The 115,343-nt window shown below is 62.5% G+C and carries 88 protein-coding genes and 4 pseudogenes (1 of these 92 running past the window's edge); 40 read left to right on the forward strand and 52 right to left on the reverse strand.

The features are described 5' to 3' along the window. The 5 genes and pseudogenes from AB3X86_RS23545 to AB3X86_RS23565 all read right to left on the reverse strand — a co-directional run. Positions 1-82, reverse strand: a pseudogene (locus AB3X86_RS23545) (IS5/IS1182 family transposase); the annotation flags it as partial. A gap of 144 nt (positions 83-226) precedes the next feature. Beyond that, a complete protein-coding gene (locus AB3X86_RS23550) occupies positions 227-1,657 on the reverse strand; it encodes a cytochrome-c peroxidase (RefSeq protein WP_368597880.1) in 1,431 nt (476 codons plus the stop codon). A gap of 106 nt (positions 1,658-1,763) precedes the next feature. Then, a complete protein-coding gene (locus AB3X86_RS23555) occupies positions 1,764-4,160 on the reverse strand; it encodes an alkaline phosphatase family protein (protein WP_368597881.1) in 2,397 nt (798 codons plus the stop codon). Positions 4,161-4,594: 434 nt separating this feature from the next. Next, a complete protein-coding gene (locus tag AB3X86_RS23560) occupies positions 4,595-5,269 on the reverse strand; it encodes a PQQ-binding-like beta-propeller repeat protein (protein WP_176121558.1) in 675 nt (224 codons plus the stop codon). A gap of 14 nt (positions 5,270-5,283) precedes the next feature. Further along, entirely contained in the window at positions 5,284-6,513 is a 1,230-nt protein-coding gene (locus AB3X86_RS23565; protein WP_368597882.1) for a helix-turn-helix domain-containing protein, read from the reverse strand. A 167-nt stretch (positions 6,514-6,680) separates the two neighbouring features. Between AB3X86_RS23565 and AB3X86_RS23570 the strand changes: the two genes are divergently transcribed. The 3 genes and pseudogenes from AB3X86_RS23570 to AB3X86_RS23580 all read left to right on the forward strand — a co-directional run bounded on the left by AB3X86_RS23570 (position 6,681) and on the right by AB3X86_RS23580 (position 8,740). Beyond that, positions 6,681-7,442, forward strand: coding sequence for a DUF899 domain-containing protein (locus tag AB3X86_RS23570; protein WP_176365360.1), 762 nt, complete (start codon positions 6,681-6,683; stop codon positions 7,440-7,442). Then, positions 7,442-8,275 (forward strand): DUF2182 domain-containing protein, encoded by an 834-nt coding sequence (locus AB3X86_RS23575; protein ID WP_368597883.1) that lies wholly within the window; start codon positions 7,442-7,444, stop codon positions 8,273-8,275. Before AB3X86_RS23570 ends, AB3X86_RS23575 begins: the two co-directional genes overlap by 1 nt. 198 nt (positions 8,276-8,473) lie before the next feature. Further along, a pseudogene (locus tag AB3X86_RS23580) lies at positions 8,474-8,740 on the forward strand (DUF4148 domain-containing protein). Positions 8,741-8,893: 153 nt separating this feature from the next. On the opposite strand, the gene AB3X86_RS23585 reads toward AB3X86_RS23580, so the two are convergent. The 12 genes from AB3X86_RS23585 to AB3X86_RS23640 all read right to left on the reverse strand — a co-directional run bounded on the left by AB3X86_RS23585 (position 8,894) and on the right by AB3X86_RS23640 (position 24,861). Further along, entirely contained in the window at positions 8,894-10,336 is a 1,443-nt protein-coding gene (locus tag AB3X86_RS23585; RefSeq protein WP_368597884.1) for an aldehyde dehydrogenase family protein, read from the reverse strand. A 39-nt stretch (positions 10,337-10,375) separates the two neighbouring features. Further along, entirely contained in the window at positions 10,376-11,563 is a 1,188-nt protein-coding gene (locus tag AB3X86_RS23590) for a fumarylacetoacetate hydrolase family protein (protein WP_368597885.1), read from the reverse strand. 84 nt (positions 11,564-11,647) lie between these two features. Then, on the reverse strand, positions 11,648-13,432 hold the full coding sequence (locus AB3X86_RS23595) for an IlvD/Edd family dehydratase (RefSeq protein WP_368597886.1): 1,785 nt from the start codon (positions 13,430-13,432) through the stop codon (positions 11,648-11,650). A gap of 42 nt (positions 13,433-13,474) precedes the next feature. Continuing rightward, positions 13,475-14,881, reverse strand: coding sequence for an MFS transporter (locus AB3X86_RS23600; RefSeq protein WP_368597887.1), 1,407 nt, complete (start codon positions 14,879-14,881; stop codon positions 13,475-13,477). 180 nt (positions 14,882-15,061) lie between these two features. After that, a complete protein-coding gene (locus AB3X86_RS23605; RefSeq protein ID WP_368592106.1) occupies positions 15,062-16,057 on the reverse strand; it encodes a LacI family DNA-binding transcriptional regulator in 996 nt (331 codons plus the stop codon). A 156-nt stretch (positions 16,058-16,213) separates the two neighbouring features. After that, complete coding sequence (locus AB3X86_RS23610; RefSeq protein WP_368597888.1) at positions 16,214-17,098, reverse strand: SMP-30/gluconolactonase/LRE family protein; 885 nt, start codon at positions 17,096-17,098, stop codon at positions 16,214-16,216. Further along, a complete protein-coding gene (locus AB3X86_RS23615) occupies positions 17,095-17,862 on the reverse strand; it encodes an SDR family NAD(P)-dependent oxidoreductase (RefSeq protein ID WP_184227002.1) in 768 nt (255 codons plus the stop codon). The genes AB3X86_RS23610 and AB3X86_RS23615 overlap by 4 nt, the downstream gene beginning before the upstream one ends. A 65-nt stretch (positions 17,863-17,927) precedes the next feature. After that, positions 17,928-20,333 carry a glycoside hydrolase family 3 N-terminal domain-containing protein gene (locus AB3X86_RS23620; protein WP_368597889.1) on the reverse strand — a complete coding sequence of 802 codons (2,406 nt, stop codon included), beginning with the start codon at positions 20,331-20,333 and terminating at the stop codon, positions 17,928-17,930. 280 nt (positions 20,334-20,613) lie between these two features. Further along, on the reverse strand, positions 20,614-21,744 hold the full coding sequence (locus AB3X86_RS23625; protein WP_368597890.1) for an ABC transporter ATP-binding protein: 1,131 nt from the start codon (positions 21,742-21,744) through the stop codon (positions 20,614-20,616). Between the two features lie 69 nt (positions 21,745-21,813). Next, the gene (locus AB3X86_RS23630; RefSeq protein WP_176111587.1) at positions 21,814-22,644 is read right to left on the reverse strand and encodes a carbohydrate ABC transporter permease; all 831 of its coding nucleotides are present in this window, start codon (positions 22,642-22,644) and stop codon (positions 21,814-21,816) included. A gap of 3 nt (positions 22,645-22,647) precedes the next feature. Further along, positions 22,648-23,565: a carbohydrate ABC transporter permease gene (locus AB3X86_RS23635; RefSeq protein WP_368367179.1), complete on the reverse strand. Its 918-nt coding sequence runs from the start codon at positions 23,563-23,565 to the stop codon at positions 22,648-22,650. Between the two features lie 63 nt (positions 23,566-23,628). Further along, positions 23,629-24,861 carry an extracellular solute-binding protein gene (locus tag AB3X86_RS23640; protein ID WP_368597891.1) on the reverse strand — a complete coding sequence of 411 codons (1,233 nt, stop codon included), beginning with the start codon at positions 24,859-24,861 and terminating at the stop codon, positions 23,629-23,631. Positions 24,862-25,196: 335 nt separating this feature from the next. On the opposite strand from AB3X86_RS23640, the gene AB3X86_RS23645 reads away from it, so the two are divergent. Continuing rightward, a complete protein-coding gene (locus AB3X86_RS23645; RefSeq protein ID WP_176111585.1) occupies positions 25,197-26,246 on the forward strand; it encodes a LacI family DNA-binding transcriptional regulator in 1,050 nt (349 codons plus the stop codon). Here the strand turns inward: AB3X86_RS23645 and AB3X86_RS23650 are convergent. The 9 genes from AB3X86_RS23650 to AB3X86_RS23690 all read right to left on the reverse strand — a co-directional run bounded on the left by AB3X86_RS23650 (position 26,225) and on the right by AB3X86_RS23690 (position 36,202). Further along, positions 26,225-26,614, reverse strand: coding sequence for a type II toxin-antitoxin system VapC family toxin (locus tag AB3X86_RS23650; protein ID WP_176121543.1), 390 nt, complete (start codon positions 26,612-26,614; stop codon positions 26,225-26,227). The two genes, AB3X86_RS23645 and AB3X86_RS23650, sit on opposite strands and share 22 nt — an antisense overlap. Further along, a complete protein-coding gene (locus AB3X86_RS23655) occupies positions 26,614-26,847 on the reverse strand; it encodes a type II toxin-antitoxin system Phd/YefM family antitoxin (protein ID WP_368597892.1) in 234 nt (77 codons plus the stop codon). The genes AB3X86_RS23650 and AB3X86_RS23655 overlap by 1 nt, the downstream gene beginning before the upstream one ends. 859 nt (positions 26,848-27,706) lie before the next feature. After that, positions 27,707-28,837 carry an ABC transporter ATP-binding protein gene (locus AB3X86_RS23660; RefSeq protein WP_368597893.1) on the reverse strand — a complete coding sequence of 377 codons (1,131 nt, stop codon included), beginning with the start codon at positions 28,835-28,837 and terminating at the stop codon, positions 27,707-27,709. A 115-nt stretch (positions 28,838-28,952) separates the two neighbouring features. Next, the gene (locus tag AB3X86_RS23665) at positions 28,953-30,290 is read right to left on the reverse strand and encodes a GH1 family beta-glucosidase (protein ID WP_368597894.1); all 1,338 of its coding nucleotides are present in this window, start codon (positions 30,288-30,290) and stop codon (positions 28,953-28,955) included. Positions 30,291-30,348: 58 nt separating this feature from the next. Then, a complete protein-coding gene (locus tag AB3X86_RS23670) occupies positions 30,349-31,179 on the reverse strand; it encodes a carbohydrate ABC transporter permease (RefSeq protein ID WP_018433683.1) in 831 nt (276 codons plus the stop codon). Further along, on the reverse strand, positions 31,176-32,210 hold the full coding sequence (locus AB3X86_RS23675) for a carbohydrate ABC transporter permease (RefSeq protein ID WP_368597895.1): 1,035 nt from the start codon (positions 32,208-32,210) through the stop codon (positions 31,176-31,178). The genes AB3X86_RS23670 and AB3X86_RS23675 overlap by 4 nt, the downstream gene beginning before the upstream one ends. A gap of 132 nt (positions 32,211-32,342) precedes the next feature. Further along, positions 32,343-33,590 carry an ABC transporter substrate-binding protein gene (locus AB3X86_RS23680; RefSeq protein WP_368597896.1) on the reverse strand — a complete coding sequence of 416 codons (1,248 nt, stop codon included), beginning with the start codon at positions 33,588-33,590 and terminating at the stop codon, positions 32,343-32,345. A 174-nt stretch (positions 33,591-33,764) separates the two neighbouring features. Continuing rightward, complete coding sequence (locus AB3X86_RS23685; RefSeq protein WP_368597897.1) at positions 33,765-34,856, reverse strand: LacI family DNA-binding transcriptional regulator; 1,092 nt, start codon at positions 34,854-34,856, stop codon at positions 33,765-33,767. Positions 34,857-35,047: 191 nt separating this feature from the next. Further along, on the reverse strand, positions 35,048-36,202 hold the full coding sequence (locus AB3X86_RS23690; RefSeq protein ID WP_176378544.1) for a porin: 1,155 nt from the start codon (positions 36,200-36,202) through the stop codon (positions 35,048-35,050). 848 nt (positions 36,203-37,050) lie between these two features. Here AB3X86_RS23690 and AB3X86_RS23695 point away from each other — a divergent pair. Both AB3X86_RS23695 and AB3X86_RS23700 read left to right on the forward strand, forming a co-directional pair. Then, positions 37,051-37,359: a BON domain-containing protein gene (locus AB3X86_RS23695; protein WP_368597898.1), complete on the forward strand. Its 309-nt coding sequence runs from the start codon at positions 37,051-37,053 to the stop codon at positions 37,357-37,359. Between the two features lie 373 nt (positions 37,360-37,732). Continuing rightward, complete coding sequence (locus tag AB3X86_RS23700) at positions 37,733-38,890, forward strand: endo-1,4-beta-xylanase (RefSeq protein WP_368597899.1); 1,158 nt, start codon at positions 37,733-37,735, stop codon at positions 38,888-38,890. A 40-nt stretch (positions 38,891-38,930) separates the two neighbouring features. Here AB3X86_RS23700 and AB3X86_RS23705 read toward each other — a convergent pair whose 3' ends face one another. The 3 genes from AB3X86_RS23705 to AB3X86_RS23715 form a co-directional block, all read right to left on the reverse strand. Continuing rightward, positions 38,931-40,496, reverse strand: coding sequence for an alpha/beta hydrolase (locus AB3X86_RS23705; protein ID WP_368597900.1), 1,566 nt, complete (start codon positions 40,494-40,496; stop codon positions 38,931-38,933). Positions 40,497-40,846: 350 nt separating this feature from the next. After that, positions 40,847-41,062, reverse strand: coding sequence for a hypothetical protein (locus AB3X86_RS23710; protein WP_368597901.1), 216 nt, complete (start codon positions 41,060-41,062; stop codon positions 40,847-40,849). Between the two features lie 11 nt (positions 41,063-41,073). Further along, positions 41,074-41,451, reverse strand: coding sequence for a hypothetical protein (locus AB3X86_RS23715; protein ID WP_368597902.1), 378 nt, complete (start codon positions 41,449-41,451; stop codon positions 41,074-41,076). A 921-nt stretch (positions 41,452-42,372) separates the two neighbouring features. On the opposite strand from AB3X86_RS23715, the gene AB3X86_RS23720 reads away from it, so the two are divergent. Continuing rightward, complete coding sequence (locus tag AB3X86_RS23720) at positions 42,373-42,858, forward strand: helix-turn-helix transcriptional regulator (protein WP_368597903.1); 486 nt, start codon at positions 42,373-42,375, stop codon at positions 42,856-42,858. 2 nt (positions 42,859-42,860) lie between these two features. Then, on the forward strand, positions 42,861-44,186 hold the full coding sequence (locus tag AB3X86_RS23725; protein WP_368597904.1) for a type II toxin-antitoxin system HipA family toxin: 1,326 nt from the start codon (positions 42,861-42,863) through the stop codon (positions 44,184-44,186). Positions 44,187-44,228: 42 nt separating this feature from the next. Here AB3X86_RS23725 and AB3X86_RS23730 read toward each other — a convergent pair whose 3' ends face one another. Beyond that, entirely contained in the window at positions 44,229-44,906 is a 678-nt protein-coding gene (locus AB3X86_RS23730; protein WP_368597905.1) for a FadR/GntR family transcriptional regulator, read from the reverse strand. 223 nt (positions 44,907-45,129) lie between these two features. Here AB3X86_RS23730 and AB3X86_RS23735 point away from each other — a divergent pair, with 223 nt between their 5' ends. The 4 genes from AB3X86_RS23735 to AB3X86_RS23750 all read left to right on the forward strand — a co-directional run bounded on the left by AB3X86_RS23735 (position 45,130) and on the right by AB3X86_RS23750 (position 50,266). Further along, the gene (locus AB3X86_RS23735) at positions 45,130-46,914 is read left to right on the forward strand and encodes a gamma-glutamyltransferase family protein (RefSeq protein ID WP_368597906.1); all 1,785 of its coding nucleotides are present in this window, start codon (positions 45,130-45,132) and stop codon (positions 46,912-46,914) included. A gap of 68 nt (positions 46,915-46,982) precedes the next feature. Continuing rightward, positions 46,983-48,410: an MFS transporter gene (locus AB3X86_RS23740; RefSeq protein WP_368597907.1), complete on the forward strand. Its 1,428-nt coding sequence runs from the start codon at positions 46,983-46,985 to the stop codon at positions 48,408-48,410. A 39-nt stretch (positions 48,411-48,449) separates the two neighbouring features. Beyond that, on the forward strand, positions 48,450-49,013 hold the full coding sequence (locus AB3X86_RS23745) for a GAF domain-containing protein (RefSeq protein WP_176121525.1): 564 nt from the start codon (positions 48,450-48,452) through the stop codon (positions 49,011-49,013). Beyond that, the gene (locus AB3X86_RS23750) at positions 49,010-50,266 is read left to right on the forward strand and encodes an MFS transporter (protein ID WP_368597908.1); all 1,257 of its coding nucleotides are present in this window, start codon (positions 49,010-49,012) and stop codon (positions 50,264-50,266) included. Before AB3X86_RS23745 ends, AB3X86_RS23750 begins: the two co-directional genes overlap by 4 nt. A gap of 100 nt (positions 50,267-50,366) precedes the next feature. On the opposite strand, the gene AB3X86_RS23755 is transcribed toward AB3X86_RS23750, so the two are convergent. The 7 genes from AB3X86_RS23755 to AB3X86_RS23785 all read right to left on the reverse strand — a co-directional run bounded on the left by AB3X86_RS23755 (position 50,367) and on the right by AB3X86_RS23785 (position 56,626). Beyond that, positions 50,367-50,702, reverse strand: a complete 336-nt coding sequence (locus tag AB3X86_RS23755) for an RcnB family protein (RefSeq protein WP_368592082.1) — start codon at positions 50,700-50,702, stop codon at positions 50,367-50,369. A gap of 236 nt (positions 50,703-50,938) precedes the next feature. Continuing rightward, complete coding sequence (arcA, locus tag AB3X86_RS23760) at positions 50,939-52,198, reverse strand: arginine deiminase (RefSeq protein ID WP_176111563.1); 1,260 nt, start codon at positions 52,196-52,198, stop codon at positions 50,939-50,941. Between the two features lie 50 nt (positions 52,199-52,248). Beyond that, positions 52,249-53,670 (reverse strand): basic amino acid/polyamine antiporter, encoded by a 1,422-nt coding sequence (locus AB3X86_RS23765; protein WP_368597909.1) that lies wholly within the window; start codon positions 53,668-53,670, stop codon positions 52,249-52,251. A 377-nt stretch (positions 53,671-54,047) separates the two neighbouring features. Beyond that, positions 54,048-55,391 carry an ATP-binding protein gene (locus tag AB3X86_RS23770; protein WP_368597910.1) on the reverse strand — a complete coding sequence of 448 codons (1,344 nt, stop codon included), beginning with the start codon at positions 55,389-55,391 and terminating at the stop codon, positions 54,048-54,050. Next, positions 55,388-56,128 (reverse strand): response regulator, encoded by a 741-nt coding sequence (locus tag AB3X86_RS23775; RefSeq protein ID WP_176111560.1) that lies wholly within the window; start codon positions 56,126-56,128, stop codon positions 55,388-55,390. Before AB3X86_RS23775 ends, AB3X86_RS23770 begins: the two co-directional genes overlap by 4 nt. A 7-nt stretch (positions 56,129-56,135) precedes the next feature. Continuing rightward, positions 56,136-56,258, reverse strand: coding sequence for a hypothetical protein (locus AB3X86_RS23780; protein WP_260332259.1), 123 nt, complete (start codon positions 56,256-56,258; stop codon positions 56,136-56,138). Next, positions 56,255-56,626, reverse strand: a complete 372-nt coding sequence (locus AB3X86_RS23785) for a GFA family protein (protein ID WP_368597911.1) — start codon at positions 56,624-56,626, stop codon at positions 56,255-56,257. The genes AB3X86_RS23780 and AB3X86_RS23785 overlap by 4 nt, the downstream gene beginning before the upstream one ends. Before the next feature lie 563 nt (positions 56,627-57,189). Here AB3X86_RS23785 and AB3X86_RS23790 point away from each other — a divergent pair. Further along, entirely contained in the window at positions 57,190-58,233 is a 1,044-nt protein-coding gene (locus AB3X86_RS23790) for a patatin-like phospholipase family protein (RefSeq protein ID WP_368597912.1), read from the forward strand. Positions 58,234-58,235: 2 nt separating this feature from the next. After that, positions 58,236-59,732, forward strand: a complete 1,497-nt coding sequence (locus AB3X86_RS23795) for a GntP family permease (protein ID WP_368597913.1) — start codon at positions 58,236-58,238, stop codon at positions 59,730-59,732. A gap of 128 nt (positions 59,733-59,860) precedes the next feature. Here the strand turns inward: AB3X86_RS23795 and AB3X86_RS23800 are convergent, their stop codons facing one another. Continuing rightward, positions 59,861-61,264: a replication initiation protein gene (locus AB3X86_RS23800; RefSeq protein WP_368598023.1), complete on the reverse strand. Its 1,404-nt coding sequence runs from the start codon at positions 61,262-61,264 to the stop codon at positions 59,861-59,863. Between the two features lie 738 nt (positions 61,265-62,002). Here AB3X86_RS23800 and AB3X86_RS23805 point away from each other — a divergent pair. From AB3X86_RS23805 to AB3X86_RS23815, 3 genes are all read left to right on the forward strand, one after another. Continuing rightward, complete coding sequence (locus AB3X86_RS23805; protein WP_368597914.1) at positions 62,003-62,242, forward strand: hypothetical protein; 240 nt, start codon at positions 62,003-62,005, stop codon at positions 62,240-62,242. Positions 62,243-62,310: 68 nt separating this feature from the next. Next, the gene (locus tag AB3X86_RS23810) at positions 62,311-63,522 is read left to right on the forward strand and encodes a ParA family protein (RefSeq protein WP_176378527.1); all 1,212 of its coding nucleotides are present in this window, start codon (positions 62,311-62,313) and stop codon (positions 63,520-63,522) included. Continuing rightward, on the forward strand, positions 63,519-64,493 hold the full coding sequence (locus AB3X86_RS23815) for a ParB/RepB/Spo0J family partition protein (RefSeq protein ID WP_368597915.1): 975 nt from the start codon (positions 63,519-63,521) through the stop codon (positions 64,491-64,493). The genes AB3X86_RS23810 and AB3X86_RS23815 overlap by 4 nt, the downstream gene beginning before the upstream one ends. 253 nt (positions 64,494-64,746) lie before the next feature. Here AB3X86_RS23815 and AB3X86_RS23820 read toward each other — a convergent pair whose 3' ends face one another. The 5 genes from AB3X86_RS23820 to AB3X86_RS23840 all read right to left on the reverse strand — a co-directional run bounded on the left by AB3X86_RS23820 (position 64,747) and on the right by AB3X86_RS23840 (position 67,656). Further along, positions 64,747-64,947, reverse strand: a complete 201-nt coding sequence (locus AB3X86_RS23820) for a hypothetical protein (RefSeq protein WP_368597916.1) — start codon at positions 64,945-64,947, stop codon at positions 64,747-64,749. A gap of 13 nt (positions 64,948-64,960) precedes the next feature. Then, complete coding sequence (locus AB3X86_RS23825; protein ID WP_368597917.1) at positions 64,961-65,185, reverse strand: hypothetical protein; 225 nt, start codon at positions 65,183-65,185, stop codon at positions 64,961-64,963. Between the two features lie 1,357 nt (positions 65,186-66,542). Continuing rightward, complete coding sequence (locus tag AB3X86_RS23830) at positions 66,543-67,046, reverse strand: hypothetical protein (RefSeq protein WP_368597918.1); 504 nt, start codon at positions 67,044-67,046, stop codon at positions 66,543-66,545. Between the two features lie 11 nt (positions 67,047-67,057). After that, positions 67,058-67,201: a hypothetical protein gene (locus tag AB3X86_RS23835; RefSeq protein ID WP_368597919.1), complete on the reverse strand. Its 144-nt coding sequence runs from the start codon at positions 67,199-67,201 to the stop codon at positions 67,058-67,060. Between the two features lie 146 nt (positions 67,202-67,347). Beyond that, entirely contained in the window at positions 67,348-67,656 is a 309-nt protein-coding gene (locus AB3X86_RS23840; protein ID WP_368597920.1) for a hypothetical protein, read from the reverse strand. A gap of 717 nt (positions 67,657-68,373) precedes the next feature. On the opposite strand from AB3X86_RS23840, the gene AB3X86_RS23845 reads away from it, so the two are divergent. The 5 genes and pseudogenes from AB3X86_RS23845 to AB3X86_RS23865 all read left to right on the forward strand — a co-directional run bounded on the left by AB3X86_RS23845 (position 68,374) and on the right by AB3X86_RS23865 (position 77,137). Then, positions 68,374-69,504 carry an efflux RND transporter periplasmic adaptor subunit gene (locus AB3X86_RS23845; protein ID WP_368597921.1) on the forward strand — a complete coding sequence of 377 codons (1,131 nt, stop codon included), beginning with the start codon at positions 68,374-68,376 and terminating at the stop codon, positions 69,502-69,504. Beyond that, the gene (locus tag AB3X86_RS23850) at positions 69,501-72,560 is read left to right on the forward strand and encodes an efflux RND transporter permease subunit (protein ID WP_368597922.1); all 3,060 of its coding nucleotides are present in this window, start codon (positions 69,501-69,503) and stop codon (positions 72,558-72,560) included. Before AB3X86_RS23845 ends, AB3X86_RS23850 begins: the two co-directional genes overlap by 4 nt. After that, entirely contained in the window at positions 72,557-74,059 is a 1,503-nt protein-coding gene (locus AB3X86_RS23855) for an efflux transporter outer membrane subunit (RefSeq protein ID WP_368597923.1), read from the forward strand. The genes AB3X86_RS23850 and AB3X86_RS23855 overlap by 4 nt, the downstream gene beginning before the upstream one ends. A gap of 146 nt (positions 74,060-74,205) precedes the next feature. Continuing rightward, positions 74,206-75,642, forward strand: coding sequence for a basic amino acid/polyamine antiporter (locus AB3X86_RS23860; protein ID WP_368597924.1), 1,437 nt, complete (start codon positions 74,206-74,208; stop codon positions 75,640-75,642). Positions 75,643-75,767: 125 nt separating this feature from the next. Further along, positions 75,768-77,137: pseudogene (locus AB3X86_RS23865) on the forward strand (basic amino acid/polyamine antiporter). A 65-nt stretch (positions 77,138-77,202) separates the two neighbouring features. On the opposite strand, the pseudogene AB3X86_RS23870 reads toward AB3X86_RS23865, so the two are convergent. Next, a pseudogene (locus AB3X86_RS23870) lies at positions 77,203-77,673 on the reverse strand (LysR substrate-binding domain-containing protein); the annotation flags it as partial. Positions 77,674-78,323: 650 nt separating this feature from the next. Between AB3X86_RS23870 and AB3X86_RS23875 the strand changes: the two are divergent. From AB3X86_RS23875 to AB3X86_RS23955, 17 genes are all read left to right on the forward strand, one after another. Then, positions 78,324-78,974, forward strand: coding sequence for a response regulator transcription factor (locus AB3X86_RS23875; RefSeq protein ID WP_176378518.1), 651 nt, complete (start codon positions 78,324-78,326; stop codon positions 78,972-78,974). A gap of 254 nt (positions 78,975-79,228) precedes the next feature. After that, a complete protein-coding gene (locus AB3X86_RS23880) occupies positions 79,229-79,765 on the forward strand; it encodes a fimbrial protein (protein WP_368597925.1) in 537 nt (178 codons plus the stop codon). Between the two features lie 99 nt (positions 79,766-79,864). Further along, positions 79,865-80,629: a fimbria/pilus periplasmic chaperone gene (locus AB3X86_RS23885; protein ID WP_368597926.1), complete on the forward strand. Its 765-nt coding sequence runs from the start codon at positions 79,865-79,867 to the stop codon at positions 80,627-80,629. A 285-nt stretch (positions 80,630-80,914) separates the two neighbouring features. Further along, positions 80,915-83,482, forward strand: coding sequence for a fimbria/pilus outer membrane usher protein (locus AB3X86_RS23890; protein WP_368597927.1), 2,568 nt, complete (start codon positions 80,915-80,917; stop codon positions 83,480-83,482). A 12-nt stretch (positions 83,483-83,494) separates the two neighbouring features. Next, positions 83,495-84,115: a fimbrial protein gene (locus AB3X86_RS23895; RefSeq protein ID WP_246392318.1), complete on the forward strand. Its 621-nt coding sequence runs from the start codon at positions 83,495-83,497 to the stop codon at positions 84,113-84,115. 24 nt (positions 84,116-84,139) lie between these two features. Further along, positions 84,140-84,829: a DotU family type IV/VI secretion system protein gene (locus AB3X86_RS23900; protein ID WP_368597928.1), complete on the forward strand. Its 690-nt coding sequence runs from the start codon at positions 84,140-84,142 to the stop codon at positions 84,827-84,829. Further along, entirely contained in the window at positions 84,826-86,505 is a 1,680-nt protein-coding gene (locus AB3X86_RS23905; RefSeq protein WP_368597929.1) for an OmpA family protein, read from the forward strand. Before AB3X86_RS23900 ends, AB3X86_RS23905 begins: the two co-directional genes overlap by 4 nt. A gap of 209 nt (positions 86,506-86,714) precedes the next feature. Continuing rightward, positions 86,715-87,248, forward strand: a complete 534-nt coding sequence (gene tssB, locus AB3X86_RS23910; RefSeq protein ID WP_368597930.1) for a type VI secretion system contractile sheath small subunit — start codon at positions 86,715-86,717, stop codon at positions 87,246-87,248. A gap of 46 nt (positions 87,249-87,294) precedes the next feature. Then, entirely contained in the window at positions 87,295-88,797 is a 1,503-nt protein-coding gene (tssC, locus tag AB3X86_RS23915; RefSeq protein WP_368598024.1) for a type VI secretion system contractile sheath large subunit, read from the forward strand. A gap of 108 nt (positions 88,798-88,905) precedes the next feature. Continuing rightward, on the forward strand, positions 88,906-89,388 hold the full coding sequence (locus AB3X86_RS23920) for a type VI secretion system tube protein Hcp (RefSeq protein ID WP_176111536.1): 483 nt from the start codon (positions 88,906-88,908) through the stop codon (positions 89,386-89,388). A gap of 128 nt (positions 89,389-89,516) precedes the next feature. Then, a complete protein-coding gene (gene tssJ / locus AB3X86_RS23925; RefSeq protein ID WP_368597931.1) occupies positions 89,517-90,074 on the forward strand; it encodes a type VI secretion system lipoprotein TssJ in 558 nt (185 codons plus the stop codon). Positions 90,075-90,079: 5 nt separating this feature from the next. Continuing rightward, on the forward strand, positions 90,080-91,429 hold the full coding sequence (tssK, locus tag AB3X86_RS23930; RefSeq protein WP_368597932.1) for a type VI secretion system baseplate subunit TssK: 1,350 nt from the start codon (positions 90,080-90,082) through the stop codon (positions 91,427-91,429). After that, entirely contained in the window at positions 91,426-92,760 is a 1,335-nt protein-coding gene (gene tssL / locus AB3X86_RS23935) for a type VI secretion system protein TssL, long form (RefSeq protein WP_368597933.1), read from the forward strand. Before tssK ends, tssL begins: the two co-directional genes overlap by 4 nt. A 13-nt stretch (positions 92,761-92,773) precedes the next feature. Then, positions 92,774-96,739, forward strand: a complete 3,966-nt coding sequence (tssM, locus tag AB3X86_RS23940; RefSeq protein WP_368597934.1) for a type VI secretion system membrane subunit TssM — start codon at positions 92,774-92,776, stop codon at positions 96,737-96,739. A 33-nt stretch (positions 96,740-96,772) separates the two neighbouring features. After that, positions 96,773-99,973 carry a type VI secretion system Vgr family protein gene (locus AB3X86_RS23945; RefSeq protein WP_368597935.1) on the forward strand — a complete coding sequence of 1,067 codons (3,201 nt, stop codon included), beginning with the start codon at positions 96,773-96,775 and terminating at the stop codon, positions 99,971-99,973. A gap of 89 nt (positions 99,974-100,062) precedes the next feature. Continuing rightward, the gene (locus AB3X86_RS23950) at positions 100,063-100,329 is read left to right on the forward strand and encodes a PAAR domain-containing protein (RefSeq protein ID WP_368597936.1); all 267 of its coding nucleotides are present in this window, start codon (positions 100,063-100,065) and stop codon (positions 100,327-100,329) included. 16 nt (positions 100,330-100,345) lie between these two features. Beyond that, positions 100,346-103,780, forward strand: coding sequence for an RHS repeat-associated core domain-containing protein (locus AB3X86_RS23955; protein ID WP_368597937.1), 3,435 nt, complete (start codon positions 100,346-100,348; stop codon positions 103,778-103,780). Here AB3X86_RS23955 and AB3X86_RS23960 read toward each other — a convergent pair. From AB3X86_RS23960 to AB3X86_RS23995, 8 genes are read right to left on the reverse strand one after another with little or no spacing between them, the layout of a single operon-like run. Beyond that, positions 103,685-105,088 (reverse strand): GlcNAc-transferase family protein, encoded by a 1,404-nt coding sequence (locus AB3X86_RS23960; protein ID WP_368597938.1) that lies wholly within the window; start codon positions 105,086-105,088, stop codon positions 103,685-103,687. The genes AB3X86_RS23955 and AB3X86_RS23960 overlap by 96 nt on opposite strands. A 40-nt stretch (positions 105,089-105,128) precedes the next feature. Further along, positions 105,129-106,208: a fimbrial protein gene (locus AB3X86_RS23965; protein WP_368597939.1), complete on the reverse strand. Its 1,080-nt coding sequence runs from the start codon at positions 106,206-106,208 to the stop codon at positions 105,129-105,131. Between the two features lie 4 nt (positions 106,209-106,212). Further along, on the reverse strand, positions 106,213-107,283 hold the full coding sequence (locus AB3X86_RS23970) for an ImpA family type VI secretion system protein (RefSeq protein ID WP_368597940.1): 1,071 nt from the start codon (positions 107,281-107,283) through the stop codon (positions 106,213-106,215). After that, positions 107,280-108,347 (reverse strand): type VI secretion system baseplate subunit TssG, encoded by a 1,068-nt coding sequence (tssG, locus tag AB3X86_RS23975; protein WP_368597941.1) that lies wholly within the window; start codon positions 108,345-108,347, stop codon positions 107,280-107,282. The genes AB3X86_RS23970 and tssG overlap by 4 nt, the downstream gene beginning before the upstream one ends. Before the next feature lie 2 nt (positions 108,348-108,349). After that, complete coding sequence (gene tssF, locus AB3X86_RS23980) at positions 108,350-110,230, reverse strand: type VI secretion system baseplate subunit TssF (protein WP_368597942.1); 1,881 nt, start codon at positions 110,228-110,230, stop codon at positions 108,350-108,352. 1 nt (position 110,231) lies between these two features. Further along, the gene (gene tssE / locus AB3X86_RS23985) at positions 110,232-110,750 is read right to left on the reverse strand and encodes a type VI secretion system baseplate subunit TssE (protein ID WP_184227032.1); all 519 of its coding nucleotides are present in this window, start codon (positions 110,748-110,750) and stop codon (positions 110,232-110,234) included. After that, on the reverse strand, positions 110,747-111,583 hold the full coding sequence (locus AB3X86_RS23990) for a type VI secretion system accessory protein TagJ (RefSeq protein ID WP_368597943.1): 837 nt from the start codon (positions 111,581-111,583) through the stop codon (positions 110,747-110,749). The genes tssE and AB3X86_RS23990 overlap by 4 nt, the downstream gene beginning before the upstream one ends. Next, positions 111,567-112,583, reverse strand: coding sequence for a TagK domain-containing protein (locus tag AB3X86_RS23995; protein WP_368597944.1), 1,017 nt, complete (start codon positions 112,581-112,583; stop codon positions 111,567-111,569). Before AB3X86_RS23995 ends, AB3X86_RS23990 begins: the two co-directional genes overlap by 17 nt. Positions 112,584-112,752: 169 nt before the next feature. Here AB3X86_RS23995 and tssH point away from each other — a divergent pair, with 169 nt between their 5' ends. Further along, positions 112,753-115,343, forward strand: partial view of a type VI secretion system ATPase TssH gene (gene tssH / locus AB3X86_RS24000; protein WP_368597945.1) — the 5' portion only. It continues 100 nt past the right edge of the window; 2,591 of the gene's 2,691 nt are visible here — the first part of the coding sequence; the start codon lies at positions 112,753-112,755; its stop codon lies beyond the right edge, outside the window.

Consider the following 115,343-nt stretch of genomic DNA (forward strand, 5'->3'; position numbering starts at 1 on the left):
TCAGCGTCAGATACGGCGCCGCGAAACTCCATTCCTCATCCGACACATCAGTCGGATACCCTTTGCGGTCTGTTCTTTTCATCCCGCCAGGATAACAGGTCTCAATCGAAGTTCCTAACACGCTCTAGCAGCATCAACGAGAACAGGGAAACCGCAATACCCGCGCTACGCGCTGTAGTTGAAATTCGCTTCATCGTCAAAAAACAATCGGTCCAAGGTTGAGGAATCAGTTTACGCACGTGCCGCTGGTGGGCTGCGTTGCGGGCGGTTTGTAGCCGTCGCTCAGGGTGTTCAGGAAGCAGATCAGGTCCTGCATATCGTGCTCGGTCATGATGGGCGTGCTGCCCTGGGTCCGCGGCTGGGTGCCACTGCCCAAGGTATTGCTGCCGCCGTCGCCGGTGCCCATCGGAAGTTCCTCGTCGACATTGCCCTGGAAGGCCGCCGGCAGGTCGTTGAACTTTTGCACCGTGGCACCCCACGCGTACTGCGGGAACAGCGCATAGCTAGGGTTTGTGATGAGCGTGCCGGTGCCCCCGGTGGCCGGGTACCAGTATTCCGGGTTGGTGTCTCGCGTGTTGTAGAAATGCACGACCTGGACCAGCGAATGCAGAACCCCGTTATGGAAGAACGCGCCGCGGGTCGCCACGTTGCGCAGTGTGGGTACCTTGAACATGCCGCAGTAGGGATCGGGCGTCGCAATACCTGCCGTGCCCGGCTGATGGTCGGTCCGTAGCGGCCCGCACAGGCCCATGTCGTAGTAGCTCGGATCCTGGTTTGCCGGGATCGGCGACGGATTGTTCGGGATCGAATTATCGTTGCGCGGCAGACCAATCGCCTGATAGGTAAAGTCCGTCATCAGGCCCTGGTTGCCGTCGAAGTTGGCTCCGGCATAGTGGCAGGCCGAGCAGTTGCCGATGGTGCCGCTGTTGAAGATCAACAGGCCGCGGGCTTCGGCCGCCGTCAGAGTTCCACCGATCTTGTTATGCACGTAGAGATCGTACTTGCTCGTGTACGGGTGGAAACTGGTGTCTTCATGTTCATAGGCCTCGATCGCTTTGCCGACATCGGCGAAGGCGGCGTCGGGGTTGCTGAACACATCCGCGCCGAAGGCCTGCTTGAACAGGTCCACGTAAGAGGCGTTCTGCACCGCCTGTACCACGGCCGTTTTCGAGGAGTTCATCTCGACCGGATTGAGGAGCGGCATTGCGACCTGGTCGGCCAGCGTTGCGGCGCGGCCATCCCACATGAAGCCGCCTCCGGGTGCGTTGGAGGTGACGTTATCCGGATTCGCCGCTACGTCGTTATAAGGCGGTGTCGCGTCCTTGTAGCGCAACGAGGGCACGGCGCGTGCGCCGGATTGCGTCGGATCGGAGCCCAGTTGCACGGACAGGCTGTTCGGCGGCCCATAGGCATAGGCAGGGTCATGGCAAGTCGCGCACGCCATGTTCTTGTTGCCGGACAGGTTCGAGTCGAAGAACAGTTTCTGACCGGCCTGAGCGGCAAGGCTCAATGTGCTCCCATCAGAAGTACTCGTGCTCCCCGTAGTCGCGCCTGACGCTGTGTTCGGTGCTGAAGCGTCGCCGCTGCCGTTTCCACAGCCGGCCACGCTCAGCATGATGGCCACGCACGCGACCGCGCGAAAAACTGTCTTACGCATCGTATTGTTCTCTTGATCTTCTAACGGACAGGGGAGCGGTCGATACCGCTCCCCTGTGCCGCGTTATTTACCGCCTGATGGGGTAGCTTTAAGCATCACCACGCGCTTACTTCAGCGACCAGATGTTTTTCTGCGTTGCGTCCGGTCCCGTCTGCGTCGTCAGCGCGGTCGTACTGATCAGGTTGCCGTTGTTGTCCTTGACGCCCGTGATGTCCGCCGGATTTAGCTTCTGCACGTGGCCAGCCGGGATCACATAGGCGTGGTTGATCGGACGAACGGAGTCGAAGTGCGTATCGGCGCTGCCGGTGAACTCGGGAAGGTTCGCGATGTTCTGCAGAATGAACGCTTCCGTGTACTTCGCGCGGTTCACGTACGACGCATCGACAGCCGGATCGGCGATCTGGAACATGTCCTGCAGCGTGCGCACCAGCGAGAAGTGGCTGTAGGCGTCGCTGTCGACGATGCCCTTGGCCGCCGTACCGACGTCTTGCTGGTTGGTGATAACGCCGAAGATCGAGTTGCCGTGGCCGATGTTGCCGCTTGCGTAGCCGCTCGGCGCCGTCGACTTGGTCACAGCGCCGTTGCTGATCACCAGCGGCGCTGCACCGGAGGTCTTGCCACCAGCATTCCAGCCACAGCAGGACGTGGACGAACCTTCACCTTCGTCGAACATCACGACGATCGCAACGCGCTTCTGCGGGTTCTTCCAGAGCGCCGAGTTCTGGATCGCGGTGACGACATTGTTCAGATAGATGTCGGCCCGCGTGATGCTGGCGTTCTGACCGTTGTTGCTGTTCGCGCCGCCGTTACAGGTCTCCGTGTCCGTACCGACACCGTGCATGTCATCGCACTGGTCGGGCACGATGAAGTTGATGTTGCCGACGTCACCCTTGGCCAGGTCGAGGCTGAACTGGTCGTAGATCCACTTCGACGTGTCGTAGGTGCCACCGTTGGCGATCGAGTACGGAGACGTGCTCTTCCAGTCGGCTTCGTTGTACTGCGTGCCGAAGATCGTGCGGTTGTCGGCGTAGAACTCCGGCAGGTTGCGTGCATCCTGGAAAGCGATCGACGGACCGTGCTTGACCTTGTAGAGACCGCCCGGCATCGGGTAGGCCTGGCTATCCTGGATGACCGTGCCGTCGATGGCGGTGCCGCTGTACGCCTTCGAGACGCTTTGCGCAACGCTGTCGGCGCGCGCGTCCTGACCAGGGTTCATCGATTCGCTGTAGGTACGCGCGGTCAAACCGGCCTTCGACAGCAACGTGAACAGGTTGTCGCCGGGCACGTTGTGAACCGTACCGGAGGTCGGGTTGACGCTGCAGGCAGCGCCGCTGGTCGTGCTGAAACCAGCGAGGTGGGCGCTGTCCTGCGGCGGGAGCACGCCGGTAACCGGAAGCAGCTGACCGTCGGAAGCAGTGCCGCCGTTAAAGGCAACGTCCTTGATCGCATAGGCGCCAGTGGCACCGCAGCCCCACCAGTTGTCGTCGGTAATGCCGTAGTCGTCGGCGCCGCCCATCGCCGTGTAGTTCGGCTCCGACGGGTTACCGGTCGAGTAGTAGGTCGTCAGCTGGTTGTACGTGCTGAGCAGCTTGTTGATCGCCGGAGCCCGCGAGTTGTTCAGAATCGCGCCCGTCGACTTGTTCTCTTCGACGATGATGAAGACATTGTCGTAGGCCGGGATGCCCTCGATGTTGAAAGCGGCCTGCTGTGCCTGCGCGAACGTGATCCGCTGTTGGCTCTCGAGCGGCTTGACGAGGTTCGCCGCGGTGGCGCTCGTCCCGACCAGACGGGGATCACCGCCCTTGACAGCGAGGTTGTCCGGGTACATATCGCCACGATCGAGCTTCGTGGTGGCGTACGTGTAGCGGTTGGTCAGTGCGTTGTCTTCGAACAGCACGGCGTACTGCTCGGCGCCGGACAGCGTGTTGACGTCGGCGAGGGCGTCGGCGCCGGAAACCGTCACCGACGCGTTGTTGAACGACGGGCCCGACAGGCGGGTCGACAGATTAGCCTTCTCGGTCGCGTACTTGGTGCCGTTGGCTTCGACGAGGCGCTGCACTTCGCTCGACATCGGGCTGATCACGACTTTGCCTGCGCCCTGGTCGGCGATCTGGTCGACCGAAGCGCGCAAGATCAGGTGGCTCGCCACCTTTGCGCCCGATGCCGTGTTGGTCGCCGAGGTCGTGATGTCAGCGACGAGCGGACCCGAGGCGGTCGTGGTCAACGAGAAATGGCCGTTCGCGTCGGTTTTCGCCGAGACTTCGCCGTTGTCGAGCACACCGTTGCCATTGGCATCGACGAACACGGTGGCACCGGCGTAGTAGCCGGCCTTCAGGTTCGGGTTACCGGTCGCGCTGCCCGGTACGAAAGCAGCTGCCGCGACCACGCCCGAGTAGGTCGTGCTGGCGTTGTTGTTGCTGGAGGCGAGGCTGTCCGAATTTCCGCCGCAAGCTGCGAGCACGCAGGCAGCGGCAACGGACGTTAGACAAAGCGCTGGACGCATTTTGTGATGCGATGACATTTGGAGGACCCTGTGTGAGTTGTTTCGGCAACCGCTTCTTTTATCGGGGGGCAAGACTTAGTAAAACGAGCGAATAATATGAAGGGTTTGTGTAAAAAGTATGTCTGCCCACGATAAGGATTAGCGTGACAACCTGACTTGGTTCAGTTCACATCTTTTTGAAAAGACGCAATGCACGGGGAAGCAGCAAAAATACTCCCGATTCGCCTCGCGTGAGGCGAACCAATGCATAAAGGTTTGAAAAAAACGATGCCTTTTTAGGCAAAGACGGCCTCGCAGGAAGAGGGACGAGAGGCGCGATAAGAGTAACGAAAAGAAATATTTCGCTTTTTTACTATCGATAAACTAAGTTATCGAGGAGTACAAATGAACCAAATACCAGGACCAATAACGGCGCTGGCTATTTAAGTGATGGCTCACTCGCTCGTCGAATCGACTGTCATTTGCGAACCGCTATCTCGCGCGGGACGCTGCACGACACGAACGAGCCCGCTGCCGCCGCCGCCGCAGAAGAACAGATCCGCGCCGTTCGATTCGAGTCCGGAGATACCCGCGCCGGCAGGCATCTCGACACTCTCGAGCACCTCGCCCGTGCGCGGATCGATATGCCGCAGATCGCTCTCGTCTCCTTCCCACGTGCCATGCCATAGCTCGCCGTCGACCCACGTAATGCCGGTCACGAAGCGATTCGATTCGATCGTGCGCAACACCGCGCCAGTGTCCGGATCGACCTGATAGATTTTCCGTTCGGGATACTGACCGACCCACAGCGAACCCTCGGCCCAGGTGAGCCCGGAGTGGCCGCCGTCGCCGGGCGCCGCGATCGTCGACAGCACACGGCCGCTCTGCGGATCGATCTTCTGGATGCGGCCATTCGCGATCTGGAACAGGTGCTCGCCGTCGAAGGCCGTGCCCGCGTCGGCGGGAACCGCGATCGAGCGCAGCGTCTCGCCGCTCGCCGGATCGAACGCGTCGAGTCGTTCGCCGGTCGCGATCCACACCTGCCGGCCGTCGTAAGTGACTCCGTGCACTTTATCGACGCCCGTAAAGGGCCCATATTCGCGGACGATTCTGGCGGCAGAGTGGTTCATGATGACCATCCTAATCACGAAGGGAACGGGGAAGGGAGTAACAAAGCCGTCGCGAATCCGGCGAGCGGCGGCGTCATCCAGCGGCGCGCGCGCCCGTCGCCCACCGGCTGCACCTTGCCGGCCGCGGCGAGCGTGTCGAGTGAGCGCTGCACGGTGCGCTGACTCGCGCCGAGCACGAGGGCAAGCGCGGAACTCGACCACGATTCGCCATCCGCTAGAAACGCGAGCAGCGCCGCATGCTCGCCTTCGACTGGCGGCGCCAGCACGACGACCTCGCGCGCTTGCCGCGGGGCGAGCGCGAAGCCGCGCGTCGTCGCGCTGACGCTCGCGAGCGTGCCGAGCGCCGCGCGCAGCCGGCCGATCTCGACGCGCAGCCGCGCGCGATGCGATTCGTCGGCGCGTTTGGCGCGGAACGCGCGTGCGACGAGCGCGTCGCGCGGCACGTCGTCGGGCCATGCCTCGCCGAGCATGCGAGCAAGCGCGAACAACACCGGTCGGCTCGCCAGCGCAATCGCCGCGTTGGCGTCGCGGATCGCGTAGCGGCAAGCATCGACGATGAGCGGACCGCCCGCCTGGTTCGAGGTCAGCAGCTTCTCGATTTCGTCGAGCAGGATCGGTTCTTCTTCGCCACGCGCGATCATGCGCGCCACCGGCTCGCTCAGTGCGGCCGACGCGCTTTCGACTTCCGCGATCAACGCCGGAATGCCGGCCTCGCGTGCCGCGCGTGCGGCCCGCGCCAGCGCGGCACGGGCGGCGCCGCTGCGCAAACGCCGCAGCGCGACCCCCGCGACCACCAGCTCATGCGCGGCACGCAACGCGGTCGGAAACGGCCGCGGATCGAGCGCGGCAAGCTTGCGCTCCGCTTCGTCGAGACGGCCGATCAGCAGCAGACGCCGCGCCGCCAGATACCGCGCATGCGCGGCATTGACGCGATCGCCGTGCGCGTCGAGCGTGGCGGTCGCGGCATCGAGTGTTCTGGCGGGCCATGCGAGATCGCGCGACGCGAACGCGATCTCCGCTTCGGCGACCACGCAGCGCGCACGCGCGACCGCATGCTGCGCGCCGAACGCGCGCGCGGCGCCGCGCACCAGCGCCCTTGCGCGCACGAAATCGCCGAGCTGTGCCATCGCGATGCCGCGCAGCGCGAGCGCCGGCGCGTCGTCGCGCAACGCGACGCGGTCGAGCGCGCCGAGCGGATCGCCGGCCGCGAGCGCGCGCGCCGCCGCCGCAATCAGCGCGTCCACGGCGTGCGAGTCCGCGCGTAGCACGTCAATGCATCAAGCGAATCCCGCCACACTTGTCACTCCCATCCGAGCGATGCCCGGTTCTAATCTAGCACGACCATCAACCGTCACCGACGCCTTCGGGCAAGAGCTCGCGCGGCGCGGCACGACCCACGGAGGAACCCACGATGACCACGCATCCGGTCGGAACACGCGAACAGTGGCTCGACGCGCGACGCGCGCTGCTCGACGCGGAAAAAGCCCACACGCGACACAGCGACGAGCTCGCGCGGCAACGCCAGGCGCTGCCGTGGGTGAAGGTCGATAAGGCCTACCGCTTCGATACCGACGAAGGCAGCGCGTCGCTCGCCGAGCTGTTCAGCGGACGTTCGCAGCTGCTCGTCTACCACTTCATGTTCGGGCCCGACTATAAGGCGGGCTGCCCGTCGTGCTCGTCGATCGCGGACGGCTTCGGCGGCTTCGCCGTGCATCTCGCGCATCACGACGTGATGCTGATGGCGGTGTCGCGCGCGCCGCTCGAGAAGTTGCAGGCGTATAAGCGGCGCATGGGCTGGACGTTTCCATGGGCGTCGTCGGCAAGCGGCGATTTCAATTTCGACTTCAATGTCTCGTTCACCGAAGCACAGCAGCGCGCCGGCGATATCGAATACAACTACGCACGCAACAGTCACGCGATGGACGTGAGTCCCGCGCCGGAACCCGTCGCGCAATTCGCGGCGACCTGCGGCACCGACGCGGCCACCTATTCGCGCGACCGGCCCGGCATGAGCGCGTTCGTGCTCGAAGACGGCGTCGTCTATCACACGTATTCGACCTACGCGCGCGGCGTCGATGCGCTGTGGGGCATGTACCAGTGGCTCGATCGCGCGCCGAAGGGACGCAACGAGACAGGCATCTGGTGGCGCCGTCACGACGAGTACGAGCGGTGATGGGCCCGCTCGTGCGCGCTGCCTGCATGAGCGGGCAGCACTTCTCCACGTGGCGCGCGATGCGCTTATCGCAGCGCGTGTTCGTCGGCGTCTGCGCGTTGGTGTTCATCGCGAGCGTCGCGGCGACACTGGCGCACAACGCGTCGATGTCGGCGATGGGCGCGCTGCCGATGCCAGGCGGCTGGTCGATGTCGACGCTGTGGATGCCGACTTGCGGGCGCACGTGGGCCCGCACCGCGGCATCGTTCATCGGCATGTGGATCGTGATGATGGCGGCGATGATGCTGCCGTCGTTGATGCCGACGCTGCTGCGCTATCGCGGCGCGGTCGGCGCGCGGGCGAGCGCGGGGCGACTGGCGCTGCTGACCGTGCTGGTGAGCGGCGCGTATGCCGTCGTATGGACTGCGCTCGGCGCGGCCGTGTTTGCGCTCGGTGCGTCGCTCGCGACGCTCGAGTTGCGGTGGCTAGCGCTCGCTCGTTCGGTGCCGTTAGCGGCCGGCGTGGTCGTCCTGCTCGCCGGCGTATTGCAGTTCAGCACGTGGAAAACGCGCCGCCTCGCCTGCTGTCGCGCGACACCGAGCCTCGCCGCCGACGCGGCAAGCGCTTGGCGCTACGGGCTGCGCATCGGGGTGGATTGTGCCGGTTGCTGTGCGGGGTTGACGGCGATTCTGCTGGTCGCCGGCATGATGGATTTGCGCTTGATGGCTGCCGTGACGGTCGCCATCACCGCCGAGCGAGTGGCGCCGGACGGCGCGCGGGTCGCACGGGCGATCGGCGCCATAGCCATCGGCGTCGCTGGCTGGCTGCTTGTCCAAGCCGTGTCAGCCGGCTGATACACGCGCCCGATCCACCGTCGATCGCTTCGCAAATCGATGCTCGACAGCCTTGCCGCCCCAATATTGTTTTAGTTATGGAAACAGTGAGTTCAGGAATTAGGTATTTACCCTAGTTCCGACTCCCCCTAGACTGTCATCACTGCTGCAAACAAACGGTTTCGCAGCCTAACAAGACAAAACCTGGAGGTAGTAAAAATGAAATCGCTCGTTCAAGCTGTCGTTATCGCCGCTACCCTCGCTGCTCCGGTTGCTGTTTTCGCTTAATCGAACCAGCCGCTGACCCGCGCGCAAGTTCGTGAAGAGCTGGTTCAGATCGAAAAGGCCGGGTACAACCCTGCGCGTTCGAACCCGAACGAATATCCGTCGAACATTCAGGCTGCCGAAGCCCGCGTCGCGGCGCAAAACAGCGCGGTCGGCGGCGTGACCAGCGGTTCGTCGCAACAGGGCCGCGCAGCGCAGTAAGCCGCGTTCCCGGTTGGAAAGTTGCCGTCGATTTAGCTGTACCTGCCGGGGCGCTTCGCCATAGCGCTCTTGCAGCTTCCCCTGCTGGCCCGCCATCGCGATTGAATGCAATGGCGGGCCAGTTCCGTTTTGGGAAGCCCTGCTAGTGTCGCGTCAGACCGCGCCCGGGTTGATATACGCGGTCTTCACCGACGTATAGAACTCGCGGGCGTAGGCGCCCTGCTCGCGCGGACCATAGCTCGATCCCTTCCTGCCGCCGAACGGCACGTGATAATCGACCCCCGCCGTCGCGGTGTTGACCATCACCATGCCCGCCTGCACATGGCGGCGGAAATGACTCGCGTACTTCAGCGACGTCGTGCAGATGCCGGCCGACAGACCGAACTCGGTGTCGTTAGCAACCGCGAGCGCTTCCTGGTAGTCCTTGACCTTGATCACCGACGCGACCGGCCCGAACACCTCTTCGCGGTTGATGCGCATTGCCGAGGTCGTCTCCGTGACCAGCGCCGGCGCGAGGAAGTTGCCCGGCGTCACGCCTTGGACGCGCTCGCCGCCGAACACCGTGCCACCCTCTTCGCGCGCGATCGCCAGATAGCGCTCGTCCTGCTCCAGTTGCTTGTCGTCGACGACAGGGCCGATCTGCGTGCCGTCCGCGAGCGCATCGCCAACCTTCAGTGCGCGCATGCGCGCCTTCATGCCGTCGATGAAGCGGTCGTAGATCCCCGCGGTGACGATCAGCCGGCTCGATGCCGTGCAACGCTGGCCCGTCGAGTAGAACGCGCCGTTGATGCAGGCTTCGACCGCGACGTCGAGATCGGCGTCGTCGAGCACGACCATCGGATTCTTGCCGCCCATTTCGAGCTGGAATTTCTTGCCCGACTCGAAGCACTTCGCGCCGATCGCGCGGCCCGTGGAGACGGAACCGGTAAAGCTGATCGCATCCACGTGCGGCGACGACACCAGCGCCTCGCCGACCACCGAGCCGCGGCCCATCACGAGGTTGATCACGCCCGCCGGCGCGCCAGCCTCGGCGATGATCTTGACCAGCTCCCACGTGCTGCCCGGCACCAGATCAGCCGGCTTGATGACGACCGTATTGCCGTACGCGAGCGCGGGCGCGATCTTCCACGCCGGAATCGCGATCGGAAAGTTCCATGGCGTAATCAGGCCGACCACGCCAACCGGTTCGCGCGTCATTTCGACCGTCATGCCCGGTCGCACCGACGGCACGATTTCGCCGCCGACGCGCAGCGCTTCGCCCGCGAAAAACTTGAAGATCTGGCCGGCTCGGCCCACTTCTCCGATCGCCTCGGGCAGCGTCTTGCCCTCTTCACGCGCGAGCAGCTTGCCGAGCTCTGCCTTGCGCGCGAGGATCGCGCTGCCCGCCTGGTCGAGCACGTCGAAGCGCTGCTGCGGCGTGGACAGCGACCACGTCGCGAAAGCCTTGCGCGCGGCGCTGATCGCGCGGTGCGTCTGCGCGGCGTCGGCTTGCGCGAATTCGCCGATCACGTCGTCGAGATTCGACGGATTGACGTTCCGCGATACGCTCGCGCCGTCGACCCACTGTCCGTCGATGTAGTTTGCAAATTGACTCATGTCCTGATTCTCCTTTCGAAAATTGCAGCGACGATCCAGTTATTCAGCAACCAGCAGGCCACGAGCCGCGAGGTTGCGATAAAGCGCACGCACGCCGAACGTCCACGGTTCGATTTCGGTGGACAGGCGCACCGTGTTGGTCAGCGCGCCGAGCTGCGGCGTCGAAATCGTCACGCGGTCGCCGAGGTGATGCGTGAAACCGGCGCCGGCCGCGTCGCGGTCCTTGATCGGCGAGAACATCGTGCCGAGGAACAGCATAAAGCCGTCCGGGTACTGATGGTGACGGCCGCAGGTCTGCGCGACGAGGTCGGCCGGGTCGCGGCTGATCTCGCTCATATGGCTCACGCCGTCGAGCACGAACTCGTCGTCGGTGCCTTCGACGCGCAGCGACACGCTCGCGCTGCGCACCGAGTCGAGCGAGAAGGTGTCGTCGAACAGCCGCACGAACGGGCCGATCGCGCACGAGCCGTTGTTGTCCTTGCACTTGCCGAGCAACAGCGCCGAGCGCCCTTCGATGTCGCGCAGGTTCACGTCGTTGCCCAGCGTCGCACCGACGATGTTGCCGCGGCTATTCACCGCGAGCACGATCTCCGGCTCCGGGTTGTTCCACACCGACGCGGCGAGCAGACCGACGTCCGCGCCGAAGCCGACCGCCGACATCGGCTGCGATTTCGAAAATACTTCGGCGTCCGGACCGATGCCGACTTCCATGTATTGCGACCACGCATCGCGACGCTCGAGCTCGGCCTTCAGCTTCATCGCGGCCTCCGAGCCCGGCTTGATCTTCGACAGATCGGTGCCGATCGTCGATGCGATCGTCTCGCGCACTTCCTTCGCCTTCGCCGGATCGCCGCCGGCCTGCTCCTCGATCACGCGCTCGATCAGGCTCACCGCGAACGTGACGCCGCAGGCCTTGATCGCCTGCACGTCGCACGGCGCGAGCAGGCGCACGGCGGGGGTGCTCGCGCCCGGCAGGTTTGCGTCGATCAGTTGCGCGACCGGCCCGAGCGGCGCGCCCGGCGCGCTGCGCGCAAATTGCGCGGCATCGTCGCGTTCGAATAGATCGGCGGTGGTCGGCACGCTCGCGGTGATGTCGAACACCTCGCCGCCGCGCACGACGACCACGCACGGTCCTTCATGCTGCTCGGTCTTGCGCCACACGCGGCCGATCAGCAGCGCGTCGTTCAGATCGCCGGGAAGAAAGCTGGAGGAGGAAGTTGCGGACATGGGATGGGCTCTTTCGAATAAGTGGGGAAACGGGCAAGGCCGGGCGTCGCGTTGCGTGCGAAGCCCGGCCTTGTCACCTGCAGGTTAATGCGAATGCCGTGGATTGCCGCGCTCGGCAATCACCTTCAGATAAAGCGTCGCCGGTTCCAGACAGCCGCCGGTCGAAAGCTGGCCGACCGTCTTGCGGTACAGCTCCTGCCACGGCGTTTGGGCGGCCGGAATCTCGAACTTCACGGTTTCGCGGCGTCGCGCGAGTTCGGCTTCGTCGACCAGCACGTTGACGCTGCGCGAATTCAGATCGACGCGGATGCGGTCATTCGTGCGCAACAGCGCGAGGCCGCCGCCCACCGCCGCTTCCGGCGACATGTTCAGAATCGACGGGCTCGCGGACGTGCCGCTCTGCCGGCCGTCGCCCAGTGTGGGCAGCGACGTGATGCCCTGGCGCACGAGCGCCGCCGGCGGCGCCATGTTGACGACCTCGGCGCTGCCCGGATAGCCGACCGTGCCGGTGCCGCGAATCACGAGAATGCAATGCTCGTCGATTTCGAGGGCCGGGTCGTTGATGCGCGCGTGATAGTCCTCGGGGCCGTCGAACACGATCGCGCGTGCTTCGAAGGTGTTCTCCGCACCCGGCTCGCTCAGATAGGTCTTGCGGAACGCATCGCCGACCACCGACATCTTCATGATCGCGCTGTCGAAGAAGTTGCCCGACAGCACCATGAAGCCCGCGCCGTGCTTCAGCGGATCGTCGGTCGTCTTGATCACCTCGCGATCCGGCGTCGGCGCGGCGGCCGCGATTTCGCCCATCGTGCGGCCCGACACCGTCAGACATTCCTCGTGCACGAGGCCGGCTTTGGCGAGCTCGTGCATCACGGCCGGCACGCCGCCCGCGCGATGGAAGCTCTCGCCGAGATACTCGCCCGCGGGCATGCAGTTGACGATCAGCGGCACCTGCTCGCCGACGCGCTGCCAGTCGTCGAGACTCAGCTCGACGCCCATGTGCCGCGCGATCGCGATCAGATGCGGCGGGCAGTTGGTCGACGCGCCGAGCGCCGATGCGACCACGATCGCGTTTTCGAACGCTTCTTTCGTCATGATCTTCGACGGCCGCACGTCCTCGCGCACCAGATCGACGATGCGCTTGCCGGTCGCGTAGGCCATCTGGCCGCGCTCGCGATATGCGGCCGGAATGCTCGCGCAGCCGGGCAGCGACATGCCGAGCGCTTCGGCGAGGCTATTCATCGACAGCGCGGTGCCCATCGTGTTGCAGTGACCGATCGACGGCGACGATGCGGTGGTCAGATCCATGAAGCCTTCGTAGTCGATCTCGCCGGCCGCGAGTAGATTGCGCGCATGCCAGATCACCGTGCCCGAGCCGACGCGCTTGCCGTCGTGCCAGCCGTCGAGCATCGGACCGCCGGACAGCACGATCGCCGGCATGTCGACGGTGGCCGCCGCCATCAGGCACGCGGGCGTGGTCTTGTCGCAGCCGGTGGTCAGCACCACGCCGTCGAGCGGGAAGCCGTGCAGGATTTCGACGAGACCCAGATACGCAAGATTGCGGTCCAGCGCGGCGGTCGGTCGGCGGCTCTGCTCGGCGAGCGGATGCACCGGAAACTCCATCGGAATGCCACCCGCGTCGCGAATGCCGGCTTTCGTGCGCGCCGCCAGTTCGATGTGATGCCGGTTGCAGGGCGCGAGGTCGCTGCCCGTCTGTGCGATGCCGATGATCGGCCGGCCCGACTGCAGCTCTTCGCGCGTCAGACCGTAGTTCATGAATCGCTCGACGTACAGTGCCGTCATATCCGCATGCGAGGGATCGTCGAACCATTCCTGGCTGCGCAGCCGGCGCGGGGTGGATGCTGACATGATGCGTGTCTCTCTATCTGGGTGAGGGTTGCTGATATGCGCTTATGCGTGCTCTGCGTGTTTCCGTGCCTGCGCCGTCTCACGGCCAGGCGCGCTGTCTTCATTCGACGTGGCCCGCGTCAGCATCGTGCGCGGCACGAGCAGGATCAGCACGCAGCTGACCAGCAGACACGCACCGAGTGCGTAGGTGCCGTTGTTGATGTCGCCGGTCAGGTTTTTTGCCACGGCGGTGATCATCGAACCGGTAAATCCGGACAGATTGCCGATCGCGTTGATCATCGCGATGCCGGCCGCCGCCGCGGCGCCCGACAGCAACTGCCCCGGGAACGTCCAGTAAATCGGCATCAACGCGAGGATGCCAGCGGTGGCGATCGTCAGAAACGTGATCGCCCACACCACATGATGCGCCAAAGCCGCGCTCATGATCAGACCGACTCCGCCGATCAGCGCCGGAATCGCCGCATGCAGGCGCCGCTCGCCGGTCTTCTTCGAATGCGCGGCGTTCGCGAGCGTCGCGACGATCGCCACGCCGTACGGGATCGCGGTCAACAGGCCGATATGCAGCGGGTCCTGCACGCCGGTCGCCTTGATGATCGACGGCAGCCAGAACGCGAGGCCGTAGAAGCCGGTATTGAAGGTGAGCAAGATCGCGACCAGCAGCCAGACGCGCGGATCGCGCACCGCCGAGCCGAAGCGCGCGGTCTTGTGCGCGCTTTCGCGCTGCAGATTCGCCGCGAGCAGGCTCTTTTCCTGGGGCGTGAGCCAGCGGGCACGGTCGATGCCGTCGTCGAGCGAAAAGTACACGACGAACGCGGTCAGCAGCGACGGCACGCCCTCGATCAGCAGCATCCATTGCCAGCCCTGATAGCCGAGCAGGCCCGCCGTATGTTCCATCAGCCAGCCCGACACGACGCCGCCGAGCATCAGACTGACCGGCATCGCGATCAGAAAGCCGGACATCACGCGGCTTTGGCGCTGCGCGGGAAACCAGAAGTTCAGATACAGAATCACGCCGGGGAAGAAGCCGGCCTCGCAGAGCCCGAGCAGGAAGCGCAGGATGTAGAACATCGTCGCGGTTTCGACGTGCGCGATCTGCGCGAGCGGCGCGACGAACGCGAGCGCCATCGACACGAGCCCCCACGTGAACATGATGCGCGCGATCCAGAAACGCGCGCCATAGCGATGCAGAAACACGTTGCTGGGCACTTCGAAGATGAAATAGCCCCAGAAAAACACGCTCGCGCCGATCGCGTACATGGTGTCGGACAAGCCGAGATCGTCGAGCATCTGCAGCTTCGCGAAGCCGACGTTCACGCGATCCAGATACGCAACCACATAGCACAGCAACAGTATCGGCAGCAGCCGGCGTACGACCTTGCGATAGGTCCTTTCCTCGAACTCGTCGACGCGCGCGCTGGGCGCGGCGATGGCGGACGGTACAGCGGTCATTCGTTTCTCCATCAGCGTGTTTTGTTGGCAAATGCCGTTGCCGGCAGAGTTACCGGTAACATTTCTGGCTGTGGATGTTACGCCGGGCTTACCGTCCGGACAACCAAGGGATATCCCTGATCTGTCTGATTAAGGGTAGTTCGACGCGTTCCGCGGCTTGCGAATTCAGCGACGCGCCCATTACGCGCTATCGCGCGCAATCACCGTGAAATCGATCTTCACCGCTTTCCTGCGATGCACGCCGCCGGCTTCGCGGTCAGCGAGCGCCGCGAGCAACGTCTCGCCGGCGCGCAGGCCGATGCCGTAAGCATCGACCGATACCGTCGTGATGCTCGGCTGACAGCACCACGACACCTCGAAGTTGCCGAAACCGGCAACCGCGATGTCGCCCGGCACCGACAGCCCGCGCCGATGGCACTCCATGATCGCGCCGAACGCCGACATGTCGCTCACGCACATCACGGCCTCGGTATCGGGCCACGTGTCCAGCAACGCGCTGATCGCCGGCGCGCCGTGGCTCATCGTGATCGGCGAATCGCCAAGCCGGATCACGCGCGGCTCGCCGAGGCCCAGCGCCTTGACTTCGGCGACGTAGCCGCGCATCCGGTCGTGCCCGCGCCGGTCGCGCTCGCTGGCGCCCGCGATAAAGCCGATCCGCCGATAACCGCGCTCGTGCAGATGGCGGACCATCGCGCGCGCCGCCGCCGAGTTCGAAAAACCGACGACCGTATCGATCGGATCGCTGGGCAAATCCCACATTTCGACGACCGGGATACCGGCGCGCTGCAACAGCATGCGCGTCGCGTCGGTGTGCCGGCCGCCCGTCAAAGCGACGCAGCGCGGCTGGTGGCGCAGCATCGAGCGCACCAGCAGTTCTTCCTGTTCCAGCAGGTAGTCCGTGTCGCCGAGCAACAGTTGCAGACCGTGCGGATTCAGTGCGGCATTCAGGCCGCGCACGGTGTCGGAGAAGTTCGAGCTGGACAGCGACGGCACCAGCACCGCGACGAACTCCGAGCGTCCCGACGACAGCGCGCCCGCCGCCGCATCGGCGACGTAACCGAGTTCGTCGATGACCTTTTGCACGCGTTCGCGGGTCGCTTGCGACACGTTGCGGCCCGCGAGCACGCGCGACACGGTCATCTTCGAGACGCCCGCACGTTCGGCAACATCGGACATGCGGGGCGGGACTGGCGGCCTGGACGTCATGATAGGAATCGGGGCGAATGCGCGAAAGTCATGGAACGCACATGATAGCGGGCCGCTCCTTGCGGAGCGACCAGGCAACGTCAGGGTTGCGTTTTGCGGCTTGTCCTGTCGCTGTGTTATGTCGTTTTAACGCTCGAAGCCCACCGTGCAGCGAGCATGAACCTGTCCCGCCACTGGTGCTCGGAACGAGAACAGCCCGCCCGCCTGCGGCTGATGCTGGCGCTCGACGGCAGTCAGCCCCTTCCATGCGGTCGTCACATAGACGGTTTGCAGATCGTCGCCGCCGAACGCGAGCTTCGTCACGTTCGCGCACGGCAACGGCACCTGATCGACCAGTTCGCCCGCCGGTGAATAACGCTCGATCCGCCAGCCGCCGAACAGCGCGATCCACACGAAGCCGTCGGCATCGACGGCCATGCCGTCGGGATGGCCGTCGCCCGAGATCGCGGCGAAGATGCGCTTGCCCGACAGCGTGCCGTCCGCGGCGACGTCGAACGCATAGACCACGCGCCGCATCGTGTCGTTGTGATACAGCGTGCGGCCGTCCGGGCTCATCGCCGGGCCGTTCGTGATCACGTAGTCATCGTCCTGCGCGATCGCCGCGCCTTGCTCGTTCAAGCGATACAGCGTGCCGCTCGGCGCCTCTTCGGCATCGTCCATCGAGCCGAACCACAAGCGCCCTTGGGCATCGACGAAACCGTCGTTCAGGCGGTTGCCCGGCAGATGGGGTTCGACGTCGGCGAGCTTGCTGAACTCCCCGCTCGCCGGATCGAAGCGATGCAGGCCGCCTGGCAGCCCGCACACGAACGTGCCGTTAGCGAGCGGCGCCAGAAAACCGGGCTGGTCGGGCGCCTGCCAGGTCCGTTGCTCCCCGCTCGCGACGGACAGCCGATGAATCCGGCGCCCCTTGATATCGACGAAATACACGGCGTTCTCGGCGGCCTGCCACAGCGGCCCTTCAGCCAGTTCGGCGCCGACCGCCCATACGCACACAGGTACCTGCATGCTCATTCTCCGTACCACCCTGCGTCGACGAAGTAATCACGGCCGGAGCAGCGCGACGCGTCGTCGGACGCGAGGAACAACGCCATGCGCGCGACGTGCTCGGGCTCGATGCGCAGTTGCAGACACTGACTCGCGACGACCTTCGCTTCGCTCTCCGCCGATTGCCACAGCTGCATTTGCCGCGGCGTCTTCACCGCACCCGGAATGATGCAGTTCACGCGGATGCCCGCGCCGCCCAGATCGCGCGCGAGACCCCGCGTGAGCCCTTCGATGCCCGCCTTGGCCGTCATATAGATCGCGAGGTTCGGCAGCGCGACATGCCAGGACACCGAGCCCAGATTCAGGATCACGCCGCGCCCCGCGCGACGCATGCCGTTCGCGGCGGCTTGTGCGCAGAAGAACTGGTGGCGCAGATTCACCGCGATACGGTCGTCCCAGTAGCTCGCGGTGAGCTCGCCGATTTCGTGCCGATCGTCGTTGCCGGCGTTGTTGACGAGCACGTCGATCGGACCTGCCGCTTCGACGATGGCCGCAAACGTGCTTTCGATTGCATCGACATTTTTCAGGTCGCAGCGGCGGAACAGCGGTTGATGCTTCGCGTGGCGAAGCGTTTCCTGCAGCGCGAGCGAATCGTGCTCGGCGACGTCGAGGAAGAACACGCGCGCGCCTTGCTGCGCGAAGGCCTCGACGATCGCGGCGCCGATCCCGCTGCCGCCGCCGGTTACGACGATGGTTTTGTCCGCCAGGCTTGGATAGGTTGCGTACGACATCAGATTTTCCACTTGAAACGAGTAGGACCACACACAGGGCGGCACTCGCCGCCCCGACCCGCCGCTTAGGCCACGATCTCGACTTCGCTCAGCATGCGCCAGTTGCGTTCGAGCGTTCTGGTCGCGGAGCCCGCGACCGCGACCGTGGCGCTCAGATGAATGTCGCGGCTCGAACTGCCGACGAGCAGATCGAAATCACCGGGCTCGACGATACGCTCGCCGCGCGCGTCGGTGAAGTTAAGCATATCGACCGGCAGCTTCACGCACACACGCGCCGAGGCACCGGCCGCGAGCGGCACGCGCGCAAACGCTTTCAGCTCGCGCACCGGCCGCGCGACCGACGCGTGACGGTCACGCACGTAGATCTGCACGATCTCGGTGCCGTCGCGCGCACCGATGTTGTCGAGCGTGAAGCTCAGCTCGATCGTCCCGTCTTCGATCGGCACTTCGCTGTGCGCGAGCGCGAGATCGCCGTAACGGAACTGCGTATAGCCGAGACCGAAGCCGAACGGATAGCGGCAGCCGAAATGGTACGCAATCGGCGTTCCAGCGCTTTTCAGCCGATGGTTATACACGTACGGCACGGCGCCCGCGCTCTTCGGCACCGACAGCGGCAGACGGCCGCTGAAGTTGGCGCGGCCCACCAGCAGATCGGCCAGCGCTTCGGCGCCGCGCTCGCCCGGCGCGAACGCCATGATCTGCGCGGCGATGCGATCTTCGAGGCCGCCGAGATTGTACGGGCGACCGCCAGTCATCACGACGACCGTCGGCGTGCCGCTGTCGACCACCGCCTGCAGCAACGCCTGCTGCACGCCCGGCAGGTCGAGGCTGTCGGTATCGGACCCTTCGCCGACCGTGCCGGACTGGAACAGGCCCGCCAGATCGCCGACGAACACCAGCGCGACGCCCGCTTGCCGGGCGGCCTCGACCGCCGCCGCGATGCCGTCGGTGTCCTTGCTGATCAGTTCGTCGCAATGCGCGTCGCCGGTCAGATCGAGCGACACGTCGCCCGGGAACACCGGCGCGCCCGCGCGGCGTTCCTTGATGATGTCGCAACCCTGCGCGTGAATCACGCGCTCGTTGCCGAGCAACGCGCGCAGCGAACGCAGCGGCGTCGAAATCGAAGCAGTGGACTGCTCGCCGCTGTTGATCAGATGCACCGGGAAGCTATAGCCGGCGAGGAGCGCGAGCGGATCGTCGGCGGTCGGACCGATCACCGCGATTTTGTCGGCGCCGTTCGCGTCGAGCGGCAGCACGTCGCCCTGATTGCGCAGCAGCACCGCCGATTCGAGCGCGACCTGATACGCGGTATCGCCCGCGGCCGCGCTCTTCACGTCGACGCGTTCGGGATCGACATATGGATTCTCGAACAGGCCGAGCTGGAATTTCACGCGCAGCACGCGCGTGACGGCGGTGTCGATCGTCGCTTCGGTGATCTCGTTGCGCTCGAGCGCCTCCTTCAGATGCACCGCGCACTCGTGGCCCGGCAGCTCGACGTCGAGCCCGGAGTTGAACGCGAGGGCCGCGGCCGACGCGCTGTCGCGCGCCACCGCATGATGGCTGTAAAGCAGGTCCACGCCCGCGTAATCCGCGACGACGAGACCGTCGAAGCCCCACTTCTCACGCAGCGTGTCGTGCAGCAGCGCACGATCGCCATGACACGGCACGCCATCGACGTCGTGATACGCGGGCATCACCGAGCCCGCGTTCGCGAGCTTCACGGCCATTTCGAACGGCAGCATGAACACGTCGTTGAGCTCGCGCGGACCGACATGCACCGGCGCATGATTGCGGCCGCCTTCGCTCGCCGAATGACCGACGAAATGCTTGAGCGTCGCGAGCAAATCGCGCTGTTCGCCTTGCAGGCCTTTCACGTAATGGCACGCGAGCACGCCGACCAGATACGGGTCTTCGCCGAGCGTCTCCTCAGTGCGGCCCCAGCGCGGATCGCGCGACACGTCGAGCACCGGCGCGAGCCCCTGGTGACAGCCGATCGAACGCGCCTGCTCGCCGATGATCGTGCCGACTTCGCCGACCAGTCGCGGATTCCACGTCGCTGCATAGTTCAACGGCGACGGGAACAGCGTCGCGTCCTTGATCATGAGGCCGACGAGGCACTCCTCGTGCGCCATCACCGGAATGCCGAGGCGCGTGTCTTCGACCATCTTGCGCTGCAGTTCGTTGAGCGCGCGCACGCCTTCCTTCGGTTCGACCGTATGCGTGCCGAGCGGACGCGTGATCTGGCCGAGGCCATATTGCAAGATTTCGTCGACCGTGATCTGGTTGGCACTCTGCGCGAAATCGATGCTACGCGCCTTGTGATTGCCATCGGCCGACAGCACCAGCCACGCGGCATGGAGCTGCGCAATCTTTTCGTCGAGTGTCATGCGCGCGAGCAGATCGCCCACGCGCTCTTCCACGGCTGCGGCGGGATTGCGGTAGAGCGGCATCTCACTTTGGCGAAGCAACATCGAAAACTCCTTTTATTTATCCTGGTGTACGAAGCGCATGAAGCGCCGACAAATCCGTTGTTCCTGACAAGCGTGCGGCAGGGCGTTGCTTCGGCCGGAGCCATCCCGTTCCATTTCAGATAACTTTCCGTACTTCGCAGTCCTGCTAATCGACCGAACGCGGCCGCGACTCTAGATTCGCGGTGTTTGATCGGCTGCGGGTCGTTCGGTGCGACTAGCGACGCGGTTCAGTAGGACCGCGCTTGCCTGCTTCGCGCAGCAAAGCGCGGTCACAAGCGGATCAGTGCAGACGCGGCAGCGCGAAATCCTTGTCGTCGAATACGTGGCACGCGTGCGGTGCGAACGCCAACTCGACGCGTTCGTCGTGGTTCACGCCACCGTCGCCGGGCAGTTTGGCGATCATCGTGTTGCCGTCTCGCACGCCACCGTCCACGTGCACGTAGCTGTGCTCGCCCATCCGCTCGACCAGACGCACGGCGCAGCGAATCGACTGCACGCCGGGCTGCGCCGACGGCAGGGCGAGATGCTCCGGCCGGATGCCGAGCGTGACCTGCGAGCCGACGCGCTGCCTGCTGCCGTCGACCTCGGCGCGCACGCGCTCGCCCGTGGTCAGTTCGACCTGAATGCCCTTTTCGTCGACCGCGCGGACCGTGGCCGGCATGAAGTTCATCTTCGGCGAACCGATGAAGCCCGCGACGAAGCGGCTCTTCGGCCGGTGATACAGATCGAGCGGCGCGCCGATCTGCGCGATGCTGCCGTGTTTTTCCATGTCCGCGCCGGCGTGCAGCAGCACGATCTTGTCGGCGAGCGCCATTGCTTCGATCTGGTCGTGCGTGACGTACACCGCGCTCGCACGGTTGAACTCACGATGCAAACGGGCGATTTCAGTACGCGTTTGCACGCGCAGCGCGGCGTCGAGATTCGACAGTGGCTCGTCGAACAGGAACACGCCCGGCTCGCGCACGATCGCGCGGCCGATCGCCACGCGCTGGCGCTGGCCGCCGGACAGCGCAGCGGGGCGGCGCTCGAGATAGCTATCGAGTTGCAGTGCGGCAGCGGCGCTGCGCACTTTCTTGTCGATGATGGCCTTGTCGACTTTCGCCTGACGCAGACCGAACGCCATGTTCTCGTACACGCTCATATGCGGATACAGCGCGTAGTTCTGGAACACCATCGCTACCTGGCGCTTCGCGGGTTCGACGTTGTTCATCAGTTCACCGTCGATGCGCAGTTCGCCGTCGGTGATCGATTCGAGGCCGGCAATCATGCGCAGCAGCGTGGACTTGCCGCAGCCGGACGGCCCGAGGAACACGCAGAATTCATCCTTGCCGACTTCGAGGTTGGCGTCGCGGATCACCGAGTTACCGCTCGTATAGGACTTCTGTACGTTAGTGAGAGAGATGCTTGCCATGTCGTTTTTGCGAAGTTCGGTGTGCGGGCCACTGCGGCCCACACGATTCGAGGTGGTGTGCGATGCGGATCAGCCCTTGAGCGAGCCAGCCATCATCCCCTTGATCACGCGCTCCTGACCGAACGCGTAGGCAACGATCAGCGGCAACGAGGTCAGCACGAGGACGGACAGCATCGAAGGAATGTTCGACGCGTATTGCCCCATGAAGTCCCAGATCGCGAGCGGCAGCGTACGGTGCTCGGCCGTCGACGTGAGCATGTACGCGAAGATGAACTCGTTCCACAGGCCAATGCCGTTGAAGATCGTCACAGTGGCGAGCCCCGGTGCCGAAAGCGGGAAGAAAATCCGCCAGAAGATGCGGAACGGACTGCAGCCGTCGAGCTGCGCCGCTTCTTCGAGCTCGCGCGGAATCTGGCGCATGAATTCGGTCAGGATGAAGATCGACACCGGCAGACTGAGCGCCACATACGGGCCGAGCAGCGCGAACGCGGTGTCGTAGAGGCCGAGGTTGCGCGTGAGCAGATAGATCGGCACGAGCGTCGCGTGCAGCGGCACGATCATGCCGGCGACCACCAGTCCGAACAGCGTCTTGTTCAGCGAGAAGCGCAAGCGCGCAAACACGTAGGCCGCCATCGCACTGATGATGACGATCAGCAGCACCGACACGCCCACCGTGAACACGCTGTTACGGAAATAAGTGAAGAACGGCCCCTGCAGCACAGCCGCGTAATTGCCCCAGTACAGGTGGCTCGGGGGCGCCCACACGGACGTCGCGAAAGTCTCCTCCTGGCTCTTCAGGCTCGACGCGACCATGAAGAGAAACGGAATCGTCGTGACGGCCAGCCAGATCAGTGCCAGCAGAGGAATCCCCACACGGGGGAAGCGTAGTTTCTTGTTCATGGTTCAGACCTCGGTTGCATAACGGCGGGTGAAGTACATCGACACCGCCGCCACCGTGATGACGATAAGGAACATCGCCGAGCCGATGGTGCTGCCGTAGCCGAGTTGGAACGAACTAAACACCGTGCGATACATGTAGGTGGCCATCACCTCGGACGAGCCTTCGGGGCCGCCACCGGTCATGACGAAGACGAGATCGAAGTAACGCAGCGAGCCGAGCACGGACAGCAGCACTGCCGTGCGCACCGTGCCCTGCAGATGCGGCAGCTTGATGCGCCAGAAAATGGTCCACTCGGATGCGCCGTCGAGCAGCGCGGCCTCGTTGACCTCGGCCGGCATCGACGAGAGGCCGGCGAGGAACAGAATCATGTAGAAAGGCGCGTTCTGCCAGATGATCACGGCAATCGTCGCGCCCAGCGAAAAATGCGGGTCGCCCAGCCAGTCCTTCGCGAGGCCATCGAGCCCGAATGCCTGCAGCGCGACGTTGACCGGACCGAAATTCGGATCGTAGATTTGCTTGAACAGCACGCCGATCGCCACGCTCGACATCAGCAGCGGCAGGAAATAGAGAACCTTCAGCAAGCGCGAGCCACGGCCGGCCTTTTCCAGCAGCACGGCGAGCGCGAGCGCGATCGGAAGCTGGATGACGATCGACGAGACAGCAAGAATCACGTTGTTCTTCAGCGATTGCCAGAACACCGTGTCGTGCGCGAGCCGCTCCCAGTTCGCGAGCCCGATATAACGGGCAGTGTTGCCGAGGCCGTTCCAGTCGAGCAGCGACAGCCGCAGGCTGGAGACGAGCGGATAAAGCAGGAACACGGCCAGCAGCAGCAGCGACGGCGCAAGAAACACGACCGTGACTAACGTTTGCGACGAGAATCTCAGCCGGCGTTCGGGAGTAGCGGTAATTGCAATATTCACGGGCTTGTATGCCGACCGGCACCTCGCGGTGCCGGTCGGACTTTTCTTTGAGACTGGAGAAGATCAACCGCCCTTCTTCGAAGCGGCTTCCATTTGCTGCGCAGCAGCTTCAGGCGTCACCGACAGGCCGAACAGCGCCTGCGTCGTGTCCTTGTGCATTTCACCGAGAGCCGGCGGGAGTGCCTGGTCGTACCAGAGCTGCACGCTCGGCGCCGCCGCAAGCAGCTTCTGCAGACGCTGCGTGAACGGATCGTCAATCTTGACGTTATTGACCGGCGGGAGCTTATGGTCATCCGACGCGCGAGCCTGCATCGCCTGTTCGTCGGTCAGTGCCTGGATCAGCTTGAACGCTGCGTCCGGCGTCTTGCACTCGGCCGAGATGCTGAGGAAGCCATCGCCCACCGTGCCGATCAGATCGCGCGGATCACCCTTGCCACCCGACACGCTCGGGAACGGGAAGAAGTCGAGATCCTTCGAGAACGTCGGATTTTCGTTGGCGATCGTCGAAGCTTCCCAGGCGCCCATCAGCTCCATGGCAGCCTTGCCCGTGTACAGCAGACGGCGCGAAGCGCCCGAGTCGTAGTCAAGACCGTTGATGCCCGGTGCGAATGCGCCAGCCTTCACCAGTTCCTGAATGCGCTTGCCGGCTTCGACGAAGGCCGGATCTTCGAAGCCCTTGCCCTTGCCTTCGATCGCGTCCTTCACGACTTGCGGACCACCGATACGGTCGACGAGGTACATGTAGTACATCGATCCAGTCCACTTGTTCTTGTTCGCGAGCGAGAACGCCGCAACGTTGTGCTGCTTCAGCACGTCGACGACGTGCATCAGTTCATCCCACGTCTTCGGCGGCGTGATGCCGTACTTCTTGAAAACTTCCTTGTTGTAGAAGATCACCGCGGCCGCTGCGTTTTCGGCAGCAACACCGTAGGTCTTGCCGTCGAATGTAGTGACATCCCACGACGATTGCATGAAGCGGTTGCGATACGCCGGGTCCTTGGTCAGGTACGGCGTCAGGTCGGCGATCTGGCCGGACTTCACGTACTCGTGCAGGCCGCCGCCGCCCCAGTTCTCGAACACGCACGGCGGCTGGTTCGCGCCGAAAGCGACCTTCAGCTTCGTCTTGTACGCTTCGTTCAGCACGTGCGAATTCTCGACCTTGTAGCCCGGAACCGCCTTTTCGAATCGATCCGACGCGTCGCGAATGATCTTGCTCGACGACGCATTGGTCTGCTGGTCCCATACCGTGATCGTCTTGGAGTCCGCCGCTAGGGCGTTCGAAACAACTGCAGACAACGAAAACAGCAGCGCCGTCGCGCCGACAATGGACCGCGCCTTAAACAACGCCGGGTACGCCATGTGTGTGTCCCCTCTTCTGGATTTTTAAGAAACCGCCGAAACGTTAACGTTAGCCTTAACGTTAGTGAATGTTAGGCCGATGCTGGAAGTAACGCTATGCGGGATTTTACCTGGTCTCGACGGGCTGCGACGCAACACTTGTATAAGATTGACTGATTGTGGGAAAGCGGAAATTTATAGGGTTCTGCTAGAATAGCGACTACATAAACGGTATCGCTAACGCGATTAGCGAGTCGACCCATCCAATGACCTCTCGCACAGCTCCGACCCGCATGGCAAGACAAACCCCCACACTTGAGCACGTCGCCAAGCTTGCCGGGGTGTCCCAGATGACCGCATCGCGCGCTCTGAACGGCCGTCCTGGCGTGTCGCGCGAAACCCGTGACGAAGTACTGAGAATCGCGTCGGACATCGGTTACGTCGTCAACCGCACCGCGCAGAAACTGTCGGGTGGCCGCAATGGCATCATCGGCATCATCACGCCGACGCTCGACACGCAATTCTCCAGCGAACTGATTCTCGGCGCGGGCCGCGCGGCGCGTGGCGCGGGCTGCGAGATGCTGGTCTACACGGTGTTCGACGAAGATCGTCATACGCATCACGACCTGCTCGGACTGATCCAGCAATTCTCCGACGGCATCCTCGCGATTCTTCCGCGCGAGTCGCTGTGCCTCGAGGCGCTCGCCACAGCGAAGGTGCCGGTCGTCGTCGTCGATCAGCGCGGCACGCTGACGGGCTTCCCGTCGGTGTCGGTCGACAACTACGGCGGCGCCTGTCTCGCGGTCGAACACCTGGCGGAACTCGGTCACAAGCGCATCGCGTTTCTGGCGGGCGACGAAACGATCGAAGGTGTGCGCGACCGGCAACGCGGCTATCACGACACGCTGGCTCGTCTCGGCCTGCCGCGTGAAGACTCGCTGGTCGCCGCGGGCGACCTGTCGCAAATGATGGCGTTCGACGTCACGTTCGATCTGCTGAACCTCGCCGAGCCCCCAACCGCGATCTTCACGGCCAACGACCAGAGCGCGTTCGGCGTAATCGCCGCAATTCGCGAAGCCGGCCTGCGCGTGCCGGACGACATCTCGGTGATCGGCTTCGACGACATCCCGATGTCCGAGCAGTTTCACCCGGCGCTCACCACGATCCGTCAACCGTTCCAGCAAATGGCGCGCTCGGCGGTCAACACGCTGCTCGCGCAAATCGCCGGGATCGACGCCGCTTCGCAGCGCATCACGCTGCCGGCGGAACTGGTGGTGCGCGATTCCACCGGCCCTGTCCGCACCAAGCAGCGCCGCGGCCGTCACCAGATCGTTTCGACGTAAGTCGCCGCGCGCACCTTCGCATCCGAAGTCACCAGCGCGCCGCCATGCGTGCGTGCGGTCGCGACGATCAGGCGTTGATGCAAGCTGAGCGAAGGCGGCAGCGTGGCCGCGCGAAACGCGATCTCGGTGTCGACCGGAATCATCCGCACGCCGTCTAGCGACAGAAACGTCGACATCCAGCTGCGCGCGTCCATCGACAGCCCGAGACTGCCGACCTTCACGAACTCCGCGATTTCGAACGCGCTGATCGCCGAGATCAGGATCTCGCCGCCGGCGAGCTCCCGATCGATCGCATCGTGCGCGGCCTGGCTCAGCGCCTTCTGCCTGCCGAGCCAGCACACGAGCGCAAGCGTGTCGAGCGTAATCATTACTCTTCCTGGTCTGCCGTGACCGGATGCTGCAACGCGTGCTTAAGATTGAAATGCGTAATCGACGCGCGCAGCAGCTCGAGCGGGTTTTCCTGTTTGCTGCGATACGGCCGAATTTCGATGGTGGGTTGCCCGCGGTCGGTGACGACCACGGTTTCGCCCAACGCCTCGACCTGACGGAACAGCTCGCAGGCCCGGGACTTGAAGATGGCTTTAGATACTCGCTTTTCCATGACGCTCTCCACCCAGCAATATTCCAACGGTTATTTTTTGTGTCGGGCCGACGCGCCCGCATGCGAACGCCCGCGATGCGCGGCCCGACATTCTTTATCAACCTTGCTCTCAGGCACTTCTTCCCAACCTACTGCCAGGAGCTCCCTCGAACTCCCGTCCGACTCGCGGCGACGATTGCCGTAACCGCGACACAGCCCGCACCGGTAGCGCCAATCCCTGCGCGCAACCGCTGCGCTTCCATCTAATCGATACGTTTTACGCAGAACGCTCCGGCCATACAGGGTCGTGCCGGATAGGAGCGCGACGCGTCTCGGGTTTCAATGTCTGCTCCGTGCTTAGCTCTTTGAATAGATGTAAACAGCCGGAACGTTACCCTTAACGTTAGCGGATGTTAATGGCCCCTACTCGCCGCCGCCATGCGGAGTTAACCTAAGTTCGGACCCACTATCCGGAACCACCCGACCCGGCCCTCAAAGCCAGGCCCAGCAAGGATGAAGCTCCGTGCAAGGCATAGACAGCAAAGCGTAATATTCGATGCAAACCAACTAACGACATCCCTGCTTTTGCCTCACTCTTCGTCGTCCGATGCCGGTGGCCTCGATGAAGCCTCCGCATCGAAATGTACGATCCACGCATGCAGCGATTCGCGTGGCTTCTTCAACCTTCCTCGCTGCTGCGGCGCTCGTTCGATAGCCGATTGCCCGCGGTCCGCGGCAGCCGCCGTTTCACCAGGCGTCTGCGCATACCGCTGCCCGGACGGGCCGCTAGCCGCGGCCTCGCCATCGTCCTTCGCTACATTTTTCTCCATCGCGCTATCCGCCATCGGTGTGCTGGTGCTCGCTCGTCGGCATCGGCCTGTCAAACGACCGCGCCTACGTCCTCGCCGACTTTGGGTCGCGAGAGACTCACCGCGGCGCCGTTCGCATCGAACAGCCTGACCGACGACGACGCCACCTTGATCCCGACGCGGGCGCCGACCGCATGCTGCGCGTCCTTCTTGTCGAGCTTCAGCGTGATCGCGTGCGCCACGCCATCGAGTCGCGCATGCAGCAGCGACACGTCGCCGAGATGCTCGACCAGTTCGACACGCGCGGCGAGACCGTCGTCGAGCGAGCCGATGTCCAGATGCTCGGCGCGCACCCCCAGCGTCAGCTCGCCGCTCAGCGACTGCGCCGACCGGCCGGGCAGCACGATGCGCTGGCTCGCGCCGGCGAGCGCCACGACGGTTTGCGTATCGCTTTGCGACACCAGCGTCGCGGCCAGCATGTTCATCTGCGGCGAACCGATGAAGCCGCCGACGAAGCGGTTCGCCGGTCGCTCATACAGTTCGAGCGGCGCGCCGGTCTGCTCGATGTGGCCTTTGTTGAACACGACGATCTGCTGGCCGAGCGTCATCGCCTCGACCTGATCGTGCGTGACGTAGATCATCGTCGTGCCGAGTTCGCGATGCAGCTTCGCGAGTTCGATACGCATCTGCACGCGCAGCGCCGCATCGAGATTCGACAGCGGTTCGTCGAACAGGAACACGCGCGGCTTGCGCACGATCGCCCGTCCGATCGCGACGCGCTGGCGCTGGCCGCCCGACAGCGCCTTCGGTTTGCGCTCGAGCAGATGCGTGATCTGCAGGATCTCGGCGGCACGGCCCACCGCCTCGCGTACTTCGTTTTTCGACTTGCCCGACAGCTTCAGCGAAAAGCCCATGTTTTCCGCGACCGTCATGTGCGGGTAGAGCGCGTAGCTCTGGAACACCATCGAGATACCGCGGTCCGTAGGCTGCAGATCGTTGACGCGTACGCCGTCGATCAGAATGTCGCCGCCCGTTATCGACTCGAGCCCCGCGATCATGCGCAGCATCGTCGACTTGCCGCAGCCCGACGGTCCCACGAAGACCGTGAACTGGCCGTCCGGGATATGCAGATCGATGCCCTGAATCACCTGCGGTCCTTCGCCATACGTCTTCGAGACGTTGCGCAATACGAGTTCGCCCATTTGATGCCTCCTCCTCCTCAGTCCTTGTACTTGCAGACCCCGCGTGACGCTATCCCACTGCCCCACTACTGTCGCGCCACGCGAGGTTCGGTGCGCCCGCCGCCGGGCGTGCGCGTCAGCGCACGGCCGCGACGCCGGCGTGTTGCGCGATCACGTCGCGATACCACAACGCGCTGTCCTTCAGCGTGCGCTCCTGGCTCGCATAGTCGACGTAGACCATGCCGAAGCGCTTGTCGTAGCCCGACGCCCATTCGAAGTTGTCCATCAGGCTCCACGCGAAATAGCCGGCCACGTCGACGCCCTGTTTCACCGCGTCCGACAACGCGGCCAGATGCAGGTCGTAGAAGCGCACGCGCTCGGCGTCATGCACGCGGCCGTTAGCCAGCACGTCCTTCGCCGCGCAGCCGTTCTCGGTGATGTAGATCGGCGGCAGCTTGTAGTCGGCGTTGATGCGCGTCAGCAACTCGGTGAGGCCTTGCGGATAGACTTCCCAATCCATGTCCGTGAAGCCGAGCACGCCCGGCGGACGCTTCTCGCCCGATGCGCTCGCGAAGATGCGCGTGTAGTAGTTGATGCCGAGGAAGTCCATCGGCGTGCCGATCACATCGAAATCGCCGCTCTGGATCGCCTCTTGCGGACCGTTCGCGCCGTACCATTCCAGCGCCTCGGCCGGATACTCGCCCTTGAACAGCGGGTCCATGTACCAGCGCACGAACTTCGCGTATTCGAGCGACGCGGCGGCCTGGTCTTCAGGCGAATCCGTCGCGCCGTGCGCCGGCGACTGGTTCAGGACGATGCCGAGCGGCGCCTTCACGCCATCGGCGCGCAACGCCTGCAACGCGAGACCGTGCGACAGCAGCAGATGGTGCGCGACGTGCGCGGCTTTCTTCAGATCGGCGTTGCCCGGCGCGAAATAGCCGGTCGCGTTGCCGAGCCATGCGGTGCACCACGGCTCGTTGTGCGTCGCGATCGATGCAACGCGGTCGCCGAGCACGCTGCCGATCTTGCGCGCATAGTCCGCGAAGCGATAGGCGGTGTCGCGGCTTTCCCAGCCGTTTTGCGTATGCTGCAGCGACAACGGCAGGTCCCAGTGATAAAGCGTCGCGAACGGCTGGATGTCGCGCTCGAGCAAACCGTCGACGAGGCGCTCGTAGAACGCGAGACCCTTTTCGTTGAATGCGCCGCGGCCGGTCGGCTGCACGCGCGGCCACGCGATCGAAAAGCGATAAGCATTGACGCCGAGTTCAGCCAGCAGATCGAGGTCTTCCTCGAGGAGGTGATAGTGATCGCATGCGACATCGCCGTTCTCGCCGTTCACGACCTTGCCCGGCACTTGGCAGAACGCGTCCCAGATCGACGGGCCACGGCCGTCCTCATGCGCTGCGCCTTCGATCTGATAGGAACTGGTGGCCACGCCCCAGACGAAGTCTTCGTTGAATCGATACGTCGACATAAATGTTGTTGTCCCGAATGGTCATGCCCGCCAGGGCGTGAAGATGAAAGGAAAAATCTCAGGCCTTGACCGCGCCGGTCGTCAGACCGTCGATCAAACGCCGCGAGGTGAACGCAAACAGCACGAGCAACGGCAGCACCGCGACCGCGGAACCCGCCATCACCGCGCCCCAATCCGAATTGGTCGGGCTTTGCAGAATGCGCAGCGCGAGCGGCAGCGTGTACATCGACGGCGAACGCAGCACGACAAGCGCCGACAGAAAGTTGTTCCATGCCTGAATGAAGCTGATCAGGCCGAGCGTGCCCAGCGCCGGTCCCAGCAGCGGCATCACGATGCTCCAGTAGATGCGGAATTCACCACAGCCGTCGATGCGCGCCGCCTCGATCAGCTCGGACGGGATCGCCGATGCGACGTACTGGCGCATCAGGAACACGCCGAGCGCGGCGGCCGCGCCTGGCACATACAGCGCGCGCGGCTGATCGATCCAGCCGAGCAGGTTCATCGTCATGAAGGTCGGAATCATGCTGAGGAACGGTGGCACCAGCATCGCGGTCAGCGCGATCGCGAACAGCGTCTTCTTGAAGCGGAACTCGTACATCGCGAACGCGTAGCCGGCCATCGACGTGACCAGCAGCGTCAGCACGGTTTGCATCGCGGCCGTATAGAAGCTCCAGCCGAGATTGCGCCAGAACGGAATGTGCCGCATCAGCGAGGCCATGTTGTCGAGAAACGCGCTGCCGAACCACAGCGGGGGCGGCATCGAGAAAATCTCGGAGCTGGTGTGCGTCGCGAACACGAACATGAAGTAGAACGGCGAGAACATCAGCAGCCCGCCGGCCACCACGATCGCATAGCCGATATAGCGGCCCTTGTTGTTCGACGATTTCATCGCTGTGTCTCCTCGTTCATGCCGCTGCGGTGAAAGATCCGCGTGTTCAACCACATCAACGCACCGATCGAGATGAACAGCAGCCATGCGATCGAACTCGCGGTGCCGAAATCACCGTCGTGGAATGCGGTGCGATACATATAGACGGCCGTCGTCAGGCCGGACTGGCTGGTACCCATGCCTTCGTTCGGCAGCAAGATGAACGGCTCTTCGAACAGTTGCAGCCCGCCGATGATCGACAGCGTGACCGCGAAGAAAATCATCGGCTTGATCAGCGGAATCGTGATGCGGGTGAACTGTTGCCAGCCGTTCGCGCCGTCGATGCGTGCGGCCTCGTACAGGTCTTTCGGAATGGTTTGCAGCGCCGACAGATACAGCACCGTGTTCCAGCCGACATAGCGCCAGAAGATCACCACCGACACCGCCGGCTTGACGTTCTTCGGGTTATATAGCCACTCGATCGGATGCGCGGGTACGATCCAGTTCAGGCCGGGCAGCTTGCCGAGCTCGGCGATCGCGAGATTGATCATGCCGAAGTCGGTCGAATACAGCGACGAGAAGATCAGTGCGATCGCAACGCTCGACGTGATGAACGGCAGGAAGTACAGGCCGACCATCAGGTTGCGCCAGCGGCGAAACGCGGTTTGCAGAAAGAACGCCAGCGGCAGCGCCACCAGATGCTGCGGCACGCCGGACATGATTGCCATCGACGCGGTGTTGTACAGCGACTTCCAGTACCACGGGTCGGTCAGCGTGAACGTGAAGTTCGACAGACCCACCCACTTCATGCTCGCGAGCCCTGCCGTCGCGTCCCAGCTCTGGAACGACAGGTACAGCGAAAACAGCAGCGGGAACGCCATGAACAGCGCGAACAGCAGGAAAAACGGGCCGAGAAACAGGTAGGGTGCGACCTTCACCGGATCGAGCCGCGAAGTTTTGCGCGGCGCGGCGAGCGGCGTGGGCGAGCTCAGCACATCGCTCACGCGTGCATCGCGGGCGACCTCTTCGGTCGTGGGCAGCGGAGTGTTCATCAATAGTTCCGTCCAGTCGGGCGTGGGGTGGGTCTTCGATGACCGGCCACGCTGTTTGCAGCAGACTTGCAGCGCACTGCGAGACACTTCGGCCGCGGCACGCAGCGTGCCGCGACCTTGCATCAATACCGCTTAACGGCGGACCCGATGGGCGATCTGGTCCTGCGCTTCCTGCAGCGCGGTATGCACGTCTGCGCCATCGTCGACGACCTTGTCGAGCGCCGAGTGCACCGCTTCCTCGGCGACCTGGTCGAACTTGCTGCGCTGGATCGCCGGGATGTGCGATGCGGCATCACGCCAGATCAGACGCGCCTTCTCGTCGCCGAGGAACGCGACCGGCTCGGCGAAGAACGAATCGGTCTGCGCGGAGAGCAGCGACGGGAATGCGTCGATCGAACGGAACGAGGCAAGCTGCGTTTCCTTGCGGGTCGTCAGGAACTTGATGAATTCCCACGACATCGGCTTTTGCGTCGCTTTCACCGGAATCGACCAGAACGTGCCGCCGAACGATGCGTACGCGTTATTCGGCAGATTGGCCGCGCGCCACAGGCCCTTCGTGTCCGGTGCGATCCACGACGACAGGTGGCCGCCGAGCCATGCGCCCATCATTTGCGTCGAGACGGTGCCGCGCTTGAAGCTCTCGGCCCATTCGTTCGACCACGGCGTGATCTTCGCGTCGAGACCGAGCTCGCGCGCTTTCTTCGCGAGTTCGAACGCCTTCACGAAACGGGGTGACGTGACGATAGGATTGCCGGCCTTGTCGAAGTACACGCCGTCGCCTTCCTTCAGGTCGGCGCGAATGTAGATGTCCTCGATATCACGCGACGATGCCATCAGATACGCACCCGTCGCCTTCTTGATCTTCACGCCAGCTGCCAGATACGAGTCCCAGGACTTCGTCAGATCGGCTTCGGTCACGCCCGCCTTGTCGAGAATGTCCTTGCGATAGAACAGCGTGCCCGGACCGATATCGGCCGGCATGCCGACGATCGCGCCGTCCTGCGTGGTCGCCTGCGCGAACGTGTAGTTGATGAACTGGCTCTTGTACTGGCCCGCGCTATACGGCGCCTTCGACAGATCTTCGAGACCGCCGCCCGCCGCAAAGCGGCCGATGAAGCCGACCTCGACCGCCATCACGTCGGGCAGATTCGAGCTCGTCGCGAGAGCGGTGGTCATCGCGTTGTGGTGATCGGCGATCTGCAGCGACGACACCTTGACGTCGACGTCCGGATGCAGCTTCTTCCACTCCGGCAGCGCGTCCTTGATTTCCTGATCCAGCTTCGGAAAGACCGCGACGTTCAACGTGGTGTTGGCGTGCGCGCCGACTGCGGCCAGACTGAGCAGAACGGCGGCGGCAGAGCCTGAAAAGCGGAATTTCATTACTCGTCTCCTAAAAAACCTGTTTGAACTGCATTTGATGAATACCCGGTTGCTGCGACCTACTTCCCCTGTTGTCTTCGTTGCTGCTTTGCTTGGTGCCGAATGTGCTGCTGAATCTCTGCTTGACTGCCGATACCTGAAAGCGCTTTCACGCCGAGGCGAAAAGAAAAGCCGCTACCCATGCGTATCCCCCCGCTCTACCGGCGGGGTGATTCGCCGCGTGGTTTCACGCGTCACGAGCGTGAGCGGGATCGGGCTGAGTGCGATCGACTGCTTGCGGATCATCTGCACGATGCCCTGCGCGGCGAGTCGGCCGATTTCATAAGTCGGCTGGCGAACCGTCGTCAAAGGCGGCGTCATGTACGACGAAATCGGCAGGTCGTCGAAGCCGACCAGCGACACGTCGTCCGGCACCCGCACGCCGCGGCGGAACATCGCGAGGCGCGCGCCGTACGCGGTCTGATCGTTTGCGCAGAACACCGCGCTGAACGATGGATGGCGCGCCATTAGGCGCTCCATTGCGGCGACGCCACCCGTTTCGAGGTAATCGCCCTGCTCGACGAGGTCGGCATCGAAGCCGATGCCCGCTTCCTCGAGCGCAGTCCGGTAGCCGACGAGGCGCTCGATCGCATCCTCGTGACTGGCCGGACCGGCGATGAACGCGATCTCGCGATGGCCTTGCTCGATCAGATGATGGGTCGCGTCGCGCGCGCCCTGCATGTTGTCGATCGGCAGGCCCGCGAGCGTTGCGCTGTTGTGCACCGAGCGGCCCAATACGAGCATCGGGGCGTGCCGCGAGTAGTCGGTCAACGTCGACTCGTCGAGTTGCGCGTGCAGCAGGATGATCCCGTCGACGCGCCGCGCGATGAACTGCTCGAGGCGCGCCTTTTCGTCGGCGATGTTCCAGCGGCTGCTCACGAAGATCGGCGTAAAGCCTGGCTCCGAAAGCGACTCTTCGATACCGCGCAGCCACTCGGCGTAAAACGGGCTCGATACGGCCTGTGTCAACACGCCGATCGTTTCGGTCCGGCCGCTCGCGAGACTGCGCGCGAGCACGTTCGGCCGATAGTTGAAACGCGCGATCGCTTCCTCCACCGCCTGCTGCTTGGCGGGAAGCACGCGCGCAGAACCGTTCAGGATCCGCGATACGGTGCTCGGAGAAACGCCGGCCGCGCGCGCGATGGCCTCGAGCGTCACGTTGGGCGCAACGGGTACGTTGGGTACCTTGGGCGCGCCGGGGTTGTCGTTTGAGCCGTCGTCGGTCATGAGTTCTGCCTGAATCCCGTGATGAAAGCGCTTTCAGATATGAAGAAACGCGGTCCGTCCGATAATGAAATCGAAAAAGCAGCCGATGCGACGAGGGTGGAGGAGGCGTCGCACCGGCCTCTCTATGAAAGAGAAAGAAACAGTCCTTGAAACAAAGAGATCACTACGATTGCTGATCAGGCAACCTCAACTCAGAACGAATGCATGATCCCGGCGAAGACACCAGTCTGGCTTTGACCATAGTTCGGGTTGCTGTTCGACGACGTGCCCGTCACCGGATTGAAGTTGTTGTTGCCGTACGGCCCGTTGCCGAGGTTCAGGTTCGACGTCGAGCTGTTGTGCACATAGCCCGCTTCCGTGTACAGGAACGTGCGCTTCGACAGCGCGTACGTGCCGGCGAGCGTGAACAGCGTCGCGTTGCCGTTGCCGTTGTTCGCGTTCGCGTGGTAGACCGCGGCCGTCAACAGCGTGGGTGCCGTGACCTGCCATGCGGCGCCGAACCATTCGTGGTTCACGCTGGTCGGCGCGCTCACGCCGAGCGGCTGCGACGCATTGGTCACGCCCATGCTCGCGTTGGTTGCGTCAGGCGCGCTCAGGTGCTGGTAGCCAGCGTACAGCTTGACCGGGCCGAGCACGTACGTACCGCCCGCGAGAACGTAGCGCGAAGCGGAGTACACGTTATTGAACGTGCCGTTGGCGCCGCGCACTTCGTCGTAGATCACCCGGAAGTCGCCCGAGCCCCACGTGTAGATACCCTCAACCGCATTCGTACGACCCTGGCCGGTCGGCACGCCCGCCGCGTTGACCGGCGCCGAGTTCCAGCTCGTGTTGTTGGTCAGCGAATACTGGCCCTTCAGCACGAGGCCGCCGAACAGCACCGGCGAGTTGTACTCCGCGCCGTTGCTGGTGCTCGTCCAGTTACGGCCGCGCACCAGGGTCGAGATCGCGTAGCGCTGCATCACCTGCGGGTCGGTGCCCCAGCTGTCCTGCGCCAGTTCGCCGGCGCCGAGGTTACCGATCTTGAACAGACCCCAGCTGTCGTTCGTAAAGCCCACCGTTGCGTGGCGGCCAAACAGATTGCCCGCCGATGCACCAGTCATCGTATTGAGCTGACCCTCCAACTGGAAGATCGTCTTCGTGCCGCCGCCGATATCTTCGGAACCGATGAGGCCAAACCACGAGCAACCCCAATCGCCGCTTTGGGCTGACCACTGATGGCCGCCTGGAAGGCCGGTTTCAAACTGGATGCCGTTGTCGATACGGCCGTACAGGGTGACGCTGCTCTGCGCATGAGCCACCGTCGTCGCGGCTGCCATCACAGCCACAGCAATAAGCTTCTTCTTCATTTAGATATCCTATATATATTTTGGCGTCTCCAAGCCGCACAGGACGCACGCGTTCTCACACGTTTCCCCTCTTGCCGAAATGTTCGCTTCGTACTCGCATCACATTTCGAGGCGATTATAGGGATGACCTTGCGCCGCGCATCGAACTAACGGCTCAGGGAAAACGCTGTTATCGATAACAGTTGCGCGCCGCCCGATCCCGCAGTAGCACCCTGCTTTGTGACCATTACGTGATGGTCACAAGCGTCGGAACTCCGTTTGAATTCACGAACCGAGACGATGCGCAAACCCGGTCTCGCGCGTCGCTCAGCGCTCGCTTAACAAGGGAAGCGCACTCAAATGCAAGAAAAATCTCGCGCTTGTTGTTGCGAAGATGCAACGACCCAGCTCGCGTGCATTGACGGTTTGCGCTTGACGAACCGGCGTCGGAGCAGTCAGCAGCGGCGGACATTAGCGACTATCATCAATGCATACGATGCCGGGCAACGAGCCGGGCTCAGCCGCATAGCAGGCTGAGTGCGGGATTGTCAGCGCATCCGTCTGGCTCTCGCGCTCCGTCACGAACGCTCCAACCAGTTCCCATCCCTCGGCTCTCGCTGTTCCCCGCCACGCCGCGCCTGCGGCGTCCCGCTCGAACACGCTGCCCTTGCGAACTTTTCTGCGGGCGACGGCTTGACCGCCCAACGCCCCCAACTGGCCAAACCTCGACGCGCAATCGCGATAACCGCGATGCAAGCAGTGAAAGAGGGGTTTCGTCCAATGCACTTCCGAGGCCTCGCATTGAGTCGGACCGGAAGATTTGCCGGCGGATTTTGCCGGCACACCTTGTGTGCTAATAAGGAGGTATCGTGAAAACAACCCTTGTTTCTACGCTCGCGTTGCTGATTTCAGGCGCAATCGCGCCGGTTGCCTATGCCCAGGATTCGCAAACCACCGACCAACAACTCGCTCATAGCGTGCGGGTTGCGGAGGCGCACAGCGGCGTCGGGATGTCACATGTGTTTGTCTTTGCCCACTCCGGGCAAATCATGCTGCTCGGATTTGTGCCCGAGCGGGAGCATGTCGCGCGTGCCGAACGGGCTGCGATGTCGGTGCCCGGTGTCACCTCGGTGGACAACCGGCTCACGCCCGACGGTGGCTCGTTGAACGGGCATTGAGATCGAACTGAATCGCGGCGCGCGGACGACGATTGAAGCAGACCCCGCGCGTTGAAGGGATTCGGTTTTCCTGTTCCGCCAGCCAGTTGGATTGGATGACTGGCGCCCTGTTTCGCACGGTCAGCCGCGCGGCCGGTTTGTGCACCCCTACCTGAAAGCGCTTTCATCCCGCGCCGGGTCAAACCGGTCGACTCGACGCTTATCCACCATTCGTCATCCCGTTGATCTGTCGGGTAAATCCCTCATAGCGGGGACGCGGCACGCTGCTTAACATTCGCTGTTAGCGATAACGTTACAAGTAGTTAGAAAAGCAGCCGAACCGGCATTTCCTCACAGGAGACCAGGAGTGCGTCCTCTAAGGACCTCGATGCGCATGCTCTGCGCAGCCGCCACCATTTGTACGCTCACATGGACCGCAAGCTGCGCGCTCGACCAGGCGGCCGTCGCTCATGACGGCCCGCCGCTCGCCGCGGCGCCCGCCGAAACGCTGCCGCCTCTGCACAGTGTGATGGCCGCGCACTTCAAGGTCGGCGCGGCGATCGAACCTGATTCGATCGACAGCCCCGCCGACGCGACGCTGATCGCCGCTCAGTTCTCGAGCCTGACCGCCGAGAACAAGATGAAGCCGGGCACGGTCGGCGTCGCGGAAGGCAAGTACGACTTCGAGCCGGCCGACAGGATCGTCGCGTTCGCTCGGGCGCACGGCATTGCAGTGCGCGGCCATACGCTCGTGTGGCACTTCAAGGCCGGCGGCTGGACCGAGGCGCCGGACTGGTTCTTCGCCGGCGATCCGAAAGATCCGCACTATCGCGACATCGTCGCGAAGCGGCTCGATCGATATATAACCGACGTCGTCACACACTTCCGAGGCAAGGTTTATGCGTGGGACGTGGTCAACGAAGTGATCAGTGATGATCCGCATCAGGTCTATCGCGAAGACAGTCCGTGGTATCGCGCTCTCGGCAAGGACTACATCGCGATCGCGTTCCGCGCGGCGCGCGCGGCGGACCCGGACGTGAAGCTCTATATCAACGAGTACAACACCGACGATCCGCTCAAGCGCGCAAAGCTGGTCGACGTGATTCGCGACTTGCGAGCGCAGGGGGTGCCGATCGACGGTGTCGGGCATCAGATGCACATCAGCGTGAACTGGCCGCCACTGCCGAACATCAAGCAGGCATTCGACGACGTCGCCGCGCTAGGCCTCGAAAACCAGGTAACCGAGCTCGACGTGAGCCTCTATGCCGATCCGGGAGAATGCTGGAGCAATCCGCATGCATGTCTGCCAGACCTCGGCCATCCGGTTCCGAACGACATCATGCGTGCGCAGGCCGAGCGTTATCGCGCGGTGTTCGCCCTATTCGAGCAGGAGCCAAGCATCAAGGCGGTGACGTTCTGGGGCTACTCGGACAAGCACACGTGGCTGACGTCGGCGCCGGTGCCGCGCAACAACCTGCCGTTGCCGTTCGATGCGAACCTGAAGCCGAAAGCGGCGCTATGGACGATCGTCGATTCGTCGTATCAGCCGTAACGTCGCTCCTCGCGCGGAAAAGCGGATGGCGATCCACACCTCAAGGCTCGTCCGAGCCGGCCTCCTCGAGCGCGTTCAGGTCTGCCGCGAATTCGTCGGGTGGACCGGCTGCCGTTTCGTGCGTGCGCGGCGGTGACTTGACCACCGGCGGCGGCATTTTGCCGATGCCTTCGTCGATCCGCTGCAGCAGATACGGGAAGAACGGATTCGACGCGATGCGGAACATCGAATCGAGCGTCAGAATCAGCGTGCCGCGTTCGCCGCGCGGCGCGAGCGTGCCGAGGTTCTCGTTGAAGTTCTCCGAATCGTCCGGCGCGATGCCGTACAGTGCGTCGGTGATCGGGAAAGGAATCGCCACGTGCGACAACGAGAAAATATCCTGTGGATAATCGATGTCCAGCGGCTTCTCGCGTTTTTGCACTTCTCCCGCATAAACGCTGCGCTCGACGGTATGCGCCGAATCCGGCGACACGTTGGCGATCACCGTCGTGCGATAGTTCTGCGGACCGATGCGCAGCAGTCGCGATAGCGCCGTGTACGACGCGTTGCGTAGGAAGGTCCTGAAACGCACGCTGCGGTTCACGTCGAACAGCACGACTTCGCTGCCGTTCTCAGGCAGCTTGTCGTAGAGCAACGACATCACCGCCGGCGTGCTGACCGTGAAATCCGTCACCGACTGGAACGTCAGAATAGGCGGCAACGAATCGAGCCGGTTCTCGCGCTCGAGGCGCGCAATCTGTTCCTGAATCACGCTCGTGAGGAGATAGGACTGCCGCGCGCCATTTACAGGAAACGAGTTGTACTTGAACGGGTTGAACTCCGGCACGATGCCGAGCCACGCGGCGCGCGCGAAGGCCGGCAGCACCGCGGGCAATCCGGCGAGACCGGCAAAGCGCGCGTAGCGCGTAACGCCGATCATCGGCGAGATCAGCACGACGCGCGTCGGACGCGCGAGCGCGGGATTCTCGATCGCGTCGAGCGCATATTGCAGCGCGAGCGCGCCGCCGTTCGAAAACCCGACCAGCTCGATCGGCTTGTCCGGCCCCACGCGACGTCGCGCTTCGCGTACCGCGAGCCGCGTGGCCGCGGTCCAGTCCTTCCAGTGCACGTCGGTGAGCCCCGCCGGCACCGTGCCATGTCCCGGCAAGCGGATGCCGATCGCGACGAAACCGCGATCGCGATATCGACGCGCGATATGCCGCATGCTGTACGGCGCATCCGTCATGCCGTGCAGCAGCACGACCGCACCGACGGGTGGGCCCGACGGTTCGAGAATGTACGAGCGATTCCAGTTTTCGGCGAAATTCCACGGAAAGATCGGCGAGCCCTCGTAATAACGGTTCGCCGCAATGCGCTCGGACGGCCGGATCTTATCGACGACATTGACGCGCACGTCTTCGAAAATCCGGTTTTCCGCCTTGATGTACGCGTTCCAGTCGGCGGTGTCCATTTCTTCGACGGTCATTTCGCGCGGCACATAGGTGTGCCATACCGACAGCTCTGGCCCGCGCTGCGAATACCACGCACGTAGTCCCAATGCGAGCACCGCCAGCAGCACCAGAACCCATGCACTTATCTTTATTACCTTCAGCGACGTGCGCAGCATTCGTGTTCTCTTGATGAGGTGAAGGTTGCACCGCGCGCAGGCTGCTCTCTGCGTGGTGTGAGCATGCCGTCATCGCGACGGCTTCAGGTGTGGATATCCTAAGGGCTTTTAATCAGCGGTTCAAACGTTGTCGTCCGAGCGCGGCGCGGCATCGACGAAGACTGTGTATGACCGGATGATTGGCACGGCATGCTGGAGAGGCAAGATATGCCAGCGACGCTTCCGAGCTCGCTTCGCCCGACGCCTATGTGCTGCCCATCAAGGCCACATCATCGGGCCGTGCGCGTCAATAACGAAAAGCCGGGACGCAATCCGTGTCGCGCCCCGGCTCGCCTGCTCGCTGGCAATGACTAACGGCCGCGGATATTGCCGGCCACGCCGCCCGCCGCGCCGCCGATGATCGCGCCGGTCCACGCGTCGCCGCCAGAGATCGCCGCGATGCCCGCACCGGCGCCCGCGCCGAGTGCCGCGCCGCCTATCGTTCCCTGCGTCCGCGGGCTCATGTCCGTGCAACCGATCATCGCAGCCAGCGCGCCAATACTGAAGATCCACCCAAGTCGTCTCATGATCGTTCTCCTTATTGATTTTTTTTCAGGCCGGGCACGACCATCTGGAACCAGAGGGTCTCGATCACCGGGTGCTGGATCATCGTGGGATTGGCCGCGTAGTAGCTGTCGAGGCCTTGACGCACGCTGTCGAGTGTCTGGCCTTGCATTCCCTTGCCGAAGCGCTGCGCGATGTCATTGCTGTTCGCCGTGTTGCCGGCATAGGCGCGCTCGATGTCGATCACATTCGAGATACCGACCAGATACGCTTTCTTCTGCTCGTCGGTCGACTGCATCCATTGCTGGCCCGTGACGATTGGAATGTTTTCCGCACGCGCGACGTTGCCCATCATGGCCAGCGACAGAAAAGTCGCGGATAACAGCGTTCGCCATTGTGGTTTGCTTATCATCACATACTCCAGGGAAGTTATGTTCTCCAGCGGCCGGCCGGCGACCGCATCCGGCGGTGTCGATCGCGTTATTTGGAAGAGTGGTCCGTGGGTCTCGTCGATTCTCCTTTCAAGTTCATCGGTCGGCGTAGTTCGCCGGTTCAGGTTCTATTAGCGTTGAGTCGTATCAGCGAATAGACACCTTGATGGCAGAAAATCTCGTGACGGATTGGAGTGATTTGCACACATGCTATGTGCGCGCAACAATTGGAATCGCGTTGGCATCGCCGCGTAACACACGCTATAGAGTCTACAGCCTTTTCTGCAATTTCCAAGCTCATTTCCGCTCGATGCACGCCGCGTGAAATTTGTGTCAATTTCATTCGACGAGCGAAACGAGTGCGATGCAATGCGCGTCAACATTCAGCGGTTTTCCTGCGCTCGATTGGGCGCTGGCGATATTGCTAGCGATTTTTATCGATGGCTATTCAGTGTTCTATCCACGCAATCCGAGCACGGTTTCTTCTTCCTTTCGTGAATGTTCGTCTTCCTGATTGGATCGCATTAATTGAAAACGATGTGAATCTGTCGATTTACGTTCGAGACGCTTGTTCTGGCATTGCATGCGATTTTCTATTGATGCGTTTGTCCATCGTCTTCATCGGTGACCAGCGGATCTCAGGCCGTCGTCCGCCGGCTAACGGGGCTCCGGTCGAGCACACCTTGCCTGCGGCGGTTGGCTGCGCAGCAGCGAAGGGGTGGCGGTGCGCGGTTGACCGTTAGTTGCGTGATGGCTAGCGTGAAGGGGACAGCGTTTCAAATGAATCCGCGCTCACCATTAACAGTCTTTAGCTTGTATTTACGAAATACAGGGTATAGACTGTATCCGCAATTTACAGGTTTTGACCTGTTACGCCGCCGCAGCCGAACCGGAGATCCACCGTGGACTACGCGATCAAGACACTGAGCCAGCTCAGACCTATCCTGCAGGGCTTCAGGAAGGCCGCCGGGCTCACTCAAACCGCGATGGCCGCCCATCTCGGCGTCACCCAACAGACCTACGCGCAACTCGAAGCGAATCCCTCGGCCGTCAGCGTCGAACGGCTCTTCAGGGTGTTACGGGTCTTGCAGGTCGATCTGAAGCTCACGCCGAGCGGATCGACGCAAAGCGTGGCCGTGGAAGACGCGCCGCCGGCCGCAGCAAAAGGCAACGCCACACGCGCCACACGCGCCACGCGCGCGCAAGCTGCGGCGCAGCGCGCGGCGACGACATCGCCCGGCGAGGCCAGCGACCGCGCCGCAGCCCAGGCATCGGGCACCAACGCCAAAGCGGCCAAATCCGCCAGCACCGCCCAAAAGCCCAAAGCGGTCAAGCCCGCCAAGGCAACCAAAGCGGCCAGCACGAGCAAGAAACGGGAGGACTGGTAAGCATGGCGCGCAGCACACCGAACCGTCTGAACCTATGGATGAACGGCCTGCGGGTCGGCGCCTGGGAAACGGCACGCAGCGCCGAACGTCTGACCTATGCCGACGAATGGATTGACGATCCGCAAGGACGCCCGCTATCGCTGTCGCTGCCGTTCACACCAGGCAATCAACCGTATCGCGGCCAGATCGTCGCCGACTATTTCGACAATCTGCTGCCCGACAGTGAACCGATCCGGCGCCGTATCGCCGCGCGCTACCGGACCGGCAGCACCGCGCCGTTTGCGTTGCTCACCACGCTCGGACGCGACTGCGTCGGCGCTCTGCAACTGCTGCCGCCGGACGAAGAGCCGAGCGACCTGACGAGCATCCACGGCCGCGAACTCAGCGACAGCGACATCGCGGCGCTGCTGCGCGGCACGACGACGGCGGCGCCGCTCGGGCAGCACGATCCGCTCGAAGACCTGCGTCTGTCGATCGCCGGTGCGCAGGAAAAAACCGCGCTGCTCCGTCATCACAACCGCTGGCTGCTGCCCGAAGGCAGCACGCCGACCACGCACATCTTCAAGCTGCCGCTCGGGCTCGTCGGCAACATGCGCGCCGATATGCGCACGTCGGTGGAAAACGAATGGCTGTGCTCGCGGATCGTCGCGGCTTACGGCCTCCCGGTCGCGCGCTGCGAAATTGCGCGATTCGACGAACAGAAGGTATTGATCGTCGAGCGCTTCGATCGCCGTTTGTCGAGCGACGCCACGTGGATCGTGCGTTTGCCGCAAGAGGACATGTGCCAGGCCACTGGTACGTCGGCGCTGCACAAGTACGAGTCCGACGGCGGACCGGGCATCGAGGCGATCATGGAGATACTCGCGGGCTCCGCCCGCGCGACGACGGACCGCCGCAACTTCTTCGCGACGCAGTTGGTTTTCTGGCTGCTTGCCGCGACCGATGGCCACGCGAAGAACTTCAGCATCGCGCATCTGCCCGGCAATCGCTACGAAGCCACGCCGCTCTACGACGTGCTGTCCGCGCATCCGATCATCGGCAGCGGTGCGGGACGTCTCGCGGCGCAAAAAGTGAAACTGGCGATGGCGGTTCGCGGCAAGAACGTCCACTACCTGCTCAATCAGATCCAGCGCCGGCATTGGGTCGCAGAAGGACAGCGCGTGGGCTTTTCCGCCACCGATGTCGATGCGCTGATCGATCAGTTGAGCGCGCAAACGGAGACGGTGATCGATACCGTCTCGTCGCGACTGCCCCCCGATTTTCCGCTGGACGTGGCCGATGCGGTCTTCGACGGCATGCGCCGGCTGAACCGGAAGCTTGCGCAGTAAAGCTCCGCCATCGCCTGAGCAGCGCGCGGCACCACGGCAACCTCACGCACGCCGCGCCGCCGCTGCATCGGTCTTCGCCGACGCACGCCACTGCACGCTCAGCAGGTGCTCGCGCATGCATTGCGCGGCCGCGTCCGCATCGCGCGCTTTCAGCGCATTGACGATCGCCTGATGCTGTTGCGCGAAAAACTGCCGCGTCTCCTGCGCGGACGTTTTCTCGCGAACCTCCGGCTTCACCCGCATGCCGTTGATCACCTCCATCAAAGCGATCAACGCGGGATTACGCGTCGCATGTCCGATCAGCAAGTGAAAACGATGATCCCATTGCTGCCACTCTTCGTCGTTTTTCGCGGCGGCATTTTTGCGTGCGCATTTCTCCAGTTCCTGCAGATCGTCCCCACTCGCTTTCGTAGCGGCCAGCGCGGCCAGCGCCGGCTCGAACAACAGCCGCATTTCCGCGATATCCGCGGGACTTGTACCGGCGCGCAGGCCGCGCAGCGTCGGCGCAAACTTCAGCGGCCGCGCGCCCAGATAGGTGCCGCGGCCGACGCCGCGCCAAACGCGCCCCGACGCCTCGAGTGAAGCGAGCGCCGCGCGCAACTCGCGGCGGCTCACGTCCAGTTCTTCGGCGAGCTTTCGTTCGGGCGGCAGCGCGTCACCGTCCTTCAACCGATGGTCGGCGATGTAGTCGAGCAGCACACCCAGTACCGGTTTTTCCATGTCATTCCGTGAACCAATCTGTGTTGGTCTCAACGATACCAGAATCGCAGCGACTTGACACGGCAGCACCCGGTGATTTTTGATTTCGCTATACTGGTTCGCAATTTACGGGTTAACACCGGGTGCAACCCAGCTTCGTTAGACTTACGCTTTCATTTTCTACAGTCGAACCATTAAACATTGGTTCGAATCGTTCGGAGCCGTCGTCGCCAAGGAGTCGCGCATGTCGTTTACAACCCGTCCAGAACTGATCGGCACCTTCGGCATGGTGGCCTCGACGCACTGGCTCGCGAGCGCATCGGCGATGGCGGTCCTCGAAAAAGGCGGCAATGCGTTCGACGCCGCCGCTGCCGCCGGCTTCGTCCTGCAGATCGTCGAGCCGCATCTGAACGGTCCGGGTGGCGAACTGCCGGTGGTGTTCTACAGTGCGCGCGAAGAACGCGTGCGCGTGCTGTGCGGACAGGGCGTGACGCCCGCGCGCATGACGATCGAGCGGATGCGCAAGATGGGGCTCGACGTGGTGCCGGGCACGGGCCTGCTGCCCGCGGTCGTGCCGGGCGCGTTCGGCGCGTGGATGGCGCTGCTGCGCGACTATGGCCAGTTGCCGCTCGAAGACGTGCTGAGCTATGCGATCGGCTACGCGGAAAGCGGCTATCCCGTGCTGCCGCGCATGGCATCGTCGATTCTCGCGATTCAGGAGTTCTTTCGCACCGAATGGACGACCTCCGCCGAGCAATGGCTGCGCAACGGCGAGGCGCCGATGCCGAACCAGTTGTTCGCGAATCCCGCGATCGCCGAAACCTACAAGCGCATCCTGCGCGAGGCGAACGCACGCAGCGATCGCGCCGAGCAGTGCGAACGCGCGCGCGATGCCTTCTATCGCGGCTTCGTCGCCGACGCGATCGACCAGTACTTCCGTTCGACCGCCGTACTCGACACCTCGGGCCTGCGCAACAGCGGCCTGCTCGATGCGGGCGACCTCGCGCGCTGGGAGCCGACCTACGAAGACCCGGTGTCGTACGACTACGCGGGCATGCGCGTGCACAAAACCGGCCCGTGGGGCCAGGGCCCGATGTTCGTGCAGCAGCTCGCGCTGCTGAAGGGCTTCGATCTCAGCGCGATGGACCCCCTCGGACCCGATTTCGTGCACACGGTGATCGAGTGCTCGAAGCTCGCATTCGCCGATCGCGAAGTGTTCTACGGCGACCCGGCGTTTTCCCATGTGCCGATGGACGTGCTGCTCAGCGACGCATACAACGGCGAGCGGCGTCGCCTCATCGATCCGCGCCGCGCGTCGTTCGAATTCCGGCCCGGGCTGCTCGGCGACAGCGAGCAACGCGCCGCGCGCATCGTCGCGAACGCGGGGCGCGAGCAGGCCGGCGGCTTCGGTCAGGGTGAGCCGACCTTCGCTCCACTGCCCGAATTGCGCGGCGACACCGTGCATCTCGACGTGGTCGACCGCTGGGGCAACATGGTGTCGGCTACGCCGTCGGGCGGCTGGCTGCAGGCATCGCCGGCGGTGCCGGGTCTCGGCTTCAACGTGACTACTCGCGCGCAGATGTTCTGGATGGAAGAAGGCCTGCCTTCATCACTCGGCCCGGGCCGCCGCCCGCGCACCACGCTGTCGCCGACCCTCGTCACGCGCGACGGCAAGCCGTACGCAGCCTTCGGCACGCCGGGTGGCGACCAGCAGGATCAGTGGTCGCTGCAACTGTTCCTCAAGCACGTACATGGCGGCATGAACTTCCAGGCCGCCGCCGATGCGCCGTCGTTCCAGACCGCGCACTTCCCCGGCTCGTTCTATCCGCGCGTGATGCAGCTTGGCAAGATGTCCGCCGAGTCGCGCTTTCCGGACAGCACGCTCGCCGAACTGCGCGCGCGCGGCCACGATCTCACCGTCGCGGAGCCGTGGGCGCTCGGCCGGGTCTGCGCGGTCGCGATCCGCAACGGTTTGATGCGAGGCGCGGCCACGCCGCGTCAGATGCAGGCTTACGCGATCGGTCGATAAGCGGCCCGAAGCAGCCATCAGCACAGAACGCGCGACCTCGTCGCGCGATTTCCTCAGGAGAAGTTGCCGTGTCCGCCGTCGCTGCCCGTCTTGAAAGACTTCCCCTATCGAGCTTTCACCGCAGACTGCTGCTGATCGGCGGGCTCGGGTACATGTTCGACGGACTCGATTCGTCGTCGCTCGCGTTCCTGCTGCCGGTCGTCAGCAAGCTGTGGCAATTGACGAGCGCGCAGACCGGGCTGGTCGCAAGCAGCACCTATATCGGCTATTTTTTCGGCGCATTCCTGTCTGGTGTGCTCGCCGACGTGATCGGCCGCCGCCGCATCATGATGAGCGCGCTCGCCATCTATTGCGTCGCGTCGCTCGCGAGCGCAACCGCGCAAGACTGGCACACGTTCTTCGCATTGCGCGTCGTCGCGGGTTTCGGTTCGGGCGCGGAGACCGTCGTGATCGCGCCGTTTCTCGCCGAGTTCGTGCCGCGCCGCTATCGCGGCATTTTCTGCGGCGCGCTGGTCGGCTTCATGTCGTTCGGCTATCTGACCTCGTCGATTCTCGGCTTCGCGGTGGTGCGCAACTTCGCCGACGGCTGGCGCTATCTGGCGGTGATCACGTCGCTGCCCGTCGTGATGCTGCTGTGGTGGCGCCGCACGCTGCCCGAATCGCCGCGCTGGCTCGAAAGCCAAGGCCGCGCGGCCGAGGCGAACGGCATCGTCGGCCGCATCGAGGCGGCGTTCGTCGAGCGCGGCATTGCGCTTGCTCCCGTGAGCGTGGCCAACGCGCTTCACGCGGTGCCCACGCCGGCCTCGACGCCGAAGCGCGGCAACGCGTGGCGCAACGTGCTCGCGCTGTGGTCGCCGCGACTCGCGCGCACGACCACGGTCAGTTGGCTGATGTGGTTCTCGGTTGCGTTCGCGTACTACTCGTTCTTCTCGTGGATCCCGAGCCTGCTGGTCAAGGAAGGACTGACGATGACGAAGAGCTTCGGCTATTCGATCGCGATCTATGGCGCGCAGATTCCCGGCTACTTCTCGGCCGCGTGGCTCAACGAGAAAATCGGGCGCAAGGCGGTGGTCGCTTCCTACATGCTGCTCGGCGGGCTCGCTGCGATCACGCTAGCGTTTTCTCACACCGGCATACAGATCATGACCGCGGGCATCGCGCTGTCGTTCTTCATGAACGGCGCATTCGCCGGCGTCTACGCTTATACGCCGGAAGTGTTTCCGACCGCGGTGCGCACCACGGGCACGGGTTCGTCGTCATCGTTCGGCCGCATCGGCTCGGTCAGCGCGCCGATTCTCGTCGGGCTCGTCTATCCGCTGTTCGGCTTTCTCGGTGTGTTCGCGATGACCACGACGGTGCTGGTGATCGGCGCATGCGTGGTGTTCTTCCTCGGCATCGAAACGCGCAACCGCTCGCTCGAAGATATCGAAGCGAGCGAACTCGAACCGGCTCACGACGCGCGAGGCCAGTTGAACTCCACCCGCATGCACAGCTGAATCGCACTGCGACTCTTCACATTTCCCAATCCAAACGCGATGCAAACGATGCAAGGCAACCTGACCGAATCCGCACCGCACGATACGCAGATGCTGGATATCGCGGACCTCGAACGCCTCGCGCTGGCGATGCGCGTGAAAGGCCAACCACTTGAGCTGTTCCGCGCGGTTCACGCGGTGGCGGCAAAGGCGATAGGCCTGAGCCTGATTACGATCATGTCCTACGATGCGCAGCGACACGAGGTCGAACGGGTCTACACGAACATGCCGGACGTCTATCCACTGGGCGGCCGCAAAAGGAAGCAAGGCACCGCGTGGGCGCGGCAGATACTCCAGGAGCTGAAGCCGTTTCGCGCCGCCACGTCGAAAGGCATTCGCGAGGCCTTCGACGATCATGCAGTGATGATAGGTATGGGTCTCGGCTCGATCCTGAACATCCCGATCGCCTATGACGGCGTGTGCATCGGTACGATGAACCTGACGCACGAGGAAGGCTGGTACACCAGCCGCCATGAAAGCATGGGCCTGCTGATCGGCGCCTTCCTTGCCCCCGCTCTCATCAAACAGAGTACGCAATCCCCCGCTTGCGTCGCGCGTTCATGAAAACACCATCCGATCTGCAACACTATCAAGCCGTGCCCCATCCGGTCGTCTCGCAAGGCCGCTGGGTGCTGGTCTTCTTGCTCGGCTACCTCGCGCTGATCGCCGATGGCGCCGACGTGATGATGTACGGCCTCACCCTGTCGCGTATCAAGGACGACTTCGGGCTGACCAACGTCGAAGCGGGCGCGCTCGGTAGTCTGACCTTGCTCGGCATGGCGATCGGCGGTATCGCCGGCGGTTGGGCGAGCGATCGTCTGGGCCGCGTGCGCGTCGTCGCGTGGGCGCTCGCGCTGTTCTCACTCGGCGCGGGGATGCTCGGGTTCACGCACAGCTTCATCGAATTCGCGGCGGTGCGCTTCATCAGTTCGCTCGGCATTGGCTGCATGGTGCTGGTCACCACGCTGGTGGCCGAATACGTGCCGACCGAGCGGCGCTCGCTGGTGCTCGGCATGCTGCAAACCGGCATTTCGGCCGGCTATATCGTCGTGATCGCGCTCAGCAGCTGGATCCTGCCGCAGTATGGCTGGCGCACGCTGTACTACGTGTCGGCCGTGCCGGTGCTGCTCGCGTTCGCGATCAAGTTCGCGGTTCCCGAACCGGCCGCATGGCTCGCGAGCCGGGCCGCCGACCGCGCGAACAAGACGCGACTCGTCGACAATCGCTACGCGCAGATTTTCCGCGACCGCCAGGCACGCACGATGTTCATCCTGTGGACCTTCGCGTCGATCTTCGTGCTGTCCGGCTTTTACGGTCTGAACAACTGGCTGCCGACGTATCTCGAGAAAGAACTGCACATCAAGTTCAGTTCGCTGACCGGCTATATGATCGGCACGTACGTGGTCGCCTTCATCGGTAAGATCTTCGCGGGCTGGCTCGGTGATCGCTGGAGCCGGCGCGGCGTGTACGTGCTCGGCTGCATCGGTGCGGCGCTGTTTCTGCCCGTGATCATTTTCTGGCACACGCGCGACAACATTTCTACGCTGATGCTTTTCTTCGGCTTTCTGTACGGCGTGCCGCTCGGCACGATCGGCACGTTCATGTCCGAGAGTTTCGCGACGTCGGTGCGGGGCACCGCGGTGGGCGGCTCGTATAACCTCGGGCGCTTCTGTTCGGGGGCGGCGCCGATCGTCATTGGTTTTATCGCGACGCAGTTCTCGATCGGACTCGGCTTTCTCGTGGTCGGCGCGGTGTTCTTTTTGAGCGGCGTGACTGCATTGTTCGTTCCTGACCGGCTATACGATACGCAACAATGAATCAATAGCGTCCATGACGAGATGATGTCGTGTCAAAGAAATGCCCAGGACCCGGCGCTAAATCCTGGTCGCCGGCTTACCTGGGCACCAGGATGAAGCATTACTCGTTTCCGGCGACGATGTTGGAGATGGTCCAGTTGTTCGTCGTTACGAGCACATAATCGCCATTGACGCCTAGCCATTTATGCCCGCGCGGCGGCGCATTGAGGCCGTGTCCGCGCCAGTCGTCCATCATGAAATTGTAATGACGGTATTCGGCCGGCACACGTTGGCCTTTATGCCAGTCACGATGCGGAATCGACGGCATCACCTGCTGACGGCCAGTACCGGCCATCTGGCCGCCCTCGTCCTGCGGCTGCGGTCCAGCCGCAATCGCGAACGCCGACACCCCGGCAAACGACAAGGCGACGAGTTGCGCAACAAAGCGATTATTCATGTTCGAACCTCCGTGCGGTGGAAGAAACCTCCGGGCATTCACGTGATTGACGTGAAAAGTAATCGTCCAGCTACTCGCAGATTCATTAACTCGAACTTCATTGCAGCGAACGCTGGTCTATCGAACGTAATCCTTGCAAATCGCGAGATGCCAAATTCGATATTTCAGGCCTGCCTCTAAGTCGTTAAAAAGTATAGTAAAAGGAAGTTCGACTTCAAGCCGGACCACCTGGCTGATCAATAGTCGACCGCATCGCGAATGATCGGGCAGGTCATGCAGTGACCGCCGCCACGTCCACGGCCCAGCTCCGCACCGACGATGGTAATCACCTCGATGCCCTGCTTGCGCAAAAGCGTGTTCGTGTACGTGTTGCGGTCGTATGCATAGACGACGCCCGGCGCCGCGCACACGAGGTTCGCACCGCTATCCCACTGCGTGCGCTCGCGCTGATAGTCGCTGCCGCCCGCCTCGACTACGCGCAGATGCTTGAGCCCGAGCGCCTCGGCGACGACATCGGTGAACGGCTTGTTTTCGGCGTGCAATTCGACGCCACTCGGATGACTGCTCGGCCGATACGAATAGGTGCGCGTCTTCGCCATGAAGTCCGGGGCCACCAGCACGCAATCGCGATCGGCGAACGTGAACACGGTATCGAGGTGCATCGCCGCGCGAATCTTCGGCATCGCCGCGACGATCACGCGCTCGGCCGCGCCCTTCTTGAACAGCGTTGCCGCCAGTTGACTGATGGCCTGACGCGAAGTGCGCTCGCTCATGCCGATCAGCACGACGCCCTTGCCGATCGGCATCACGTCGCCGCCTTCCAGCGTGGCGAGACCGTGATCCTGGGTCGGATCGCCCCACCACACGTTGACCTTGCCCGCGAAGTCGGGGTGGAACTTGTAGATCGCCGTGGTCAGGATCGTCTCTTCGTGACGGGCCGGCCAGTACAGCGCATTCAGCGTGACGCCGCCGTAGATCCAGCAGGTCGTGTCGCGCGTGTACAGCGTGTTCGGCAACGGCGGCAGCAGATATTCGGTACCGCCCGCCGCTTCCTTCGCAACTTCCAGCGCCTTGCCGCCGTGCGCTTCCGGGAAGTCGTGCGTGGATAGCCCGCCAATCAGCGTTTCGGCCAGCTTGCGATTGTCGAGCCCTTCCAGATAGCTCCTCAATTCATCGATAAAGCCGAGGCCGACCTGGTTCGGCACCACCTGGTTGTCCAGAATCCATTTCTTGCCTTCGTGCACCGCGACCGTTTCGGAGAGCAGATTGTGCATCTCCACCACTTCGACGCCACGGTCGCGCATCTTCGTGACGAAGTCGAAGTGGTCGCGCTTCGCGTTCTCGACCCACAGTACGTCGTCGAACAGCAGTTCATCGCAATTGCTCGGGGTAAGACGCTGATGCGCGAGCCCCGGTGCGCAGACCATCACTTTGCGCAGCTGCCCGACTTCCGAGTAGACGCCCAATTCACCCGCTTTCGCGTCCGTGTTCGCCATGATGACCTCCTGAATATCAGTGGTGACCCACTCTGTTGAATCTGATGTCGTTAGATTGTGATCCTTCCGGTTACGAGGGCGTAGATGCCGATGATCGCGCCAATGACGATGACGGTAAAGATGAACCAATCGGAAATGATGAAAACGTTCTTGCTCTGCTCTCGTCGCGCCCAAAAATAAAGAGCTGTGCCGGGCGCGTACAGCACCGCGGCAAGCAGAATGAATTTCAGGCCGCCCGCGAAGATCATGAATGCGGTATAGATCACGGCGATCGCGGCCATGATCAGGTCGCGCCGGCGCTCGTCGGCGCGAAGGTCGTAACCGTCGCCGCGATTCGCGTTCATGCATCCGAACACCGCGACGAGCAGGTACGGAATCAACGACATCGCGCTCGTCAGATTCAACATCAGCGCGAATGCGTCGCGCGAGAAGTACGTGCTGATGACGAGCAACTGCACCACGATGTTGGTCAGCCACAATGCATTAGCCGGCGTCTTGTTGATGTTTTCCTTGCCGAAGATCGCAGGCATGTCTTCGGTCCTCGCCGCCGAGAACAACACTTCGGCGCAGATCAACGACCAGGCCAGATAAGCGCCGAGCACCGAAATCAGCAGACCTACGCTGACGAAAACGGCGCCCCAGTGACCGACCACCGCTTCGAGCACCGCAGACATCGACGGCTGCCGCATCGCCGCAATGTCCACGCGCTCGAGCACCGCATAAGGCAGCATCGTCACGAGCACCATCAGCGAGGTGACGACGACGAAGCCGAATATCGTCGATTGCCCGACGTCGGAGCGCTTCTTTGCATAACGGGAATAAACGCTCGCCCCTTCGATGCCGATAAACACGAACACGGTGACCAGCATCGTGGCCCGCACCTGCTCGAAGATATTGCCTTCGAGACCGCCGCCGTAGAGGTTGGCCTGGAACAGGTCCATCCGAAAGCCGAACAACAGGATCAGAATGAACACCAGAATCGGAATGATCTTGGCGACCGTAACAATACTGTTGATGAAGGCCGCCTGCTGCACGCCTTTCAGGATCATGTAATGAAATAGCCAGATGCCGATCGAAGCAACGACGATCGCGACGACCGTATTACCGTCGCCGAACACCGGAAAAAATGCGCCGAGTGTCGACTTGATCAGCACCCAGTAAGAAACATTGCCGATACAACTGCTGATCCAGTAGCCAAATGCGGAAAGAAAGCCCGGATAGTCGCCAAAGCCCGCTCTCGCATACGCAAACACGCCGGCGTCCAGTTCTGGCTTTCTTTCCGCCAGCGTCTGAAACACGCGCGCCAGCATATACATGCCCGTGCCCGCAATCAGCCATGCGATCAAGGCGCCCAGCGGACCCGTGGCGTCGGCGAAGGTACGCGGTAGGGAAAATATCCCGGCTCCGACCATGCCGCCCACGACCATCCCGGTGAGTTGCATTTTTGAAAGCTTTTGTGGAGTGGACGCCATTCGGATTCCTTTTTAGTGACCCAACACGGATCTGTAATCAGATTCGAACGAAACGTGTCTCTCGGCCAATCTTGCTGTCGATCAGCCGCGTTACTCTGCAACCACCACACGAAAAGAATGGTCTGTCCGTTGACGTTTGTCAATTTATCGCCGCGTGCATCGATAAGTCGCATTCAATATCGATGATTTAACAATGATGCGACGTGTCGCATCACCAACGCGGTTTTCTCGAATGATGGGGAATCGCTGAAGCGAGCTGAAAATGTGGTCGCTCAGAACTACTGATAAGCAGCTGAGCGACAGCTCGGAATGACGCGCGAACGTCATCAATGGTCCAAACCCGATGACGCTTTCGCAGTGGCGGGGATTGGGTCCAACTATGACTCGCGCAACTTCCTCAACGTCAGCCGCGCTTCGAGGCCGCCGCCAACGCGGTTGTGCAGCGTGAGCGTCGCGTCCATCGCGAGCGCGAGTTGCCGCGCGATTGCGAGCCCCAGCCCTGTGCCGCCCGTTTGACGATTGCGCGAATCTTCGAGTCGCACGAACGGCTCGAACACCGTCTCCAGCGACTCGGCCGGAATGCCGGGACCGCGATCGAGCACCGACACGGTCGCCTCGCCATCGTGCAACGCGCCGATCTCGATCTGTGCGGCGCCGGCGTACCTCAGCGCGTTATCGACCAGATTGCCGACGATGCGCTTCAACGCCTGTGGACGCAACCTCAGCGACTGGCCGAACTGGCCCTGCAGCGACACTTGCTGACCGGCGTCCACGTAATCGCAGACGAGGCTATCGAACAGTGCATCGGGATCGATGCGGCGTGGCACTTCGGCCGTGCCGTGCATCGTGCGCGCATAGGTGACCCCTTCCTTGACCAGCGCCTCCATTTCCTGCAGGTCCTGGCGCAGCTTCGCGGCTTCGCTGTCGTCGTCCATCGTGTCGACGCGCAGACGCATGCGCGTGATCGGTGTCTGCAGATCGTGCGAAATCGCCGCGAGAATCTGCATGCGCTCGGTCATGTACGTGGCGATCCGATCCTGCATCGCGTTGAACGCGCGCGCGGCGCGCGCCACTTCGGACGGGCCGGCTTCGGGCAGACGGTCGGCCTTCAGGTCGGGGCCGAGCGTGTCGGCCGCGACAGCGAGCTGATTGAGCGGGCGCGTCGCGAGCCGCACCGCCAGCCAGCAGCAGGCGGCGAGCACGAGCAGCTGCAGCGTCAGCACGAGCGGCAGCCAGCGCGACAACGGTGCGCCGGGCATCGGCCGCAGGTCGATGGTGAGCGGCGTGCCGTCGCTCAGTTTCAGGTGCACCTGCAGACGCTCGCGATCGCCTGGTACCGCGTTGACGGTCAACGGATAGCGCGTGCCGATGCCGTCGCCGATCGATTGCGCGACGCGCGCCGACAGGCTTGCGTCGACCGGTGCGCCGGGCACGCCCGGTCCGAGCACGAACTCGTAGCTGCGCCGCGCAAGGCGAGGCAGCCATTGGGCGCGTTCGTCGGGCGGCAGATGGTCGAGCAGCGCGACCGAGCTCGCCACCTCACGCTCGATGTAGCCCATCATGATGCCGGTCATCGTCTGGTCGCGCTCGGTCATCGTGAGCCAGAACGACAGCGCCTGCGCGAGCGCGAGCCCGACGAACAGAATCACCGCGAGCCGCGCGAACAGCGTGCGCGGCCAATGCGGCCAGCGCAGCAACGACGGCGACGCAGAAACGTTCATTGCGGATCTCCGATCGCGGTGACCGCTGCCGAAAACACATAGCCCTCGCTGCGCAGCGTCTTGATGTAGCGCGGCTCGCGCGCGCCGTCGCGCAGGCGCTGACGCAGGCGGCTCACCATCAGATCGATCGAGCGGTCGAACGGATCGGCCTGGCGTCCCTGGGTCAGGTTCAGCAGCTGGTCGCGCGTGAGCACGCGCTGCGGGTGATCGAGAAACACGCGCAATAGACGGTACTCCGCGCCGCTCAACGCCACTTCGGTGCCGTCCGCGTCGAGCAGATGGCGCGCGGTCGTGTCGAGCCGCCAGTCGCCGAAGCACAGCATCGGCGCCGACTCCGTCACTTCCATGCCGGGCGGCAGCATGCGCGCGCGGCGCAGCACCGAGCGGATTCGCGCGAGCAGCTCGCGTGCGGCGAACGGTTTGGTCAGGTAGTCGTCGGCGCCCATTTCGAGCCCGACGATCCGGTCCGCTTCCTCGCTGCGCGCCGTCAGCATCAGAATCGGCACCGCGCGGAACTTGCCCGCGCGCAGCTCGCGGCACAGCACGAGGCCGTCTTCGCCGGGCAGCATCAGGTCGAGCACGATCAGGTCGGGCGCGCCGTTCTCGAGCGCGGCGCGCATCTGGCGGCCATTGGCCGCGAGCGTGACGCGCACGCCGTTTTTCTCGAGGTATCCCGCGAGCAGTTCGCGGATACCGCGATCGTCGTCGACGATCAGTACGTGGTCGGAGGTTTCCATCGAACGATTATCCGCCGCGGCGTTTGAGTTGCACGCCGCTCGATTGGATCAGTGAACACTGCAACGGATGCGCGAGTTCCGCCGCGAAGCCGCCCACGACGAACACGGCGATGGCAAACAGGCGTTTCATGCGTCCTCCAGCACGGAAAGACTCGCGCCGTCGGCCACGCTGGCTTCGAGCGCATAAGGATCGACCCCGTCGAGGCAGCCGATATTGACGCGCCATTGCAGCGGATCCCTGCGCGTCTGATGAAAAGGATAGATGCCGCAATGCTTGCAGAAGTAGTGTTTCGCGACCTTCGTGTTGAACTGGTACAGCGTCAGCGAATCCTCGCCGCTCAGAATCTTCAGTTGACTCGCGCGAAAGAGCGGCGTCATCAGCGCGCCCTTGCGGCGGCACAGGCTGCAGTTGCAGCGGCCGGCGGGAACGATTTCGGTGCGAACTTGGAACTTGACGGCCCCGCAGTGACAGGACCCTTGCAGCAACCCGGCGCTCATGATGATCTCCGTGATTTGACGATGCCTGCTTTTATAGCCTGGTTCATCAGTCGAATTATGTCGTAATGTATCCGGCCGCCGAGACGATACATTACATTGCAATAAGCCGTGGCAATTAGCGCAAGGCGAAACAGCGAAGTTTAAGCGCGCGCGAATTAGCATTTGAGCGGCACGCGCAAAACGGATAATGCGGGTTGATTCATTGCCGCCGCATTGTCGCGCTCCCCCTGCAAAGATACTCCGCTTATCCATGATTATGTGAGCGCCTCGGTGGGGCGCGCCAGCCGGCCTCCTTACACACTGTTGTTGACCTCGGCGTGACCAACCGGCTTTCTCTGTCCCGCTTGACTGGCCGGCATTGCCAGGCACAGTCGCGCGGCGCCTCGAATACGCTTGACATTTAATCACTAGCCACTTCCAATACCAATGGTGCAGTGCGATGCCTCACCTCTGAAACACGCCTCACGTCATTCGGTAATTCAAAGCATTGGCCAGCGGTTCATTCGTCCGCCGCGCATGCGGCGTCAGCTCGAAATGGAGCACTCCTCATCACGGGAGTCGTCTTGGCTGCAAGAAAAAACCAACCGTCTCGCCGCGAACCCGCCCTTATCGATCTCGCATTGCAGGGTGGCGGTTCGCACGGTGCTTTTACATGGGGCGTCCTCGACCGTTTGCTCGAAGAGTCGTGGCTGCAGATCGAAGGGATATCGGGTACGTCGGCTGGCGCGATGAACGCCGCGGTGCTGGTAAGCGGCTACCAGGTGAGCGGCGCGGCCGGCGCGCGCGCCGCGCTCGAAGCGTTCTGGCGGCGAGTATTCGAAGCGTCAATGTACAGCCCGTTTCGCCGCAGCCCGTTCGACGTATTGATGGGTCGCTGGACGCTCGACTACTCGCCGTTCTTCATCGCGATGGACCTCGCGGCGCGGCTGTTTTCTCCGTACGACCTGAACCCGCGCGGCGTCCATCCGCTGGCGAAGATTCTGCAGGACTCGATCGATTTCGGGCATCTGCGCGACGCGCCGATCAAGCTGTTCATCACAGCGACGCGCGTGCGCACGGGCCAGGCGCGTGTGTTTCGCAATGGCGACCTGACGCCCGACGTGCTGCTCGCCTCCGGCTGCCTGCCCACGCTGTTCCAGGCCGTGCAGATAGACGGTGAATACTACTGGGACGGCGGCTACGCCGGGAATCCGACCATCACGCCGCTGGTACGCGAATGCACGTCGAGCGATACGCTGCTGATTCAGGTCAATCCCGTCGTGCGGGATGAAACACCACGCACGGCGCGCGACATCATCAGCCGCCTGAACGAAGTCGCCTTCAACGCGCCACTGCTGAAAGAGCTGCGCATGATCGCGCTGCTGCGGCGCGCCGCGGACGCCGGCAGCGACGAAGGCCGCCATTGGGCGGCGATGCGGATCCATCGGATCTCGAGCGAGGTGATGACCGAACTCGGCTACTCGTCGAAACTGAACGCCGAGTGGAGCTTTCTGACGATGCTGCGCGACGAAGGCCGACGCGCCGCGGACGCGTTCCTCATCGAGCACGCCGATTCGATCGGCGTGCGCTCCTCGCTGGATCTCGACGCGTTGCTCGACGGAGTCTGACCATGGAAGTCATCACCGTGTCCCCGCTCGCGATCGGTCTCGGACTCTTTGGCATGCTCGCGAGTCTCGCGCTGCTGATCGCCTTCGCATACCGCGGATGGACCGTGCTGCTGCTCGCGCCGTTCGCCGCGATGCTGGCCGCCGCGATTTCTGGCGAACCGATTCTCGCGCACTGGACCCAGACCTTCATGCTCAGCGCCGCGCGCTTTCTCGCGCAGTTCTTTCCGTTGTTCCTGCTCGGCGCGCTGTTCGGCAAGCTGATGGAAGACAGCGGCTCCGTGAAGGCGATCGCCAGTTACATGACCGATAAGCTTGGCGCGCATCGGGCGATTCTCGCCGTCGTGATCGGTGGCGCGCTCGTCACCTATGGCGGTGTCAGCCTCTTCGTCGCGTTCTTCGTGCTCGCGCCGATGGCCACCGCCCTATTCCAGGCCGCCGATATCCCGCGCCGTCTGATGCCGGCCGCGATCGCGCTCGGCACGCAGACGTTCACGATGTCCGCGCTGCCGGGCACACCGGCGATCCAGAACGCGATCCCGATGCCGTTCTTTGGTACGACGCCGTTTGCGGCGCCCGGCCTCGGCGTCGTCGCGAGTATCGTGATGGTGGCGTTCGGGCTGTGGTGGTTGTCCTTGCAGCAATCGCGCGCGAAGGCGGCCAACGAAGGATTCGACGGACTCAACGCGGCGGTGAAATCCGCCGGGGCGCCGGCCAGCGACAATCTCGTGCGCGAACGCGCGAGCGTCTCGCAGAGTTTCGACCCAGAGGAAGCGAAACGCGGGCACGTCAGCGAGGATCTGCCGTCGTTCGGCGTCGCGCTCGCGCCGCTCGTGCTCGTCGTGCTGACGAACTTCGTGATGAACGTGATCGTGCTGCCGCGCATCGACGCGGACTATCTGGCCGAAGTCCGTTGGGGTGAGACGTCGCTTTCGGCAGTCGCCGGAGTGTGGGGCGTGTGCGTGGCGCTCGTCGTCGCGATCGTGCTGCTCGTGCTGCTCAATCGGCGCCGCCTGCCGGCGCTGCGCGAGACGATCGACGCGGGCGCGAATGCATCGGTGCTGCCTGTGCTCAACGTCGGCAGTCTGGTCGGCTATGGCGCGGTGATTGCCGCGTTGCCCGCGTTCGCGCTCGTGCGCGAATGGGTGCTCAGCGTCGGCGGTGGTCCGCTCGTATCGCTCGCTGTCGCCACGAACCTGCTCGCGGGATTGACTGGTTCGGCTTCAGGCGGTCTCACGATCGCGCTCGACGCGCTCGGCGGCACCTATCTTCAACTGGCCGCGCAACACGGCATCGACCCCGCGCTGCTGCATCGGGTCGCCGTGATGTCCTCCGGGACACTCGACAGCCTGCCGCACAATGGCGCGGTCGTGACGCTGCTTGCGGTATGCGGCTCGAACCATCGTGAGAGCTATCGCGACATCGTGATGGTCGCGATTCTCGGCGCGTTGCTCGCGCTGGTTGTGGTGATCGTGTTGGGCTCGCTGGTTGGCACGTTCTGAGGGCTTTGTGCTTTCTAAAGTATCGAGGGGTCTTGCGCTGACGTTGTTGTTGTTCGTCAGTGCAAGGCCCCTTTCCTGTTGCTGCTCGGCCGAGTCTGGATTGCTTGCCTGCTGACTAGCCGCTCACTTCACGCTGCCGCGCGCGCCGCATTCATCCGGCCGAACACGAACTGCCCCAGATACCAGACCAGCTCCGTATTCGCGAGGATCGCATCTTCGGTGACCGTCGACGGTTCGAGCTTCATCCGACGCAGCATCAGCTTGCCTTCGCGCGATGTCGTCCACGCATGCATCAGTTCCTTGCGCGTCTTCGCATCGGCGGCGTTGAAATGATCGCGGCCCTTGCGCGAATCCTCGTTCATGCGCGCACGCACTTCTTCTTCACGCGTCGCGATGCTGTTCGCCAGGGTTTTTCTCGTTTCGGTCTTGGCTGCCTGTTCCTGCGCCTCGTCCGCGAGCAGTTTGGCTTGCACGTCGACCATCGTGCGCTCGGCGTCGGAGATCTTCCAGTTGTCGCGTAGCGCGCGCATCAAATAGCCCGCGGGACTCTTCTTGACCTGGCCGCGCTTGATTCGGAAACGCGTGTATTCGACGGCCTGCTGAATGCGTTCGTCGGTCCACAGTTCGCGGTTCTCCGAAATCTCGCTGAACTGCTTGGTCGACAGCCCGAACTCGTCGGTGAGAATCTTGTACAGATGGCTCGCGTCGGCGAGGCTCGCGAGTACCGCGTCGGCTGTGTCCTTACGCTTGAGCAGGAAGCGGATGCGGTCGATTTTCTTCGACGTGGTGGATTCAGTCCGCGTCTCGTAGGACATCTCGACGTCCGACACTTCGTTGATCTCGCGCACCGCCGGTTCGAGCCAATCGCGCTTGAAGTATTTGAAGATGGCGGCGTTCGCGCCCATTTTGCCGGGCCAGTTGCGCATTTCCTCGAGCTGGATCCAGTCGGTGCGTCCTGCGGGAACGTTGGGCAAAACCTTGTCGTAGATCGCGCGCGCGAGACTGCGCGTGAACGCGGTGGAAATGCGCAAGCTCAGCCAGTGAGATTTCTGCGGATCGCGGATATGCGGCACGAGCCGTGGATGGACGTCGAAACGCATACGCCCGCGATGAAAGCCGACCATACCGATCAGTTGGACCTGCACCCACAGGTCGTCTTCACTGGGATCGCGGTCCGCGGGCGTATTCGTCACGCGAACTTTCGCGTTCTGAGCTTCGTCGGCGATCGTCCGCAAATGCTTCAGGTTGCGGCTATCGTAGCGCATCAGCCACTTGAAGTAGTTGAGTTCGACGTCGTACTGATCGCGCTGCTCGGGCTCCTGCGCGACGATGAAGTACGCGGCATCGAGAAAACGCCGCGCCGGCAGTCCCATGTTGACGATCTCGGTGAAGAAATCGTTGCGCTGATAACCGATCTCGCGATTGGCCTCGTTGATGCGCAATCCCTGATCGAACATGTCTTCGAACAGCGCGAGCGCCATCTGGCGTGACGTCGCTCTCGACTTGCCCTCTTCCGGATTGTCCGCGGCCATGTTCTTCATCCACTTTTTAGCTCCCGGGACTGTAAGCATGCGGTGGTGAGCTGTCAACACACAGAACCTCACCATCACAACGACGGCGGCGGTGGCCACTTTTTCGCCATTCCGCGATTTGGCACACAGAACCTCACCATCTACACAAGGAACCTCACCTTGCTAGAGGGACTTCCGCGCGGCGAAGCCTTATGGGACGGCCCATCCGACCTTCATTTCCTGCAGATGCACAACCCACCTCACCTTCGGAATTCGACGCACAGTCAAACACATGGAACCGCACCTTGCTGGGGAATTGGTCTCACCTTGCTGCACAGCCAACCGCACCTTTCAGCACAGCGAACCTCACCTTCGACACAACACACCTCACCTTTTCGGACCTAAGCCGTTGAATGAATTGAAGATCGTTTTGGTATGTAGGTTTGTGGGTTTGTTCTCGGTTTAAAAAAACCTACCAACTGGGAGCACGCAGCAAATTGACGTGAAGATTGCGCAATGCAGCATGGTGAGGTCGATTGTGCGATGCCTGGGAGCTTATGGACGGGGGCGTAAACAAGGTGAGGTTGGTTGTGCTTTTACGGTGAACTGCAAGGATTGGTGACGTCTTGGGCTCGGGCTGGCCGCCTGTGGCCGGCGGAAATCAGCGGTGCTAGGTGAGGTTGATTGTGCTTTTGCGCTGCAAGCGGATGGAGCGCTGGCCGGAAGGTGGCTACAAAACTGATAATGGTGAGGTCCGTTGTGCTGCAATTCGCCGGATTGGGCTTCGCGGAAATGAGAAAGTGCACAAATGACCTCACCCAGTGCTTAAGTTTTGAGCAGATTCGCCGAGTCGGCTGGGCCTATTACAGGGAAGGTGAGGTCATTTGTGCCCTCGAGCACGCGGTGTTTCTGGGCCTGTTTCGTTTCGACGACAGTTCCGCCACCGAAAACGCTGCGAAAACATGGAAATTTTCAGAAAATCTACATTTAAAACAGTAATTTAAAAAGCTATTTTCAAGTATTTCCTGTATTCTGAGGTTTCTGGAATTTTATGGATAAACCTCAGAATGGTCAGAACGAGCCAACTTCCTGCCGTAGACCGAACCGTTCACTTTGAGCAGATCAGTGAGTTCGCAGAAAAAGTCACCATTTTCACTAATGAGCTGCGTGACACGATTCTGGCTCCACGTCCTCGAAAAACGGCTCCCGTCTTCAAGACAGGCGAGATTGCCGAGATGTGCAACATCTCGCACTCGCAGGTTCAGTATCTCGCAACAAAAGGCGACGGAGAACTGCCTTCGGGCACGGCGGCCGGCACCGGCCGCACCCGGACCTTCACGCTGGAAGAAGCGCGGATCTGGGTACAAAAGATTTCCGACATCTACCAGACTCCGCTGGTCACTCGTCTGAAGGAACCAGACGGGAAGATCATCATCACCGCGCAGCTCAAAGGCGGTTCCGCCAAGACGACTACGACGATGTGCCTTGCCCAAGGGCTGTCGCTACGGGGGCGGAAAGTGTTGGTGGTCGATCTCGATCCGCAGGCGTCGCTCTCGGAACTGTGCGGACTGTACGCGGAAAAAGACGTGTCGCCTGAAGATACGGTATTGCCGTATGTCTACGACCAGGACATCGAGGGCGGCCTCGAGGGGCGGATTCAGTCGACGTACTGGGATGGCATCGACGTGATTCCCGCGCATACGGAACTGATCGGAGCAGAGTTCCATCTGCCGGCGATGCAAAAGATTCGGCCAGGTTTTCGTTTCTGGACCGTGCTGCGCCAAGGGCTCGAGCCGCTGCGCAAGAAGTACGACTACATTCTGATGGATACGTCGCCGTCGCTGTCGTACCTCAATCTGAACGCGCTGATGGCCGCGGATGCCATGGTGATGCCGATGGTGCCGGAAAACCTGGACTTCATCAGCTCGCTGTCGTTCTGGCGACTCTTCTCAGACGTGTCCAAAAGCTTCATCAAATTCGAGAAGGAAAAGAAATACGACTTTGTATCGCTGGTGTTATCGCGGGTCGATTATGGGCGGAACTCGTCGGCGCCGATCGTACGTGCGTGGGCGCAAAGCGCGTACGAAAACTGGTTGCATTCGATCGAGGTACCGGCGAGCTCGGTGATGAGCACCGGGGCGTTGGCGTTCTCGACCGTCTTCGACATTAGCAGCAATCACAGCGCGGCCAAGTCGCTGCAACGCGTGCGGCAGCCTCTCGTCGACTACTGTCGCTGGATCGACGAGATCTATTCGGAAAAATGGAGGAACGCGCAATGAGCAATATGCGAGAACAGTTGCTGGCCAAGACGTCCGGCATTCGCAAAACTTCGTCGATCAACGAGGACGAGGTGAAGCGCAGCAACCGCACGCAAACGGCGCCCGGCCTTGCCGGCGCGCTGGCCGTTGCGCAGCTTCGCGTGCAGGAATTGGAATCGACCGGCGTCGCATCGCAACTGCCGGTTGCGGGGATCTTGCCGAACCCGTGGCAGCCGCGCCGCGTGTTCAACGAAGCAAAGTTGGCCGAGCTTGCGGAGTCGATCCGGGAAGTTGGGCTGATGCAGCCGATCGTGGTCCGTCGTGTCGCCGACGACTATCAGATCGTCGCTGGTGAACGGCGTTGGCGTGCGCACAAGATGCTGGGGCAGGACACCATCAAGGCAGTCGTCGCGGATTGCTCCGACTCGGATATGGCCGTGCTGGCGATGGTCGAAAACATCAGCCGCGACGACCTTACTGACTATGAAATCGGCGTTGCGATCCGTCGATCGGAAGCGGAGTTTCCGAATCGCAAGCGACTGGCGGAAGCGATGGGCTTGTCTCGGGCGGGTCTGTACCAGTTCTTATCGTTCGATAATCTGCCGGACTTCATCAAGAAAGATCTCGATATTCAACCGCGACTCTTGGGCGGGACTGCTGCGCAAGCAATCGGGGCGGCCATCAAAAAGCACGGCGAGGATGGGGTTAGAGCGGCTCGTGAAATTTGGCCGCTGTTGGTGAGAGGCGAAATGGATCAAGGCAAGGCCGCGGCGGCAATCACTGCCTTGGCGACCCGGCAGACGACGTCGGCTGGTACCAGCGGACGCAGCATCGAGAAGTTTTTCGCGGGGCGAGAGCACGCTGGAAGCATCACGAAGGATGTCAGCAATTTCACGATCAAGATCAAGACCGGGGTGATCACCGAGGCGCAAGAAGTTCAGATACGACAGTTGATCGGACAGATGTTTCAGTCGCAGCCGAAAACGAGTTGATTTGATGTCTGATTCGTAGTGTAGAAAGGCCCGCCAAGTGCGGGCTTTTTTTCGGCCAGCCAAAATGGTCCGCTGACACGCATCAGCGTCCACCCGAGTGTCTAGACTCTAGACATTCATGCCGGCGCAAACCGACGTCGATATCAGAGCGCCGCCCCCGTGCGGACGGACATTCATTGCGCCTTCGGCGGTTCACGGGGAGACTCGCGTAGTAGTGCCTTCGCGGGGCAATCTTGCAAGAGCTGGTTGCTGGTCAGCTGCTGAACATGAGCGAGCCCGCCATTGACCCGGAATTTTTGAGGCAATCGGTGAGCTGGCTTCCACCGATTCGCTGATGGGTCATATTGTCGGAGGCACAGCCAAAATCGTTCGATGGCCACATGACGGCTGGAATGGTGGGCCAGCTATCTCTCCTTTGAAAGAGAATGTCTTCCGTCAAACCATCCACGGTCATTCTCAACCTCCCGCTACGATCCGGCCATTTGTCCGCGCCTCCGCTTGGTCATCGACGGCTCGCTCTCGCTAATGAGAAAAATCGCTGCCCTTGAGATCGACTCGCCGCTCGCCAACCGGACGCCGGCAAACAGGTGAAATATCGCGGGATACGCCGACAATGCTTTTCCATAAAGCGTCGAGTTCACGATGGCGCTCCTGGCCACAGCGCATTGGTGAATGTCGTCGACGCGTTTCACGGCCACTCCGATGTTCGAAAGCACCTATGGCCACGGACACGCGGCGCTCACACCAACGCTTATCGACCATACAGTCGGCGGCATTTCTGCCGGCAAATCCGTCCCATACGATTCGCGATGGAATCCGGATGCACTGACGCGCAAAGAAAGGCCGTGCATTTGGCTTGCCCTCAGCGGGCAGACGGCATACGTCAAGGTGCGGCGGGAGCCAGCCCCGCTATTACTCAAAAACCGCGCTAGGCGATGTCCGCATTTCGTAGCGCGATCCCTCTAGACTTAAGCAGATCAAACCAACCGTCAGCGGTGTTCGCATCGGATTCGAGCGGCGCAAGCTTGCCCTGGAATCATGTCCCATTGCAGATCCTGCCAGTCGCCCGACGGCCAGAAGTCAATCGCCAACACCTCCCAACCGCTACGCATTTGACGGTTCGTGCGTCAAGCCAAACTCTGCCCGTTGTTAGTGACAAGACACGTTCGGATAAATAATCGCGGTCGACAAGTCTGCGGATCGACTCGCGCCCTCCCGGGATGCCCGGCTCGTCGTTTTCGAAGGCATGCATCGCGACCGCGCCGATCATCGTTTGGCTCAGCACTTGAGCAATGAGCTAATAGACTGCAACGGATGGTTTCCGTCTGGTCTCGTATGTCGGGGGCTACTCGGTGAGCCGCCGCCAGACCACGCGGTCAGCGGGAAATCAAAATCGCAGCGCTCGGCTTATCGGCAATAAACCCGATGGACGATGGTTGGCGGGATGGGCGGGGGCAATCGCGAAAGTCTTCGTGGACGGAAAGAGTCGTCGGCCGGCTCTCCCTGTGACATTGATTGGCGAGACGGTTGCGCGTCACATGATCCCCAACGCGAGCCACTATTTATCGCCGAGCGCGTCAACAACTCAAGCTTCAACGCATACCACAGTCGTCCATGAACGATCTAATAACATACGGTACCAGAGCACGCGGGCAACTTCTACGAACTTAATATCGAAAAAGGACCGAGTATTAGCCAATCCGAGCGCGAACCGCCCATTCCGCAGCCGATCTCGCCAACGGGGGTCTCGTGAAACATTGGGAAACGTCTTTCATATATCATAACTCATTGTTTTAAAAGGTCTTTTTCTGCTAATCGAAGCATTGTTTCACGTCGATCAATCAAATTGGTGCACGATACCCCGTCACTTCCATCCATCGCGGACCAGACGCAGGAATGCACCCACGCGACCCAACGATCCGTAACATCCAATACGTAATTTGTAGCGAATTAATTGGAGGGCTTGCGCTGACCATTCGAACGTTTCGCTGACTTGATCGATCTCGCCAAGCCCACGCCGTCGCGAAAAAACACCCGGCTGCTCCGCCGTCACTTCGCCGACCCCACCTCCTCGCAAACCCGCCCACGCTGATCGATCTGCTCGATATCCTCACGCAAGATCCGCCGGATCTCGAGGATCGGCCGCGGCGTCTGCTGCACGCTGTGCCCGGCAATGATTGCCTTCTCCGATAGCGCGCCCGCGAGATGCGCGCTGCGATAAGGAACGACGCCATCGTTGGAATCTTCGAGCGGCCCGCTTTCGCGGCACCACGCGATGATCGAACGGAAGCAAACGTGAAGGCCGATCGGCAACTTCGAGATCGCGCGGATCAACGGATCGATTTCGCCCGACTGTTCGATGCTGTTCGGCGCGTGGAAGGTCTGTGCCTGCGCTTCGATGTTCGTCGCCGTCCCCATCACTTCCTTGAACTCGTTTAGCAGGGCAAGCGGCAGACGTACGAGGTTGGCCGTCCAGCGCGACAGCCGGTTGCTCGCGAACGGTGTGCCTTGGTGGGATGCCGCGATAAATATGGCGCGCTCGACGTGCGGCATCGGTGCGAAGTTCAGTAGCCGATCGAGCCGCGCATCCTCACGACCTCTTCGAGCGTGCCCTGGCTGGACCAGATCAACGTGGTGACGTTCGGCGACGGCATCTCGCCGAAATAGCGCGACGCCGGCTTCGGCCGTCCCGCGGTCGGTGACGACACACCGCTATCGGCTTCGGCATTGCCATCTCCTTCGCCATCGGCATCGCCACCCGCGTCGGCGTCCCGGCGAACGACAGCCGCGACGCCGGGATAACTTCGCGCGGTTCGCGCACGCCTTCGGGGCGACGGGTCCGGTCCGGCTGAGGTCAAGATGAACGGACCAGCCTGCGATGTATTGCGTGCTCGGCACGTCCTTGCCAGCATCGGTCGCGAGCGCGCCGCGCAGAAACAGCGCGCGCAAGCTCTTGCACCGCGTAGTTGTAATGGTCACGGACCTGGGTCTGACGATCTTCGAATGCACGGTCGCCAGCAGAGCGTTCACCCAGCAATAGAAACGCATACGCGAATCGCGCGGCCCTGAGCCAAAGATCGAATCGCGCGTCGCTCCATTCGCAGGCGTTGGCCGGTGTGTTCGTGATGGCCATCTGCAACGACAGTTCGGCGAGGCTCGACAAACGCCAGTCGGTATTGATTCCGCCGACGGTCGAGACGGTATTGATGCAATCCAGCGGCTCGCGTTGGCAGGTGTTTCCATCAGACGGCCGGTCGACAGAATATCGCCGCGGCGCATCGCGATGAAGGATCCGGTGGACTCTACGCCCGGCAAATCGCTGGTGCGACCCATGCCGTTCGCCATAATGCGTATTGGCTCCAATGAGAAAGAATCCCGATTTAACTAATCACGGCTGCTCCTTCGGCGAACAAAGTCCTTGAGACCTCTAGCGTTCTTTCCGAGCGCACCATGGAATAAATTTATATGCCCGACGTAAGTCGCGAATCGATTGACGGCTAGCGCATGGATCGGCCATGATGCCCGTGACGAACTGCGAAAGGGCACAATGACGCACGCGTGACACGGGCAGCCCATCAGTGAACTGCGCGAAGTCATGAACGCCCTGTTGATCGTGCTGGAATCGCCGTCCATTCCGTACAGGGCGGACTAGTGAATTTCCACAGTGTTTCTTCGGCGTGGCGAAGCAGCTTGGCAGTTACACAGGATGCCTGATCAACGGAGCCTGAATGACGACGCATAACGTTGCCGGTCCGACAGAAGGAATGCGGACCACTATGAATCCCCGAGCAACCTGTAGAGCCTCGTAATCGCCGGCCCGCGAGCTACGTTGCCGCCGGGTGTGCGACATGGGTTGCACCAGCAGTCAGCCGAGGACGTCATGACCGCAAACCGTTCCGAAGCACCGCAGCCAGGCCGATCAGCCAGCGTCGCATTGACCGGCGTATTGTCGTGCGCGTTGGCCTGTGCGCTCGTCGGTTCGCTGTCGGGCTGCCAACGGCAGACCGAAACACAGAACGGCGAAACGAGGCCAGCCGTGCAGCTCACCAGGGTCGAACCGGCCGACGCCTCCGCCATTCGCATATTTACCGGGCGAGTCGAGCAGACCAGCATCTCGCCGCTCGCCTTCGAAGTATCGGGCCGCGTCGTGCAGATCGCGGTGCTCGAAGGCGCATCCGTGAAACGCGGGCAGGTGATCGCGCGTATCGATGAAGAACCCTACAAGCTGCAACTGCAACGTGCGAACGCGCAGTATCAGCAACTGAGCGACAACCTGAAGCGTCAGGCGGTGCTGCGCAAGGACGGGATTCTGTCACAGGCTGCTTATGAGCAGCTGTCGGCTGCCACGGACGCCGCACGCGCAGCACGCGACATGGCGAGCCGCGACTTGCGCAATAGCCGGCTCGTCGCGCCATTCGACGGCCGGATCGCTCGCCGCAACATCGAGATCCAGCAGGTCGTGCAGGCTGGCGCACCCGCTTTCAATCTGGAAAACATCGGCCGTGTCGATGTCGGCGTCGATCTGCCTCAGAGCATTGCCGAACGGCTGTTCGTCGACAAGACGCTGAGAGCCGAGGCGTGGCTGCGCGAGCGGCCGCAGAACCGCTTCGCGCTAGTGTTCCGCGAACGGACCACGCAGACCTCGCCGACTTCGGCCGGCTACCGGCTCGTGTTCTCGATCGAGGGACCGCATAGCGCCATGCTGTTACCCGGCATGGCGTTGAGGGTACAGATTTCCGACACGGCCCGGCAAGCTGCGCAAAACGACAATCAAGGCTACTTCGCGATTCCGATCGCGGCGGTGTCGATCGGCGCGGACGGTCAGCGCAGTCTCTGGCGCTATGATGCGGCGTCCGGCCGTGTGCATGCGGTGCCGGTCAGCGTGCGCGAAATTCGCAATGACGATGCGGTCGTCGCGGGTGCGGTCGCGGAGGGCGACCGGGTGGTGGCGGGCGGCTCGCAGTTCATGAAAGAGGGAATGGCGGTCCGTCCAATGGATGTGCCTCAATGAACCTCGCGCGCCCCCTGATCGAAAAGCCGTTGATCGCATGGGTTCTGACGCTGATCTCGCTGTTGGGCGGCCTTTTTGCGTACTACAACATCGGGCGGCTCGAAGACCCGAAGTTCACGATCAAGACTTCGGTCGTCGTGACGCTGTATCCGGGCGCGAGTGCGCACGAGGTCGAGCAGGAGGTGACAGACCGCCTCGAAAGCGCGATCCAGCAGATGCCGCAGGTCGAGAAGCTGACCTCGCGTTCGATGCCGGGCTACTCTGAAATCCGCGTCCAGATTCGCGACCAGTACACGTCGGCGCAATTGCCGCAAGTGTGGGACGAATTGCGCAACTCTGTGTCGGATGCGCAGGTACGGTTGCCGCCGGGGGCGGGCCCGACACTCGTGCTCGACCGCTTCGGCGACGTCTACGGGATGTTCTACGCGCTGACCGGCGAAGGCTATACGCAGGCGCAACTGTATGCATACGCGCGCGAACTGCGCCGCCAGTTGCTGACGCTCGACGACGTGTCCGACATCGTGATCGCCGGTCAGCAGCAGGAGCAGATCTCGGTCGACGTCGACCAGTCGCAACTGATCGCCAACAATCTTTCCACCGACGACCTCGCGCAGACGCTGTTCCTGCAGAACGAGGTGCGGCCCGCGGGCCGCGAGCGCGTCGGCGACTTGTCGTTGCGGATTGCGCCGACGGGCTCGCTCGATTCACTGCAGGCCATCCGCTCGCTGCCCGTCAACAATACGCCCGGCCCGCTTCTGCTCGGCGACATTGCTCGCGTGAGCCACGGCTACGCGACGATTCCGAACCAGGTCATTCACTACAACGGAGAGCCCGCGGTCACGATCGGCATCAGCGCGCGACCGCGCGTCAACGTGGTGAGGGTCGGCGAGCGCATCACGGCGAAACTCGCCGAACTGGAGCGCGACCGCCCGATCGGCATCAAACTGTACTCGCTTTACGATCAGCCGCAGGTCGTCGATGAGAGCGTGCGCGGTTTCATTTTCGACGTGTTCCTGTCCGTGTCGATCGTCGGTGTCGCGCTCGGCATCGGGCTTGGATGGCGTGCGGGGATCGTGCTCGGCGTCGAGTTATTCCTGTCGATTCTTGGCACGCTGCTCGTCATGTACGCGGCGGGGATCGAGTTGCAGCGCATTTCGCTCGGTGCGCTGATCATCGTGATGGGCATGCTGACCGATAACAGCATCGTGGTGGTCGAGGGCATGCTCGTGAGGGTGCAGCGAGGCAAGTCGCATCTCGAGGCGGCGACCGAGATTCTCAAACAAAGCCAATGGATTCTGCTTGCGTCTACCATCGTGGGGATTCTGGCTTTTTCGGGCATCGGTCTGTCGCCGGATGCGGTCGGCGAATTCTGTGCGTCGCTGTTCGCCGTCGCTGCGATTTCGCTGCTATTTAGCTGGGTGATCGCCATCGCGCTGACGCCGCTGTTCGGCACGTATCTTTTCAAGCCTGCGGACATCATCGATGAAGACCCGTTCAAGGCGAAGCTGTACAAGCGTTATGGCGAGTTGTTGTCATGGGTCACCCGACGGCGCGTGCTCGTGGTGATCGGCCTCGTCGCGCTGACGGTACTCGCCGGCTGGGCGTTCCGTTTTGTCGAGCAGAGCTTCTTCCCCGCGTCGACGACGCCGATCTTCTATGTCGATATGCGTTTGCCGCGCGGCGCCGATATTCGCGCGGTCGTCGAAAAGAGTCGCGAAGTCGAGAAGGTGCTGCTCGAGCATGCGGATGTGAGCAACGTGCAATCGTATATCGGCTCCGGCGCGACGCGCTTCTTCCTTGTCTACGATCCGGAGACGCGCGATCCGTCGTACGCGCAGTTCATCGTCGGCGCGAAGGACCTGCGCCTGATCGACGTGATGCTTCCGGACATCGAAGCGGATCTCAAGAAGCGCTTCCCCGAGCAGCACTGGACGGTGACGCGGCCGAACTTCGGCCCCGGCGGAGGCGCGGCAATTCAGGCGCGCTTCTCCGGTCCCGATCCGGCCGTGCTGCGTCGCTTGTCGCAGGAAGCGCAGAACGTGCTGAAGGCCGACGGCCGCATCATCGCGATCCGCGACGACTGGGAGAACCCGATCAGCATCGTGCGGCCGGAGTTCGACGAGTCGCGCGCGCGCTCGCTCGGTGTGACGCGCCGGCAGGTCACCGACACCATGGCTTATGCAACCGAGGGCCTGCGCGCGGGCATCTATCGCGAAGGCGATCAGTTGCTGCCGATCGTGCTGCTCTCGCCCGACTACACGCGCGGCGTCGCGGGTCTGCAGGACTTGCAGGTGTTCAGCGCCGGTCTGCGCCGCTACGTGCCGCTCGGCGACGTGGTCAACGGCTTCACGGTCGGGACCGAGGAAGGTCAGATTGCGCGCGAGGACCGGATTCGCACGATCACCGTATCGGCGAACCCTATCTACGGGCAGAACAGTGTCGACGCCTTCAACCGCATTCGCTCGGGCATCGAGGACATCAAGCTGCCTTCGGGCTATCGCTTCGAATGGGGCGGCGAGCACGAATCGTCGACGCGTGCGCAGCAGAGCCTGTTCCGGCAACTGCCGCTCGGCTTCATCGCGATGGCGTTGTTGGTGCTGATGATGTTCGGACGCCTGAAGCCTGCGCTCGTCGTGCTGCTCGTCGTGCCGATGTCGATCTGTGGCGTGACGATCGGTCTGCTGCTGTTCCGCGGCGCGTTCGGCTTCATGGCGTTGCTCGGTCTATTGAGTCTGATCGGCATGCTGATCAAGAACGCTGTCGTGCTCGTCGAAGAGATGGATGCGCAGGTCGCCGCCGGCGTACCGCGCATGCAGGCGGTGACCCACGGTGCGATGAGCCGCTTGCGTCCGGTGATGCTGTCGGCCGGCACGACGGCGCTCGGCATGGCGCCTCTGTTGTGGGACCCGTTCTTCAAGGACATGGCGATTACGATCATGTCGGGCCTTGCTTTCGCCACCGTACCGACGATGGTCGCCGTGCCGGCGCTGTACTCGATGCTGTTCTCAATCAAGCAGGCGGAATGGGAGCCGGGCCGACACCCGGAAGCAAGATGATCCGCGCGCGCCACTGTCTTTTCGCCGTCGCGGCGCTGCTGCTCGAAGCAGGTTGTTCGGGTTCGTTGCAGCTGGAAAAGCCCGCCGCCTTTCCGCCGCAGTATTCGGAGGCCCAACCGGACGCGGCGGCCCCGATGTCCGCGCAGGATCTCGCCGCATGGTGGACCCAGTACCACGATCCGACGCTGAACAAACTGATCGAACTCGCGCTCGCGCGCAACTTCGACATCGCCACCGCTTACGCGCGCGTCGATCAGGTGCAGGCCGGGATTCGATTGGCTCGCTCGCAACTGTTGCCATCGCTCGGTGCGAGCGTGAGCGGCGCAAAGTTTCACGGCGGCGAGACACAGCTCGAGTTCGCGCAGTTCCTCGGCATCACCAATACCGATGCGCAGTTCTGGCGAGTCGGATTGCAGGCACAATGGGAGATCGATCTGTTCGGCCAGGGACGCTCGCGGCTCTCGGCGGCACGGGAGCAGGTACGCGCGGCAGCGGGCGATGCGGAAGCGGTGCGCCTGAGCGTGGTGTCGGGTGTCGCGGATCTGTACGTCACGTACCGCGGCCTGTTGCGTCAGCGCACGATCCTGTTGCAAAGCCGCGCGATCGCGGACGACTTCGTCGACATCGCCGAAAAGAGCTTTACCGCGGGCCTCGTGATGAGTACCGACATCGAAGCGGCGCGCGCTGGCCGTGCGCAGGTCGATGCGCGTTTGCAGGACTTGGAGAACGGCATCGCTCAGGCGCGGCTGAATTTGCAGAATCTGTGCGGCTTGCAGCCAGCGGAGTTCGCGGGAATCCTCGATGAAAGCGACACGCTGATGACCGCGCTGCCGCATATCGAGCCCGGCCAACCCGTCGATCTGCTGATGCGGCGCCCGGATCTGATCGCGGCGCAGGCCCGCGTGAATGCGGCGGTCAGACAGTCGGATGTCGCGCGACTCGACTACTGGCCGACCATATCGCTAAGCGGCATGCTCGCGCGCAACGGTTGGGAGTTCGCAGGTCAAAACCTCGGGACCAGCACGTTCTGGCTATTCGGCGCGGCGATGGCAATGCCGCTGATCGACTTCGGCGCGCGGCGCTCGCAGGTGGAGTCGTCGGATGCGCAGGCGCAGCAGGCGATGTTCAACTACGAAAAGACCGCGCTCGGCGCGTTCTATGACGTCGAGCGTGCGCTGGCGCGTTTGAACCGGCAGGACGAGTTGTTCAACGCGCGCAATGAAGAAGTCGCGCGTCGTACCACGCAGCTGAACCAGGTGCGACGTCGCTACGAGCTCGGCGATACCGGCCGTGTCGATATCGATCAGGTGCGGGTTGCGCTGCTCGAAAGCCAGTCGTCGCAGGCGAGGGAAGAGGTCGGCAAACTGCAGGCACAGTTCGCGCTGTTCAGAGCGATGGGGGGCGGCTGGTTGGCCAATCCGCCAGTCGCTGCGAATCCACAAACGCCGACGGGGCCCGCGGCCGCCGCCGGGAACGCACCGGCGCCGGCGTCACAATGAGCGACGACGAGGCACCGCAAACGCACGAAACATTCGCAAGGCCGTTGGCTTCGGTCGGGAGGACTAACAGGAGATGCGCAACGTACGCGTACCTGCTCCGCGTAAGTCCCTTTCTGGAAGAAATCAGCTTCTCTGAAGGGTGAACGATGGCAACCCAGGTCGAGACGAAACTGTCGTTACCCGCATTGACCGCGATGGTCGTCGGCTCAATGGTGGGCGCAGGGATATTCTCGTTGCCGCGCAATTTCGCACGCGCGACCGGACCGTTCGGCGCCGTCATTGCATGGTGCGTGGCGGGCATCGGCATGTATGCGCTGGCGCGCGTGTTCCAGGCGCTCGCACAGCGCCGGCCCGAACTCGATGCCGGCGTGTTCGCCTATGCGCGAGCGGGCTTTGGCGATTATGCGGGCTTTCTGTCCGCATTCGGCTACTGGATGGCCGGCTGCTTCGGCAACGTGTCGTACTGGGTGCTGATCAAATCGACGCTCGGCGCTTTCGTCCCCGCCTTCGGCGAAGGCAATACGGCGACCGCGATCATCGTGTCGTCGGTGGGCATCTGGCTGTTTCATCTGGTGATGCTGCGCGGTGTCCAGCAGGCCACGATGATCAACACGATCGTGACGGTCGCGAAAGTGATTCCGATCGTGCTGTTCATCGTGATACTGATCGCGCTGTTTCGCGCCGACATGTTTCATGCAAATCTGCGGGAAGGCAACGATCAGCTCGGCAACGGCTTGTTCTCGCAGGTTCGCGCGACGATGCTCGTCACCGTCTTCGTGTTCGTCGGTATCGAAGGTGCGAGCGTGTACTCGCGCTACGCGAAAAAGCGCTCGGACGTCGGCGCCGCGACGATCACCGGCTTCGTCGCGGTGCTGTGTCTGCTGGTGCTGGTGACTCTGCTGCCTTACGCGAGCTTGCCGCGCGCCGATCTCGCGGTGATGCGCCAGCCGTCGATGGCCGCGGTACTCGGCGCGCTGCTCGGCCCATTCGGCGTCGTGTTCATCAGCGCCGGTCTGATCATTTCGATCCTTGGTGCATACCTCGCATGGTCGCTGATCTGTGCCGAGGTGCTGTTCGCCGCTGCGCGTCTCGAGACGATGCCGCGCATCTTCGCGCGACAAAACGAGCGCAAGCTGCCGGTCGCGGCGATCTGGCTCACGAGCACCGTGGTGCAGTGTTTCGTCATCAGCACGTACTGGTCGACCGATGCGTTTGCGCTGATGCTCAATCTGACGAGCTCGATGGCGCTGATTCCGTATTTCCTCGTGGCTGCGTACGGCATCAAGGCTGCGCGTCGCGATAGTGGACAGAATGGCGGCACCTTGAGCGGTGCGTTGCGCACCGAGTATTTCGTCGCTATGTTCGCGACGTTCTATACGGCCTTTCTGCTGTTCGCGGGCGGCCTGAAGTTCCTGATGCTATCGGCACTGCTTTATGCGCCCGGTACGGTGCTGTATGTCTTGGCCAAACGCGAGCGCGGCATGCGGGTGTTTTCGAAAGTCGAGTGGGTCATCTTTGCCGTCGCGGCCTGCGGCGCGATTGCCGCGCTGATCGGCCTCGCGACCGGCACGATCGTCATCTGAGCGGTCGATCATCGTAGTCGCGCGAGCGCGGCTCGATCGGAACGTGTTCGCGGGAGAGCGATCGCAGCATGGACAAGCGCGTCAGACTTTCAGCGCCGGGCCTGATGGCGATGGTGATCGGCTCGATGGTCGGGGTGGGCGTCTTTTCGTTGCCGCAGGCGCTCGGCAAATATACCGGCGTCGTCGGGTCGTTGATCAGCTGGGCCATCACCGGCTCCGGCATGCTGATACTCGCGCTGATCTTTCAACGGCTCGCATGGCGCAAGGCCGAGCTCGACGTCGGCGTCTATACATATGCGCGCGTCGGGTTCGGACGCTATACGGGATTTCTGTCGGCGTTCGGCTACTGGTGCGCCAGCTGTCTCGGCAATGTGGCCTATCTCGTGCTGATCAAGTCCGCGCTCGCGATCGTCGTGCCCTCGTTCGGCGCCGGCAATACGTCTAGCGCGATCGTCAGTTCCTCGCTGATGATCTGGGTGTTTCACTATCTGATTCTGCGCGGCGTGAAGGGCTCGTCGATTGCGAATGCGTCTATGACGGTCGCCAAGTTGCTCGCGCTGGGACTGTTCGCGGTGCTCGTGCTGTCGAGCGTCGAGTGGCGGGTGTTCGTCGCGAATCTGTGGACCGGTCCCGAGCCGTCGGCGACCGGTCTTTTCGATGAGGTGCGCAAGACGATGTTGGGGACGGTCTTCGTGTTTCTCGGCGTCGAAGGCGCGAGCGTTTATTCACGGCACGCGCGCGAACGGCGCGACGTCGCGTCGCGACCGTGGTCGGCTTTCTATGCGTGCTTGCGTTGATGGTCATGGTCACGTTGTTGTCGTATGGCGTATTGCCGCTCGAGCAGCTGGGTACGCTAAAAAATCCGTCGATGGCTGGCGTGCTGAGCGCCGCGGTCGGTGCCTGGGGCGCGGTCGTGGTCAAGCTCGGCCTGTTGATATCGGTACTCGGCTCCTATCTCGCATGGACGCTGATCGCCGTCGAAATTCTGCACGCGGCGGGCAAGAGCCGTACGATGCCCGCGTTTCTCGGCCGAGAAAACCGCAACCACGTACCGGTCGCCGCGCTATGGATGACGAGCCTCGTGATCCAGGCGTTTCTGATCGTGACGCTGTTTTCGAAAGAAGCGTTCACGCTGGCCAAGGAGTTCACGACATCGATGAGTCTGATTCCATATCTGTTCGTCGCCGGCTATGGATTGAAGCTCGCCGCGAGCGGCGAATCGTATGCGGGGCAGCCGTGGTCACGGCGCATCGATTTTATGCTCGCGCTGATGGGCTGCGTCTATGCGCTCTTTCTCGTGTACGCGGGCGCCCTGCATTATCTGTTGATGTCGACCGTGCTTTACACGGCGGCGACTGCATGGTTCTACATCGCCGAGCGCCACAAGGGAAAACGGCCTGTGTTTACGCCGCTGGAACGCTGGCTGTTCATCGTGGTTCTGCTTACCGCGCTGGTCGCGTTCGCCGATCTCGTGCGCAATCATTTCGGGGCTTGAGCATATCAGTGCCGCTCGCAGGTGAGGACGGTGCTCAGGAGATAGCTTGCCGCGCGCCGCGGGGCTCACATCAGCGCGGCCTCGCGAATGCAGCGAATGAAATGGTCGGCCGGGCGCGTGTGAATCGCGCCTTCGCGCTGCATCAGATGCAATCTCGCAGTGCGCGACGTTTCAACGAAATCCAGCCTTTTCATATGCCCCGTCGAGTTCACGAGTTCGAGCGTGTGCGAAGCCCAGGCCATCACGGCGTCGATGCTGAGTGCGAGGCTGTACATCAGCGATTGCGACGTGCAGCGAGTGATCCGGCTCGGCAGCGGCAGGCCCTGACGGTTGAACAGATCGGCGACGAATTGCGGATAGTCGTCGGTAGTGTCGGAGTGGACCCATTCGACATCGCACAGATCGGCGAGCGAACTGGCCTTCGCGAGCGCGCCGTTCGCGCGCACTGCGAACGCCAAAGGATAAGACAGCAGTTCCGAACATTCGATCGACGAATCGGCGGACGATTCGGTCGCCGCGGCGAGCGCGAAATCGAGGGAACCCTGCGCCGACCGCGGACCAGGTGGATCTCGCTACCAACATTGCGAAAGGCGTACACGGTGTTCAGTCGGTGACGAGCCGCGTCGTGGTGCGCAAGGAATTCAGCACACGGGGCAGCAACTACCGAGGAATCGCGACGGGTCCGACTGGGCCTAGATGTTGACTCGAAGCACGACGTTGCTCGTCGTCATTGCTGCTTCTTGTGGAACGCTCAACGTACTTGCCGCTCGCAAGCGTGTCTGGAGAGCACCTTGAGCCAAGCACTCCTTGTACCTATGACGCATATAGGAATTCTCCGATTTTTTTCCTGTTAGCGCCCCGTACAATCCGGCTAAGTTGAAGGCGGGAGTCTTTTAAATTCTCGCCGCTGAGCGGGGCGCGTTGCGCTATCCCGTCTTCATGATGATCCATGTCAGGTTGCACGCGAAAAATTACTTTGTTTTTACCAAAAGCGCACCGACCCGCTCAGCGATTTCAATTGATTCAAATAAACAGTGGCTCAAAAACCTCCGACGAGTGGCATGGGCGAGATATCCCCGCGCCCTTTCCGTCATGTAACGGCGTGAAATGACATCGTACTTTGGTAACAAAGCATGCAGGTGTGTCTGCACGAGAAAGGTATTCACCAGCGTGGTATGGAGTGCGAGTGAACAAAATCAGAGTGGCTATTGCCGACGATCATCCATTCATTCTCCTCGGCGTCGAGCATCTTCTCCAGCGTTGTCCGGATATTCAGGTCTGTTTCAAAAGCGAAACGATTGGCCAGCTTCTCCAGCTGTTGGTTGAAGTACCAGTCGATGTGCTCGTGTGCGACTACGAATTCGAAGGCGATCCGTATGCCGATGGTCTCAATCTTCTTGATCGCATCCGGCGTGTCGCTCCAACCTTACGAGTAGTGTTCCTGAGTACGCACTCTTCCACGCACCTCATTTCGGCTGCGCTCAATGCGGGGGCGGCCGGCTTTGTCGGTAAGGGGCCGGAGGGCTTTGTCAGCCTTACCGCTGCCATTCGTGCCGCCAAAAATAAGAGCGTCTTTCTGCCTGATTCCATTGCGAACAAGATGTTGCGCGCAACGGCGCGCGCAGCGGAAGGCGGATCTTCTCTCAATTTGCTATCCAAAAATGAGTCGACAGTCGTGCGAATGATCTGCGACGGCATGTCGATCGCCACAATCGCCGAGCGGCTCAATCGCAGTCCCAAGACCGTCAGCAATCAGAAGAACGCTGGCATGAAGAAGCTGGGTGCCAGAAACGACGTAGAACTCGTCACGATCGTGCGCGAGTGGTCCTGCTCGTAGCTATTGCCGCGATCCCCAGGCGGATTCTGTAGTTCTCCTAGCGCCTTTTCCTACCGTATGGCGGTCCTGACATCGACTCAGTTCGAGGAATCGACACGCCGTTTGTCGGCTGTCCCATATGGGATTTCATTTTGGGTATCGGCCCATTAACACCGATCTTCTTCAATGACATCATTCCTCTGCCTTGACGATCGCTGGGGAGCTCCGGCTTCACAAGGGTGTGTAGTTTTGAAATAGCAACAAAGAGGAATCTCATGAAAAAACAAGTGACGCAACTCATGATCGCGGTGGCCGGCCTGTCCGTCGCGCCGATGGTTTTCGCTCAAGCCGCACCGGGCACAGGTCAGGTAACGTTCAACGGCGAACTGATCGACGACACCTGCGTGATTAACGCCGGTGACGACGACAAGACGGTCACGCTGCCTACCCTGTCTACCCAGTCGCTGGTTGCAGCTGGCCAAACCGCCGGCTCCAGGATGTTCGAAATTTCGGTGTCGCAGTGCCCGGCAACGCTGAACAATGTCGCGGCGCATTTCGAGACCACGAACATGGACCCGGCTACGCGTAATGCCATCAATCAGGCAAGCACTTCGCCGGCTTCCAATGTCGAAGTGCAATTGCTTGACAGTGATGGCAATACGCCAATTCTTCTGGGTAGCACGGGTTCGTTCGTTCCTGTCGCGAGCAACGGCACCGCAACGATGAACTACGGCGGCCGGTACTACGCAACGAACAAAACCACGGCCGGTAACGTGACGGCTGTTGTTCGCTACACGTTGGCATATCAGTAAGCCAGTCCAAGCCGAATGGCATCGGGTTGCGCTTCTTCTCTGAAGGCAACCCGAATTGACATTCCGCTTATCGGTCGCGTGGAGGAGCGAGTGTCTTCAATGAAATTCTCTAGATATCTGGCTGCGGCCATAGCGTGCAGTGTCGCGTCGTTTGCTGCACAAGCTGCTATCACCATTACCGGTACGCGAGTTATTTATCCGGCGCAAAACCGTGAAGTCAACGTTCGTTTGAACAATGTTGAGAGCCGCCCGGTCCTGGTCCAAGCGTGGCTGGACGACGGCGATGCGGCAGCTGCGCCGAATGAAATCAAGGTGCCGTTTACGTTGTTGCCAGCCGTATTTCGAGTCGAACCTCACCGAGGTCAGGCTTTGCGCATCATGTTCGCGGGCGGCGACCTGCCAGTTGACCGTGAAACAGTCTACTGGTTGAACGTTCTCGAAATTCCGCCGAAGCCTAAGGACGCTGATGACCGGAACATGATTCAGCTCGCGTTCCGTACGCGTATCAAGATGTTTTACCGGCCCGCATCGTTGCTCGATGACCCAACGGCGGGGCGAGCTCAACTGAAGTGGCATGTCGAGTCGGATGACAAAGGTCAGAGGGTCATTCGTCTCGACAACCCATCGCCCTACTACATTTCCGTCGGCATGGCGGAAGTAGAGACGGCAGGCAAGAAAATCGCTCTGTTGCCCACTATGGCACCTCCGTTCGGGCACGTTGATCTCCATCCACAAGAAGGAAAGCTGGATATCAAAGCTCCTGCCACGGTTTCCTACACAGTTCTGAACGACTTCGGCACAGCGATCAAGGACTCGGCGGTGGTGGTAGGAGTGCAAAGCGCGGAAGCGCAAAAGAATCAATAACTGGAATACGGTATGTCGGGCGTGCGGAACAGTAAGACGGCGGTTGCAACAGTATTCACTAATGTCCCTTTCCGATTCCACCCACTGGCGTGGGCGGCAATCGTAGCGTCGGGCTGGGTCTTTTCCGCGAATTCCGCGGTCGCCGCATGTGCGCCGGATTCGGGCGGGGCGACGCCGCCCAGCGACTGCTCGGCGTCCGAACTGCCGCAGCAGGCAGTTGGTGCCAACGTAGAAGCTGCGCATACAGATGCGTCATCTGACTTGCCGACATTGAATGCGCCGTCTGTGGAAGCTCCGCAAGAAGTCGAGTTCAATCCCGCGTTCTTCACGGGCAACGTCGCCGATCTGTCGCGCTATACGCGAGGTAATCCTGTTGCTCCGGGTGTTTATCCGGTCGAACTGCTCGTCAATGGTAAGAAGCGTGGACGCTTCGATGTCGTTTTTCAGGCGGTACCGGACTCGGATATCGCCAGGCCTTGCTTCACGATATCCAGCCTGGACCGGGCTGGCGTAGATACCGAACGCGTGATCCAACGGCTAACGGAAACCGGAAAGGGCGACGTCGACGATACAGATGCGTCATCGCAATGCGTGCCGCTGGCGGAAGCCATACCAGGATCGCTGGCATCGTTCAACAGCGCCGATCTCCAACTCGATCTGTCGATTCCACAGATCGAACTGCGCAAGGAGGCTGCCGGTTATGTCGATCCATCCCGTTGGGACAACGGGATCAACGCAGGCTTCGTGCAATACAGTCTCGCCAGCTATACGACTCACCAGAACAATGGGAGCGGAGACTTCAGCAGTGCCTACCTCGGTCTGCAAAGCGGATTCAACGTGAACGGCTGGCGTTTCCGGCAGTGGGCCACGGCAAGCGTGCAGAACCGGAGTCCCGACGCGCATTGGCAAAGTGTCGCGCTGTTCGCGCAGCACGATGTCACGGCGCTTAAAAGTCAATTGACGATCGGCGACAGCTCGACGAGCGGTGACGTCTTCGATTCGTTCAACGTGCGTGGCGTCCAGCTTTCGAGCGACGACCGCATGTTGCCGGATTCCATGCGCTCCTACGCACCGGTTGTGCGTGGCGTGGCCGATACCAATGCACGCATCATCGTCCGTCAGAACAACGTCATCGTGGCGGAGACCAGCGTACCGCCGGGACCATTTGAATTGAGCGACCTGCCGGCTACCGGCTATGGCGGCGACCTTCAGGTCACTATTGCAGAATCCGACGGCCGCCAGCGGACTTTTCTGGTTCCGTTCGCGTCAGTCCCGCAGTTGTTGCGGCCAGGTGTTTCACGTTTCAATCTGACGACCGGTGTCTATCGCGATACCGTGCTGGATAGCCATCCGTGGGTGGCGCAGGCGGTTTATCAGCGCGGCCTGACAAACCTGTGGACCGGCTACACCGGTGCAGAGTTTGCGGAAGGTTACTGGGCAGGGCTGGTCGGTGTCGCGCTCAATACGCCGCTCGGCGCATTCGCGTTTGACGTAACCGCGGCCGGAACGAATATTCCCGGCATATCGGGTGGTCGTCCCGGCTACAGTACCCGGATCAGCTACAGCAAGCTTCTTCCGGGGCCGAACACGAATTTTTCGGTTGCGGCCTACCGCTACTCGACCGCACGCTTCTATAGCCTGCGTGACGCGATGTACGCGCGATATGGCTCGCGAGACATCACGGGTCAGTATGACTACCGCACGCGCAGCCGTCTGCAACTGAACGTCAACCAACCGATCGGCGAGTCTAGTTCTTTTTATATCGCCGGCAGTTCGCAGAACTACTGGGGCGCGTCGAAGGGCTACGATCTGCAATATCAGGTTGGCTTCAACAGCGCGTACAAACGGGTGTCCTACTCGCTGTATGCGCAACGCACGCGCCTGCAAAACTCGAAGATCAGCACGCAGGTGGGCTTGAACCTGACGATTCCGCTCGGTAAGGTCGACTCGAACGAGCATCGTATGTTCGACTATCTGACCACCAACGTTGCGCGCAGCTCGAACGGGGACAGCACGATCCAGGCCACTGCGTCGGGCAACACGACCGGAGCCACGCCGATCAACTACGGTGTCAACGCATCGAGGATCGTCGCCGGTGACAATCGAACCGTTTCCGCAGGCGGTTACGCGATGTATCGCGCGCCTTTCGGTACGTACAACCTCAATGCATCGATCAGCAATCAGACCCGTCAAGCCGCATTCAACGCCGACGGCGCGGTCGTCATTCACAGCGGCGGCGTCACGCTGAGCCCGCCACTCGGTCAGGCGTTCGCGCTCGTCGAAGCGAAAGGCGCAGAGGGTGGCCGGATTATCAATGGCCAGGGCGCGCGAATCGACGGCCACGGCTATGCGGTGGTGTCTTCGTTGACGCCATACCGGGTCAACACGGTCGCGCTGGATCCGAGCGACGTGCCGCTCGACGTTGAACTGGGCAACACGAGTGAAGAAGTCGTGCCGCGCGCGAATTCGCTGGTGAAGGTGAAGATTGCGACGACGCAGGGCACACCTATCTTCGCGGAGGTCATGGATCGGGAAGGCAAAGCCATGCCGATGGGCGCCGAGTTGTTCGATGAATCCGAGAAATCGGTGGGCATCGTCGGTCAGGGCGGTCTCGCGTATCTGCGCGGCCTCGAGCACGAAGGCAAGCTGCTGGTGCGCTGGGGCAACCGGGCAGCAGAGCAGTGCGTGATGCGGTACACGGTGCCAGCCGACGACAAAGCGGACGGCAGCCCTCACGCGGGAATCGTTGCGCGCATCAAACTGAGCTGTGATCCAGCGCTTGTCTGGTCCGCGCCGGCAAAGCCCGTCGCGCGGCGTTCAGCGGGCGCGGCGCTTGTCAGTTCGCTTCGCTGAAGGCGAAGGCCGATGCCCGGTCAGCGCCAGCGCTGCGGCTCAGATGATTCCGCCGACAGTGGAGGTCAGAAAATGAAAAATATTTGCAGATACTTTCGAATTGCCGGACCAACTGCCGGGTTGATCGCGAGTGCGCTGTTGGGATCAGTTTGCGTATATGCGCAAGGATCGCCTTCGGTCACGCTCAACTTTAGTGGCACCTACAACGCGACGACGTGTTCGCTGGTCAGTTCGCCCGACATGACGGTCACATTGCCGAGGCTTTCGACGCAATCGCTGCCGAGAGCCGGAGTGGCAGATGGCTCAAAGGTCTTCACCATTACGATCCGATGCCCAAGCGGCGAGACGGGTGCGCGCGTGTATTTCGAGAGCGGTTCGTCGACCGATCCCAATACGGGAAATCTGGACCTGCAAAACGCGGGCGGCACGACATCGGCAAAGAATGTACAGGTCATGCTGGCGAATGCGGACGGATCGCGGATCAAGGTCGGCGACCGATCCACGATGAAGGTCATTCCGATCACGTCCACGGATCCGACGCCGGTGGATTTCATTGCCAGCTACTACGCGACGGGTCGAGCCACGGCTGGCACTGTAAGTACATTCGTCACCTATGTCGTCGAAATGCCCTGAGGGTGCTGGCGCGCATACGTTTATATGACGTTTGATTCAACGGTCGCGCTGATGCGAGCGACAGCGTTGCATGCGGCACTGCTGTCCGACGGCGCGCAAATGCCGGCTGTTCCTTTTTGGCGTGCGCGTTGTAGCACGTTGATCGAAACGCTACAGCAGCAAATGCAGGATCGAAACTTTCCTCCAACGGATATCCAGGAAGTCAGCCTCGCACAGTGCGTTCTGCTGGATGAGCTGACACTGCATGCATTGCCTTCCAACCAGCACGAAGAATGGTTGCGTGACCTGTTGCAGAGGCGTTTTCATGGCGTGCGCGATGGCACTCCATTGGTTTGGGAACGGATCGAAACGGTGGTGGATGGCGGCGGCCGAGATCTCGCCGGACTCGAGTTCTACAGCATGTTGCTGGGGCTGGGCTTCGACGGCGGACGCAGAGACGCGAACGCATATCTGGAGCGTGCGAGATCGGAGTTGAACTGGCATAGATGTGATACGGCGGTGTTGTCCACACCCGACGCACCGAAAACCGCCATGACACCGTCCCATTCGATTCGGCCGGCGGACATATCACGCATCGCACTTTCGCGCAGGACCGCCGGCGTGCTCATTGCTGGCGCGATTGCCGTCGCGTCACTATGGGCGGCGCTGGACGTTAGCCTGGACTTTGCGATAAGTAATCTACCTGAATCATCGTCCCCGCAGAGTACGCAATGATTTCCGCAAACAGCTACCGAGCGGCGCTGATCTGGGTCGCTGTCTCCGTTGCCGGCCTGACCTGGCTGTGTTTGCCGCTCGCTCTTCAACCGTCGTGGCCCGTTGTGCTTAGCCTTGTTCTGGTGACGGCGGTGGGCACGGCGGTATTGCCAACTTGCGGGCGATCGAAGCCGACCCACGAGGACCAGCACGTTCAGACCGGCAACATGCGCGAGTTATCGATCGTTCTTGTCGCCGGGCCGCATGCCGCTGCGTTGTTTGCGCGCGATGGCCAAGCAGCCACGCTGCGCCGAAGCGTTGATGCCGTGTGGTTTCACGTCACGTCCCCCGGGGCGCTATCCAGCGTGTTGGTCACGGTGATGGAGTCGTATCAACGTCCGCCGGATGCTGTGTTGATGCCCGTCGTTCCCGACGCTGAGTGCGACGACGCGGTGATTCGCCGCGAATTTACTCGCTGGAAGCATGAAATCGCCGCAAGCACCGCTCCCCGGGCGTTCGTATTACCTTGCTATCTCGCGATCTACGCTTATCTCGGCGCGAATCGCGACCGCGCAGTGGAACCGGTCTGGTTCGGCGATGCAATCAGTTTGTCGACAACGCCACCCGCGACCGCAACCGCTCGGCAACATGCGCAAGCACTCAGGCAACAGCTGGACCAGGCATGGCTCGCGGTCGCACAGCCGCAACGTGCCTCGCGTGCCGGCTTGGGGCACGCAGTGTTCGACTGGCTAGAAGATGCGGCGCTGTTGTCGACACTTTCGTCGCTCGCGAACACCGCGCCGCTCTCGCTGCGTGGCTTGCTGTTGGCCGATATCGGACACCCGCCGATGCGTCCCGGCGCCTGGTCGCGATGGCTAACCGGCAAAACCACGCTGCGGCCGCCGCTGATGACGCCGAAGGCGCAGCCGCAGCCGCTGTCTCTACCCTTACTCACGACCATTGTGCGGAACGAGAGCTTCCGGGTCTCGAAGAGCGAGCGGGGCCGACCGTACTCCGCAATGCTGCACGCAGTGGCTGCGTCGGCCGTCGTACTGATGGTATCGGTTGGTGTGTCAGCATGGTCGAACAGCAGGTTGGTCGCGCGAGTCGCCAACGACCTCGAGGTCTACACGCATTTACCCACAGCCCGTGCGGACGCGAAGCGTGAGCGATTCGAATCGTTGCGCAGGCATTCGGCCGAGCTGGCTCGCTATGCGAGCAACGGTGTGCCGACGGGACTCGGCTGGGGACTGTATCGGGGCAAGCGGTTGCAAGTCGCGCTTGAACGCGTGACCGCCACATCGCATTCCCCATCGATTCCCGCGCATTCGCCGCCGTTCGCTGTGACGATCGACAATTTCCTGTTGTTCGACAGCGGCAAGACGACGCTGAAGCCAGGTGCAGAGCCGAGACTCAAAGGCGTTCTCGATCTGATTCGCGCCAATCCCGACAAGCGGATCCTGATCGCGGGTCACACGGACAACATGGGTTCCAGCGTCGCGAATCAGAAGCTGTCCGAGGCACGCGCACAGGCCATCCGTGATTGGTTCGTCAACACTGCTTCCTTGCCCGTGACACGTTTCGCCATTCAGGGATATGGCGAAACGCGGCCGATTGCCAGCAATGAAAATACTCAGGACCGCGAGAAGAATCGTCGTGCCGAAATTACCCTTATTCCCGATTCAGGCGCCCAATAAAAGTACTCGTCGCGGGTATCCGTCCAGGTGGCAGCATTCGTGGCACGTCAAACCCCTCATTTGTTCTTGCAATCGAGACCGAATTTTGGGCAACCGCCCATATCGTCACGCTGCTTCGAGACATAACATCACCGGATAGCGTATTTCCTAAGTGAAAACGAGCGGTGCCACCGCTTCTTATTCTATTTGAGCGATAACCTCAGAGCACTATGTCGGCTTCTACCAGTTCTCAAAAATTCATCGCACGTAATCGTGCTCCTCGCGTCCAGATCGAATACGACGTCGAAATTTACGGTTCCGATAAGAGAGTCGAGCTCCCGTTCGTGATGGGCGTCCTCGCCGACTTGTCGGGCAAGCCGGTCGAACCGTTGCCCGCCGTCGGCGATCGCAAGTTCTTCAATATCGACATCGAGAACTTCGACGAGCGAATGAAGGCCATGAAACCGCGTGTCGCGTTCGCGGTGCCCAACACGCTGACGAACGAAGGTCAGCTGATGGTCGATATCACGTTCGAAAGCATGGACGATTTCTCGCCCGCAGCCGTCGCGAAGAAAGTTAACGCGCTCGCGCAACTGCTGGAGGCGCGTACGCAACTCGCCAATCTGCAAACGTATATGGATGGCAAGAGTGGCGCGGAAAATCTGGTCAGCAAGGTGTTGAGAGACCCTGCATTGCTCGAAGCGCTTGCCAAGGCGCCGAAACCGGAAGCGGCATCCACCGGCGAGCCAGTGACCGACGAATGATCTTTGCTTTCCGCACGAAAGCACAGCCTGAAACAATGGGGAAATGATGGCCGAACTTCAAGCGAATACGCGCGCCAAGGCAACGGCGAGCGTGACCAATCAATCCGATTTCAATGCACTCCTGTCGCGCGAATTCAAGCCCAAAACGGAGCGCGCGCGCGAGGCTGTCGAGGGGGCTGTCCGAACGCTCGCTCAGCAAGCACTCCTTACATCGGCAACAGTGTCGGACGACGCCTACAAAAACATAGAGTCGATTATTGGGGAGATCGATCGCAAATTGTCCGAACAGATCAACCTGATTCTTCATCACGAAGATTTCCAGAGTCTTGAAAGCGCATGGCGTGGACTTCACCACCTCGTCGCGAACACGGAAACGGATGAGAAACTGAAGATACGCTTCATGGACGTGTCGAAGGACGATCTGCGACGCTCGATGAAGCGCTATAAAGGGATTGCGTGGGACCAGAGTCCGTTCTTCAAGCAAATCTACGAGGAAGAGTACGGGCAGTTGGGTGGCGAGCCGTACGGCTGTCTCGTCGCTGACTACTACTTCGATCACACACCGGCCGATGTCGACCTGCTGGGCTCGATTGCAAAGGTGGCGGCAGCATCGCATGCGCCGTTCATTAGCGGCGCGGCGCCGTCCGTACTGCAGATGGACTCGTGGCAGGAACTCGCGAACCCACGCGACCTGACGAAGATCTTTACGCAAAATCTCGAGTACGCGCCTTGGAACTCGCTGCGCAGTTCCGAAGACGCGCGTTACATCGGCCTTGCAATGCCGCGTTTTCTTGCGCGTCTGCCGTATGGCGTCAAGACTAATCCCGTCGACGAATTCAATTTCGAAGAGGCGACCGACGGCGCGGATCATCAACGCTATGTATGGTCGAACGCGGCCTACGCAATGGCGGTGAATATCAACCGTTCGTTCAAGAACTACGGCTGGTGCACGCTGATTCGCGGCGTGGAAAGCGGCGGTGTGGTTGAAAACCTGCCGTGTCACACGTTCCCGACGGATGACGGCGGGATCGACATGAAGTGCCCGACGGAAATCGCGATCTCCGACCGCCGCGAAGCGGAATTGTCCAAGAGTGGCTTCATACCGCTCATCCACCGCAAGAACACTGATTACGCGGCGTTCATCGGTGCGCAATCGTTGCAGAAACCGGTCGAGTACCACGATCCGGACGCAACTGCTAACGCGAATCTATCGGCGCGTCTTCCGTATCTGTTTGCATGCTCGCGCTTTGCGCATTACCTGAAGTGCATCGTGCGCGACAAGATCGGCGCATTCAAGGAGCGCGACGAAATGCAGCAGTGGCTCAATGAATGGGTCATGAACTACGTCGACGCCGATCCCGCGAATTCGTCGCAGGAAACCAAGGCACGTCGACCGCTGGCGGCGGCCGAAGTGGTCGTCGAGGACGTCGAGGGAAATCCTGGATATTACCAAGCGAAATTCTTCCTGCGCCCGCATTTCCAGCTCGAAGGTCTGACGGTTTCCTTGCGTCTCGTCGCGAAGCTGCCGCTCGTGAAGGAAGCCGCCTGATCCGGCGTCTACCGCTTATGCGGTGATTGAGCGACGGACAGGCGCTCACTAAATATGCCTGGCTTTCATTGAGCAACTCAAAACTAACGTGTACCAAGGAGTACTTTTATGGCGCAAGACATCTTTCTCAAGATTAACGGGATTGATGGTGAGTCGGCAGACGCTAACCACAAGGATGAAATCGACGTTCTGAGCTGGGGGTGGGGCGTTACGCAGCAATCGAATATGCACGTTGGTTCCGGCGGTGGCGCCGGCCGGGCAACGGTCGAAGACTTCACGTTCGAGCATTTCATCGATCGTGCAACGCCCAATCTGACGCAATACTGCCTGACCGGTAAGCACATCGATGAAGCGAAGCTGGTCGTGCGTAAAGCCGGCGGCAATCCGCTCGAATACATCAAATTCACGATGAGTGACGTGCTGGTTACCTCGGTGCATCCTTCCGGCGTCAGCGACAGCGAATCACGTCCCCGCGAAACGGTGAGTCTGTCCTTTGCTCGCCTGAAGCAGGAATATGTGGTGCAGAACGCGCAAGGCGGCAGCGGCGGTGCGATCACGGCGACCTTCGATATCAAGAAGAACAAAGCCTAAAGTCGCACAGATTCCTGAATCCTGACACCACCACTCTTTTGTCCGGTGGACAGTGTCAAGACTGTTAGCCAGGATGCCGGGCTGGATGCAGGCATCCTGGTTCATTCAGGACTACGTGCGAGACCTCCTTGTACCGTCAGATGGTTTCGATCTTTCTTTCTCGCGTCGCGATATGGCTGAGCATCGGGGGCTGGCTAGCCCTAAGCGGAGTGAGCGCATGGCTGTCCGGGTGCGCTGGCGCGCCGGCTCCCGTTATCAAGGAGCGAACGACCCTCCGGCTTCAGATCGCGGCAAACGAGAACGTCAATCCGAACGAGTGGGGAACGGCGGCGCCGATCCTCGTGCGGATCTACGAACTGAAGTCACCCACCGCATTTCAAACCGCCGACTTTTTCACGCTGCAAAGCGACGACAAAAAAATCCTTGGCGACGACGCGCTAATCGTCGACGAATTCATTCTGCGTCCCGGCGACACCCGCGAGATCGTCCGCAAGTCGAATGCCGCCACTACCGCAATTGGCGTGCTGGCCGGCTACCGGGATCTCGGGAAATCAGTCTGGCGCGGGGTGTACCGGTTGCCAGTCGCGCCCGACGCCGCATGGTACAGGATGGCTCTTCCAGACAAGGAACAGAAGCTGACGATCCAGCTTGATCAGCGCACTGTTTCGATTTCAAAGTCAGACTAATTTCGATGAGTTGGTATAGCAAAGTTGTTTGGAGCGAGGGCCTTTTCCTGCGCCCGCAATTGTTTCAGCAGCAGGAACGATATTTCGAGTCGTTCGCGCATCGCCGCAGTGCGCCGCTGAGCCCGTTTTTCTGGGGTTTCAGCCGTTATGAAATCGACCAGGAATCGCTCGCGTTCGGCAAGCTGGTATTCAAAAGCGGGCTCGGCGTATTTCCGGACGGCACGCCGTTCGAGGTGCCGGGTTTGACGCAGCCTCCGCCCCCACTGACGATCGGACCGGAACATCAGGAGCAGGTGATTTACCTGGCGATCCCGCTTCGCCTGCCGAACACCGAAGAAACCGCCTTCACCGAGCAGAGCGGATCGCTGGCCCGTTACCATGCGTACGACACGGAACTGCGCGACAGCAATGCGATCGGCCAGGGCCCGAAGCCCGTCCAACTGTCGAAGCTGCGCCTGCGGCTGTTGCCCGAGAAAGAGCTGACACAGTCCTGGATCGGTGTTGCGCTGACGCGCGTGAAGGCGCTGCACGCGGACGGCGCCGTGTCGCTGCACAGCACCGACCACATTCCGCCCGTGACCGGCTACGGCGCGAATCCACTGCTGCGCGAATGGGCGATGCAGCTGCACGGCCTCGCGCGACTACGCGCCGACGCGCTCGCCGCTCGGCTGTCAGGTGCCGATGGCCGTTCGGGCGCGGCGGCCGAAGTGGCCGACTATCTGCTGCTCCAGGTGCTCAATCGCTATGAGCCGCTGCTCGAACATATTTGCCAGCTCGAGGAAACAGCGCCGGTAAACCTGTATCGCGAGCTCGCGCTTTTTGCCGGCGAGCTTTCGACCTTCGTGCGTCCACAAACGCGTCGTCCGCGGCCGGCTCCAGGCTATGACCACGCGCAGCTCTACAGCAGTATCAGGCCGCTCGTCGAGGACGTTCACTATCTGTTGAACCAGGTATTGATTCGCGGTGCGCAGCCGATTGCGCTTACGGAGCAGGCGCACGGCATCCGCACGGCCGCCATGTTGCCGAACGAACTGGCAGGCTATTCGAGCCTCGTGCTCGCGGTGGGCGCGCAGATGCCTTCCGAGTTGCTGCAGCAGCAGTTTCTTGCCCAAACGAAGATCAGCCATCCACAGCGCTTGTCGGAATTGATCCGTTCGCACCTGCCGGGTCTGACCATAGCCGCGCTGCCGGTTCCTCCGCGCCAGATTCCGTTCAACTCGGGCTTTATATATTTCGAACTGTCGCGTACCGGACCGTTCTGGGAGCAGATTGCACGGCACGGAGGGCTTGCCATGCATGTCGCCGGACACTTCCCGGAACTCAAGCTTGAACTGTGGGGCGTGCGTCAAAAATGAGTACCGGTGCATACGGGGATGATGCGTTCGACTTTCTGCTGAACCCCGAGAACTCCGCTTCTGGCCAGAGTCAGCCGTCTGGATTGCCCGCTGGCCGTCCCGCAACCGCGGCCGCCGCCAATCAGGAACCGGTCGTCGATGCGACCGCCTTCGATCCGCCGGAAGAGGTGCAGACGCGTCTCGAGCGCATGAAGACCGCGCGCAATCCGTTGCGTGAAGCCGCGCAGCCTTTGTTGCGCATGATGGCGGACATGCCGGCTTCGCTCGATTCGTTGGCTGCGGTCGCGAGCTTGCGCTCGCTGCTGGTGCGTGAGGTCGCCGCATTCCAGAAGGTCTGCGACAAAGCAGGTTTGCCGTGGAAACATGTGGCGGCTGTTCGTTACGCGCTGTGCACCGCGCTCGACGAAGCCGCCAACCGCACCCGTTGGGGGAGCGGTGGCATCTGGGCCGCACGGGGTCTGTTGCTGAACTTCGAAGGAGAAGTGGACGGTGGCGAGAAGTTCTTCCTGCTGATCGGCCGCATGGCAACCGACCCCCAGGAGTACATCGACGTACTCGAGGTGCTGTATCGCATTCTCAGCCTGGGATTCGAAGGACGCTACAGCGTTGCCGCGGACGGTCCACGTCATCTGGAGCAGATCCGGCAGCGAATGCTGACGCTCATCAGCGGCACGCGCGACACGCTGCGGCTCGAACTGTCGCCGCATTGGCGCGGCGAGGAGCCGGGCAGGATGCGGCTCCTGAAAAGCGTGCCGGTCTGGGCGACGGCGGGCGTCGCCGCGCTATGCGTGTTCTCGTTGTTCACCTGGTACGAGTATCGGCTTCTGGCGCAAAGCAATGCGCTGCAAGCAAAGATTCTCGCGATCGGAGTGCCGATCAAGGTCGCGGCTCCGGTCGTTCACGAGCGCTTGCGCCTGTCCGTTCTGCTAAAGGATGAGATTGCTCGCGGCCAGGTCCTGGTCGAAGAGAACGAGCGCAGCAGCCGGGTCGTGTTTCGTGGCGACTACGTGTTTCTTCCGGGGCAAAGCCGCATTCGCCCGGAACTGGATCCAGTGCTGAGCAGGGTTGCGCAGGAGGTCGCGCGGGTCGGCGGCCATGTCACGGTGACCGGGCACACCGACAACCAGCCGATCCACACGGCGCAGTTTCCCGACAACCGGGTGTTATCGGAACAGCGCGCGGCGTTCGTCGCCGACGTATTGAAGGCGCACGGCGTGCCTGTCAATCGCATCCTGGCCGTCGGCAAGGGCGATGCACAACCTGTCGCGGACAACACTACAGCGGAAGGTCGTTCCCGCAATCGACGCGTGGAAGTCTTCGTCACGCACTAACGGGAAAGCCTTGATGTCTTATTTGAACCGCTTATCGAAACTGGTGCTGACGCGCCAGACGCTGGTGCTCGCCGCGATCCTCGTGGCGGCTGTGGCTGTCTGGTTCGTGGGACCTCTGATTGCTTTTGGCGACTACCGGCCGCTCGACAGCGTGTTCTCGCGCGCGCTGTCGATCGTCGTGCTGTTGTTGCTGCTGTTGTTCTGGCTGCTCGGCTGGTCGCCGGGCGTCATCGGCGTCGCGTTGCTGTGTGTCGCGCTCTGGTTTTTCGGACCGATACTCGCGTTCGGCGAAACGCATCCGCTCGGCACCACATGGTCCCGCGTGCTGCTGATCTCGGTGCTGCTTGCCTGCTACGCGATCTATGGGCTGTATCGCCTGTGGCGGGCAGTGCGCAGCGACGACGTGCTGCTGCAGCGCGTTCTGAACCCGTTCACGAAGAAGTCGGCCGCGACCCCTGTCGCACGTGACGAAATCCGCGCGCTTCACGCGGTCGTCGCGAAGGCCATCGACAAACTCAAACGCATGCGCGGCGGACCGGCGGGGCTGCGTCGTCTGCTCGAAAGCCAGCGCTATCTGTACGAACTTCCGTGGTACATGGTGGTGGGCTCGCCGGGCGCCGGCAAGACGACGTTGGTCCTGAACTCGGGTCTGGATTTTCCGGAGGCGGAGCAGATGGCCGCGGCGTCGCTGAGAGGCCGCGTCGAAACTGAGAATTGCGACTGGTGGTTCGCGAACGAGGCGGTGCTGATCGATACCGCTGGCCGTTATACGGTTCAGGACGCAGCATCGCAAGACGCCGCGAAGATCGACGTCAAACCGGAAGACCTGAAGAGCGCGAACGAGGCCGAATGGCGCGGCTTTCTCGGATTGCTTCGCAAGCGGCGCCCGCGCGCGCCGATCAACGGTGCGCTGCTGGCCGTTTCGGCCGAAGAGTTGTTGACGCGCCCCGCGTCCGAACGAAAGGCGCTCGCCGCGTCGATGCGTGCGCGGCTTGGCGAGCTGCGCCAGCAGTTAGGGATTCGATTCCCCGTCTACGTACTCGTCACGAAGCTCGATTTGTTGCCCGGCTTCGGGGAGTATTTCCAGTCGTTGACGGCGGAGAGCCGCGCGCAGATTTTCGGCTTCACTCTGCCTTATCAGGAGGAGCCGGAACAACACGGCCGCGACACATTGCGCGTGGCCTGCGCGGCCGAGATGCGTGAGCTGGAGCAGGGACTCGAAGACAGCATCAACACGAGGCTGCAAGAGGTGTACGAGGTCGATCTGCGCAAGAAGCTTTATGCGCTGCCGTCCGAATTTCGTAGCCTGTGCGCGGAACTCGATGAATTGCTCGCGCTGGTGTTTCTCGATTCGAAATACGACGACACGCAGTTGAACAGCACGCTGCGCGGCGTCTATTTCACGAGCGCGGCGCAAACTCACGAGGCCGTGTCCGCCGACAGCACCACACTGTTGCAGCGGCTGCGTCGCGGGCTTGCGGGTTTGTTCGGCGCCGCGCCGAAAACGGTCTCGCCGTCATCCGGCGGCGCTACGCCTACCGCCTATCGCGGCTATTTCCTGCGCAATCTGTTTCAGCACGTGATCCTGGCCGAAGCGCATCTGGTGCGGCCAAACCTATACTGGGAAATCCGTTTCCGTGCATTGCATGTTGTCGGGCATCTGCTCGCGATCGTCGTCGCGGTGTGGCTAGTCGGTGCACTCGTCGTTAGCTTCGGCAATAACCGCGAGTATCTTGCCGCGATCGACGCGAAGGCCAATGGGCTCGCCGCGCGGGTCCTGTCGCAGCGCAAGGCGCCGCAGCCCGGGGCGATGGGGTCGATGCTGTCAGCGTCGCGTGACCTGCCGCAGTTCGACGGCATCGAACTCGACAGTCCCGGTCTCGCATGGCGCTACGGGCTGTACACGGCGCCCGCCATCAGCGCCGCCGCCGGCGAGACCTACGACGGTTTGCTGAAACAGATGTTGCTGCCGCAAGTCATCGGCCGGCTCGAAACGGTGCTCGATACACAAATCGGCGCACAGGACGCGGACGGCGTTTATCGCACGCTGACGGTCTATCTGATGCTGTTCGACCGCTCGCACTACGACGCGAAAGCGATCAAGGCCTGGGTGCTCGGCGACTGGGAGCACGCCAACAGCGTCGCACCGCTCGGCGAGCGCAGTGTGATGGCGCGACACCTCGACGCGCTGATCGGGGAAGGGGTGCCCGCGGTGCCGGCAAAACCGGTGAATGCGCAGCTAGTGCGTCGCGCGCGCGAGTTCCTCGGCCGCAATCCGGCGTCCGGACGGCTCTACGAACGCGCGATGAACACCATGGCGCCGGAGGCGCCCGAGAACGTCACGCTGCTGAGCGCCGGTGGTCCGCAGGCCACTACCGTGTTCATGCTGGCCAACGGCTCGACGCTCGCGCGAGGCATCCCCGGTCTCTATACCTACGACGGCTATCACGCGGTATTCAACAAGCGCCTGCCGGAATTTCTCGAGCAGGCGCGCAAACAGGACGCGTGGGTGATGGGCGAGGCCGATACATCGACGCGGTGGCGGCACATGGCAAACGGCAACGCGCTGCGCAAGGACAAGCTCGCCGACGATATCCGTCGCCAGTACTTGACCGACTATGGCAACTATTGGAGCCAGTTTCTCGACGACGTGAGACCGGTGTCGGGCAGCGAAGGCACGCTGGCGCCCGATCTGCAGACGTTGCGTACGCTGGCCGCGCCGGATTCGCCGCTGGCGAGACTCGCGCGAACCGCCGCGCGCGAGACGTCGCTGTCGGTCGCTGACGGCGCGGACGAATCGTCGGCCGCCGGGAGTGCCATCAACGGGATCATGCGTCGCTCGCAGGCGGCGCGCGCCGCGAGCGCCGTGGCCGCAACCGCCACCATCGGTCAGCTCGCGCAGCAGAAGATGGAACGTGAACTGGTCGACCGACGCTTTGCCGCGCTGCGCGAAGTCGTGACCGGCCAGGCCGATAGCGGGAGCGCGCTGCCTGGCGGAAGCGGCGTGCTGCAGCTGGGCGGCGTCATCGGGCTGATCAACGAGCAGTACACGCGATTGACGACCGCCGGCGACGTGCTCGCCACCAACAGCATGCCGCCCACGGACGACCTCGGCGCCACGATGCAGCTCGAGGCGCAGAAGCTGCCGCCGCCGTTTCGGGCCGTGCTCGTGGGCCTCGCGACGCAGTCGATGCGCAAGGTGGACCGCAACGTCGGCTCGCTGCTGACGATGCAGGTCGAATCGAGCGTTGGCGCGCAATGCCGCCGTGCTGTCGAAGGCAAATATCCGTTCGTCGCGAGCGTCCAGGAAGTCGACATCGACGATTTCAACCGCGTTTTCGCGGCCGGCGGCCTGCTCGACGACTTCTTCCACAAGACGCTTGCCAGCCGTGTCGATACGAGCATACGGCCGTGGCGCTATAAGCCCGTCAGCCCCGGCATGCCGCCCATGCAGGGACCGAGTCTCGAACCGTTCGAGCGCGCCGCGGCGATCCGCCAGACATTTTTCCGCGATCCCGGCGCGACCCGGATGTCGTGGAATGCGGGCCTCAAGGTCGTGTCGCTGGATCCCGAGATTACCGATCTGCTCATCGACGTCGACGGGCAAAGCCTGCGCTATGCGCACGGTCCGGTCACGACATTCCCGATCACATGGCCGGGGCCGCGCGGCGGCTCGATGGCCGGCCTCACCGCGAATCCGCGCGTGCGTCCGGACACGTCGACCGTGATGACCGAGGGTCCGTGGGCGCTGTTCCGTCTGATCGACCGGGGTCGTGTGACGTCGACATTGTCGTCGAGCCGCTCGGCAGTGGACTTCAATTTCGACGACCGGCACGCGGTTATCGAACTGACGTCGGGCGGGCAGGCGGGACCGCAACTCACCGCGTTGCTGCGGGATTTTCGTTGCCCTGGCAGTGGAAACACGCTGGCAAGGCGAACGGACGCGTCGTCAAGCACCGCATCGTCCAATGAGCTGTAGCGCCTTTTCGATAAAGAGAACTTAGAGGAGTGCATGTCAAGTAATCCCTTGAACGCGATAGGTGTGCAAAGCCGCGCGGTGACCGTATCCAGCGCGGCGATACCGAGGTGGCCGGCTCGGACCGCGGACGGACTGACGCAGCCGGCGCTGCAGTTCATGTCGCTGAACGGCGACGAGCATCTCGGCAAGCTGTTCGAATACGAACTGCTGTTGCGCACGCCCGACGATTACACAGTGCCGCTTGCCGTCAGTGCCAATCTCGACCTGAAGGCGCTGCTAGGCAAGGAAATGACCGTCGCGATCGACCTCGAGCCGAGCGCCGATTCCGAAGCGGCTCAGCGCGAAATCACCGGACTCGTCGCCGCCGCGCAATACCTGCGTCGGGAAGGCCGCTACAACGTCTATCGTGTCGTGCTGAAGCCCTGGCTGTGGCTGGCCACCTTGACGACCGACTACAAGATTTTCCAGAACAAGACGGTCATCGAGATCATCGACGAGGTTCTGAAAGACTATCCGTATCCGGTCGAAAAGCGTCTCGACGTGAGCCGCTATGCGCTCGAGGGTGAGAGTCCGACCAACGAGCCGCGCGCGTTCCAGGTCCAGTACGGCGAGACCGACTACCACTTCATTCAACGCCTGATGGAGGAGTGGGGCATCTACTGGTTTTTCGAGCATGCCGACGGCAAGCACCGGCTCGTGCTGTGCGATCACATCGGCGCGCACCGCCAGTCGCCGAACTCCGCATACCGGACGCTCGCGTTCCAACCGCAGAACGGCAAGACCGACACCGAATACATCAGCGCGTTTTCGACGGCGGAAGTTTTGTGCACCGGTCACTATGTGACGAACGACTTCGACTTCACGCGTTCGCGTGCCGACATGCGAGCGATCAATCAACAGCCGCGCGATACCAGCTGGAACCTGCTCGAGCGCTACGACTGGCCGGGCGACTACACCGACGGCAACCACGGTGAACTACTCGCGCGTACGCGCATGGAAGCGCTGCGCGCGCCGGGCACGCGAGCGCAAGGCGAAGGTAACGTGCGCGGACTCGCGTGCGGGCAGACGTTTGCGTTAACCCACTACGACCATACGGCTGCGAACTGCGAATACCTCGTGATCGGTACGAAACTCGCCCTGATCGGTACGCCGGATGAATCGGGTAGCGGTTACGAGTACGCCTGCAGCAACAAGTTCGACGTACAGCCGACGAGCGAAGTGTTCAGACTGCCGCGGGAGACGTCGAAACCGATCGTCAGCGGGCCTCAGTCGGCTGTCGTCGTGGGTCCCGAGGGCAAGGAATTGTGGACCGACGAATTCGGTCGCGTGAAGGTCCGCTTCGTCTGGGACCGCTATGGCCGCAACGTCGAAACCGACTCCTGCTGGGTCCGTGTGAGCCAGGCGTGGGCCGGTCAGGGTTTCGGTGGCATCTATATTCCGCGCATCGGCCAGGAAGTCATCGTCGATTTCTGGAACGGCGACCCGGATCGTCCGCTGATCACCGGGAGTCTGTACAACACGGTGACGCGTCCGCCCTATGAGTTGCCAGGCAACGCGACGCAAAGCGGCTTCATGAGCCGGTCGATGGAAGGGGGCTTGCAGAACTACAACAGCATTCGCTTCGAGGACAAGGCGGGTGCCGAGGAATTCACGGTGCAGGCTGAGCGGGACATGAACCGCCTGACGAAGCTCAACGAATCGCACGTGATCGGTGCCGACTACACGATCGGCGTGGCCGCGGCGCACAGCATGACCGTTGGGGCGACTTCCAGCACGGTCGTTGGCGGCAAGTATTCGATGAGGGTGAAGAATGTTGCCTTCCATTCCGTGGATCTTGGACAGTTCGTTTCGATCGGGGGGCTCGACGAGACTGCGGTCGGGGGTGCCTCCACGCTGACGGTAGGCGGGGCACGTACAGTCACGGTCGGTGGCGCGTCAACGCACGCGGTGGGCGGAGCCTATTCGCTGTCGGCTGGCGGGGTGCTGTCCATCGTGTGCGGCAAGTCGTCACTGACGATGAACATGGATGGCGAGATCAAGCTCATCGGTAAGTCGATCCGCATCCAGGGTGACACCCGTGTTGTGGTGCAAGGCACGCCGCTGGACCTCAACCCCGGTGACATGGAATGCGGTAGCGCAGTGACGGTGCCGGTTCCTTTAGTGGTGCTTGATGCGCTGGACGTTCCAATTATTCCGCCGCCGCCTTCGGAGGAACCACTTCCGACGATAGATCCGCTTCCGACGGAAGAACCGCCGCCATCGGAGGAGCCGCCGCCGTCGGAAGAGCCGCTGCCATCGGAAGAGCCGCTGCCTTCCGAGGAGCCACCGCCATCGGAGGAGCCGCCGCCTTCCGAGGAGCCACCGCCATCGGAGGAGCCACCGCCGTCGGAAGAGCCGCCGCCGTCGGAGGAGCCGCCGCCATCGGAAGAGCCGCCGCCGTCGGAAGAGCCACCGCCGTCGGAGGAGCCGCCGCCATCGGAAGAGCCGCCGCCGTCGGAAGAGCCGCCGCCATCGGAAGAGCCGCCGCCATCGGAAGAGCCGCCGCCATCGGAAGAGCCACCGCCGTCGGAGGAGCCGCCGCCGTCGGAGGAGCCGCCACCGTCGGAGGAGCCGCCGCCATCGGAGGAGCCGCCACCGTCGGAGGAGCCGCCGCCATCGGAGGAGCCACCGCCGTCGGAGGAGCCGCCTCCGTCGGAAGAGCCACCGCCATCGGAGGAGCCGCCGCCATCGGAGGAGCCGCCACCGTCGGAAGAGCCACCGCCATCGGAGGAGCCGCCGCCGTCGGAGGAGCCGCCGCCGTCGGAAGAGCCACCGCCATCGGAAGAGCCACCGCCATCGGAGGAGCCACCGCCATCGGAAGAGCCACCGCCGTCGGAGGAGCCGCCGCCATCGGAGGAGCCGCCGCCATCGGAGGAGCCACCGCCATCGGAAGAGCCGCCGCCATCGGAGGAGCCACCGCCACCGGAAGAGCCACCGCCATCGGAAGAGCCGCCGCCATCGGAGGAGCCACCGCCGTCGGAGGAGCCGCCGCCGTCGGAAGAGCCACCGCCGTCGGAGGAGCCGCCACCGTCGGAAGAGCCACCGCCATCGGAGGAGCCGCCGCCGTCGGAGGAGCCACCGCCGTCGGAGGAGCCGCCGCCGTCGGAGGAGCCACCGCCATCGGAGGAGCCACCGCCGTCGGAAGAGCCGCCGCCGCCGATTGAAACACCGCCGGCAACTGGCAACGACGCGTAACAGCGTATTTCGCAATACCGTGCGGCCGGCGAAAGCCTTCGCGCATCACCCTGCACGGTCTTTCAATTTTCATGAGGAGAAAATCGATCATGTTTCCAGCGGCTCGCAAAGGCGATGCGATCGGACATGGCGGTTCGATCGCCGGGGGTTCCCCGACGGTCTTCATCAATCAAATGCCTGCGGCGCTCGTCGGTATGAGCTCTGCCGTTTGCACGCTGCACCCGTGCTCCCAAGCTGTGGTCGCGGGTTCGGGGACGGTGTTGATCAACAACCTGCCGGCGGCATTGGTTGGCGGCAAGGTTTCGTGTGGCGCGCCGTGTTCCGCTGGTTCGCCAGACGTGCGCATCGGTTCATGATGACGACGGTAGCCACGTGACGACGGGTCTCGCGGGAATCGGCGGCGAGCTGGTCAGACTGCCCGGCGTCGTATTGCCCGTCGCCTGTGTCGGACCGTTGGTCGATCGCTGTGAGCGCCTCGGCGACCTGGTCGACCGCTTTCGAATGCGTCGTGCGCTGTCTGGCATTCTGTGCGGCTCGGTCGATGTGATCAGCGGCAGCAAAATCTGCCTGCCTGCCGACGAAACCGACTTCCGGCTGCGAGGCCGCCTTCCGCTCGCATGGTCGCGTTGCTATTCGAGCGCGCAGCACGCGGTCGGACTGCTTGGCGTCGGTTGGCGCACGAACTGGGAAGTCACGCTGCATAAGCGGGACGATCAACTGCTCTATACCGACGAATACGGCAGCACGCTCAGCGTGCCGTTTCCCGAGCGGGGGACACAGGTAATTGCGTCGGCTGCGCAATTGCACATCGCGCATCGGAGCGACGGACGCCTCGTCGTTGCGGATCTGACGCCGCATTACCGCGTGTTCGGCGAATTCGACGCCAACGGAATCGCACGGCTCAAATACGTCGAGGATCTGCGTCAGCAGCGGATCGGCCTGATCTGGGACCCCGACGGGCGCTTGCTGCGCATGCGTGGGACCTGCAGCCACGAGCTGCGCATGCACTATGAAGCGCGGATGGGACCGCGTCTGAGCGCTGTCGAGTGTGTCAACGGCGGTCCAACCGGCGCGCTGGTCCAGTACGGCTACAGCCAGCATGGCGAACTCACCGAGGTGCGCAACCGGGTCGGCGAAATCGTGCGTCGCTTTGCATACCGCGATGGGCGGATCGTCGAAGAAGCAGACGCGCTCGGCATGGCGACACGCTACGAATGGCAGACGATCGGCGGCGCCGCGCGCGTGGTTCGACGAGTCACGTCGGAAGGCGCGCGTGATCGCTTCGCTTACGACTTCGATAGCCAGACCAGTGAGGTCAGCGATGTCTTCGGCAACGCGGCGCATTGGCAATACGACGAGCAGGGCCGCGTGTTGTCGCACACGGATTTCGACGGCCGACGCTACCGGTTCGGCTACGACGCCGCCGTCGCGCCGGTCACACTGCACCTGCCCGGCGAGCGGGAGGTTCGCATCGAATACGATGCGCTCGGACGCGTCGCGTGCGAGACGGACCCGCAGGGCGCCACCCGCTCGACACAGTATGCGTTTGCGTCACGCGAGCCCGTGTCGGTCGCGTTGAGCGATGGCCGTGCGTGGATGTGGGCACGCAACGATCGCCTACAGCCATTGCACTATCAGACCCCGTCGGGAGAATTCACGCGTTTCGAATATGGCGACGCTGGCGATGTCGTACGCTCGACGGATGCGCTGGGGACCGTCACGACCTTCGCGCATAACGCGTGGGGGCAGGTGACGCGTCGCACGGAAGTCGGCGGGAGGACGACGCGCTACGAGTATGACGTCAATGGTTACGTCGTCAGCGTGACCGACGCGCTCGGCGCCGTCACGCGAATCGAGCGCGATGGCCTCGGCCGGCCGTTGACCATCACGCGCCCGGACGGACAGGCCGAGCGTCACGGATGGAATGCGGCTGGCCAGCGCACGTCGTTCGTTGGCCCGAGTGGCCGAAGCCGGCACTGGTATCGAGACCGGCGCGGCAATGTCCTACGCGCGGTCGACGAAGAGGGTCACGTGATCGTGCGTCGGTACGATGCACATGGGCGTCCGGTTCGAATCGAAGGCGCGAACGGCGCGGTGCAGGTGCTTCGGTGGAATGCGAGCAGTTGCCTGTCGATCTCGGACGCCGATGGCGTGCAACGCTGTTTCGACTATGCAGCTAGCGGGCAGGTCCGTCGTCTCACGTGGAAGGCGGGCGAGCAACAGCGTTGCGAAACGTTCGACTACGACCGTGCGGGCCGTCTGACCCAGCGCGAAACCGCGCATAACCGCTATATATATTGCTACGGGCCGGGCGGATTGCTCGACGGCGTGATCCGGGAGCCGACACCGGAGGGCGAGCTACTCGGTATCGGAGCGGATGAGATCCGCTTCGAACACGACGCCGGTGGCCGTCTGATCGCCGAGCACGGCGCAAACGGCACACTGCGTTACACGTACGACGCCGCTGGACGCGTTGTCGCGACTCAGCTGCCGCAGGCGCAGGAGCTGCGTACGCGCCGCTTCGAAACCGGCGACATCGCGTTCATCGAACTGGGCGAACGGCAGATTGCGCGCTTCTGGTATGACGCGGTGCGGCGTCCGGTTGCGCGTACGCAAGGTCGCTTGCGCACGCATACGGGCTTTTCGCCGCTCGGCTTGCCGGTGTGGTGGCGCTCGGTGACGGGGCGCGACGTGGATACGCCGGGCTGCGCGACAGAATCTGTAACCGAATTGTGGCGCGAAGCCGATTACAGTCCCGCTGACCTGATCGTCAGGACGGGCGGCGAGAGCGACGGTCAGATGTGGTACGACTACGATCGGCGTGGGTGTCTGTTGCGATCGGTGTCGGAGAACGGGGACATCGAGTATTTCACGTGGGACGCCGCTGGCAATCTACTCGATACGCCTGGCGGCAGCTGGTTCCCGGCCGTGTATCCGGACCACCGGTTGCGGGAATGCCGCGGACATCGTTACGACTACGATGTGTGGGGACAATTGGTGCGTAGAAGCGGCCGCGACCATACGCTATCGCTTGATTGGGACGCGGAGGGGCGCATCATCGCCGCGCATCGCAACGGCTATACCGTGCGCTACCAGTACGACGCAATCGGTCGGCGTATCGCCAGGCGTGTCGAATCCACTGCGTCGCGGCGCACGCAGCAGCTATCGATGCCGGAGCGCGACGAGCTCACGCGCTTTTTGTGGCAAGGGCACAGACTGATCCAGCAGCACCGCGCGATGGAACTGCGCACCTACCTGTATCAACCCGAGCCCGACGGCTCAACCGGCTTCGCGCCGCTCGCTCGCGTGGACCAGACCCTCGCCGATGATGGCGCGATCAAAAGCACGCAGGTCTATCACTATCACACTGACGTGGCCGGTACGGCCGTCGCGCTCACGGACGAGACGGGCCGGGTGGTATGGCGTGGGCGTTATCGTGCGTGGGGCGGTCTCGTGACGCCGGAGTGGCAAAGCAGCGACGCGTTTGCGCAGCCGCTTCGCTATGCCGGCCAATACGCCGACGACGAAACCACGCTGTATTACAACGGCGCGCGTTTTTATGATCCTCACGCGGGCCGCTACATCAGCCCCGATCGCAACGGCGAAGCCGGAGCCAGTCCATACCGCTACGCGCCGAATCCGCTGACGTGGTGCAATCCTCTTGGCCGCGCGACGCCGGAAGCGTCTTCGTGCGTCGTCGTCGCGGACGCGTCATGCATCGATGACGCGTCGGACCCGGCTCAATACGTTGCCGGCGTCGTCGAACAACTCCACGACGTAACTGGCTGGGACCCGGCCAAGTTCTGATTCGAAAGACACATGGAAGTCGAGCCAGTCGTTTTTCCGGTATCGGGCAAGACCGCTAGCGTTGACGGTTTCCCGGCGCAGCTGCGTCTCGCCGTTGTCGTAGATCACCACGGCAACCGACGTTGCGGCCGGCAACGCGTGCTCGACGCCGGGCGTGAGCACATGCCTGTCGAATCCATTCCGATGTATGCATACGCGGACGTCGTTTGCGCGTAGCAGAGAGGCCTTCCATGTCGCTTCGTCGGGACGTTGAGAGCCCGGGACGGGCGGATCGTCATTCAATACCGACTGCTGAACTCCGCGCCACTTGAAGCTGATGCCCGCGTAGGCCTCGTAATCGGCGAGCGTGCGTTCGGCCCCGAGTCCATACTCGCCGAACTCGGCGTCAGCCAGCGTTTGTCCGTCGATACCGAGCAGCGCACGATTGCGCTGCAATGAGCGCTCGTTGCGCTCGTGCCAGGGCTCGTCGATTTCGCCCCGTTCCTTGGCCTCGTGACTGTGATCGTTCCACATCTTGACGCGGTAGGAACGCAGATATTCGTGCCACCCGATCAGCCTGTGCGGACTGTACAGGTCATAGCCGTGGGTGAACGCACGGACGGCAAGCGAAATCTCTTCGCCATGAAAGAAATAGTCGGGATCGTGCCGGACCACTTCGGCAAAGTGACCGTCGGCAAATGCGAAGTGCGCGCTGAAAAAGCGCGAACGGACCGGGCGAACCCGGGCTCTCCAGTCGGAAAGTGTCTTCGAACGGAACAGGACGACCCCTTCCGTGGAAAACCTCGCATAGGCCAATATCCTCGGCTCGTCGCTCGACCGAGCATCGTCGTTTTGGGGGTCGTACATCGGAAGGTAAGCGGTCAGAACCGGTTTCGGGCTTTCGCAGCGTAGCGATTCCAGCATCTCGATTGCGAGCGTGTCCCATCCGTCGACGAAGCGGTGGTGCGAGTCGAGTTGCAGCGTGTAGCGCTCACCGCTGTATCGCTGCTGGACCAGATTGCGGGCCCAGCATGCGCCCTGCGTCATCATGTGGGGGACGTCGATCAATTCGATCTTCGCTTCACGATGACCGAGATGGTGAACGGTCCAGTTGTCGGCCTGTTCGGCTCGCCAATCGCCAAAGCCCTGCTGCCAGAACTGGATCATCGTTTCGTCGTGCGCATGCTGCCAGCAGACGATGATCCGCAACAGATCTGGCCTTCCAGCTTTGTCGATCAAATCCAGCAGGGTGGGGACCAACTGCGGGTCGCGATAACTCGCGATTTGCACGAAGATCGAGTTCGGTGGTGCGACGGGTATCTCGGTCATGCTAGTTGCTTCTGGTAGACGTTCGCCGTTGACAGTCGGTTTAAAGAATGGTCATCGTGACTGTTGCGGTTGCCTGGATCTTGCCGGCGGTTGGCGTCGCTGTGCCGACGCGCAGCACGGTCGCCTCGAGTGCGAACGGCGATTGCATCGCGCCCCGCGGTGCGTGGACGAGGGTGCTCGACGGATCGTTGGGCCGGAAAACGGTTTTGCTTGAAACGTCCCGCAAACGAATCGCAAGATGCGTCGCGCCGGTGTTCTTCAACATGCTGCTATCTTCGGTATCGGGGGTTCCGGAAAGTGCAGCGGTGATCGAAGCCGGTGGCGTGGGACCGGTGCAGAGCACCGTAAAGTCGACTGGCTGGGTCGGCCCGCTCGTGGTCGACACATCGCTTGGGCCGAACGTGCCGAAATCGATGTTCAGTGTGCTGGTATTGACCGAGCAACTCGGAAGAACCTTGACGTTGATGCTGCCGCCCGTGATCGTCACGACCCGACTGCCGTCACCATCGGCAATGCCGGTTCCCAAGGTGTTGAACATCACGTCGACGTTGCTCGCGATGTCGCCGGTTTTGACCAGTTCGATCAGGAACTGCGAGCCAATGCCGAAGCGACCGTAGATCACCTGATTGGGCTCGCCGGCGGGAAAGGATGGCGTAAACGGAAGTGGCGAATTCGTGCCGCTCGCGCGCAGGTAGGTCACACGAAAGCCGATTCCGGGAACGTTGGTGTTATAGACCCCTGACATCGTGGACGGCGTTGCGTTGAAATAGCCGAATGTGACCGTGCCCCCGTTGGTGCAGTCCGCGAAGTTCCCATAGGTAGCGTACGCCGGCGACAAGCCCGTGGCGATCACCGAGCCGACCGGTAAGCCCGGATCGATCGATACCGAGCTTTCCTGAAACGGTATGTTGACCGCTATTGGATACCCCGCGATGTAGCCTTGAGACAGCAGTTCGGAGATTTGTGCAGGCTTCAACTGGGTGCAGGTGGCGAACGCGAAATGGGGTATCGCGAAGCAAATCAGGATAAAAAATTGAACGAGTCTTTTCATTGGAGCTTGTTGGTTGACCGGCGGACTGTAGGGGCCGACAGCGGAGAAAGTACGCAGATGCGCGCACATTGCCTCAACCGTCGAACTCATCCCATTTAGCGAGTAAATCGGCGGGAATGATATGGGCGAGTTCCGAAAACCGTTTGCCGACCATTCGTTCCGACTGGCGCAGCAAAACAATGACGGGACTGCTCGGTTCGTTTTGCTCGAACCACATGCGTGTTTCCTGAATGGCTGCGAGCGCGCTCCAGCGATCCGTTGGACACGGCGCGGTGATTGGCGGATCGGCCGGCGCGTCGGACTGCGCGAGGGTTGCCGTAGCGACGCTGGCCGGCGCCGGTCCACGCACGATATCGTTGTCCTGCTCGTTGGCGGCTCGGGCGGCCGCTGGCGCCGGCGCGGACGCGCCGCCGCCGTCCACCCGATGCTGCGCGAATGGCTGCAGCGCTCGGGACAACGCGCCGAGATCGGGCGCATCGACGCCGAGCGTTTCATCGCACCAGGCAGCGATGCGCTGCGTCAGACCCTGCGCTTCGACCAATGCGGCAATCGCCGCGTCGCGTCGGCCCCACCATTCCTTTAGCAAGCGGGCGACGGATTCAGGGGCGAGCGCGTCCTTCTGGCGCGGCGTCGCGAATGATTTTTCGATGTCGCGCAAATGCAGTTGCAGCCCGGCCGCCCGCGGCATCGGGATGTCGCGCGCATCGGCCAGCATGCCATCCGGTTCGACGAGTCCGCCGATCGCGTTGGCGAACATCGCCGGGTCCGGTTCGCCTTCGAACACTGGCAGCGGTTGGAGCGCTTCGCCATAGCATTCGAACATTGCCAGCAGCAAAGCCAGTCCGTCGCGCAAGCCGGCCGCGCCGTCGAGCCGGGTTCGACAACGCAGCAGGATCACCGCGAGGCGGATGTCTTTCGTCCGCAGCAGCAGCGCGCGGCAATCGCGTTCGATGTCGGCCCAGTTGGCCGTTGGCGGCACGTCGACGAAGTCGCCGTACTGCGCTTCGGCGCGTGGGGCCGCGGCCGCCTGCAGCATCACGAAAGCTGGATCGTATTCGAGATCGGGACCGCAAGGCGCGTGCGCCGACACCGGTTCGAGCAGATCGGCGTAGCGCAGTACGACGGCGGGAGTGTTGGCGTTCATGCGTAGGAACTCCGGGGTCGGTCGTTGTACTGTTCAGGTTCGAAAACCATGCCGACGACCGGAAGGTCGTCGGCGGAATCACCGAGCCACGTCGAGTAACCAAGTCTCTGAGACGTGCCGATGCAGGCGGGTGGCGCCGCGCGCGGGTTGACGAGCAACTTCACCTCCCACGCGTATTCATGGCCGACGAAGGCCCGCACCCATTCGACGAACGTCGGTAAGTCCTCGCCGTGCGGCGTGAGGCGCAGATACTGATCGAGGTCCAGCGGACCCACGACGAGCCGGAACTTGTGTTGCCGGTCGGGAATGGCCTCGCCGAGCTGCGCGCATTCACCGATGATCGCCGCGGGCCCCGGCACCCCGAGCCTCGTATGTTCCGATGCGCACAGGTGGATCCAGTGCGGCACGAACTCCTCGATGGTCATCGGAACACCGAAGTAATGCGAGAGCGTCGCCTCGATGCCGTGCGGCGTTCGCGCCTCGCGCACGAGGTGCGCCGCCGCGCTGTAACGCGAGTGCGTGGGCAGACAGGACTGCCCAGCCTCGGCCGGATCGACGCCGATCAGACTGGCGACGTAGAACGAAAACGTTTCGTCGCCGGCACGGTCGAGCGACGCGGTGGCTTGCCCTGAAGCCCACGCGCGATAAAACTGCGACAGTGCGCGGTGATGGAACAGATCGACAAGCCCGACGAGCGCACGATCCTGGTGGCTTTCCACACGACTGTGCGCCAGCTCCGTCATATGCAGCGGCAGCGGCCCTTGCGGCCCCCACAAGCCGAGCCCGAACAGCCGCACGTCGAGGCGGCCGTCTCGCGTGCCGAGCGACGCGATTTCGCGCGGCGCAAAGGCCAGTGTGGGCTGCTGACCGATCCGGAACGGCTCTTCTTGCGGCAGGCTCGCGGTGCCCGGCAACGGCATCAGCGGGTCGCGCGCGGCGATCGCGCGCAGCAGGCTCAGAAAGCCGGACTGCCACGGCGTGTCGGGATCGAACCAGGCGTCGAGCGATTGCGGATCGAGCGATGATCGCGTCGGCGCAACGGCGCTCGCAAATGTCCCAGCCATGCTCATACCGCTCCGCGTCCGCCCATGCGCGGCCGCCATTGGGTGATCAGGCCACGTTGCATCGAACGAAGTTCGGTTTCCGTGAACACGTTGATCGAAACGTGCCGCGAGAGGTAGTGCTCGAGCACCAGGCCGAACAGATACGGGCTGATGCCTGAGAAGCCGGTTTCATCGACCGTCAGTTCGCAGCGCACGCCACGCCCATAGACGAGGAGTCCGTCTCCCGGCAGACGCCGCACCACCGGTTCGGTGCGTGCACCGACCAGTGCCTCGATTTGCCGTGCCTGTTCGCGCTCGCCCGGCGCGATGAAGAGGCCGAGCATGTTGCGCAGCGCCTGGCCGCCGTCGCCGTGGTCGAGTTCGGCGAGCGGCATATAGTTGAAGCTCAGCTGCCGGATCAGACGCCACGCCGTTTCACCGCTCGCGTACGGCGCGCGCGGCGCGCTCGGTGCATGCACGAGGCGCACGCCTTCGATCGGCACGGAGTCGGACATCGTGAGGTCGGTTTTGCCGTTACGCGGAATCAGGCGCGGCAGGTCACGGTTCGTGACCCACGCCTCGACCGACAGGTAGCGGATGTCGTCGGCGTACGGCGCCTCCGCCTGATCGACGAGCGACACATAGACCTCGGTGCCGATATACGGCGTGCGGGTGCCGTACCTGCGCGCATTGGCCGACAGCGCGCGTTGCTCGCGACGCACCGAAAAATAGCGGCCGTGGTTGCCCACGTCGCTATGCAGTGTTTGATAAAGCGGATTGAATTCGACTTCGAGCGATGTCTGCGCCCGTTGACCGAATACGCGGGACACTGAAAAAATCTCATAGTCGAGCGGCCGGGTACGGTCGGCGAGCAGATGAAAATCGGTTTGCGCTCGATTGATTTCGACGCGATCGGTGCGTTTGCGAAACAGGTTGATGACCGGTGTACAGAACAGCAGGAAACGCGCTGCGTCGACGTGCGTGGCAAGCTCTTCCGGCAGACGGTCGAGCAGCAGCACGATCTCCGCTTCCTTGCTGTCCACGCGCGCGAGACCGGCCGCGAGCTGCGTCAGCGCGAAGAAATAGAAGCGCTGGCGGCATGCGAAGTATTCCTGTAGCAGGTTGTGGCCGTGAAACGTATTCCAGGTAAGCGGCAGCAGGCACTGCTTCGCTTGCAGACCTTCGAATGCGACCGGCGTTTTCGCGACCACGTGCCCTTCGTCTCGCGATGCACCATACGCGCGCACGACCGAAGCGACGCTACCGGCATGGATCAGCTCGAACAGATGCGAAGCGATACGTTCGTCGCCACCGATGTAGATGGGCAGCCGGTCGAAGTTCGTCATCTGGCTGAATTTCACTTCGCCGGTTGTGCGCAGGCGCAGCCGCAAAGCGCCGCGCAATTGCACGTGCGGCAACAGATGGCGATCGGTGTCGGGGATATCCGGCGGCACGGCGGTAAGCCGGGCTTCAACGATCTCGATAGGCCATAGCGTGACGTCCTGGCTGCTGCGGAATTCGCACACGGTTTGCTCGCCGGGCGGGATGGCCGAGCGCAGCATGCTATCCCGGGGCACTTTCAGCCCTTTCGTGAAATCGCCTTCACGCAGGCTCGGACGCAACTGCGCGACCGCGATCGCCGGCGTCGGCGCGACGTAATTCGGATAGACCACTTCGAGCAGGCGCTGCGTAAAGCGTGGAAACTCGGCATCGAGTTTGATCTGCGTGCGCGCCGACATGAAGCAGAATGCCTCGATGAGCCGCTCCACGTAGGGGTCGGCAACGTCGATGCCCTCCATGCCAAGGCGGCGCGCGATTTTCGGGTGCTGCGCGGCAAACTCGCCGGCCATTTCCCGCATGTACGTCAGTTCGCGGCTGTAGTAGTCGAGAAATTGCGGGTCCATGTCAATTTCCCCTGCCGGTATCCGCGTCGAACGTGACGTGATTCGTTTCGATGTCGAATGCGCTCTGGATGCGAAATTCCAGTGGATAGGGCGACCAGCGCATGAGGCCGTGAATCTCGAACACGAGCTGGTTGTAGCGTACGGGGTTTTCGCTATTGAGCGGCCGGATGCGCAGCGACTCGGGAATCAGACGCGGCTCGAAGCGCACGATTGCGTTGCGTACCATCTTCTCGACGGTCTCCCAGTTGCGACTGGCGAGGTAGCTGCCGGACAACGCGGGGATGCCGTAATTGACGACCGATTCGGCTAGCATCGGGTAGCGCGCGATGTCCATTTCGTCGTCCAGGTTCGTCGTGTTGAGCAGCAGGCTCAGATCACGCTGGATGATGCGGCGCATGCCTTCGCTGTTCGGCGCATAGGCGTCGGGCCGCTCGCTGCGCCGCGCGGGTGCGTCGTCGAGCAGGCGGTCGATCAGCGACGGCATATAAGCTTGCCGGTGCCGCGCGTCGGATCTGGTCATACGCGCTCGTCGTGATTGAACCGGCATTCGGCGATGTCGAGCAGGCCGATGTCGCCCTTGTCGGTGCTCCAGGTTTTCTGGCCGAGCGCAATCACGCCCGTTTCTCCAACGTCTTTCCAGGTGGTTTCGCGCGCGAGCCGGGTGGCAGCGGAGCCAGTTTCCGAGCCGGGATAGCGCACCGGCAGATAGCCGCGCAGGACAGTCGCGTCGCGTAGACCCACGACGGCCGAGCGCCAGACGAGGTCGGTCAACGCGGTGACCGGACCGAGTGTCAGCGATTTCATCGAGTCGAACGGCACCCAGCGATAACCGCCCGCGACGGTCAGCTCACACACCGGACCCAGCCGGCTGTCGCTATCGGTCAGCCACTCGAATTCGCCGATCAGCGTGCTTTCGCCGCGCGTGGCCGGCGCGGCGTCCAACGCGGCGCCGCGCAGTTCGTCGGCGGCGGCGAGATTGCCCTCGCCGAGCTCGAGGTTGGCTTGCAGCAGTGTTTTCACCCATTCGGGCAGCGGCTCGATCTCGCCCGGCGTGCGCTGACCCGCGAATACCTCGGCGCGGAACATCTCGCTGCGGATCAGCCCGCGATACATCTGGGCGCGCGATGTGCCTTCCGGCTCGAGCGTGGCCCACGTCTGCAACTGCTGTAGCGCGCGGTTCCATTCGCCGTCCAGGCACAACAGCTCGAACAGCAGCCAGCGTTCGCGCACGTTCGACGGATGCTTGCGCACTTTGTCGATGGTTTGCTCCCTCAGTTCGCCATAGGTCTGCGCGTCGAGCAGGCTGCTGAGGGTTGGAGGGTCCGACTTGGGCAGGTCAGCGGTTATGTTCATCTGAAAATGCAGGCTCTTCGTATTCGATCGATTCAGGCATGGCGATGTGGCTGTCTATGCTGACCAGGTGATGTTCTTCGCGTGCGAGCAGCGCGGTCCTGCTCGCACGGTGCGCGGGAATTCGGCGCGGCGCGAGCAGCGCGAGGATCTCGTGCGTTTGGTCCGCCTCGAAAATCTGCTCGGCACCGAACGAGTCAAGACCATCGAGCAGGGTGTCGATGTTCTTCCCCTGCGTCAGCAGGTCGAACACGGACGCTTCCGTCTGCGACGGATCGACAAGTTCGGCGAACGGATCGGGAGGTGACCCGACGATCGACTCGCTCTGAGCTTCGGCCGACGCCTTCGGCTCGGGCCCGTTCTCGCTCTTCCGGTTCAGCAGCGCGTCACGGTATTCGAGCGTGAGCGCGGCAAGCGGGTCCGCGTCATCGATGTCGGCTGCCAGAAGCTTCGCCATGCCGTCGTGTCCGCCGCGTTCCGCTGGATGCGGTTCGCGCCGCAACCGCAGCGGATCGTCATCGTCATCGTCCTCGTCGGCTAGTGCGATCAGGTCGCTGAAGTCATCCGGGTTCGTGAGCACGGGCTCGATCCGGTCCGCGGGCGGATTCACGCTCGACGGTGGTGTCGGGACGGATTCTTCATGCGCGTTCGTATTTTCGAGAGGCGGGTTCAGTAACAAATCGGGCATAAGCTGAAGGTCGGGATGCGCGCGCGGAGCAGCGTGAGACGAACACGCCACGCCGGCGTGACCGTTGCGCGAAGCGGTACGAACGAGCCCGAGAGACTGGATGGTTCGTGCGAACGTCCTCAGCGCACCCGCTTCGAAAGGCGAATGGTCCCAGCGAGCGTGATATCCAGTCATGGCTTGGCCGGTATGCAATGGCGAATCAGATCTGCCCGTAAAGCGCGCATTGGTAAAAGACTCTCCCGACGCAGAAATAAAAGGATCACCAACTAAAAGTGCGGGTTGGCGCCTGGCAGATGTGAATGCTACTTCGCGCACCTCGAGCGGAATATGGGCGACGGCCCAAATACACGCAGCGATCGACCGGCTATCCTTGTCGCTCGATCAGTGTGGCCAGCACGCTTTTTCGGATACCTGCGCGCGGTGTGCCGGATGCCACGGCAGAGCCGCGCTTTCCGCAACAAACATCTTTACCTGCAACGTCATCATGTCCATTTCACGCCACGCGTTGTTCGGCAAGCTCGGCGCGACGCTCTTCAGGAGCATCGAATCCGCTACGGCGTTTTCCAAGCTGCGCGGCAACCCGTATATCGAGCTGGTGCACTGGCTGCACCAGCTGCTTGCGCAGTCCGATAGCGACCTGCACCGCATCGTCAGACACTGCGGCATCAGCCGCGAACTGCTCGAGCGGGACCTGCAGAGGGCACTTGCCGCGCTGCCGTCCGGGGCGAGCGCGCTCACGGACTTTTCGCATCATGTCGAGACGGCAATCGAGCGCGCGTGGGTCGTCGCGACGCTGGCATTCGGCGACGGGCGGATCCGCGGTGCATGGCTGATGGCGGCGCTTGTCGAGACGCCGGATTTGCGGCGCTTGCTGCTGGCCATTTCGCCGGAGTTCGGCAAGATTGCCGTCGACGGCCTTCACGATGCGTTGCCGGCCTGGATCGACGGTTCCCCCGAAGAGAAGGACACCCCGTACGACCAGAGCGACTTTTCGTCCGCGGTGCCGGGGGAGGCGTCCGGTGCGCTCGCAGCCTCGGCGAAGGGCGCGGCGGCACTTGCGCAGTTTTGCGCAGATCTGACCGCACGTGCGCGCGCCGGTGAAATCGATCCGGTGGTTGGTCGCGAAGTCGAGATTCGCACGATGATCGACGTGCTGTTGCGGCGGCGCCAAAACAATCCGCTTCTGACCGGCGACGCCGGGGTTGGCAAGACGGCGGTCGTCGAAGGTCTCGCGCGCGCGATCGTGGCCGGCGAAGTCCCGCCGAAACTTGCCGGGGTGCGGCTGTTGAGCCTCGACGTCGGTGCGCTGCTTGCGGGCGCGAGCATGAAGGGCGAATTCGAGGCCAGGCTGAAGTCGGTACTCGAGGAGGCGGCGAAGTCGGCGGCTCCGGTCGTGCTGTTCGTCGACGAGATTCACACGCTGATCGGCGCCGGCGGTCAGGCCGGCACCGGCGACGCGGCAAACCTGCTGAAACCGGCGCTCGCCCGCGGCACGTTGCGCGCGATCGGCGCGACGACGTGGGCCGAGTACAAGCGGCACATCGAGAAAGACCCGGCGCTCACGCGGCGCTTTCAGGTGCTGCAGATCGCCGAGCCCGAGGAGCCGTCCGCGATCGACATGGTCCGCGGACTCGCGCGCACGCTCGCGAGCCATCATGGCGTCGTGGTTCTCGACGAAGCGATTCGCGCCGCCGTGACACTGTCGCATCGCTATATTCCGTCGCGTCAGTTACCTGACAAGGCGATCAGCCTGCTCGACACCGCCTGCGCGCGCGTCGCGCTATCGCAGCATGCGCCGCCGCGCGAATTGCAGCGGATTCGCGAGCGCTTGCAAGCGGCGCGCGTCGAAGCCGAGCTGCTCGGGAACGAGGTGCGTATCGGGCTTGGCAGCGAGGCCGCGCTGGCCGACGTCAACGCGACCATCGCAACCCTCGAGTTCGAGGATCGTGTTGTCGAAACCGCCTGGCAGACCCAGTCCGAGGCGGCGAAGGCGCTGGCGGGCGCGCGCGAGGCCGTGAGCGCGCGCGCCGCAGCAGGCGGACCTGAGGCCGACGCGCACGATAGCGCGGCGAGCGAGCTGCAGACGTTGCGCGAGCTGGAGCGCACGTTATCGAACCTGCAGGCGGCTACGCCATTCGTGTTTCCGGAAGTCGGCGAAGCGATCGTCGCCGACATCGTCTCTGACTGGACCGGTATTCCAGTCGGACGCATGATCACCGACGAGGTGAGCGCCGTGCAGATGCTGCCCGCCACGCTGGCGGCGCGCGTGATCGGCCAGCACGACGCGTTGCAACAGATCGGCGAGCGCGTGCAGACGGCGCGCGCCGGGCTCGCGGACCCGCGCAAGCCACTCGGCGTCTTCCTTCTCGCGGGACCGTCCGGCGTCGGCAAGACGGAAACCGCGCTCGCGTTGGCGGAGGCGCTCTACGGCGGCGAACAAAATCTCATCACGATCAACATGAGCGAATACCAGGAGGCGCATACGGTCTCGGGACTCAGGGGCGCGCCGCCTGGCTACGTCGGTTACGGCGAGGGCGGTGTGCTGACCGAAGCGGTGCGCCGACGTCCGTACTCGGTCGTGCTGCTCGACGAAATTGAAAAGGCGCACGGCGACGTGCATGAAATGTTCTACCAGGTGCTGGACAAGGGCTACATGGAAGACGGCGATGGTCGCTATATCGATTTCCGCAATACGACCATCCTGATGACCAGCAATGTCGGCGCCGATCTGAGCGCGAGCCTATGCGCGGACGAAATGCTTGCACCGGATTTTGACGGTCTGCGTTCCGCGCTTGCGACGGAATTGCGGAAGGCGTTTCCGGCCGCCTTCCTCGGGCGTGTGACGCTGGTGCCATATCGTCCGCTGGGCTCGGATTCGCTCGCGCGGATCGTGCGTTTGCATCTCGATCGCGTCGTTCGGCGCATGGCGGATAACCACGGCATCGCGCTGAGCTATGCGTCGGAGGTGGTCGACTACATCGTCGCGCGCTGCCTCGTGCAGGAGACCGGGGCGCGTGTTTTGATCGGCTTTATCGAACAGCACGTGCTGCCGAGCCTCGCACGGCAGTGGCTCGA

The organism is Paraburkholderia sp. BR14374 (assembly GCF_040948685.1).
GTDB classification, from domain to species: domain Bacteria; phylum Pseudomonadota; class Gammaproteobacteria; order Burkholderiales; family Burkholderiaceae; genus Paraburkholderia; species Paraburkholderia youngii.

Coding starts and splice junctions, on each gene's coding strand:
- AB3X86_RS23550 (WP_368597880.1), bottom strand. CDS start 1,657: ATGCGTAAGACAGTTTTTCGCGCGGTCGCGTGCGTGGCCATCATGCTG.
- AB3X86_RS23555 (WP_368597881.1), bottom strand. CDS start 4,160: ATGCGTCCAGCGCTTTGTCTAACGTCCGTTGCCGCTGCCTGCGTGCTC.
- AB3X86_RS23560 (WP_176121558.1), bottom strand. CDS start 5,269: ATGAACCACTCTGCCGCCAGAATCGTCCGCGAATATGGGCCCTTTACG.
- AB3X86_RS23570 (WP_176365360.1), top strand. CDS start 6,681: ATGACCACGCATCCGGTCGGAACACGCGAACAGTGGCTCGACGCGCGA.
- AB3X86_RS23575 (WP_368597883.1), top strand. CDS start 7,442: ATGGGCCCGCTCGTGCGCGCTGCCTGCATGAGCGGGCAGCACTTCTCC.
- AB3X86_RS23585 (WP_368597884.1), bottom strand. CDS start 10,336: ATGAGTCAATTTGCAAACTACATCGACGGACAGTGGGTCGACGGCGCG.
- AB3X86_RS23590 (WP_368597885.1), bottom strand. CDS start 11,563: ATGTCCGCAACTTCCTCCTCCAGCTTTCTTCCCGGCGATCTGAACGAC.
- AB3X86_RS23595 (WP_368597886.1), bottom strand. CDS start 13,432: ATGTCAGCATCCACCCCGCGCCGGCTGCGCAGCCAGGAATGGTTCGAC.
- AB3X86_RS23600 (WP_368597887.1), bottom strand. CDS start 14,881: ATGACCGCTGTACCGTCCGCCATCGCCGCGCCCAGCGCGCGCGTCGAC.
- AB3X86_RS23605 (WP_368592106.1), bottom strand. CDS start 16,057: ATGTCCGATGTTGCCGAACGTGCGGGCGTCTCGAAGATGACCGTGTCG.
- AB3X86_RS23610 (WP_368597888.1), bottom strand. CDS start 17,098: ATGAGCATGCAGGTACCTGTGTGCGTATGGGCGGTCGGCGCCGAACTG.
- AB3X86_RS23615 (WP_184227002.1), bottom strand. CDS start 17,862: ATGTCGTACGCAACCTATCCAAGCCTGGCGGACAAAACCATCGTCGTA.
- AB3X86_RS23620 (WP_368597889.1), bottom strand. CDS start 20,333: ATGTTGCTTCGCCAAAGTGAGATGCCGCTCTACCGCAATCCCGCCGCA.
- AB3X86_RS23625 (WP_368597890.1), bottom strand. CDS start 21,744: ATGGCAAGCATCTCTCTCACTAACGTACAGAAGTCCTATACGAGCGGT.
- AB3X86_RS23630 (WP_176111587.1), bottom strand. CDS start 22,644: ATGAACAAGAAACTACGCTTCCCCCGTGTGGGGATTCCTCTGCTGGCA.
- AB3X86_RS23645 (WP_176111585.1), top strand. CDS start 25,197: ATGGCAAGACAAACCCCCACACTTGAGCACGTCGCCAAGCTTGCCGGG.
- AB3X86_RS23650 (WP_176121543.1), bottom strand. CDS start 26,614: ATGATTACGCTCGACACGCTTGCGCTCGTGTGCTGGCTCGGCAGGCAG.
- AB3X86_RS23655 (WP_368597892.1), bottom strand. CDS start 26,847: ATGGAAAAGCGAGTATCTAAAGCCATCTTCAAGTCCCGGGCCTGCGAG.
- AB3X86_RS23660 (WP_368597893.1), bottom strand. CDS start 28,837: ATGGGCGAACTCGTATTGCGCAACGTCTCGAAGACGTATGGCGAAGGA.
- AB3X86_RS23665 (WP_368597894.1), bottom strand. CDS start 30,290: ATGTCGACGTATCGATTCAACGAAGACTTCGTCTGGGGCGTGGCCACC.
- AB3X86_RS23670 (WP_018433683.1), bottom strand. CDS start 31,179: ATGAAATCGTCGAACAACAAGGGCCGCTATATCGGCTATGCGATCGTG.
- AB3X86_RS23675 (WP_368597895.1), bottom strand. CDS start 32,210: ATGAACACTCCGCTGCCCACGACCGAAGAGGTCGCCCGCGATGCACGC.
- AB3X86_RS23680 (WP_368597896.1), bottom strand. CDS start 33,590: ATGAAATTCCGCTTTTCAGGCTCTGCCGCCGCCGTTCTGCTCAGTCTG.
- AB3X86_RS23685 (WP_368597897.1), bottom strand. CDS start 34,856: ATGACCGACGACGGCTCAAACGACAACCCCGGCGCGCCCAAGGTACCC.
- AB3X86_RS23690 (WP_176378544.1), bottom strand. CDS start 36,202: ATGAAGAAGAAGCTTATTGCTGTGGCTGTGATGGCAGCCGCGACGACG.
- AB3X86_RS23700 (WP_368597899.1), top strand. CDS start 37,733: ATGCTCTGCGCAGCCGCCACCATTTGTACGCTCACATGGACCGCAAGC.
- AB3X86_RS23705 (WP_368597900.1), bottom strand. CDS start 40,496: ATGCTGCGCACGTCGCTGAAGGTAATAAAGATAAGTGCATGGGTTCTG.
- AB3X86_RS23710 (WP_368597901.1), bottom strand. CDS start 41,062: ATGAGACGACTTGGGTGGATCTTCAGTATTGGCGCGCTGGCTGCGATG.
- AB3X86_RS23715 (WP_368597902.1), bottom strand. CDS start 41,451: ATGATAAGCAAACCACAATGGCGAACGCTGTTATCCGCGACTTTTCTG.
- AB3X86_RS23725 (WP_368597904.1), top strand. CDS start 42,861: ATGGCGCGCAGCACACCGAACCGTCTGAACCTATGGATGAACGGCCTG.
- AB3X86_RS23730 (WP_368597905.1), bottom strand. CDS start 44,906: ATGGAAAAACCGGTACTGGGTGTGCTGCTCGACTACATCGCCGACCAT.
- AB3X86_RS23735 (WP_368597906.1), top strand. CDS start 45,130: ATGTCGTTTACAACCCGTCCAGAACTGATCGGCACCTTCGGCATGGTG.
- AB3X86_RS23745 (WP_176121525.1), top strand. CDS start 48,450: ATGCAAACGATGCAAGGCAACCTGACCGAATCCGCACCGCACGATACG.
- AB3X86_RS23750 (WP_368597908.1), top strand. CDS start 49,010: ATGAAAACACCATCCGATCTGCAACACTATCAAGCCGTGCCCCATCCG.
- AB3X86_RS23755 (WP_368592082.1), bottom strand. CDS start 50,702: ATGAATAATCGCTTTGTTGCGCAACTCGTCGCCTTGTCGTTTGCCGGG.
- arcA (WP_176111563.1), bottom strand. CDS start 52,198: ATGGCGAACACGGACGCGAAAGCGGGTGAATTGGGCGTCTACTCGGAA.
- AB3X86_RS23765 (WP_368597909.1), bottom strand. CDS start 53,670: ATGGCGTCCACTCCACAAAAGCTTTCAAAAATGCAACTCACCGGGATG.
- AB3X86_RS23770 (WP_368597910.1), bottom strand. CDS start 55,391: ATGAACGTTTCTGCGTCGCCGTCGTTGCTGCGCTGGCCGCATTGGCCG.
- AB3X86_RS23775 (WP_176111560.1), bottom strand. CDS start 56,128: ATGGAAACCTCCGACCACGTACTGATCGTCGACGACGATCGCGGTATC.
- AB3X86_RS23780 (WP_260332259.1), bottom strand. CDS start 56,258: ATGAAACGCCTGTTTGCCATCGCCGTGTTCGTCGTGGGCGGCTTCGCG.
- AB3X86_RS23785 (WP_368597911.1), bottom strand. CDS start 56,626: ATGAGCGCCGGGTTGCTGCAAGGGTCCTGTCACTGCGGGGCCGTCAAG.
- AB3X86_RS23795 (WP_368597913.1), top strand. CDS start 58,236: ATGGAAGTCATCACCGTGTCCCCGCTCGCGATCGGTCTCGGACTCTTT.
- AB3X86_RS23800 (WP_368598023.1), bottom strand. CDS start 61,264: ATGGCCGCGGACAATCCGGAAGAGGGCAAGTCGAGAGCGACGTCACGC.
- AB3X86_RS23810 (WP_176378527.1), top strand. CDS start 62,311: ATGGTCAGAACGAGCCAACTTCCTGCCGTAGACCGAACCGTTCACTTT.
- AB3X86_RS23815 (WP_368597915.1), top strand. CDS start 63,519: ATGAGCAATATGCGAGAACAGTTGCTGGCCAAGACGTCCGGCATTCGC.
- AB3X86_RS23820 (WP_368597916.1), bottom strand. CDS start 64,947: ATGACCGTGGATGGTTTGACGGAAGACATTCTCTTTCAAAGGAGAGAT.
- AB3X86_RS23830 (WP_368597918.1), bottom strand. CDS start 67,046: ATGCCGCACGTCGAGCGCGCCATATTTATCGCGGCATCCCACCAAGGC.
- AB3X86_RS23845 (WP_368597921.1), top strand. CDS start 68,374: ATGACCGCAAACCGTTCCGAAGCACCGCAGCCAGGCCGATCAGCCAGC.
- AB3X86_RS23850 (WP_368597922.1), top strand. CDS start 69,501: ATGAACCTCGCGCGCCCCCTGATCGAAAAGCCGTTGATCGCATGGGTT.
- AB3X86_RS23855 (WP_368597923.1), top strand. CDS start 72,557: ATGATCCGCGCGCGCCACTGTCTTTTCGCCGTCGCGGCGCTGCTGCTC.
- AB3X86_RS23860 (WP_368597924.1), top strand. CDS start 74,206: ATGGCAACCCAGGTCGAGACGAAACTGTCGTTACCCGCATTGACCGCG.
- AB3X86_RS23880 (WP_368597925.1), top strand. CDS start 79,229: ATGAAAAAACAAGTGACGCAACTCATGATCGCGGTGGCCGGCCTGTCC.
- AB3X86_RS23885 (WP_368597926.1), top strand. CDS start 79,865: ATGAAATTCTCTAGATATCTGGCTGCGGCCATAGCGTGCAGTGTCGCG.
- AB3X86_RS23895 (WP_246392318.1), top strand. CDS start 83,495: ATGCCCGGTCAGCGCCAGCGCTGCGGCTCAGATGATTCCGCCGACAGT.
- AB3X86_RS23900 (WP_368597928.1), top strand. CDS start 84,140: ATGACGTTTGATTCAACGGTCGCGCTGATGCGAGCGACAGCGTTGCAT.
- AB3X86_RS23905 (WP_368597929.1), top strand. CDS start 84,826: ATGATTTCCGCAAACAGCTACCGAGCGGCGCTGATCTGGGTCGCTGTC.
- tssB (WP_368597930.1), top strand. CDS start 86,715: ATGTCGGCTTCTACCAGTTCTCAAAAATTCATCGCACGTAATCGTGCT.
- tssC (WP_368598024.1), top strand. CDS start 87,295: ATGGCCGAACTTCAAGCGAATACGCGCGCCAAGGCAACGGCGAGCGTG.
- AB3X86_RS23920 (WP_176111536.1), top strand. CDS start 88,906: ATGGCGCAAGACATCTTTCTCAAGATTAACGGGATTGATGGTGAGTCG.
- tssK (WP_368597932.1), top strand. CDS start 90,080: ATGAGTTGGTATAGCAAAGTTGTTTGGAGCGAGGGCCTTTTCCTGCGC.
- tssL (WP_368597933.1), top strand. CDS start 91,426: ATGAGTACCGGTGCATACGGGGATGATGCGTTCGACTTTCTGCTGAAC.
- tssM (WP_368597934.1), top strand. CDS start 92,774: ATGTCTTATTTGAACCGCTTATCGAAACTGGTGCTGACGCGCCAGACG.
- AB3X86_RS23945 (WP_368597935.1), top strand. CDS start 96,773: ATGTCAAGTAATCCCTTGAACGCGATAGGTGTGCAAAGCCGCGCGGTG.
- AB3X86_RS23950 (WP_368597936.1), top strand. CDS start 100,063: ATGTTTCCAGCGGCTCGCAAAGGCGATGCGATCGGACATGGCGGTTCG.
- AB3X86_RS23960 (WP_368597938.1), bottom strand. CDS start 105,088: ATGACCGAGATACCCGTCGCACCACCGAACTCGATCTTCGTGCAAATC.
- AB3X86_RS23965 (WP_368597939.1), bottom strand. CDS start 106,208: ATGTGCGCGCATCTGCGTACTTTCTCCGCTGTCGGCCCCTACAGTCCG.
- AB3X86_RS23970 (WP_368597940.1), bottom strand. CDS start 107,283: ATGAACGCCAACACTCCCGCCGTCGTACTGCGCTACGCCGATCTGCTC.
- tssG (WP_368597941.1), bottom strand. CDS start 108,347: ATGGCTGGGACATTTGCGAGCGCCGTTGCGCCGACGCGATCATCGCTC.
- tssF (WP_368597942.1), bottom strand. CDS start 110,230: ATGGACCCGCAATTTCTCGACTACTACAGCCGCGAACTGACGTACATG.
- tssE (WP_184227032.1), bottom strand. CDS start 110,750: ATGACCAGATCCGACGCGCGGCACCGGCAAGCTTATATGCCGTCGCTG.
- AB3X86_RS23990 (WP_368597943.1), bottom strand. CDS start 111,583: ATGAACATAACCGCTGACCTGCCCAAGTCGGACCCTCCAACCCTCAGC.